The 115343-nt window shown below is 62.7% G+C and carries 99 protein-coding genes (2 of these 99 only partly in view); 49 read left to right on the forward strand and 50 right to left on the reverse strand.

Features of this window, described 5'->3' with window-relative positions:
• A protein-coding gene (locus tag HNQ60_RS13355; RefSeq protein WP_184332548.1) for a thiolase family protein crosses the window boundary here: on the forward strand, positions 1–195 show its end. 1026 nt of this gene lie to the left of the window's left edge; 195 of the gene's 1221 nt are visible here — the last part of the coding sequence; the start codon falls outside the window, past its left edge; it ends in the stop codon at positions 193–195.
• A 25-nt stretch (positions 196–220) separates the two neighbouring features.
• Positions 221–2278, forward strand: coding sequence for an acetate--CoA ligase family protein (locus HNQ60_RS13360; protein WP_184332550.1), 2058 nt, complete (start codon positions 221–223; stop codon positions 2276–2278).
• A gap of 3 nt (positions 2279–2281) precedes the next feature.
• Here HNQ60_RS13360 and HNQ60_RS13365 read toward each other — a convergent pair whose 3' ends face one another.
• Together HNQ60_RS13365 and HNQ60_RS13370 are read right to left on the reverse strand one after the other, a co-directional pair.
• The gene (locus HNQ60_RS13365) at positions 2282–3133 is read right to left on the reverse strand and encodes a fumarylacetoacetate hydrolase family protein (protein ID WP_184332553.1); all 852 of its coding nucleotides are present in this window, start codon (positions 3131–3133) and stop codon (positions 2282–2284) included.
• Positions 3134–3234: 101 nt separating this feature from the next.
• A complete protein-coding gene (locus tag HNQ60_RS13370; protein WP_184332555.1) occupies positions 3235–3996 on the reverse strand; it encodes a beta/gamma crystallin-related protein in 762 nt (253 codons plus the stop codon).
• Positions 3997–4286: 290 nt separating this feature from the next.
• Between HNQ60_RS13370 and HNQ60_RS13375 the strand changes: the two genes are divergently transcribed.
• The 6 genes from HNQ60_RS13375 (at position 4287) to HNQ60_RS13400 (ending at position 13173) form a co-directional block, all read left to right on the forward strand.
• A complete protein-coding gene (locus HNQ60_RS13375; protein ID WP_184332556.1) occupies positions 4287–6746 on the forward strand; it encodes a DUF6351 family protein in 2460 nt (819 codons plus the stop codon).
• A gap of 73 nt (positions 6747–6819) precedes the next feature.
• Positions 6820–7605, forward strand: coding sequence for a DUF1295 domain-containing protein (locus HNQ60_RS13380; RefSeq protein ID WP_184332558.1), 786 nt, complete (start codon positions 6820–6822; stop codon positions 7603–7605).
• A gap of 575 nt (positions 7606–8180) precedes the next feature.
• On the forward strand, positions 8181–9770 hold the full coding sequence (locus HNQ60_RS13385; RefSeq protein WP_184332560.1) for a diguanylate cyclase domain-containing protein: 1590 nt from the start codon (positions 8181–8183) through the stop codon (positions 9768–9770).
• A gap of 114 nt (positions 9771–9884) precedes the next feature.
• Entirely contained in the window at positions 9885–12089 is a 2205-nt protein-coding gene (locus tag HNQ60_RS13390; RefSeq protein WP_184332562.1) for a CHASE domain-containing protein, read from the forward strand.
• Positions 12090–12204: 115 nt separating this feature from the next.
• Entirely contained in the window at positions 12205–12657 is a 453-nt protein-coding gene (locus HNQ60_RS13395; protein WP_184332563.1) for a CBS domain-containing protein, read from the forward strand.
• Between the two features lie 321 nt (positions 12658–12978).
• Complete coding sequence (locus tag HNQ60_RS13400; protein WP_184332566.1) at positions 12979–13173, forward strand: hypothetical protein; 195 nt, start codon at positions 12979–12981, stop codon at positions 13171–13173.
• Between the two features lie 111 nt (positions 13174–13284).
• On the opposite strand, the gene HNQ60_RS13405 is transcribed toward HNQ60_RS13400, so the two are convergent.
• Positions 13285–14982, reverse strand: coding sequence for a phosphoethanolamine transferase (locus HNQ60_RS13405; protein ID WP_184332568.1), 1698 nt, complete (start codon positions 14980–14982; stop codon positions 13285–13287).
• Positions 14983–15052: 70 nt separating this feature from the next.
• Complete coding sequence (locus tag HNQ60_RS13410; protein ID WP_184332570.1) at positions 15053–16012, reverse strand: Gfo/Idh/MocA family protein; 960 nt, start codon at positions 16010–16012, stop codon at positions 15053–15055.
• 152 nt (positions 16013–16164) lie between these two features.
• Between HNQ60_RS13410 and HNQ60_RS13415 the strand changes: the two genes are divergently transcribed.
• The 4 genes from HNQ60_RS13415 to HNQ60_RS13430 all read left to right on the forward strand — a co-directional run bounded on the left by HNQ60_RS13415 (position 16165) and on the right by HNQ60_RS13430 (position 23182).
• Complete coding sequence (locus HNQ60_RS13415) at positions 16165–17964, forward strand: IlvD/Edd family dehydratase (RefSeq protein WP_184332572.1); 1800 nt, start codon at positions 16165–16167, stop codon at positions 17962–17964.
• A gap of 31 nt (positions 17965–17995) precedes the next feature.
• Complete coding sequence (locus HNQ60_RS13420; RefSeq protein WP_407676445.1) at positions 17996–19138, forward strand: aldose epimerase family protein; 1143 nt, start codon at positions 17996–17998, stop codon at positions 19136–19138.
• 25 nt (positions 19139–19163) lie between these two features.
• Positions 19164–20303, forward strand: coding sequence for an endo-1,4-beta-xylanase (locus tag HNQ60_RS13425; RefSeq protein WP_184332576.1), 1140 nt, complete (start codon positions 19164–19166; stop codon positions 20301–20303).
• A gap of 161 nt (positions 20304–20464) precedes the next feature.
• A complete protein-coding gene (locus HNQ60_RS13430; protein ID WP_184332578.1) occupies positions 20465–23182 on the forward strand; it encodes a TonB-dependent receptor in 2718 nt (905 codons plus the stop codon).
• A 76-nt stretch (positions 23183–23258) separates the two neighbouring features.
• On the opposite strand, the gene HNQ60_RS13435 is transcribed toward HNQ60_RS13430, so the two are convergent.
• Entirely contained in the window at positions 23259–23984 is a 726-nt protein-coding gene (locus tag HNQ60_RS13435) for a FadR/GntR family transcriptional regulator (RefSeq protein WP_184333755.1), read from the reverse strand.
• Between the two features lie 291 nt (positions 23985–24275).
• Between HNQ60_RS13435 and HNQ60_RS13440 the strand changes: the two genes are divergently transcribed.
• A complete protein-coding gene (locus tag HNQ60_RS13440; protein ID WP_184332580.1) occupies positions 24276–24716 on the forward strand; it encodes a hypothetical protein in 441 nt (146 codons plus the stop codon).
• A 10-nt stretch (positions 24717–24726) separates the two neighbouring features.
• Here the strand turns inward: HNQ60_RS13440 and HNQ60_RS13445 are convergent, their stop codons facing one another.
• Both HNQ60_RS13445 and HNQ60_RS13450 read right to left on the reverse strand, forming a co-directional pair.
• Positions 24727–25719 (reverse strand): aldo/keto reductase, encoded by a 993-nt coding sequence (locus tag HNQ60_RS13445; RefSeq protein WP_184332582.1) that lies wholly within the window; start codon positions 25717–25719, stop codon positions 24727–24729.
• A 251-nt stretch (positions 25720–25970) separates the two neighbouring features.
• On the reverse strand, positions 25971–27605 hold the full coding sequence (locus HNQ60_RS13450; protein ID WP_184332583.1) for a discoidin domain-containing protein: 1635 nt from the start codon (positions 27603–27605) through the stop codon (positions 25971–25973).
• Between the two features lie 488 nt (positions 27606–28093).
• Here HNQ60_RS13450 and HNQ60_RS13455 point away from each other — a divergent pair, with 488 nt between their 5' ends.
• The 4 genes from HNQ60_RS13455 (at position 28094) to HNQ60_RS13470 (ending at position 32667) form a co-directional block, all read left to right on the forward strand.
• Positions 28094–28888 (forward strand): hypothetical protein, encoded by a 795-nt coding sequence (locus HNQ60_RS13455; protein WP_184332585.1) that lies wholly within the window; start codon positions 28094–28096, stop codon positions 28886–28888.
• A 49-nt stretch (positions 28889–28937) separates the two neighbouring features.
• Complete coding sequence (locus tag HNQ60_RS13460; RefSeq protein ID WP_184332587.1) at positions 28938–30443, forward strand: MBL fold metallo-hydrolase; 1506 nt, start codon at positions 28938–28940, stop codon at positions 30441–30443.
• A 605-nt stretch (positions 30444–31048) separates the two neighbouring features.
• Positions 31049–31996: a hypothetical protein gene (locus HNQ60_RS13465; RefSeq protein ID WP_184332589.1), complete on the forward strand. Its 948-nt coding sequence runs from the start codon at positions 31049–31051 to the stop codon at positions 31994–31996.
• Positions 31997–32085: 89 nt separating this feature from the next.
• Positions 32086–32667 (forward strand): pyridoxamine 5'-phosphate oxidase family protein, encoded by a 582-nt coding sequence (locus HNQ60_RS13470; RefSeq protein ID WP_184332591.1) that lies wholly within the window; start codon positions 32086–32088, stop codon positions 32665–32667.
• Positions 32668–32674: 7 nt separating this feature from the next.
• On the opposite strand, the gene HNQ60_RS13475 is transcribed toward HNQ60_RS13470, so the two are convergent.
• On the reverse strand, positions 32675–33184 hold the full coding sequence (locus HNQ60_RS13475) for an Lrp/AsnC family transcriptional regulator (protein ID WP_184332593.1): 510 nt from the start codon (positions 33182–33184) through the stop codon (positions 32675–32677).
• A gap of 184 nt (positions 33185–33368) precedes the next feature.
• On the opposite strand from HNQ60_RS13475, the gene HNQ60_RS13480 reads away from it, so the two are divergent.
• Entirely contained in the window at positions 33369–33641 is a 273-nt protein-coding gene (locus HNQ60_RS13480; protein ID WP_184332595.1) for a DUF6356 family protein, read from the forward strand.
• Positions 33641–34744, forward strand: a complete 1104-nt coding sequence (locus HNQ60_RS13485; protein WP_184332596.1) for a YeiH family protein — start codon at positions 33641–33643, stop codon at positions 34742–34744. Before HNQ60_RS13480 ends, HNQ60_RS13485 begins: the two co-directional genes overlap by 1 nt.
• A 92-nt stretch (positions 34745–34836) precedes the next feature.
• Here the strand turns inward: HNQ60_RS13485 and HNQ60_RS13490 are convergent, their stop codons facing one another.
• From HNQ60_RS13490 to HNQ60_RS13510, 5 genes are all read right to left on the reverse strand, one after another.
• Positions 34837–35964 carry a dipeptidase gene (locus HNQ60_RS13490; protein WP_184332598.1) on the reverse strand — a complete coding sequence of 376 codons (1128 nt, stop codon included), beginning with the start codon at positions 35962–35964 and terminating at the stop codon, positions 34837–34839.
• Positions 35965–36045: 81 nt separating this feature from the next.
• Complete coding sequence (locus tag HNQ60_RS13495; protein ID WP_184332600.1) at positions 36046–38250, reverse strand: PAS domain-containing sensor histidine kinase; 2205 nt, start codon at positions 38248–38250, stop codon at positions 36046–36048.
• A gap of 169 nt (positions 38251–38419) precedes the next feature.
• Complete coding sequence (locus HNQ60_RS13500; RefSeq protein WP_184332602.1) at positions 38420–39715, reverse strand: glycoside hydrolase family 130 protein; 1296 nt, start codon at positions 39713–39715, stop codon at positions 38420–38422.
• 38 nt (positions 39716–39753) lie between these two features.
• Complete coding sequence (locus HNQ60_RS13505) at positions 39754–42036, reverse strand: glycosyltransferase family 4 protein (RefSeq protein ID WP_184332604.1); 2283 nt, start codon at positions 42034–42036, stop codon at positions 39754–39756.
• Positions 42037–42443: 407 nt separating this feature from the next.
• A complete protein-coding gene (locus HNQ60_RS13510; protein WP_184332606.1) occupies positions 42444–43520 on the reverse strand; it encodes an alpha/beta fold hydrolase in 1077 nt (358 codons plus the stop codon).
• Between the two features lie 207 nt (positions 43521–43727).
• On the opposite strand from HNQ60_RS13510, the gene HNQ60_RS13515 reads away from it, so the two are divergent.
• Positions 43728–44582 carry a methyltransferase domain-containing protein gene (locus tag HNQ60_RS13515; protein WP_221304192.1) on the forward strand — a complete coding sequence of 285 codons (855 nt, stop codon included), beginning with the start codon at positions 43728–43730 and terminating at the stop codon, positions 44580–44582.
• Between the two features lie 24 nt (positions 44583–44606).
• Positions 44607–46115 carry an FAD-dependent oxidoreductase gene (locus tag HNQ60_RS13520; protein WP_184332610.1) on the forward strand — a complete coding sequence of 503 codons (1509 nt, stop codon included), beginning with the start codon at positions 44607–44609 and terminating at the stop codon, positions 46113–46115.
• A gap of 3 nt (positions 46116–46118) precedes the next feature.
• Here HNQ60_RS13520 and HNQ60_RS13525 read toward each other — a convergent pair whose 3' ends face one another.
• Positions 46119–46718, reverse strand: coding sequence for an OmpW/AlkL family protein (locus tag HNQ60_RS13525; protein WP_184332611.1), 600 nt, complete (start codon positions 46716–46718; stop codon positions 46119–46121).
• Between the two features lie 175 nt (positions 46719–46893).
• On the opposite strand from HNQ60_RS13525, the gene HNQ60_RS13530 reads away from it, so the two are divergent.
• Positions 46894–48456 carry a tetratricopeptide repeat protein gene (locus HNQ60_RS13530; protein WP_184332613.1) on the forward strand — a complete coding sequence of 521 codons (1563 nt, stop codon included), beginning with the start codon at positions 46894–46896 and terminating at the stop codon, positions 48454–48456.
• Positions 48457–48464: 8 nt separating this feature from the next.
• Here HNQ60_RS13530 and HNQ60_RS13535 read toward each other — a convergent pair whose 3' ends face one another.
• The 3 genes from HNQ60_RS13535 to HNQ60_RS13545 all read right to left on the reverse strand — a co-directional run bounded on the left by HNQ60_RS13535 (position 48465) and on the right by HNQ60_RS13545 (position 51250).
• Positions 48465–49256 (reverse strand): DUF899 domain-containing protein, encoded by a 792-nt coding sequence (locus tag HNQ60_RS13535; protein WP_221304193.1) that lies wholly within the window; start codon positions 49254–49256, stop codon positions 48465–48467.
• Positions 49257–49522: 266 nt separating this feature from the next.
• Positions 49523–50170 carry an HAD family hydrolase gene (locus HNQ60_RS13540; protein WP_184332615.1) on the reverse strand — a complete coding sequence of 216 codons (648 nt, stop codon included), beginning with the start codon at positions 50168–50170 and terminating at the stop codon, positions 49523–49525.
• Positions 50171–50194: 24 nt separating this feature from the next.
• Entirely contained in the window at positions 50195–51250 is a 1056-nt protein-coding gene (locus HNQ60_RS13545) for an energy transducer TonB (RefSeq protein WP_184332617.1), read from the reverse strand.
• Between the two features lie 152 nt (positions 51251–51402).
• Between HNQ60_RS13545 and ggt the strand changes: the two genes are divergently transcribed.
• The 3 genes from ggt (at position 51403) to HNQ60_RS13560 (ending at position 55700) form a co-directional block, all read left to right on the forward strand.
• Complete coding sequence (ggt, locus tag HNQ60_RS13550) at positions 51403–53076, forward strand: gamma-glutamyltransferase (RefSeq protein ID WP_184332619.1); 1674 nt, start codon at positions 51403–51405, stop codon at positions 53074–53076.
• Between the two features lie 597 nt (positions 53077–53673).
• On the forward strand, positions 53674–54687 hold the full coding sequence (locus HNQ60_RS13555) for a TerC family protein (protein ID WP_184332621.1): 1014 nt from the start codon (positions 53674–53676) through the stop codon (positions 54685–54687).
• 77 nt (positions 54688–54764) lie between these two features.
• The gene (locus tag HNQ60_RS13560) at positions 54765–55700 is read left to right on the forward strand and encodes a DUF4861 family protein (protein WP_184332623.1); all 936 of its coding nucleotides are present in this window, start codon (positions 54765–54767) and stop codon (positions 55698–55700) included.
• Positions 55701–55715: 15 nt separating this feature from the next.
• Here HNQ60_RS13560 and yghU read toward each other — a convergent pair whose 3' ends face one another.
• Positions 55716–56597 carry a glutathione-dependent disulfide-bond oxidoreductase gene (gene yghU, locus HNQ60_RS13565; protein WP_184332625.1) on the reverse strand — a complete coding sequence of 294 codons (882 nt, stop codon included), beginning with the start codon at positions 56595–56597 and terminating at the stop codon, positions 55716–55718.
• 149 nt (positions 56598–56746) lie between these two features.
• On the opposite strand from yghU, the gene HNQ60_RS13570 reads away from it, so the two are divergent.
• Positions 56747–57016 carry a hypothetical protein gene (locus HNQ60_RS13570; RefSeq protein WP_184332627.1) on the forward strand — a complete coding sequence of 90 codons (270 nt, stop codon included), beginning with the start codon at positions 56747–56749 and terminating at the stop codon, positions 57014–57016.
• Positions 57017–57037: 21 nt separating this feature from the next.
• On the opposite strand, the gene gfa is transcribed toward HNQ60_RS13570, so the two are convergent.
• Entirely contained in the window at positions 57038–57613 is a 576-nt protein-coding gene (gfa, locus tag HNQ60_RS13575; protein WP_184332629.1) for an S-(hydroxymethyl)glutathione synthase, read from the reverse strand.
• 129 nt (positions 57614–57742) lie between these two features.
• On the opposite strand from gfa, the gene fdhD reads away from it, so the two are divergent.
• Both fdhD and HNQ60_RS13585 read left to right on the forward strand, forming a co-directional pair.
• Positions 57743–58594, forward strand: a complete 852-nt coding sequence (gene fdhD / locus HNQ60_RS13580; RefSeq protein ID WP_184332631.1) for a formate dehydrogenase accessory sulfurtransferase FdhD — start codon at positions 57743–57745, stop codon at positions 58592–58594.
• Entirely contained in the window at positions 58591–60840 is a 2250-nt protein-coding gene (locus HNQ60_RS13585; RefSeq protein ID WP_184332633.1) for an FdhF/YdeP family oxidoreductase, read from the forward strand. The genes fdhD and HNQ60_RS13585 overlap by 4 nt, the downstream gene beginning before the upstream one ends.
• A 4-nt stretch (positions 60841–60844) precedes the next feature.
• On the opposite strand, the gene HNQ60_RS13590 is transcribed toward HNQ60_RS13585, so the two are convergent.
• The 6 genes from HNQ60_RS13590 to HNQ60_RS13610 all read right to left on the reverse strand — a co-directional run bounded on the left by HNQ60_RS13590 (position 60845) and on the right by HNQ60_RS13610 (position 66605).
• A complete protein-coding gene (locus HNQ60_RS13590; protein WP_184332635.1) occupies positions 60845–61060 on the reverse strand; it encodes a CsbD family protein in 216 nt (71 codons plus the stop codon).
• Positions 61061–61183: 123 nt separating this feature from the next.
• Positions 61184–61318, reverse strand: coding sequence for a hypothetical protein (locus HNQ60_RS27905; RefSeq protein WP_281382741.1), 135 nt, complete (start codon positions 61316–61318; stop codon positions 61184–61186).
• Positions 61319–61361: 43 nt separating this feature from the next.
• Positions 61362–61886 carry a hypothetical protein gene (locus HNQ60_RS13595; RefSeq protein ID WP_184332637.1) on the reverse strand — a complete coding sequence of 175 codons (525 nt, stop codon included), beginning with the start codon at positions 61884–61886 and terminating at the stop codon, positions 61362–61364.
• Positions 61887–61889: 3 nt separating this feature from the next.
• The gene (locus HNQ60_RS13600; protein ID WP_184332639.1) at positions 61890–62273 is read right to left on the reverse strand and encodes a hypothetical protein; all 384 of its coding nucleotides are present in this window, start codon (positions 62271–62273) and stop codon (positions 61890–61892) included.
• Positions 62274–63425: 1152 nt separating this feature from the next.
• Positions 63426–65666, reverse strand: coding sequence for a catalase/peroxidase HPI (gene katG, locus HNQ60_RS13605; protein ID WP_184332641.1), 2241 nt, complete (start codon positions 65664–65666; stop codon positions 63426–63428).
• Positions 65667–65837: 171 nt separating this feature from the next.
• Positions 65838–66605 carry an SDR family oxidoreductase gene (locus tag HNQ60_RS13610; RefSeq protein ID WP_184332643.1) on the reverse strand — a complete coding sequence of 256 codons (768 nt, stop codon included), beginning with the start codon at positions 66603–66605 and terminating at the stop codon, positions 65838–65840.
• 162 nt (positions 66606–66767) lie between these two features.
• On the opposite strand from HNQ60_RS13610, the gene HNQ60_RS13615 reads away from it, so the two are divergent.
• From HNQ60_RS13615 to HNQ60_RS13630, 4 genes are all read left to right on the forward strand, one after another.
• Positions 66768–67679, forward strand: a complete 912-nt coding sequence (locus HNQ60_RS13615) for an AraC family transcriptional regulator (RefSeq protein WP_184332645.1) — start codon at positions 66768–66770, stop codon at positions 67677–67679.
• A gap of 101 nt (positions 67680–67780) precedes the next feature.
• Positions 67781–68980: a hypothetical protein gene (locus tag HNQ60_RS13620; RefSeq protein ID WP_184332647.1), complete on the forward strand. Its 1200-nt coding sequence runs from the start codon at positions 67781–67783 to the stop codon at positions 68978–68980.
• Between the two features lie 254 nt (positions 68981–69234).
• Positions 69235–71034 carry a CocE/NonD family hydrolase gene (locus tag HNQ60_RS13625; RefSeq protein ID WP_221304194.1) on the forward strand — a complete coding sequence of 600 codons (1800 nt, stop codon included), beginning with the start codon at positions 69235–69237 and terminating at the stop codon, positions 71032–71034.
• Between the two features lie 42 nt (positions 71035–71076).
• The gene (locus HNQ60_RS13630; protein WP_184332651.1) at positions 71077–72018 is read left to right on the forward strand and encodes a 2-hydroxyacid dehydrogenase; all 942 of its coding nucleotides are present in this window, start codon (positions 71077–71079) and stop codon (positions 72016–72018) included.
• Here HNQ60_RS13630 and HNQ60_RS13635 read toward each other — a convergent pair.
• Complete coding sequence (locus tag HNQ60_RS13635; protein WP_184332653.1) at positions 72012–72941, reverse strand: M14 family metallopeptidase; 930 nt, start codon at positions 72939–72941, stop codon at positions 72012–72014. The genes HNQ60_RS13630 and HNQ60_RS13635 overlap by 7 nt on opposite strands.
• 218 nt (positions 72942–73159) lie before the next feature.
• On the opposite strand from HNQ60_RS13635, the gene HNQ60_RS13640 reads away from it, so the two are divergent.
• On the forward strand, positions 73160–73624 hold the full coding sequence (locus tag HNQ60_RS13640) for a hypothetical protein (protein ID WP_184332655.1): 465 nt from the start codon (positions 73160–73162) through the stop codon (positions 73622–73624).
• Between the two features lie 13 nt (positions 73625–73637).
• On the forward strand, positions 73638–74036 hold the full coding sequence (locus tag HNQ60_RS13645; protein ID WP_184332656.1) for a YciI family protein: 399 nt from the start codon (positions 73638–73640) through the stop codon (positions 74034–74036).
• Here HNQ60_RS13645 and HNQ60_RS13650 read toward each other — a convergent pair.
• The 4 genes from HNQ60_RS13650 to HNQ60_RS13665 all read right to left on the reverse strand — a co-directional run bounded on the left by HNQ60_RS13650 (position 74033) and on the right by HNQ60_RS13665 (position 79926).
• On the reverse strand, positions 74033–76282 hold the full coding sequence (locus HNQ60_RS13650) for an ATP-binding protein (RefSeq protein ID WP_184332658.1): 2250 nt from the start codon (positions 76280–76282) through the stop codon (positions 74033–74035). The genes HNQ60_RS13645 and HNQ60_RS13650 overlap by 4 nt on opposite strands.
• A 173-nt stretch (positions 76283–76455) precedes the next feature.
• The gene (locus HNQ60_RS13655) at positions 76456–76923 is read right to left on the reverse strand and encodes a YaiI/YqxD family protein (RefSeq protein WP_184332660.1); all 468 of its coding nucleotides are present in this window, start codon (positions 76921–76923) and stop codon (positions 76456–76458) included.
• Between the two features lie 2 nt (positions 76924–76925).
• Positions 76926–78749: a monovalent cation:proton antiporter-2 (CPA2) family protein gene (locus HNQ60_RS13660; RefSeq protein WP_184332662.1), complete on the reverse strand. Its 1824-nt coding sequence runs from the start codon at positions 78747–78749 to the stop codon at positions 76926–76928.
• Positions 78750–78810: 61 nt separating this feature from the next.
• Complete coding sequence (locus HNQ60_RS13665) at positions 78811–79926, reverse strand: M23 family metallopeptidase (protein ID WP_184332664.1); 1116 nt, start codon at positions 79924–79926, stop codon at positions 78811–78813.
• Between the two features lie 116 nt (positions 79927–80042).
• On the opposite strand from HNQ60_RS13665, the gene HNQ60_RS13670 reads away from it, so the two are divergent.
• Entirely contained in the window at positions 80043–80525 is a 483-nt protein-coding gene (locus HNQ60_RS13670; protein WP_184332666.1) for a hypothetical protein, read from the forward strand.
• 114 nt (positions 80526–80639) lie between these two features.
• Here the strand turns inward: HNQ60_RS13670 and HNQ60_RS13675 are convergent, their stop codons facing one another.
• Together HNQ60_RS13675 and HNQ60_RS13680 are read right to left on the reverse strand one after the other, a co-directional pair.
• Positions 80640–81047 carry a hypothetical protein gene (locus HNQ60_RS13675; RefSeq protein ID WP_184332668.1) on the reverse strand — a complete coding sequence of 136 codons (408 nt, stop codon included), beginning with the start codon at positions 81045–81047 and terminating at the stop codon, positions 80640–80642.
• Between the two features lie 117 nt (positions 81048–81164).
• Positions 81165–82355 (reverse strand): DUF1624 domain-containing protein, encoded by a 1191-nt coding sequence (locus HNQ60_RS13680; protein WP_184332670.1) that lies wholly within the window; start codon positions 82353–82355, stop codon positions 81165–81167.
• Positions 82356–82482: 127 nt separating this feature from the next.
• On the opposite strand from HNQ60_RS13680, the gene HNQ60_RS13685 reads away from it, so the two are divergent.
• Complete coding sequence (locus HNQ60_RS13685) at positions 82483–83529, forward strand: zinc-dependent alcohol dehydrogenase family protein (RefSeq protein WP_184332672.1); 1047 nt, start codon at positions 82483–82485, stop codon at positions 83527–83529.
• Between the two features lie 11 nt (positions 83530–83540).
• Here HNQ60_RS13685 and HNQ60_RS13690 read toward each other — a convergent pair whose 3' ends face one another.
• Positions 83541–84548, reverse strand: coding sequence for a LysR family transcriptional regulator (locus tag HNQ60_RS13690; protein WP_184332674.1), 1008 nt, complete (start codon positions 84546–84548; stop codon positions 83541–83543).
• A 104-nt stretch (positions 84549–84652) separates the two neighbouring features.
• Here HNQ60_RS13690 and HNQ60_RS13695 point away from each other — a divergent pair, with 104 nt between their 5' ends.
• Positions 84653–85186 carry a YybH family protein gene (locus HNQ60_RS13695; protein ID WP_184332676.1) on the forward strand — a complete coding sequence of 178 codons (534 nt, stop codon included), beginning with the start codon at positions 84653–84655 and terminating at the stop codon, positions 85184–85186.
• A gap of 15 nt (positions 85187–85201) precedes the next feature.
• Here the strand turns inward: HNQ60_RS13695 and HNQ60_RS13700 are convergent, their stop codons facing one another.
• Positions 85202–85546 (reverse strand): YybH family protein, encoded by a 345-nt coding sequence (locus HNQ60_RS13700; RefSeq protein ID WP_184332678.1) that lies wholly within the window; start codon positions 85544–85546, stop codon positions 85202–85204.
• A 237-nt stretch (positions 85547–85783) separates the two neighbouring features.
• On the opposite strand from HNQ60_RS13700, the gene HNQ60_RS13705 reads away from it, so the two are divergent.
• The 3 genes from HNQ60_RS13705 to HNQ60_RS13715 all read left to right on the forward strand — a co-directional run bounded on the left by HNQ60_RS13705 (position 85784) and on the right by HNQ60_RS13715 (position 88620).
• Positions 85784–86566: a DUF7003 family protein gene (locus tag HNQ60_RS13705; protein ID WP_184332680.1), complete on the forward strand. Its 783-nt coding sequence runs from the start codon at positions 85784–85786 to the stop codon at positions 86564–86566.
• A gap of 303 nt (positions 86567–86869) precedes the next feature.
• Positions 86870–87100: a tautomerase family protein gene (locus tag HNQ60_RS13710; protein WP_184332682.1), complete on the forward strand. Its 231-nt coding sequence runs from the start codon at positions 86870–86872 to the stop codon at positions 87098–87100.
• 77 nt (positions 87101–87177) lie between these two features.
• On the forward strand, positions 87178–88620 hold the full coding sequence (locus tag HNQ60_RS13715; RefSeq protein WP_221304195.1) for a cation:proton antiporter: 1443 nt from the start codon (positions 87178–87180) through the stop codon (positions 88618–88620).
• A gap of 6 nt (positions 88621–88626) precedes the next feature.
• On the opposite strand, the gene HNQ60_RS13720 is transcribed toward HNQ60_RS13715, so the two are convergent.
• Positions 88627–88929, reverse strand: coding sequence for an antibiotic biosynthesis monooxygenase (locus HNQ60_RS13720; RefSeq protein WP_184332684.1), 303 nt, complete (start codon positions 88927–88929; stop codon positions 88627–88629).
• A 126-nt stretch (positions 88930–89055) separates the two neighbouring features.
• Between HNQ60_RS13720 and HNQ60_RS28100 the strand changes: the two genes are divergently transcribed.
• From HNQ60_RS28100 to HNQ60_RS13740, 4 genes are all read left to right on the forward strand, one after another.
• A complete protein-coding gene (locus HNQ60_RS28100) occupies positions 89056–89754 on the forward strand; it encodes an aminoglycoside 3'-phosphotransferase (RefSeq protein ID WP_221304196.1) in 699 nt (232 codons plus the stop codon).
• Positions 89755–89828: 74 nt separating this feature from the next.
• Complete coding sequence (locus tag HNQ60_RS13730; RefSeq protein WP_221304197.1) at positions 89829–90512, forward strand: alpha/beta fold hydrolase; 684 nt, start codon at positions 89829–89831, stop codon at positions 90510–90512.
• A 20-nt stretch (positions 90513–90532) separates the two neighbouring features.
• Positions 90533–91705: an MFS transporter gene (locus HNQ60_RS13735; RefSeq protein WP_184332690.1), complete on the forward strand. Its 1173-nt coding sequence runs from the start codon at positions 90533–90535 to the stop codon at positions 91703–91705.
• A complete protein-coding gene (locus tag HNQ60_RS13740) occupies positions 91702–92763 on the forward strand; it encodes a hypothetical protein (protein WP_184332692.1) in 1062 nt (353 codons plus the stop codon). The genes HNQ60_RS13735 and HNQ60_RS13740 overlap by 4 nt, the downstream gene beginning before the upstream one ends.
• Positions 92764–92779: 16 nt before the next feature.
• On the opposite strand, the gene HNQ60_RS13745 is transcribed toward HNQ60_RS13740, so the two are convergent.
• From HNQ60_RS13745 to HNQ60_RS13790, 10 genes are all read right to left on the reverse strand, one after another.
• Positions 92780–93793, reverse strand: a complete 1014-nt coding sequence (locus HNQ60_RS13745; protein ID WP_184332694.1) for a HEAT repeat domain-containing protein — start codon at positions 93791–93793, stop codon at positions 92780–92782.
• A complete protein-coding gene (locus HNQ60_RS13750) occupies positions 93790–94809 on the reverse strand; it encodes a HEAT repeat domain-containing protein (protein WP_184332696.1) in 1020 nt (339 codons plus the stop codon). The genes HNQ60_RS13745 and HNQ60_RS13750 overlap by 4 nt, the downstream gene beginning before the upstream one ends.
• A 15-nt stretch (positions 94810–94824) precedes the next feature.
• Positions 94825–95559, reverse strand: coding sequence for a hypothetical protein (locus HNQ60_RS13755; RefSeq protein WP_184332697.1), 735 nt, complete (start codon positions 95557–95559; stop codon positions 94825–94827).
• Positions 95556–96104, reverse strand: coding sequence for an RNA polymerase sigma factor (locus HNQ60_RS13760; RefSeq protein ID WP_184332699.1), 549 nt, complete (start codon positions 96102–96104; stop codon positions 95556–95558). The genes HNQ60_RS13755 and HNQ60_RS13760 overlap by 4 nt, the downstream gene beginning before the upstream one ends.
• 247 nt (positions 96105–96351) lie before the next feature.
• Positions 96352–96675 carry a CC_3452 family protein gene (locus HNQ60_RS13765; RefSeq protein ID WP_184332701.1) on the reverse strand — a complete coding sequence of 108 codons (324 nt, stop codon included), beginning with the start codon at positions 96673–96675 and terminating at the stop codon, positions 96352–96354.
• 215 nt (positions 96676–96890) lie between these two features.
• The gene (locus HNQ60_RS13770; RefSeq protein ID WP_184332703.1) at positions 96891–97298 is read right to left on the reverse strand and encodes a hypothetical protein; all 408 of its coding nucleotides are present in this window, start codon (positions 97296–97298) and stop codon (positions 96891–96893) included.
• A 95-nt stretch (positions 97299–97393) separates the two neighbouring features.
• Positions 97394–97906 carry a GNAT family N-acetyltransferase gene (locus HNQ60_RS13775; protein WP_184332705.1) on the reverse strand — a complete coding sequence of 171 codons (513 nt, stop codon included), beginning with the start codon at positions 97904–97906 and terminating at the stop codon, positions 97394–97396.
• A complete protein-coding gene (locus HNQ60_RS13780; RefSeq protein ID WP_184332707.1) occupies positions 97903–100206 on the reverse strand; it encodes a DUF349 domain-containing protein in 2304 nt (767 codons plus the stop codon). The genes HNQ60_RS13775 and HNQ60_RS13780 overlap by 4 nt, the downstream gene beginning before the upstream one ends.
• Before the next feature lie 131 nt (positions 100207–100337).
• On the reverse strand, positions 100338–101165 hold the full coding sequence (locus tag HNQ60_RS13785; protein WP_184332709.1) for an alpha/beta fold hydrolase: 828 nt from the start codon (positions 101163–101165) through the stop codon (positions 100338–100340).
• A 66-nt stretch (positions 101166–101231) separates the two neighbouring features.
• The gene (locus HNQ60_RS13790; RefSeq protein ID WP_184332711.1) at positions 101232–102056 is read right to left on the reverse strand and encodes an alpha/beta hydrolase; all 825 of its coding nucleotides are present in this window, start codon (positions 102054–102056) and stop codon (positions 101232–101234) included.
• A gap of 152 nt (positions 102057–102208) precedes the next feature.
• On the opposite strand from HNQ60_RS13790, the gene HNQ60_RS13795 reads away from it, so the two are divergent.
• Positions 102209–103630: a serine hydrolase domain-containing protein gene (locus HNQ60_RS13795; RefSeq protein ID WP_184332713.1), complete on the forward strand. Its 1422-nt coding sequence runs from the start codon at positions 102209–102211 to the stop codon at positions 103628–103630.
• 20 nt (positions 103631–103650) lie between these two features.
• Here HNQ60_RS13795 and prpF read toward each other — a convergent pair whose 3' ends face one another.
• From prpF to prpB, 4 genes are all read right to left on the reverse strand, one after another.
• The gene (prpF, locus tag HNQ60_RS13800) at positions 103651–104844 is read right to left on the reverse strand and encodes a 2-methylaconitate cis-trans isomerase PrpF (protein ID WP_184332715.1); all 1194 of its coding nucleotides are present in this window, start codon (positions 104842–104844) and stop codon (positions 103651–103653) included.
• Between the two features lie 111 nt (positions 104845–104955).
• Positions 104956–107562: a Fe/S-dependent 2-methylisocitrate dehydratase AcnD gene (acnD, locus tag HNQ60_RS13805; RefSeq protein ID WP_184332717.1), complete on the reverse strand. Its 2607-nt coding sequence runs from the start codon at positions 107560–107562 to the stop codon at positions 104956–104958.
• Positions 107563–107572: 10 nt separating this feature from the next.
• Complete coding sequence (prpC, locus tag HNQ60_RS13810) at positions 107573–108730, reverse strand: bifunctional 2-methylcitrate synthase/citrate synthase (RefSeq protein ID WP_184332719.1); 1158 nt, start codon at positions 108728–108730, stop codon at positions 107573–107575.
• Between the two features lie 26 nt (positions 108731–108756).
• Entirely contained in the window at positions 108757–109635 is an 879-nt protein-coding gene (prpB, locus tag HNQ60_RS13815) for a methylisocitrate lyase (RefSeq protein ID WP_184332721.1), read from the reverse strand.
• Positions 109636–109793: 158 nt separating this feature from the next.
• Between prpB and prpR the strand changes: the two genes are divergently transcribed.
• Entirely contained in the window at positions 109794–111740 is a 1947-nt protein-coding gene (gene prpR, locus HNQ60_RS13820) for a propionate catabolism operon regulatory protein PrpR (protein WP_184332723.1), read from the forward strand.
• 97 nt (positions 111741–111837) lie between these two features.
• Here the strand turns inward: prpR and HNQ60_RS13825 are convergent, their stop codons facing one another.
• The gene (locus HNQ60_RS13825) at positions 111838–113406 is read right to left on the reverse strand and encodes a DHA2 family efflux MFS transporter permease subunit (protein WP_184333761.1); all 1569 of its coding nucleotides are present in this window, start codon (positions 113404–113406) and stop codon (positions 111838–111840) included.
• A gap of 101 nt (positions 113407–113507) precedes the next feature.
• Between HNQ60_RS13825 and HNQ60_RS13830 the strand changes: the two genes are divergently transcribed.
• The 3 genes in view from HNQ60_RS13830 to HNQ60_RS13840 are tightly spaced (at most 8 nt apart) and all read left to right on the forward strand, a layout consistent with a single transcriptional unit that may run on beyond the window.
• On the forward strand, positions 113508–114080 hold the full coding sequence (locus HNQ60_RS13830; RefSeq protein ID WP_184332725.1) for a TetR/AcrR family transcriptional regulator: 573 nt from the start codon (positions 113508–113510) through the stop codon (positions 114078–114080).
• A gap of 8 nt (positions 114081–114088) precedes the next feature.
• On the forward strand, positions 114089–114538 hold the full coding sequence (locus tag HNQ60_RS13835) for a PaaI family thioesterase (protein ID WP_184332727.1): 450 nt from the start codon (positions 114089–114091) through the stop codon (positions 114536–114538).
• 3 nt (positions 114539–114541) lie between these two features.
• Positions 114542–115343, forward strand: the 5' portion of a protein-coding gene (locus HNQ60_RS13840; RefSeq protein ID WP_184332729.1) for an HlyD family secretion protein. 323 nt of this gene lie beyond the right edge of the window; the window shows 802 of its 1125 coding nt (coding positions 1–802); the start codon lies at positions 114542–114544; its stop codon lies beyond the right edge, outside the window.

The raw sequence follows: 115343 nt of genomic DNA on the forward strand, positions 1-115343 counted from the left end.
CTTGAGAAGATGAACAACTACGGCTGCTCGCTCGTATGGGGTCATCCGCACGCAGCCACTGGTCTTCGCGCAATCATCGAACTGATCGAGGAACTCGCGCTGCAAGGAGGCGGCGTCGGTCTGTTCCAGGGCTGCGCAGCGGGCGACTCGTCAATGGCAGCGGTGATCGCGGTCGACGACCGTAGCTCGAAGTAGCGAGCAACGCGAACGGAACATTCATGTGAGTGCTCAAAATATCGCTGGCCTCGATCGGCTGTTCCGGCCGCGCTCGATCGCTGTCGTCGGCGCATCCGCATCCGAATCCAAGGTCGGCTATCAGCTGGTCGATGCTCTTCGTGGTTTCGATGGCCAGGTCTTTCCCATCAACCCCAAGGCGACGCAGATCGCGGGAAGGCAGTCGTATCCGCAGCTCAGTGCGTTACCTGTCGTTCCGGATCTCGTGCTCCTCGGGGTGCCGGCAAACGCATGCGTTGATGCATTGACAGAGGCTGCGCGGATCGGTGTCGGCGGTGCGGTGATCGTGGGTGGCGGCTTTGCGGAGTCAGGCCCAGATGGCGCAGCACTGCAAGCCCAGATCGAACGCGTCTGCAAGGGCAGCAGCCTGCGACTTCTCGGGCCGAACACAAGTGGTTACACGCGACCGGGCACGGGTTGTCACGCGTGTTTCCTGCCGACTGTTCAGCAGTTCGCGGCTGGTCCGCTAAGTATCGTCGCGCAGAGCGGCGGTGTGAATCTCACATTGGCACTGCTCGCGCATCGTCAGCGGCTGGGCATCAGGCTGGCTGTCGGTCTTGGGAATGCAGTGGACGTCGATGCGGCCGATGTCATCGAGTATCTCGCGCACGACCCGCAGACGAAGATGATCGGTCTGCACCTGGAAGGAGTTGCGGAAGGTCGCAGGCTCTATGACGTGTTGTCGCACGCGACGACGCTGAAGCCCGTCATCGTGTTGCCCGTCGGTCGCGCCCAAGTTGCGGATTTTGCTCAGTCGCACACGGGCAATCTCATGGGGCAGCATGCTGTGACAGTGGCCGCGCTGCGCCAGGCCGGGGCGATTGTCGTCGACGCGACGCAGTCCTTGGTCGACGCAGCGGTCGGCTTTCTGGGCGGACGAATCGCGCCGAAAGCGAATCCCGGTGTCGGTATCGTGACGGGGCAGGCAGGTCCCGGGCTCATCATTCTCGACGCGTTGCGCAGCGCCGCCGTGAATGTGCCGACACTCGCGCCAGCGACGGTTGCCGAAATATCGAAGCATCTGCCGCCCCTGACGTATTTGCAGAATCCCATCGATACGGGCCGGCCGTCGCCGCTGTTCGCGGACGTGATGGTCGCGGCCTCGCGGGACCCAGCCATCGATGCAATCATCACGTTTGCGCTCGACGAGCCCGCTGCGATCGACGCAGTGGCTGTTTTCGAGCGCGCGCGTAAGGACATCAAGCAACCGCTGGTGTTCGCGACGCTGGGCCTGGAGGGGTCAGTCGACGTCACGCAGAACAAGCTGCAGTCGCGTGACATTCCCGCATTGGAATCGCCGGAGCGCGGCGCCGTGGCCGTGCGAGCACTTGTCGACGATGCGAAGGCGCAGTATCGACGGCTCATCACGACGAGAACCGTTGCGGCTGCCGGTCGGGTGATTGCCCGGGCGCTGGACGAAGCGTCAGCCAAGGCGTTGCTGGCAGAGTTCGGCATCCGTTCACCCCGCTCACGCTCGTGCAGGAACGAAGAAGAAGCGGTAACCGCCTTCGATCAGCTCGACAAGCCGGTCGTCGTAAAAGTCCTGGACCCGCGGATTGCGCACAAGACCGAAGTCGGCGGCGTGCATCTCGGCGTTCGCACAGCCGATCAGTTGAGCGCGGCACTGCAAAAGATCGATGCGATCCCGGGCGATATCAGCGACCGCGGCTACCTGATCGAGGAGATGGCATCGAGCGGCATCGATTTGATTCTGGGCGCTCGACGCGATCCGAGTTTCGGCGCGACAGTGCTGCTCGGCCTCGGAGGTACCGAGGCCGAGGCGCTCAAGGACGTGAGCATTCGTCTTGCGCCGCTCGACCGTGTCGACGTCGAAGAAATGCTGCGCGAACTGCGCGGCTCGGCGTTGCTGGATGGGTGGAGGGGCGCGCCGGCAGTCGACCGCGACGCAATCATCGACGCCGTCGTTGCGGTCGCGGATCTCATGGAAGCCGCTGCCGATCTGCGGGAGCTGGACATCAACCCCTTGCGATGCACATCGAAGGGTGTTCAGGCACTCGATGCGTTGATGATCTGGAGCGACTAGCGGCTACGAGACCTTGACGACGAGTTGGCCGAGGCCGGTGATCGTCGCGTTCACGGTATCGCCGGAACGAATCAGGCCGACTCCCGAAGGCGTTCCCGTGAAGATCACATCGCCCGGATGCAGTGTGTAGAACGACGAAGCGAACACGATGAGTTGCGGCACGCTCAGCACGAGATCACGCGTGTTGGCGCGCTGTCGGGGTTCGCCGTTGACTGACAGATCCAGGTCGAGCTGGCCGACATCGGCGATCTCGTCCGGGGTAGTGAGCCACGGACCAAGCACTGAATAGGTATCGCACGACTTGCGAATGCTGCGCTCTTCGGTGCCACGCAAGGTGATGTCCAGTCCGATGCAATAGCCGGCGACGTGACTCATGGCATCGCTCGACGCGACTTTCGATGCGGTCTTGCCGATCACGACCGCGAGCTCGATTTCATGGTCCGTGCGACGGTCGGGCAGTGCCAGGCGAATGCCTTCGGAGGCACCGCACATCGAGCTGCTGGCTTTGAGAAAGAGCCCGGTTTCCTGGATGCGGCGAAGCTGTTCTTTCGGAAATGTAGCGGCGTCCGCGGTCGCTTCGGCGATATGTGAAGCGTAGTTGACGGGCGCGGCAACCAGCTTCCCTGGATTCGCGATGGGCGAGAGCAGCGCTACGGAATCAAGGTCGATCGGGCTGGCGCTTGCGGCTTCGCGCTCGAGGGCTTCCTTCAGACCCGGGAGAGCATCGATGAATACGTCATGAGTCGGGAATGGATACCGCTGCGCGGGCAGCTGCGAAAGGACTGCCGTGACGTCGCGAATCTGTCCGCCTACGACGAGGCCGATGCGGTTCCGATCGAAGCGGCAGATGCGCATGCGAGCCTCCTGAGCGATAGGCACGCATTCTAGCGATACGCGAGCAATGACTTCGTGATCTTTCGCGAAGGCCGGCGCGACAATGGTGATGGCTCGCGACGCTATAGCCCACGTTCGCGACGATAGCGTTCCATTGCATTGTCGGCACGATCGATCTGTGAGCCGCTGCAGCTCGACGCGTTGCTCGTGCGTCGTCCATCCTTGTAGTACACGACGCAGCGATTCTCGCTGAAGATCACTTCGCCCACGCCGTTGCGACCCATGACGACCCGCGGCTGGCCGCTACCCGGATTTGAGCCGCTCCAGCCTCCGGAGTCGCGCCCGACGCGCCGCACCGAAGACACCGCGTCGTTGAGTCCGATCGCGCGCAGGGATGAGTAGCGACCGGGGTCGAGCGTTTCGCAGCGACCGCGAAAGTCGGAATCGGAACAGATTTCCCACCGGCCATAGCTGATGACGACGGACGATGCGCGGTCATTGAATCCGCGGCTTTTGAGATCCGACTCGTTGATGCTGATCGGCAGCGATTCACCTTTGAATCCATCGTCCTGAAACAGGAGCACCGCATCGCGGCCGTTATCGCGCCCGCTGTCGGGACGGATCGAGGAGATCTGATCGTTCAGTCCCATGGCGCCGAGCGACCCGTAGCGACCGGCATCCAGCGTGATGCAGCGGCCGCCAAAGTCGGCATCGGTGCAGACGAGCCAGCGGCCGCGATCGATGATGACCGACGAGGCCTGGTCGTTGAGACCGACGCCCTTCAGGTTCTGCACCTCGTCGCGAGTCCTGAACTCCTTGCCCTGAAAGTTGTTGTCCTGGAACAGGGAGATTTCGGCGAAAGATGCGGTGCTCGCAAGGAGCATGACCAATCCGGCGAATGGGATCACTTTCTGCGCTGGGCGATACGGCACTTGAGTCCTCCGGGTTCCACATCCTCGGGTGAGAGCATGCCAGAGCAATCTGACTGGCACCTGACTGCGCGGACCGCGGGCTCGTATACAAAGCGTTGTGGTCGTGCGCGATTGCAAAGTCGCCGACGGCGGAGTATGGATAGGTGCAAGTGCGCCGGCTCATGCTCATGGGTGCAGAGCGCACGTGATCTTCGCACGCCTGCAGTCCATGGCTGCAGGACACACCAGAAGGGGGCCGGAAGATGAAGAAGAATCGAGCGCGGACCGCCCGCGCCTGTAGCAATCCGCATCAATCACTGCGCGCGTGGCTGGCATCGGGGGTCGCAATTGTTGCGCTGGCCGTGACCGGCGTCGGCGATTCCCATGCAGGATCGAACGGGGGCGGATCGAATCATGGTCATCACGACCGGGACGATCGCGGCAAGGGGCATGATCGGGGCAAAGACGTCGAGCTGCGGGTCCTCTCGAGCCCGGCGCGTTATGTGTCCGGCGGCGATGCGCGGATCCAGGTGACCGCGGCGCCCGGCCTGCACAACAAGATTCAGCTCTATCTCAACGGCCAGCAGATCAAGCCGGTGCTGCATTCGAGCGGCCATCGTCTGGAAGGCATCGTCAGCGGATTGCGAGACGGCGAAAACTGGCTCGAGGTGTACGCGAAGGGCCGCTGGGAGCGTGATGCGATCAAGCTGACCAACTATCCGATCACCGGCCCGATGTTCTCGGGTCCGCAGCAGCACCCGTTTGTGTGCACGACGACGCAAAGCGCGGTCGGTCGTCAGCCGATCGTTGAGAGCGCGACACCTCCGGGTACGCGGGTCTTCGATACAGCTGGCAACATCGTCGGTTACAGCCAGGATTGTTCGATCGAGACCTTCGTCACCTATCTCTATCGCACCACCGGCAATGCATGGGCTGCGTTGCCGACGAACGGCACGCGTCCCGCCGATATGTCGAACGTGACGTTGGCCGACGGCAGCGTCGTCGACTTCATCGTCCGGCGCGAAGTGGGATCGATCAATCGCTTCCTCTACAGCTTCGCGATGCTCGCACCCGCGGGTGAGAATCCGGCGAAACCCGATCTCAGCCGCTGGAATCGCAAGCTGCTCTACTGGTTCCAGGGCGGCGTCGCGATCGGTCACTCGCAGGGCACGGTGCACAGCGGTTCGCTCAACCCCGACATTCTGCGCCTCGGCTACGCGATCGTTCATTCGAGCGGCAACAACACCGGTACGCACTACAACCTGCAGGTAGCGGGCGAGACGGCGATGATGACGAAGGAGCGCTTCATCGAACGCTATGGCGTTCCGTCCTACACCGTGGGTCTCGGCGGTTCAGGCGGCGCAATTCAGCAGTACATCCTCGGCCAGAATCAGCCGGGCATCCTCGACGCGCTGCTGCCGGTGCAGTCGTATCCCGACATGGTTACGCAGACGATCCACGTCGGCGATTGCGAACTGCTCGAGTACTACATGGACGCGACTGATCGCAACAATGCGAAATGGCGCGTGACCAAGAATCGCAGCTGGCTCGTGGGTTTCAACGCGGAGGAAGGATTCGACAAGGTCAACGATCCTCTGGCGCCGCTCAAGACCGCACTCGGTTATGGAACCGCAGTCGGGTCTACGGAGTGCATACCCGCATGGCGCGGACTGTCGCCGCTTGCAATGAATCCGTGGTACGGCCAGGCAGCGAACCAGCAGAACTACGAACCGCAATCGGCGATCGCTGCCATTCGCTGGACGCACTGGGACGATCTGCGAAACATCTATGGTGTCGACTCGACGGGTGCGGCGCGCCCGACGTGGGACAACGTCGGCGTGCAGTATGGCCTGCAGGCGCTGCATGACGGCAACATCACGTTCGAGGAATTCCTGCACCTGAACTGGAACATTGGCGGCTGGAAGCAGCCGAGCGAGATGGTGCAGGAAGGCTTCCCGTTCTTCGGGACATCGAATGCCGAGATCGCCAAGGCACTGAGTGTTCCCGGCTACTTCGATCCGTGGAGCCGCCGCAACATGAACGTGAGCCCGAGCCCAACAGAACCTGCGCCGCGTACCAGTGGCGACTTCAGTGCGATGCGCGCCGCATACACGTCCGGAATGGTGTTCAGCGGCGAGCTCGAACGGCCGACCATCGACCATCGGCAGTACATGGAGCGTGAGCTCGACATGCACAACGTGCATCAGAGCTTCGCCGTGCGCAAACGTGTGATCGAGAAGATGGGCAACTCCGACATGCTCGTGATCTGGTTCACCGATACGATGCCGGGCGTGCCGAAGGCAAGCCAGTCGATGGACGCCATCGCCGTGATGGATGAGTGGGTCCGCAACATTCAGCGAAACCCGCACAAGGGAATTCGCGGCAACCGTCCGGCGCGTGCTGTCGACAGCTGCTTCGATGTGAGCGGACAGTTGATCTATGCGGGACGCGACGCCTGGAACGGTATTCTCGACGACAAGCCGGTGGGTCCGTGCACGCAACGCTTCCCGATCTACTCGACCTCGCGCATCGTGGCGGGAGCACCGATCGAAGGCGGTATCTACAAGTGCGCACGCAAGTCGGTCGATCGGGCGGTGGCCGACGGCACCTACGTGCCGGCTTCGCCCACTGCTGAGCAGATCGAGAGCCTGAAGAAGATCTTCCCCGAAGGTGTCTGCGACTACAGCCGTCCCGATCAGGCTCGGCCGCGGCGATCGCACTGATGCCAGCTGATTCATGGAGAACGCGCTTCGTCGGTTGCCCGACGAAGCGCACTTCAGTCGAAGGGGAGACGACATGACACTCGCGTTCGACGGCGCCGCCTCGACCACAGCGCTTGCAGGAATTGCCGCTATCGCAGTCGTGACGTGGCTCGTCAGCCTCGTGAAGCGTGACGCAAGTATTGTGGACAGCGTCTGGTCCGTGCTGATCTGGACGGCCGGAGCTGTCTACTTCCATGCGGCCGATGACCCGGGCCAACGTGGCTGGTTGATGCTGGCTCTGCTATCGGTATGGGCATTGCGCCTGTGCGTCTATATCACTGCGCGCAACTGGGGCGAGCCAGAAGATCGTCGCTACCAGAAAATCCGTGCGCGCAATCAGCCGCATTTCGGCTTGAAGAGCCTCTTCATCGTGTTCCTGTTGCAGGGTGTGCTCGCGTGGATCGTCGCGTGGCCGATGATGGCGGTCGGTGCCGAGCCCGCGGAACTCTCGGCTCTGGATTGGCTGGGAGCAGCGCTGGCGGTCTTCGGTATTCTTTTCGAGGCGATTGCCGATTGGCAGATGGCTCGATTCAAAGCGCGGCGAGAGAGCGAAGGGCAAGTGATGGATCGGGGATTGTGGCGCTACTCGCGTCACCCGAACTACTTCGGTGAGACGTGCGCCTGGTGGGGTCTGTGGTTGCTCGCCCTTGCAGCGGGCGGATGGTGGACCATCGTGAGTCCACTATTGATGACGGTGCTGCTGCTGAAAGTATCCGGCGTGGCGCTGCTGGAGCGCGACATCGGCACGCGGCGACCAGCGTACGCGCAGTACGTGAAGCAGACCAATGCCTTCATCCCGGGACCGCCGCGCTCGGCCTGAGAGGAGCTTGATTGGATCGGTGATGTCAGCGGGAGCGTTGCCGGCGCTCGATATGCAACACTTTGGATGTCCAGTCGCGCGCCTTGTCTTTGCAGCGAGCGGCATCCGCTGCCCGTCCTTCCTGTTCGGCAGCGGTGGCACGCTGGGTCCACATGCGAACGCGCTCCCTAGCGGCTTCATGTCCGAGATGGAGTTCATCCGCTTCGAGCCGGTCTTGCTGCATGAGAATTCCCTTCGTAATCGGTGGCCGGCACCTTACCCCGCGATCGTGACGAGAGCGAGTCAGGACATGAGATCGGCGGCGTAAGGCAAAGCGCTACACGGATGAATGAGATCTCTCGGGACTTCGTCCGATGCTGCTGATAGGGTTCAGTTGTTCGCCGCAACAGGTCTGGAGCCGCACATATATATGTAGGGGGAGTTGGCCAGCGCATGAGGCAAACCCTTACAGACCCGGGCGACAAACGCCAATTTATTGGCACTGTGAAGCGGAAGGCTTGCCAGTTCGGCGCGGATGGCGATCATCGCGGCCGGTGCGCCAGCCATAAGGTGCTCAGCCACAAGGCATTCGGTCGATGCTGAAGGACTACGTTCATCAGAGTCCCCTGGAAACGGGATTTCACAAACGAGTGCGCCGTCGTCGCTGGTTGAGCGTGACGGCCATCTTCCTCGTTTGCGGTCTCGTGTCGCTAATAGCGGGCGTCGTCGCACTGGCTCATCAGCTCGACGCGGCCCGGGTTTCCATTGCCGAGCGTGTCGAGACCGGTGCCCGGATCCGCGAACTGCAGGCCATGATGGTGCTGCTGGTCGATGCGGAGACGGGACAGCGCGGCTACATGCTCACGCAGAAGCGTCGTTACCTCGAACCCTACGAGCATGCGGTGGTCAGCTTCCCCGCTGCGCTCAGCGCAACGCGACTGGCCGCGGTGCACGACGTCCATCTTTCCGAGCAGCTGCGAGACATCGAGCGACTGGTCGATCGCAAGCTCACGGAGCTGGCGAAAACGATTCGCATGTACGACGAAGGTCATCGCGGCGACGCGTTGAGTCTCGTGCAGACCGATGAAGGTCAGCGCCTGATGGAGGAGGCCAGGGCGACCATCGTGGCGGCGATCGAGGAGCTGCGCGTACGACGCGAGGCTGCGGACAGACGCGTGCTCAGCGGAAGCACGGCGATTGCCCGCTGGGCGCTGGTGACGACGATCGCGCTGATTCTCTCCATCGGCTTCGCGGCGATGCAATTGCGGACGATGTATACCTCCGGAAAGCGTTCCGAGAAGGCTCTGCGAACGCAGACGTCGATTCTCAATCTCGTGATCGATGAGATTCCCGCCATCGTAGCGATCGTCGACGTCGACGGCCGCTATCGGCTCGTGAACAAGTCTTTCGAGCGCTGGCGCGGACGGACTCGCATGCACATCATCGGCAAGTCCATTCGCGAACTGTCGGGCGAAGAGGAGCACGAGCGCAGTGCGCCCTGGATGCAGCGGGCACTCAAGGGTGAAACGGTCACGTTCGAGAAGGACTATCCCGACGCCAACATCAAGCACCTCTCGGTGACGTACAGTCCGCTCGTGCTCGAGGGCGGAGAGATCGGCGGGGTCGTGGCCATCGGCCACGACGTGACCGAGCATCGCCAGGAGCGAAGCCGGCTGCAGAACCTGAGCCAGCGCGACGCATTGACCGGGCTGCTCAATCGCAGCGGGTTCGAAGGCTATCTCGACAGCCGCGGTGGCGAAGGGGTGACGGGGCTCACGCTCATGTACGTCGATCTCGATCACTTCAAGCCGGTCAACGATGTCCACGGTCATGCCGCCGGCGATGAAGTGCTGCGGGTCTTTGCTGATCGCATTCAGGGAATGGTGCGGCCCTCGGACGCGGTTGCACGGCTCGGCGGCGATGAATTCGCGATCGCGCTGAGCGGCCTGCGTTCGGAAGCCGATGCGCACACGATCGCCAGCGACGTGATTGCCGCGGCCGAGCGGCCCATTCCGATAGGCGAGCAGAGTGTGGTCGTCAGCGCGAGCGTCGGTGTGTCGTTCGGTACGAGCGCCGATATCGACTGGCGGTCCATGATCGAGCGGGCCGACGACATGCTGTATCGGGCGAAGAAATCGGGGCGCGGAAGGGTCAGCGGCCTCGGTTCGGAAGAGCCGCGGGCTTAGCGCTCGCAGCGCTTAGCGCAACGCTGTCGCGTTAAGCGCGAACCGTACAAGTTCTGATTCCCCCTCGCATTGCGAGAGCTAGGCTGTCGCGAACAACAAGATACCGGCTCGCCAGTGTTCGCTGAAAATTCCACCGCGTGGGGGCGCGAAGGTACGCTCCATCCCCATCGCAGCCAGCGCTCGTGGCCGGTGACGGCAATCGCGCCGCTGGTCGTCTTCCTCCTGTGCGCGGCGCTGACGCTCTGGGTCATGCGGTCCGCCGGAGAGAGCACAGTCGCACTTGCCGAGCGCACCCTGAGCGAGCGTGCCACCCGGGTCGAGAAAGCCATCCTGCAGCGTCTGCTTGCTTGCGAAGCCGTGCTCTGGGCGGGGGCGGGCTTCATCGATACGACCTGGCCCACGACGCCGCAGCAGTGGAAGCAGTTCATGGATCCGCTGCAGCGGTCCTCCATTCCTTCGGGTGTGGAAGGCTTCGGTTTTTCCGCCGTGGTCGACCGGTTGGCGCCGGGCCAGCGAAGGGCTCTCGAAGAGGACAACTGGAAGGAAACTCCAGGCGCGCAACACGAACAAACCGCAATCCTGTTCCTCGAGCCTCAGACCGTACGCAACCGGCGAGCACTGGGATTCGACATGGCTGGCGAGGCCGTACGTCGCGAGGCCATGGAGCGCGCTCGCGATTCCGGAGCTGCGGCACTCACGGGTCCGGTCACGCTCGTACAGGAGACGGAGATCGATAAGCAGCCGGGCTTCCTGCTGTACGTGCCTGTTTACCGGGAAGGCTCGTTCCTCGGCACGATTCAGGATCGTCGAGCGGCATTCCTCGGCTATGTCTACAGCCCATTCCGGGCGAGGGATTTCCTCGAGACGGCCGTGCTGCCCGAGGCGCGAGGCGTCAGCATCGAAGTCATGGACAGCAAGTCCGGCGGCCGCATGCTTTACGACCAGGCTGAGTCCACCGGCAAGAACGCCGCAGCTCTCGTTCGCTCGCTGTGGGTCGGCGGCCATGAATGGACCCTGCGCGTGACGGCAACGCCGGAGCTCATGAAACAAAGCGAAAGGCTGTCGCAATGGCTTGTGCTGCTCATCGGCGCGATTACGACGCTGCTTTGCACGGGACTGATGGTGGCGATGGCGCTGAGCCGCCAGCGTCTCGGCGAGCGTCTCGTTGCGGAGGAAAGGAGGATCGAGCAGGAGCATGACGCTGCAACCATGCTCGATAACTCGCTCGAAGTATTCATCGTCATCAACGAGCGCGACGAAGTGCTCGAATGGAACAAGCAGGCTGTCCAGGTCTTTGGCTGGACGCGGGAGGAGGCGGCGGGCCGCTTGCTGGTCGACCTGATCGTGCCGGAGCGGTTCAAGCAGGGGCACGTGAACGCGATCAGGAATTTCCGATCACGCGAGCACAATCTCCTCGGCAAACGTGTCGACATGCCGGCGGTGCGCAAGGACGGCACGGAGATCACAGTCGCCATCTCGATCGCGTCGGTGCTGCGAAGAGGCGAGAACGTCTTCTTTGCATCGTTGCGTGACATTACTGTCCGTCGGCAGCAGGAGGCGGAGGTCCGCAAGTTGAACGCAACGCTGGAGCAGCGTGTCGGTGAGCGCACCGTAGAGCTCGAGACCGCGAATCGGCAACTGCAGTCGGCTTATCGGGACCTGGAGGCCTTCACGCGCAGCGTGTCGCACGATCTGCGGGCGCCGCTTCGCACCATCAATGGATACAGCGCGCTGCTCGCGGAGGATATCGGGCCGACGCCTTCACCTGAGGTGCAACGCGATCTGGATGCCATCGCGCACACGACGCGCCGCATGGAGAACATCATCGACAGTCTGCTCCGCCTGGCGTCAATCGCTCAGCGAGGGATGCAGACGCAGGACGTGCATCTGGGGAGTCTGGTGGATCGTGTGCTCGAGGAGTTGAATCCGCCGCCGCATGCGTCGATTCGTGTCGCGCGCGACGAACTGGGATGTGTGAGGGCGGATCCGGGATTGTTGTCCGTTGCGCTGCGTAACCTGATCGCCAACGCCATCAAGTTCTCGCAGCACAAGGAACAGCCGATTCTGTGGATTGGGGCCGAGCAACACGGCCGGGAGCGCGTCTGCCACATCCGCGACAACGGCGTCGGATTCAACAATGCCTATGCCGACCGATTGTTCGGCGCATTCCAGCGACTGCATTCGGATCGGGAGTTCGAGGGGACAGGACTCGGCCTGACGATCGTGAAGTCCGTCATCGAAAAACACGGCGGGCGTATCTGGGCCGAAGCCGAGCAGGATCGCGGCGCGACATTTTTCTTTGCACTTCCCCTGTGCTGAAAAGCAGGTGCGGCTGCGGACGTAGCGACTAAGGCCATTTCCGCATGGTCAACGCCGCGCGGACGGTGAACACTTCGCTGCGACAGGAGTCGCGCCAACCCGGCGGGAGGTTGTCATGAAGGTAGGTGAATGCTGCAAGCGGGCAGTCGTCGCGATTGCGTCGAATGCCAGTGCGGGCGAGGCTGCCCGATTGATGCGGCGTGAGCACGTCGGCTTCCTGATCGTTCATCAGGACGCGGACGAACTGCAGAAACCCGTCGGCGTGCTGACGGATCGCGATCTCGTTCTCGCCGTCATGGCTCGCGATGTGAACCCCGATGCGGTGACGGTGGGGGATGTGATGACGCGCCAACCGCTGATTGCCAACGACGGCGACGATCTCGGGGACATGTTGCAGGGAATGCGTCTGACGGGAGTGCGTCGCGTGCCGGTCGTGGACGGACGGGGTGCGCTCATCGGGGTGATCGCCATCGACGACGCGATCGACATCATCACCGGGCTCATGTGCGACATCGCCGGCTCGATCAAGAGCGAGCAGAAGCATGAGTGGCGTGCGCGCCTGAGTTGACGCGGATGAGGGTTGACGCTGGAGGCGGCTACCACCGCGGAGCACGAACTCATCGTGCCGGTAGCCAGGCAATCATGTCGGTTGCGTAGTAGAGCGGCAGCGCGTGTTGATCCACCGGTGCGGAGCGCCGGCGATGTCGAGCGCGAGAACGTACGGACTCATCGGACCCTCCTCATGTGATGGTGAGAAGAAAGAAGTTCAATTGCCTACACGACGCGGCTGGGAATGCGCGGTCGTAGAAGCGATTCAGCGCATGTCCTATGTATGTGAGGTCCAGTCGATTTCGATAATGATCGGATCAGCCGCTCACCTCATACGCCCATGCAGAAGATAATTCGTAGCAATTCACTGACAAAGCGGCTGTCGTTGATCGACGAAGAGGAAGAGATCTCCTCCAGCCCTTCCTACTTCGAATGGCGCGAGCGGACTGCCCGTCCGGCTGCGCCGCCGGTGATACGCGAGCCTCGGCCGCGTTCGCTGATTCGCCTGTTCCGGCGCATCGCGCGCAAGGATTGAGTCAACGACGCGAACGCATGTGGTGCTGCCCCTCTCGGCCAGTCACAGAGCCCCGATCATTACTCGAAGAGAGCAAGGCGTTGGGAACGCGCTTCCGCAAATTTCGAATCTCTATTCGTGATCGGCGGGCAACGCAGCAGAGCATCGACTGAAGAGATCGAGAGTTGCATCGTAGCTGTCGTTGCGGACCTCGGCCGCGCCGAGGATCGTGTGATACACGTTGTCGTGAGATGCGGGTTGCCTGGCCAACGAGCTGAGACAATCACGATCGAGGCGGCGTTCGCGTGCGTACTCGGGAGAGGTCCAGAAGAGCATCGGTACGTGCTTCTGAACATCGGGTGCGAATCGATACGGCATCCCATGAAGATAGATCCCCTGCTCGCCGAGGGATTCACCGTGATCGGAAACGTAGAGCAGGGCGCCATCGACGTGCCCGGCAGCGTTGCTGAGTTTCGCGATCGCCTGCGAGAGAACGAAATCCGTATAGAGAATGGAATTGTCGTACGCGTTGACGATCTCCTGCGTGCTGCACCGTTGCAACTGGCTGGACTGGCAGACGGGCGTGAACTGCTCGAAGCGCTTCGGGTAGCGCGAAGCATAGGCAGGTCCATGGCTGCCGATCATATGCAGGACGAAGACCGTGTCGCGCGGGAGATTGCGTAACCTTTCCTCCAGCCCCTCGAGAAGAATTTCGTCATGACAGTAGTCTTCGCTGCAGAGGGAAGGGTCCTTTCTCTCTGCATAAGACACTTGAGTGGCTCTGGCGCAGACGCCCTTGCATCCAGCGTTGTTGTCGCGCCATTCGACATCGAAGCCGGCATCGGCCAGCACATCGAGCAGGTTCATGTAGCGAGGGGCGTCATCGACGCTGAATTCGGCGCGCGGCAGATGAGAGAACAGGCACGGGACGGAGACCGCTGTCGCTGTACCGCATGAGGTGACATCGTCGAAGTAGGTGACGCCGGACAGTTGTGACAGCCGCGGATTCGTAGGTCGATCGTAGCCGCCGAGCTGGAAGTTCTCCGCTCGCGCGGTTTCGCCGACGACGATCAGCAATGCCAGCGGCCGGGCGCGTGGCGCGGCGATGCGCCGCACAGCACCGCTTACATTGATGGCGGGGCCCTGCGGTGTCTTGTACTCGGCGGTGACGAGTTGCAGTGCCGCGGAGATCGGAGCAACCGGCGCAAGCGTGAACCGAATCGGCTTGTGCTCCCGAAAGTAGACCGCATAGCTCGATGAGGTCGCGAAGAGAGCAGCAACACTGGTCGCGACAATTGCCGAGATCGCGAACGTCCGCTGCCGCATCGCCTGCTTCCAGGAAAGAACGGGCAGTCGGATTTTCCAGATGAGGATTGCTGGCAGGACCCCCAGCAGCATCACCCAATGAGTCAGCTGGAGGCTGAGCAGGCCCTCCGCTTCGGCAATGTCCGTCTGCAGAACGTTGCGCATCATGTCCTTGTTCATGACAACGCCGTAATGCAGCGAGAAGAATGAGCTGAACGCGGCGACGAGGAAGAGGACGGAAGTTGCGGGAACCATCAGTCGTCGAGGCAACAGCAGCAACAGAAGTGCCTGCACGCACAGCACGAGCACAAAGAGGCTTGCCATGAAGCCAACGGACGCGGCCGTGCCGTGCCACATCGCCTGCAGCGAGTCTTCCCAGAACCTTACGTTGTAGAAGAACAGCCACGTGAGGGAAACGATGAACGCGAAAAGGACGGCGGAAGGCAGTTCAATAGTGCCGCGCCGCTGCCGGCGCAGCGGATTCAACGCGGAGGCACTGGAACCTGCATAGGCGGGTGTACTCATGCAACGGCGATATCTCTGGTGTCGCTCGTAAGACGATGCGACTCCTCAGAGTCAATCGCGGCAGGGACGGTCAGAACTCGAAGGCCGCCGTATCCGTCCGTCGCCCCAACGCAAGTGCCTCGAAAACGAGGTGTAGGGGCGCGAGATCCACATCGCACTCATTCGACGAGATCAGTTCGGCGAACCGGGAATAGAGACGTGGGTACTCCTGGTTGTCGCCGACCTGTTGCGGAGTGCCATCGATCTCGAGCAATCGTCCGCCTTCGCGCAACGTCAGCGTTCCCGCATCAGTCGCGACTTCGATATCCCACTGCGGCTCTCCCGTGTAGAGAAAGTCGAAGGTCGCGGGCGCCGGCACGGAGCCGGCGTACACCAGGTTCAGTTCCGCGGCGATAGGGGCGGCACGATTCGAAGGAAAGCTCAGCGTCGCATCGCGCATCGTGAAGGGCTTTGGAAGGATGTGCGTGAGAATCGACAGTGCGTTGATGCCGGGATCGAAGACGCCGAAACCTTCGGATTCCAGAATCCAGTGTTGCCCCGGATGCCAGACGCGAATGTCTTCCTTCCACGTCGTGCGCACCGATCGGATCTGTCGTCGCCCAAGCCATTCGCGCGCAACCTCGACACATGCTGCTTCACGCGAGTGCCAACTAGTGAAGAGCGCGCGACGAGCGACGTGGGCGGCTCGTGCCAGCTTCTCTACATCTCCAGGCGCGATGCCCGGAGGTTTTTCCAGCATCACATGGAGACCCGCCCGCAATGCATCGGTGGCGATCGAGCAGCGGTGCAGGGGAGGCGTACAGATCGAAACGGCATCGACTTCGATCGGCGCGCGCAACAGCGAGTCGAGATCCCGGAATCCGGGAATGCCCGGCAGCGAGCCTTCGTGGCTCACGGTCGCGGCGATCTGGAATCTCTCGTCTTTGCGCAGAGCCGGCGCGTGCTGATCCCGGGCGATCTTTCCGACGCCAATCAATGCGATACGTGTCGGCTGCCTGCCTTGTACGCCGTGATTTCGTGCTGGTGCCATCAATGTCGTCGCCCCTGCTGAAAGCCCTTACACTATTTACAGATGATTTATATGATATATAGTCTTTATAGACTGGAACTCGGTCACGAGCAACACGGCCGGGCAGAAGATGCGAGCGGCAAGGCGTCTGAAGAGGACGCCGCGGAGCAAGAATGACGGCCAGCAAGACGAGCAGGGGTTTGCGATCGCGAGCGTGGTTCGACAACCCGGGGAATCCGGATATGACCGCGCTGTATATCGAGCGATATCTCAACTACGGCCTGTCGCTGGCCGAGTTGCAGAGCGATCGCCCGATCATCGGCATCGCGCAGACAGGCAGCGACCTGGCTCCGTGCAACCGCCATCACCTCGTGCTCGCGCAGCGGGTGAAAGAAGGGATCCGCGATGCCGGCGGCATCCCGATCGAGTTCCCGATTCATCCCATCCAGGAAACGGGCAAGCGGCCGACGGCGGGCCTCGATCGCAATCTCGCGTATCTCAGTCTCACTGAATTGCTGTTCGGCTATCCCATCGATGGCGTCGTGCTCACGATCGGATGTGACAAGACGACTCCCGCATGCCTCATGGCCGCGGCGACCGTCAACATTCCTGCGATCGCGTTGTCGGTCGGGCCGATGCTCAACGGCTGGCACAAGGGCGAGCGCGTCGGCTCGGGCACGATCGTCTGGAAAGCACGGCAGATGCTGGCTGCAGGCGAGATCGACTATCGCGGCTTCGTCGAACTGGTGGCTTCATCGGCGCCGTCGACCGGTTTCTGCAACACGATGGGTACTGCGACGACGATGAATTCGCTGACCGAAGCGCTCGGCATGTCGCTGCCCGGATCGGCGGCCATTCCCGCGCCATATCGCGATCGGCAGGAGTGCGCGTGGCGTACGGGTCAGCAGATCGTGGAACTCGTGCAGGCCGATCGAAAGCCGTCCGACATTCTCACGCGCGAAGCATTCATCAATGCAATTCGCGTGAACTCGGCGATTGGCGGTTCGACCAACGCACCGATTCACTTGAATGCCATCGCCCGGCACATCGGCGTGAAGCTGGAGCTCGAGGACTGGGAAACGTATGGCCGTGATGTTCCCTTGCTGGTGAATCTTCAGCCTGCCGGTGAATACCTCGGCGAGGACTTCTATCAGGCCGGTGGTGTCCCTGCGGTCGTGGGCGAATTACTGCGCAAAGGACTCATCGAACGCAACGCACTCACGGTGAACGGCAAGACGATCGGCGAGAACTGCGCGGATGCGGGCTCGGCCAACGAGGCAGTGATTCGTCGATTCGACGATCCGCTGCGTCGCGCCGCCGGACTGACGGTGCTGCGAGGCAATCTCTTCGATTCCGCGGTGATGAAGACGAGCGTCATCTCGGAGGATTTCCGCGCTCGCTATTTGAGCGATCCCGCCGATCCGGAAGCTTTCGAAGGACGCGTCGTCGTTTTCGATGGACCAGAGGACTATCACTCCAGAATCGACGATCCGTCGCTTGGCATCGACGACCGCACGTTGCTCGTCATTCGCGGTACGGGCCCGATCGGCTATCCCGGTGGCGCTGAGGTCGTGAACATGCGGCCGCCCGCGGCTCTGATCCGCGCAGGCATCGATGCGTTGCCGTGCATCGGTGATGGCCGGCAGTCCGGTACTTCCGGATCGCCATCGATCCTCAACGCTGCACCGGAGGCGGCGGTGGGTGGCGGACTTGCAGTGCTTCGGACCGGCGATCGCGTTCGAGTGGACCTGAGGCGCCGAGAAGTGCGACTGCTCGCATCAGACGAAGAGATCGCACAGCGTCGCGATGAGCTCGCGCGCAACGGCGGTTTCGCATATCCCGCTGCGCAAACACCCTGGCAGGAGATTCATCGCGATCTCACGGGCCAGTTCGACAGCGGAGCGGTACTGGAGCCCGCCGTGAAATATCAGCGCATCGCGCAGACGGCGGGGCTGCCCAGAGACAGTCATTGATGTGAGTTCGAGGTCAGGGGGCAAGCAGATGATGAGTATCCGGGGGATTTTCGTGGGGCTGGCGCTGTTGAGCGTCTGTCTTCAGAGCGCAGCGGTCGCCGGCAACGCAAGTCGCGCGAACTTCGGCAAGTTGCCGGACGGCCGCGCCGTCGAGGCTGTAACGCTCGAAGGCGACAAGGGTATTTCAGCGACGGTGATCAACTACGGCGCAACGCTGCAGGCACTGGTTCTGCCGGATCGAAACGGCAATCGCGCCGATGTGATGCTCGGGTACAAGTCGCTCGATGGCTATCTGACCAAGCCCGAGTACTTCGGCTCGACCGTCGGGCGATTCGCGAATCGAATTGCCAACGGTCGGTTCAAGCTCGACGGCAAGGACTATCAGACCCCGCGCAACAACAACGGTCACTCGCTGCACGGCGGCGACCGGGGTTTCGACAAGGTGCTGTGGGATATCGTCGAAGTGCGCAAGGGCAAGACCGCAAGCGTCACACTTCGATATGTGAGTCCCGACGGCGATCAGGGGTATCCGGGAACTCTGACGGTCCTCGCGACGTATGCTCTGACGGGCAGCGAACTGTCCATCGAGTACAGCGCAACCACCGATCGCGCCACGATCGTGAACATCACGAACCACGCATACTGGAATCTGGCGGGCGAGGGCGCACCGGGTGGCGCGATGGGCCACGTCCTCACGATTCCTGCCGAAAGCTACACGCCTGTCGATGCGGGCCTGATTCCAACCGGTGAGTTCCGGTCGGTCGCAGGCACTGTGTTCGACTTCCGCAAGCCGACTGAAGTTGGTGCGCGTGTGCGCGACAGCGATCCGCAGATCATGATGGGGCGCGGTTACGACCACAACTTCGTCATCGCGCGCGACGTTGCACGTGAGCCGCGTCTGCTGGCGCGCGTCGAAGAACCAAGCTCCGGTCGCGGATTCGAGCTGTGGTCGAACCAGCCCGGGCTGCAGTTCTATTCGGGCAACTTTCTCGACGCGAGCGTGGTGGGCAAGTCGCAGCGCGCCTATCGGCAAGGCGATGCAATCGTGCTCGAGCCGCAGATTTTCCCGGATACGCCGAATCAGCCGAAGCTGGGCTCGGCGCGGCTCGAACCAGGACAGACCTATCGCAACGTCATGGCCTATCGGTTGTTCACCGCGCAGCCGCGTCGCTGACGGTTTCCTTCGCAAGGAGATTTCGATGTTTCGTTTCACTTCTATCCTGATTGCCGCGGTGGCTCAGGCCGCGCTGTTGCTGGCAGCGCCAGTTTCCGCGGCGGAGCGCTGGTCGGCGGAGAAGGCCAATGCCTGGTACGAGAAGCAGCCGTGGCTCGTGGGCAGCAACTACAACCCCGCGAGCGCCATCAATCAGCTCGAGATGTGGCAGGCCGACACGTTCGATCCAAAGAGCATCGACAAGGAACTGGGCTGGGCACACGCGCTCGGCATGAACACGATGCGCGTGTATCTGCACAACCTGCTGTGGGAGCAGGATGCGAAAGGCCTCAAGCAGCGGATGAACACGTTCCTCGAGATCTCCGCGAAGCACGGCATCAAGCCGATGTTCGTGCTGTTCGACAGCTGCTGGGATCCGGAGCCGAAACTCGGTCCGCAGCATCCGCCGATTCCAGGTGTGCACAACTCTGGCTGGGTGCAGGCGCCGGGACGCGCACGGCTCGAAGATGCGTCTGGCTATCCGAAGCTCCGTGACTACGTGCGGGACGTCGTCGGAAGCTTCGCGAAGGACGAGCGCATCCTCGCCTGGGATGTGTGGAACGAGCCGGACAACGACGGTGGCGGCAACTATCCGAAGCACGTCGGCAAACAGAAGTACGTCGAGCAGCTTCTGGGCCAGGTCTTCGATTGGGCGCGCAGCCAGAATCCCGTGCAGCCGCTCACCAGTGGTCTGTGGCAGCACGATGATTGGTCGTACGCGAAGCTGACGCCGATCGAACGCATCCAGATCGATCAGTCCGACGTCATTTCCTTCCACGACTACAACTGGCCCGAGACGTTCGATCGTCGCGTGAAGCAGTTGCAGGTGTATGGACGTCCGCTGCTCTGCACCGAATACATGGCGCGCGGCAATGGCTCCACGTTCGATGGATCGCTGCCGCTCGGCAAGCGCTACAACGTTGCCATGATCAACTGGGGCTTCGTCGACGGCAGGAGTCAGACGCGTCTGCCGTGGGACTCATGGAAGAAGCCCTACACCGCCGATGAACCGACGATCTGGTTCCATGAGGTGCTGCGCGCGGACGGGACGCCTTATCGCAAGGCGGAGGCCGATCTGATCAAGCGCCTCACTTCGGCTCCGAAGGGAGTCGTTCCAACCGAGTAATCGCGACCTCCTGTTGCGTCACGGAAGCGTGGCGCGACCGGATTCGGCTGTATTGACCCGATTTATCAGACAAATAATACTTGTAGGACCACATCGCAGTGTTTGGGCATGTTCACAACCCGCGGCAGCGCGGCAATCAGTCACCAGGGGGAGTTATGAGAATGAAGAGTCAGCTATTGAGGTCGGCGTCAGCCGCCATCCTGCTGGGGTCCACCCAGCTCGCGTTCGCACAGGCCCAGGGCGAGGCCAACGTCGGCAGCGGCGAACTCGAAGAAGTGGTTGTCGTCGGTCTGCGCGCCAGTCTCGAAGCGGCGGCGGAGATCAAGCAGAACGCCGATCAGGTCGTCGACGCGATCGTCGCTGACGACATCGGCAAGTTCCCGGACAACACCGTCGCTGCGGCGCTGCAGCGCGTGCCCGGCGTTCAGACAGTCACTGGTTTCAACAATGAGATCGTGAATCCGTTGATTCGCGGTATCGGCGACATTCTCACGACTGTCGATGGACGCGAGATGTTCACCGGCGTCGGCCGCGGCTTTGCGTTCCAGGATCTGCCGGCAGAAGCGCTTTCCCGCGCGAACGTCTACAAGTCGAATACCGCCAACCTGATCGAAGGCGGCGTGGCCGGCGTCATCGACCTGCGCCTGCACAAGCCGCTGAACTTCGCGCCGGGCTTGACGGCCGTTGCGAATGCGCGCGGCATCTACCCGGAAGAAGTCGAAGACTTCAACTACACGGTAGGCGCGCTCGTTTCGAACCGGGCGCTGACGGACGCCGGTGAGATCGGCTTTCTCATCGATGCGTCCTACTCGGATCAGCAGTTCAATCGTCCGATCTCGTTCAACTGCGATCCGCGCTCCGCGACGAACGGTCCTCCGGGTGCAGCCGGCATCGTGCTGCCGACATGCGTCGGCGGCTTGAACGACTACGGTGAGTATCAGCGTCCGCAGGTGAACGGTGCGTTCCAGTGGAAGCTCAACGATGAGTGGGAAGTCTACGCGGACGCACTCTATGCAGGGTACGAGGCGGAGTTCGAAACGGACTTCATCTTCTCCGACATCTTCGGCGCGCAGAGCATCACGAATGGAACGGCGACGGAGGACTGCTTCCAGGCTCACGTCAATGGCGCGGGCTTTCTGGGTGGTCTGGCCGATCCGATCCAGAGTCTCTGCTACGGCAGCGGTGCTACGTTCAACAACGTCGCCGGCTTGACCAGCACTCAAGCGAAGACGGGCGATACGGACCAGTACATGTACGCGACAGGCGTCAAGTTCGGTTCCGGCGCGTTCAAGCTGGGTCTGGATGTGTCCTACGTCGAGTCGAAGAACTCGAACCGCAACATCATCGTCGACATCGGCAAGCAGATCCCGGTCGTGAATATCGTCATCAACGATGACAAGCACGGCACGACGGACATGCCTGGCAATCCGCTGGGCGACGCGAACGGGTTCCTGTTCGCCAATAGCCTGTTCCAGGACATCAACACGGCTGATAGCTCGCTGTTCGCTACTGCCATCGATGGCAGCTACGACCTGGATGGGTTCATCTCGCAGCTGCAGTTTGGCGCGCGTTACGGTGATCGCGATGCCGACTTCCGCGCTATCGCGCCTGGTGGTCCGGGTGCGCCAGGCGGCAACCGCCAGACGCTGGTCGATTCTGTCGGGCTGCCTTCCAACTTCCTCGTCCGTTCGCCCGCGTCGATTCCGTTCATCAACGGCGGTGCGCACTGGATGACGCCGGATGCGGACTATCTCCGCAACAACACGGACACGCTGCGTGCGATCTACGGCGCGCCGGCAGGTGATCCGGCGTTCGATCCGTCGCGCAACTTCGATGCGACGGAAGAAACTCTCGCCGGCTACGTGCAGGCGAAGTACGAAACTACGATCGGCGACGTGGTGGTCGACGGCCTCATTGGCGCCCGCCTCACGAGCAACGATCGCACGGTTTCAGGCACCGGCCGCGTGAACGGCCAGTTGACGCCGCAGACGACGACAACGAGCGACACCGATGTTCTGCCGAACATCAGCGCTCGCGTGAAGCTGTCGCCCGAGTTGCAGCTGCGCTTCACTGCGGCGCGGACCCTGGCGCAGCCAGCATTCGCCGACCTGAATCCGGGTCTGTTCTACGACGTTCCGACGAATGCCAACATTCAGCCGAACGGCTCGGGCGGCAACCCGGATCTGAAGCCGCAGCAGTCAGATGCGTATGACGCGACAGTCGAGTACTACTTCGCGCAGAGCAGCTACGTTGCGGCGGCGCTGTACTACCGTGAAATCCAGGATCGCGTGGCCCTGTCCATCAGTCCTGAAGTCATCGATGGCATCACCTACAACATCACCCGGCCGCGCAATATCGGCGAGGCATCGTTGCAGGGCATCGAACTGTCGGCGCAGGCATTCTTCGACTTCCTGCCGGAGGGCTGGAACGGCTTCGGCGCCTTCGCCAACTACACGTACGCCGATAGCGAGATCAAGACGCAAGGCGATCCGCTCGACGGTCATCCGCTGCTCGGAGTTTCGAAGAACAGCTACAACGTCGGCCTGCTCTATGAGAAGTACGGCATCACGAGCCGCCTGGTTTACACCTGGCGCGACAAGTTCAACGAAACCCAGTTCGGCTGCCTGCTCGGATCGCAGGGCGATGAGGCCGCGTACTGTGACCCGGCGACGCGTCCGCCGGCCTTCAACAAGGTGAAGGCTTACGGTCGTCTGGATATGTCATTGGGCTATGACTTCAACGAGCACATCACCGTGAGCCTCGAAGGAACGAACCTCACGGGTTCGGACTACTACAGCTACTTCGATACGACAGTGTTCCCCCACGATATTCGTGTCGATGATCGCACCTACGGCATGAGTGTCCGGGTGAGGCTGTAAGTAGAGGCTGCGCATCCCCCGTCGCAAGGCGGGGGATGCGGGGTCTCGAAAGGAGAGGTGACTCGAGAGCGCGCGTTCAGCGCGCTTTCTTTTTCTGGACGGGGGCGGGTGCGTCGACAGTGTCGATGAGATCCAGGACGTCGGCGATGATCTTCTTCATGGCGACGCGGGCAGCATCCGGCTGCCGGCGCACGATTGCATCACGCACGGCTGCGTGATCCGCGACGCTGGCTGATCGGCCCTTGATGCGATTGGTGAACTGAATCGATGTCCTGAGCGCAGTGGTGACGACGTCGCGCAATTGCACGAAGAACGGATTGTTCGAGCCGCGCAGGATCGCGACATGGAAAGCGATGTCGGCATCGAGAGTATTGTCGAACCCGGATTCCGCTGCCTCCATCCGCGCCAGTCCGGCGTTGATTTCCTGAAGCTGAGCCTCGGTCGCGAACATGGCGGCAAGTCCCGCGGCCTCCGGCTCGATCGCAACGCGCAGCTGGCTGAATTGCTGCAGCAGATGAACCGAGAACTTTCGTTCCAGCATCCAGCGCAGGACATCCGTATCGAACAGGTTCCAGGAAGAGTTCGGTTGCACCACGGTTCCCTGGCGGGGGCGGGCGCTCAGCAGCCCCTTCGCAGTGAGCATCTTCACGGCTTCGCGAGTCACCGAGCGACTCACCTGATGCTGCTTCGCGAGCTCGGCTTCCGTGGGGAAGGTCTGCGAGTCGTAGGTGCCGATGACGATCGCCCGGCCGAGCGCGTCGAGCATTCCGTAGGTCAGGTTGCGCCCGAGCAGTTCGCGCATACCGCCGCCCGACGACAAGCCGAGCGGAGCCACCACCGAAATCTGATCCGCGGTCCTTGCTGAGCCCCGATTCTTCGTCTGTTTTCGACGTGTGGGGTTATTGATCATATAAAAGGACAATAGCATGGCCGGTGGCCAATTCAACGCGCCGGAGCGTGGTTTTGCCCCTGTTTTTCCGCAGGAAACCGGTTGGCCAGGGACGGTAAACGTTTGCATGCGGACATGCCTGCCAGCACCGCATCGGCTACGATGGGCGCCTCGCCAACCTTTGGCTCGAGGAACCGATCGCCGATGACTGCCGCGCTGACTTTCCAAACCCATGTCGAGGCCTTCGAATACGCCTGCGAACATCTCGACTGCTCGCTCAAGGACGGGCGTCCTGTATTGGCCGTGGTGCTCGCGGCGCAGGAGCGGATGTGCTGTGTGAAGATCGCGAATCGCGAGGACAAGAGCATTCCGAACGGCACGCTCAATGAGCTGCTCGCCCGCACCGACCTGGCGAACGTTTGTTTCAGCGCGATGCTTGCGGACAATGTGCCGCCGCTGCAGGTGGGTGACCTGGTGACCTACACGACCATGCCCGAGCTGGCCGCGATCGGTAAAACGACCGTAGCCGGCACGATCCTCGCGCGCGTCCATCCTCACTACACGAACAAGGGCGGTTGGCAGGTCTTCCCTGTGGAAAAGAAGAGCGCGGAAGCGCCGCCCGCAGCTCCCGTCGATCCAGCGTAAGGATCGCGATTCAGCGACCTGTGATGCGCTGGAGTTTCTCCGGATAGCGTGCGCCCTGGACCTGGATTGCCGCTGCCGCCTTGTCGATCTCCGCCAGATCGCCCGCAGTGAGCTTCACTTCGAGCGCGCCGAGATTCTCTTCAAGGCGTGACAGCTTCGTCGTGCCGGGAATCGGGACGATCCAGGTTTTTTGCGCCAGCAGCCACGCGAGTGCGATCTGCGCCGGCGTTGCCTTCTTGTGGCCGGCAATCGTCGTCAGCAGATCGACGAGCGCCTGATTCGCTTTCCGCGCCTCGGGGGTGAAGCGCGGCAATCCCTGCCGGAAATCCGAGCTGTCGAACTTGGTGTTCTCGTCCATCTTGCCGGTGAGGAAGCCCCGGCCGAGCGGGCTGTAGGGCACGAAGCCGATGCCGAGCTCCTCCAGCGTCGGGAGAATTTCCTGTTCGGGTTCGCGCGTCCACAACGAGTACTCGCTCTGCAACGCGGCCACGGGCGTCACGGCATGCGCGCGGCGAATCGTCTGCGCACCGGCTTCGGACAGGCCGAAGTGCTTCACTTTGCCTGCCCTGATGAGATCGCCGACGGCGCCGGCGACGTCCTCGATCGGCACGTTCGGATCGACGCGATGCTGGTAGAAGAGATCGATCGCATCGATGCCGAGGCGCCGCAAGGAGGCTTCCGCCACTTCGCGAATGTGTTCGGGCCGGCTGTCGAGTCCCACCCAGGACGCGCCGCCGTTCGGGTCCAGCTTGAAGCCGAACTTGGTGGCGATCACGACTTTGTGACGATACGGCCCGAGCGCTTCGCCGAGGAGTTCTTCGTTCGTGAACGGTCCGTAGACTTCAGCGGTATCGAAGAAGGTCACACCTCTTTCGACGGCGGCACGCAGCAGCGCGATCATGTCGTCACGATCGCCCGCGGGCCCGTAGGCGAAGCTCATTCCCATGCAGCCCAGGCCGAGGGCCGAAACTTCGAGCGTGCTACCCAGTTTGCGCTTCTGCATGGCGTGATCTCCTCAAGGGCGAGTGCAGCAGTTCACTCGAACTGCCGCGCCATGACAAGACGCAATGCGATCGATTCCGACGTTCGCGCGATCTGACGGTGAATTCCTGGCCGTCAGGCGTCGCCGCGACTACCAGCGGGACATTGAGTGTCCGCGAGAGCGTCCGAGCAGACTTCCGGCGGTGAGGTCAGCGAGGGAAGTCACGGCAGCCGCGAGCCAGCGATTCGCATGCGCGGGAGTGACAGACTATCTCAGGGATAAACCTCGACCTCCCGCATCGACAGATTCCATCCGCCGGCGCGAGCCGAGCACTGAACGCGGACGTAGCGGGCGAGGCCCTGGAGGCCGACGATGTCGTCGACCGCGCCGTTGCCGGTGGTCGTGCTGTAGATATCGGTCCAGGTCTTCGCGTCATTCGACAACTGGATCTTGTACGCGGCACCGTAGCCTTCACCCCAGTTGAGTTTCACGCGCGAGATCGTGAAGCGCTGGCCGAGATCGACGTAGAGCCACTGAGTCGGGCTGCCATCCTTTGCGGCCCAACGCGTCGAGGTGTTTGCATCGACTGCGTTGGCGACGCCAAGCGCCGAGCTGTACGACGAGCTCGCGACGACGCGCTTCGTGCGGGCCACGTTCTTCTTCGCCGTTGCCGCGGCCATGATCGCGCCGAGTTCCTTCCAGCTCTTCGCTTCGGCAGGTCGCGAACCGCTCAGGAAGTCGCGCCCGTCACTGCCGGTTGCGACTGCCCAGATATCTATGAACTCGACCTGCAGCCCCTTGGAGATCGCGGGCGAGAGCCGCTCCGCCAGGTAGAGCGCGTAGTCGCCTTCGTCGACGGGCCCCCCTCCCTGGGTAGTCATGCCTGCATTGCCGGTGCCAGTCTCAGAGAGACCGAACGGCTTGTTGCGAGAAACCGCGAAAGCAATCGCTGCCGGAATGCCCCAGCCCCGCGTGGCGTTCCAGTAGTCGGACGCCGGGTAGTCCCAGCTGTGCTTGCGATTGGCGGCGTTCGCATACCACTGTTCGAGCGTCACGTTCTGGCGCGTCGTCCAGTCATGCCACGCAGAGCGGTCGGCGTTGCGCGTCGCGTTCCAGATGTTTGCGTAGGCTGTCGGTGCTATCACATCCACATAGGAATCGCCTGGATAGGTGGCTTCTTCTGCGATCCCGAAATTGCCGTACGAAGCGCTCGGGCTCCACACGGTCTCGATCGCCATGCCGTTCGCTGCCGCGTAGTTGTGAGCAAGGGTTGCAACGTGGCGCCACGCGGAGATGTACGCGTCGCGGCTCGCCGTGCTGCGCGCCTGCCATCCGTACCAGTCGCCGTTCTGTTCCCAGCCGATGCGCAGGTAGATCTTCGCGAAGCCCGCTGCCTTGTACGCATCAAAGATGGCTGGCCAGACGCGATACGTTCCAGAGTCGTACTTGCCGGCGGCGATGTTCTTCATCATCTGCACTGCGGCGGTTTCGCTGTACTTGCCATAGTTCGGATCGTCTGCAGGGAGGTTGAGTCGAAACGCAGTGGGCTCGTCTGTGAGTCCGACGCTGACTATCGGCGTAATGCCGGGACGCCCGGCTGAGTCGCGCCGGTTCAAGTGCTGCGCCGAAGTGAGCAGAGCGAGATTGTTCGCGTGCCAGCGTGCGCTGCTGCCCCATTGCGGTTCGCTCGCTGTCGCGCTCCAGATGGGATAGCGATAGTCGATGAACGAGGTGGTGGTATTCGGCAGCTGACTCACTTTCGAAACGAACGAGTTGTGTCGCGGAACCGCTGAGCTCGCGACTGGATTGCCGATGTAGAAGCCCGTGCCTTGAAACTGCGTCTGCGCGTGAGCGGCACCCACGCTCACGAAAGCCACGAGACCGAAAAAGCGGACGAGTCGATTCAATGTCGTCTCCCTGTAATAGTGAGCCGATCCTTCGGCGGCAAGCATCCTGCGGCAGGGAAATTAGAGGCTCGTGGGCACTGTTGTTATTAGCGCGACCTCCCAAATCCTGTGGGGAGAACAGCAACCGGAAGAGGGCGCGCTACGCTGTCTCGGGCGTGGGTCGATTGCCTGAATGTGACGCAGGTGAGAGCCGGTTCCGATATCGGGTGGCTTCATCGTGAGGGTATCCACGCGAACGCGCGCGGACGAGGAACTCCCCGCAAGACGATCCAGTACAGTGCACCGCGGTGGAGCGTAACCAAAGAGAGACATCAGACCGGTGCTGAGAAGACAAGGACTCGCCGCAATCTCTCCGCCACATTCGAAGCTCCGATGAGTCTGTCGCAGTCGATTCTCGGTCCGGCGCACGCAGGGATGGACGACATCGTTGCCTCGATACATTCCCGCTGCCCGCGAGTTCACGCGGCACAAACGTTACGGAGTGTTCCATGAAAGAAATTCTGCTGCCGGTGGCAGCGTTGCTGTGCACGTCGGTTGGCAGCGCAGCGGCCGATGAACCTATGCCCGCGGCGCCGAAGGAGTACGGCTGGTTCGGTGCCGTCGACGAAGCGGCTCGGACGATCAGCATGGACTATTTCGGTCCGCGCGATGATTTCGATGAGCAGTTTCGCGCGATCGATGTCGTCGCCTTGACGATGATGCATGGCTGGCGCGCTGAGAGCGGCTTCGAACTCCAGCTCGGTGGCGGCGTGCTTGTCGCCAACGGCACACGGCATGAGCCGTTCTCGATCGAATCAGTGCAGGACAGCGACGCGGTCGGGCTGCTGGGCGGCGGACTGGTCCGCTACAACCTGCCTGCGCTACCGATCGGTCACGCTTTCATCGACGCGTCGATCCAGTTTCTGTGGGCAGAGCGGCCGTTCCCCGCCGGGGGGCTCCGCGGTGAACGGGCTGGTGCGTTGGGGTGGCGGATTCGCCGTGCCGCTGGGTGCGTCTCATGCTGTCGAACTCGGCTACCGGCAGGCGCACGTATCGAACGGAGGAGATTCGAGCGTTTCCAACCCCGCCTGGAATGGGGAGGGATTTTTCCTCGGCTGGCGAATGGTGGTGTCAGGGAACACCCATCACATGTAGTGCAATGTGCGAACCTTTCCTCGTTCGTCATTCCCTCGCACGCGGGAATCCATCCCTTTGCACGTCGTTCGTCCCATCCCCGAACATTTCACCGCGCTCCAGCAGCACCCCGACGCATTCCGATTGAGCGGCTCAGCCGGCGGCCCTAGCGTAATTCCACTCGTATCCTGTTTGAGCGGACCAGCAAGGAGCATCGTCATGCTGCAGCGAGTCATTCCTCTCCTGTTGATCGCGACATCCGTCGCGTACGCCGACAACTCTGAAACCGTCACTGAACGCTCACAGGCCCAGGCCCGTGCCGTCCTCGATCGCGCCGTCGATGCCATAGGGGGCGCGGAAGCGTTGCGTGCGATCGACACCGTGCGCCTGCAACTCGACGGCGAAACATGGCCGCGCATGCAGATGACGACACCCTATCCGCCGTTCGAAGGCGGCACGCTGCGCGAAACGCTGCTCGTCGATTTCAAGAACAACCGGCTGCGGCTCGAGCAACAGGCCGATGGCGCCGGCTTCGAGAACCACAACACGATCGTGATCCAGGGTGGGCAGGGCACGAACTACGATCATCGCGCCCACACAGCGACGCCGATTCCATCAGCTCAGTCGAGCCAGCAGCAGTTCACGCAGTACTACCGTCGCATTCCGAACCTGCTGCTGCGACAGGCGATCGATCGCACCAACACGCTGCGTTACCTTGGGCCGGACACGTTCGACGGGAAGGCTCAGGAAGTGTTCACGTTCGTGATGCCGGACACGCAGCAGGTCGCGGTGTACGTCGACAAGGCGACGAACCTGGTGACGAAGTACGAACTGTTCTTCGTCGACACGTTCGCCGGCGACGAGTCGTCGGAGATCATCTTCGGTGACTACGCAGCGGTCGGGAAGTATCGCGTGCCGCAGACGTGGACCAATCGGCTTGCGGGCGAAGTCAGCACGCGCGCGAAGCTTCGCGCCGAGATCAACCCGACTATCACGGCCGCCGCATTCGACGCACCGGCGGGTGAGTTCGCTCGCGTCGACGCGCTGCCGAACAATCTCGACGAGAACATCGAGCAGCTCGCCGATGGCGTCTACGTGATCCAGAACGTTGCGGGTCAGAACCAGAACACGCTCGCCGTCGCATTCAAGGATTTCGTACTGGCAGTCGAGGCGCCTGGCACAAGCGACGGCGCCGACCAGGTCATCGCTCGCATCAAGCAGACGATTCCCGGCAAGCCGATCCGTTACGTCGCCACAACGCACCACCACGGTGATCACATCGGCGGCCTCCGCAGCTTCATCGCCGAAGGCGCAACGACGATCACCACGCCCGGCAACAAGAAGGTCGTGGAAGAGATGGCCGCCGCCCCGCAAGTCGACCGGCTCAGCAAGAATCCCCGCAAACCGGAAATCCTCCTGATCGAGAAGGGCAGGCGCGTCATCACCGACGGCACTCAGACCGTCGAGCTGATCGACATCGGTCCGAATCCCCATGCGAAGGAACTCGTGATCGCCTACCTGCCGCAACAGAGGATCGTCTTCCAGGGAGATATGTTCTTCGTATCCCCCAACGATGCACCGCTCGGTCCGCCGCAAGCGAGCACGCTCGGGTTTGCGAAGGCGGTGAAGGAGAGAGGGCTGAAGGTAGAGAAGATCGCGAGCGTGCATGGACGCACGGCAACGATGGAGGAGTTTGAGAAGGCTGTGGCGGCGGGAGGCGAGTGACGAGTGACGAGAGTTCGAAGGACCCCGGTCATTCCCGCGCAAGCGGGAATCCATCCGGGAAGCAGGCCGTCACTGCCGCTTGCGCGGGAGTGACGGCAAGTCGCTGGTCACTCCTTCTTGCCAGTCATTTCCTTCCGATACTTGTCCACCATCTCCGGGCTCACATCACTCGGATAGCACAACGGCCTCCGCCCACCCCCATTCTTGAGATACGCACTCGTTTTCCCGCATCGATTGCCGGCGCGGTTGGTGTTGTAAGGGCAGGCACAGCTGCCTTCGTAAGCCTCGATGCTCTTCTCGATGAGAATCCGCCGGATCTCCTCGTCGGACCTCTCAACGGATGTTTCGGCGCCGGTCGCCGTGCCCGTGCATAGGAAGCAGGAAAGCAGCGCTGTATAAAGGACTTGTCGCATCCGCAAACAGTGCTGAGCGGCCGCCCTCCGTTCTTTGAAGCACTTCCCAGTCCACCGACTGAAACCGTGCTGAACTCCAGGCAGCGGGTGGTTGCGAGACGGAGTTCACATGGCCTGCGCGGATGGACCTCGAGGCAACGAGCCTCAAAGAATAGAACTTCTGCTCAACGCGCTGATGCGCGAAGATGAGACATGAGCCAGAACCGCGACGACTCCCCGCCGATTATCGCTGAGCGACGATCGCGCAAGCCCGTGCGTGAGGACGCCCAGCCTCTCTGGCCTCTGGTGCTCGCGGTGGGTGCAGGCCTGGCTATCGCAGCCCTGCTTGCCTGGTGGTTGATGGGTCGGTCGTCCAGTGATGGCGCATCGGGGATCGCGCCGCTCGAGTCCTCGGCACCAGAAGTTTTCCCGGAGGAACATGTCGAGCAGGAGTCCGTACCTGCGGCGCGCGATCCAGGGGCGGACGTTGGCATCGCGAAAGCGCCGTCAGCGCCTGCCGCTGAACCTGCGGCAAGCGCTGACCAAGCTGCGACGCCGGAGCGTGTTCCTGAAGTGACTCCCGAGAGTGCGGTCGGGGCATCTGAGGCGCCGGCGCAGGTGTCGGTGCAGTTCACGAGTCCGGACACACAAGTGCGGATCGAGTTGCGTGGACCGCTCGAGTCATCGCTACCTTTAGCGAGCAAAGTCGGTGACATCGTCACCGTTGCGCCGGGAACCTATCGAGTGATCGCTTCCGGCGGTCAGTTGGAGACGTTCGAGCAAGAGGTCACGCTCGACGGCGAGCGCCCTCTGGAATACACCGTCGAGTTGTGTGCGGAGCGAGAGCACGTTCGCGAGAATCTCGCCGGCCGAGTCGTCGAGGAGCGAGAGTGTGGAAGCACTGAGCAGTGCGAATCCATGTTCATGGTTCTGAGTGAGTACGCTGACCAATTAGTCCAGGATCGCGCCTTTCGAACAGAACAGTGCGCGAAGTGGCGCGACAGCGCGACGCCTGACGGTCAGTGGACGCTGGATATCAAGTGTGGTGGTGCGACGCTGGCGACGGCATGCCGCGTCGAGATTGGCGAAGGTGCCTGCACGTTCGCCGCGCCGCGCCGCAGCGTTCGCGGCGCGGAGTGTCCGCGAGCGGAACTCAAGTAGGGGTGAGGGCGCGAGATCGGAATCTCGAACGCGTGCGAATCAAGACGGCCGGGCGCAGAATCCCGCCAGATCATCGAAGGAATCCGCTCATGTCGCAGCTCTACCACGACGGTCATCGCACCCTCCAGCACCAGTTCGACTCCGTCCGCCTCGCGGACCGCCTCGAACAAGTCACCTGGCACACACGCATCACGGATGACGATCGCAAATTCATCGAGCAGCGCGACATGTTCTTCCTGGCAACAGCCGACAGCGAAGGGCGACCGAACTGTTCTTACAAGGGCGGCGATCCGGGTTTTGTGCGGGTACTCGACGAAGCGACGCTGGTTTTCCCGAGCTATGACGGCAACGGGATGTTCCTTTCGGCAGGCAACGTCAGCGTCAACGCACACGTAGGCATGCTGTTCATCGATTTCGAGGCGGGCAAGCGCCTGCGGCTGAATGGCAGTGCGACGCTGCAGGCCATCGACGATCCGGCGATGTTTCCAGAAGCACAATTCCTGATCAGGGTGGCGGTGCGTGAAGTGTTTCCCAACTGCCCGCGCTATATCCACAAGTATCAGCTCGTGGAGCGATCCAAGTACGTACCGCGAAGCGGCATAGTGACGCCGGCGCCGGCGTGGAAATCATTCGATTGGGCGAAGGATGTGCTGCCGCGGGACGAGCGATGAGCGACAGCTATCGCCCGGTATCGTCGTCTCCGTCGATGCTCTGCAGCGGCTCCCCGAACCGCGCGTAGTCCAGCGGCAATCTCGTCGTGTACTTGATGGTCTCGAGCGCGAAGCTCGCGCTCACATCCAGGAACTCGCATTCCGCAATCAGCCTTTTGTACACCACGTCGTAGGTGTTGATGTCCGGGACGACGATACGCAGCAGGTAGTCGACGTCACCGCTCATGCGGTAGATCTCGGTGATCTCGGGAATCTGTCGCACCGTCTTCATGAACTTGTCGAACCAGGCGGCGCTGTGACTGGCGGTCTTCACGGTCACGAAGACCGTCGTTCCGACGTTCACTGCTTTTGCGTCGAGCAGCGCGACGGTCCGCATGATGACGCCGTGCTGTTGCAGTCGCTGGATGCGGCGCCAGCACGCGGCTTTGGACAGGCCGACGCGGTCGGCGATGTCGGCGGCGGTCAGCGAGCCGTCGTGCTGCAGCAATTCGAGGATTCGGTGATCGATCTTGTCCATGGCAAGGGATCTGTACTGGCAATGCGCTGACGTGGCCGGTTGACGCAACATTGTTGCGTCATGCCGCCGTCCTGTCCATGACTTCGCAATCCTGTCGCGCGGGGGTTCGGCTACGCTGAAACGCGTACACATGCGGCATTGCCAGCCGGATGCGTGCATACGTCACATCTCCAGGAACCGCGACATGACGCAGCTTCGGCAATTGTTCAGCGAGCATCCGGCCTCGGTCGGGGAGAGCTATCTGACCCATCTGCTGCAGGCAAGCACGTTTGCGTTGCGAATGGTCGGTGCGGGGCTGGCTTGTCTGGTGCATGCCCTCCTGCCGTTCCTGTTCGTGCATACAGGGAGCGACTGCATCTCCCGCCTGCATCAGGAAATGATGGCCCGCCGGCGCGCCCGCGACGACGGATTCCGGCGTCTGCCTGATCAACGTCCCACGGCTTCTCCCGCGCCGTGATGTTCCCCGCGGGAGTCCTGCCCGTTGGCTGGCGGCTCCGGGCGCACGGCATCCTGCTTGCTCTTGCTCTCGCGCTGGCGGCGAGTTTCGCGGCTCACTATCTCGGGGCTTTGCGATCCGGTGATTCGCCGCTGTTTCTCAGTCCGGTGTTCTGCGCGATCATCCTCGGCATGGCGTGGCGCAATTGCGTCGGCGTGAGCGCCGGCGTCAATGAAGGCGTCCAATGGATCACGCAGACGTTGCTGCGCGTCGGCATTGCGCTGGTCGGATTGCGATTGACGCTGCACGGACTCACGACTCTCGGTCTGCTGGCGATTCCCGTTGTCGTGGGATGCATTCTTACTGCGTTGGGTGCCAGCTACCTCCTCGGGCGGTGGTTGAACATTGCTTCACCGTTGCGTTCGCTCATCGCCGTCGGCACAGCGGTTTGCGGCTGCACCGCGGTCGTTGCGGTTTCACCGGCTGTGCGTGCGAAGCCGGAGGAAACCGGACTTGCGCTGACATGCGTCGTGCTCTTCGGATCGCTGGGAATGCTGGTCTATCCCTGGCTTGCGCACACGTTGTTCAGCGCAGAAGGGCAGGCAGCAGGCATTTTTCTCGGCACGTCGATCCACGATACATCGCAGGTGATCGGCGCCTCACTCATTTACTCGCAGCAATTCGGCGCGCCGGAGACGGTCGCGACAGCGGGCTTCACGAAGCTGCTGCGCAATTTGTCGCTGCTGGTGCTGGTACCGGTTCTGTGCACGCTCTACCGCGAACGAACCGAGCGTGCCGACAAGCCGAAGAAGCACTTCGCGAACTGGCGAACCGCGCTGCCGTCGTTCCTCATCTGGTTCATGTTGCTCGCCGTTGCGAGGACGGTCGGCGATGCAGTGTTCGTCGACTCATCGCTGGCGGATGCGTGGCGGGGAGCGGTATCCGTCGGGCTTTCGGCGTCAGAGCTGTTTCTCGTGTGTGGCATGGCGGCCGTCGGACTGAGTGTGTCGCTCAAGCATGTCCAGCAGCTTGGGTGGCGTGCGCCGCTGGCGGCGCTCCTCGTTGCACTGTCGGTCGCGGTGGTGAGTCTGGGGTTGACAGCGGGTGTGGGCGCGCTGTCGTAGAGCGTCAGTCACTCCCGCGCAGGCGGGAGTCCATGTCTTGGAACCCGGATGGATTCCTGCGTGCGCGGGAATGACGATGCACGCGGATTCGGTTATCCCTTCCACACCTCTGCAAACAGCCGCGCAAAGTTCCCTCCGAGAACCTTGTCGATCCTCTTCTGCGACCACCCGCGAGCGCCCAGATCATTCGCGAGCGTCAGGAATCGCAGCGGATCGTTGTATTGCGGCACCAGATTGAACACATCCGCTGCTTCGCCCGGCGCGGCAATGCCTGCCTTCTGACGTTCTTCGAAGAACTTGCGCTGGTATTCCGCGTACTGCGCATCGAGCTTCACCGCTGACAATACGCCGTCCGTGCCGAGACCGACATGGTCTTCGCCGCAAACGTTCACTGCATGTTCGAGATGCCGGATCAGGTCCTCGGCCTGAGGCTGTCCGGAGGCTCGCAGGAACGGCATGAAGTAGATGCCCGCGACGCCGCCGCGGTCCGCGAGTGCTTTCAGTTCGCGGTCATGCGTGTTGCGCGGCACGTCGACCAGCGCACGACAGCCCGTATGCGTGATGGCCATCGGCGACTTGCATGCCGCGATGCCCTCACTGATGGTGCGCGGACCGGCATGACTCAGATCCACGAGAATGTTCAATCGATTGAGCTCGGCGATCAGTTCGCGACCGAGTGAGCTCAGGCCGCCATCCGCGGGTTCGAGACAGCCATCGCCCATGACATTGCGACGGTTGTAGACGGGCTGGACGATGCGAACGCCGAGCCCATGGAACGTAGGGAGGCGCGACAGGTCCGCATCCAGCATCGTCGTGTCCTGGAACCCGTAGATCAGGCCCATCCGGCCCGTCGACTTCGCGGTCTGCAAATCGCGGCCGGTGAGCACTTTCAGGAACACGTCGGGATGCGCTCCGATCTCACGCTCGCACCAGCCGATGCCAGCGACGGTTTCCTCGAACTTGCGAGGACCGTTGCCGACGCTGTTCACGGTTACGTTGATCGCCGTGACGCCCGAAGCTTTGACATCTGCGATTGCGCGGGCAGACAGCGGCGCATCCGGACCCGCGGAGGGATCGAACTCACCGGGACCGCCCAGTCCATCGATGACGACGGCGCGAGAATAAGCATTCTTCGAGTACGACCGCCGGGTTGCTGCGCCAGCCGCGGTGGCGAGACTGAGTGCCATGGCCGAACCGATGAACGTGCGTCGATCGAGCATTCCGAATGCCTCCCGCGGTAAGTGACGTGCAGAGATTAGCTCCAAAGCTTCGCCGTCGTGAAGGCCGGGATGTCGCGAGGCTCAGTGCGAGTCGCTGGATGAAGGTGGCGTACCGGTTGCGGGTTCGAGACTCACGAAGAACGTCGAGCCTTCACCGGGAACGCTGTCGGCCCAGACCCGGCCGTGCATTCTCTGAACGGCCTTGCGGACGAGCGCGAGGCCGATGCCTGTTCCTTCATAGCCCGATGCATGGAGGCGCTGGAAGATCTCGAAGATCTTCTCGCGGTATTCGGAATCGAAGCCGATGCCGTTGTCGCTGATCCTGAGCAGATACGCTCCGTTTTCGATGGCGGACTCGATGCGGATGCGCGGCGTGACGCCGTCGCGCGAGAACTTCAGTGCGTTCTCGAGCAGGTTTCTGAGCACGATCGCCAGTCCTTCGCGATCCGCCATCACGGGGACATCGCACAACGCGACATCGACGTTCGCATCGGCCTGCCGGAGAGAGTCCGCCATCGTCCGCAATACATCGTCGACGATCTCTGCGCAGTCGATCGCCGCCACGCATTGCTCACGATGCTCGAGCCTGGAGTAGTTCAGCAGGCCTTCGATGAGGGCTGCCATGCGGATCGAGCCCTGTCGCGCCCGATCGATGAGTCGCAGCTCATTGTCTGTAAGCCGATCGCGCGCGCTTTCCTGCAGCAGGGCGTTGAAGCCATCGATGGCGCGCAAAGGTGCCTTCAGGTCGTGCGCGACTGCATACGCGAAGTTCTGCGACTCACGATAGGCTTCCGTGAGTTGCTGGGTTCGCTCCGCCACGCGCAGTTCGAGATCGTCGACCAGTTCGCGATAGCGGGTTTCGCTGTCGCGCAATGACTGCTCCAGTTCCTTGAACGTAGTGATGTCCACATGCGAACCCAGCATGCGCGACATCCGGCCCGCATCGTCGTGGAGCATCCCGCCTTGCGCGAGGATCCATCTGTAAGAGCCGTCGCGATGCTGCAGGCGCTGTTCGCTGACGTATTCGCCCACCGGGTCCTTCAGGTATTCGTCGAGCGCCGCAGTGACTCTGGCACGATCCTCGGGATGCAGGCGCTTGTTCCATTCCTCGAAGCTGTCAGCCATCTCGTGCTCGCCATAGCCGAGCTGTCGTTTCCACTCGGGAGAGAAGCGCACGGCGTTGGTCCGCACGTCCCATTCCCAGAGTCCCACTCCGCCTGCACGCGCGGTCAGTTCGATCATTCGTTCGAGCTCGCCGCGACGCTGTTCTAGCGTGTCGAAGCGCTCGCGGGACTTCTTCAACGCCGCTGCTTGCCGATCGAGTTGCCCTCTCAGGCGCCGGCCTTGCGCATACAGCCACGACTCCCGCACTCCCAGGATGACTGCGAATGCAATGAGGGCCAGTGAGCCGATCTGAATCATTCCGGCACTGATTTCGCGCGCCAGCGCGAACGCGGTCATCGCAATGCACGTCAGGAGAAACGAGGGGACGAGGAGCTCCACCCATTCCTGCGGATCGGCGGTGGGTCGCCGTTCGCCAGTCGCGACGTGGGGATCGCGTCGGATCTCGGCTGCCCACTGATGAAGCGCAAAGGCGATGATCCAGCCGATGTTGAAGAAACTGGTCGCTCCGTACGCGGCGATGATCAGCTCACGCGTGTACAGCACGCCTGAAACCATCTGCGTCCCGAGCGACAGCATCAGGAGCGTTATGGGTGTCAGGCGATGCCCCCAGCGGTAAGACCACAGCAGGTACAGGGCCAGAACGAATGCGATAGCCACGGTCGCGTTCTCGCTGACCACGATGAGCGTGACGGGCAGGGTGTGCCTGGGCGCCAGGAAAGGTCGCGTGAACACGATGACAAGGACGGCCGCGAAACTGCAGAGAATCAGGCTGAGATTGGCAACGCGCAGCCATCGCAGGGGGCGTTCCGGCTGAGTGTTGCGGAGCACGAGCAGGCCCGCGATCATCAGCGGACCGAACGCAAGATAGCCGAGGTCCGAGTAGCTCGGGAATGGCACTGGAACATCGAGCACGATCTCGTACGCATTCCAGATGAGCTGGCCGATGGCCCAGGCTGTCGCGGCCGCAAAGAACAGCAGCCACGCATAGCGTTCGCGTCCATCGACTGCACGGGCGGCCCTGTACGAGCTGATTGCCGCCAGGGTCGAGGCGATGCTCCAGGCGACGTCGTTCAGAATCGCCGTCGCGCGCGAACTGAGATCGCCGAGCGCGATGAGCAGTACGTAGCAAAGCAGGCCGACCAGCCAACTCGAGGCCAGCATCGTGTGGCGCCGCTTTTCTCCCTGTGGTCCCCGCGCCGGGGCCACGGCTTCTTCAGATTGTTCTGTTGATTTCGCCACAAGACGTCAACGACGACCGGACTGGGCGCAGGTTCGAACAAGTCCGGTCGAAGCGCAAGTCCGGCGCACGCAGGCGCCGCGAGTTCTTACGCTAATCCAGCATGCCGATCAGCGCGTCGATGCGGATGTTCGCGAAATTGCAGAAGGTATCGGAGATGGCGTACGGCAGGATGATCTGATCCGCGTGCCGCATGGCTCCGCACGTGTAGACGACGTTGGGAACGTAGCCTTCGCGTTCGGCGGGCTCGGGGCGGATCAGGGGCTCCCGTGAGCGCGCGATGACCTTCGACGGATCATCCTTGTCGAGCAATACGGCACCGATCGAGTATTTTCGTACCGGGCCCACGCCATGGGTCAGCAGCAGCCAGCCTTCGTCGAGTTCGATGGGCGCCCCGCAGTTGCCGATCTGCACGAACTCCCACGGGAACTGCGGTTTCAGGATTGCCGCCCCGCCGTTCCAGACGTGCAGATCGTCGGAGTAGATCAGATAGAGGTTCTCGTTGTCGTGCCGGGCGATCATGGCGAACTGGCCGCCGAACTTGCGCGGGAACAGGCCCATGCCCTTGTTCCGGGCCGCCGTTCCCTGCAGCGGCGTGATGCGGAAGGAGAGGAAGTCGGTCGTTGCGATCAGTTCCGACCGGATCTCCCGGCCGCTGTAGGCCGTGAACGTGGCGTAGTAAACGATGTGGTCGCCGGCATCGAACTTCACGAAACGGGCGTCCTCGATGCCGTTCGACTGCGTCAGCGTCACCGGAAAAATCACGCGTTCGCTGACGTCTTCGTCCGGCCGGAAGACCAGCTCGACTTCATCGCCGTGCGGACCTGTCGTGCGGCTCTGCACCTTCGGAATGGAGGCCAGCGGTGCCGTCGGGTCGAGCGTCACGATGCCGTCGACAGAGATGGTGCCGGTGCGGAAGGTCAGCGAGGAAATATGTCCTTCGCCCACGGCACGCACGCTCAGGATGAAGCGTCGCGAGCCGGGCAGCACATTGGATTGATCGGGATGATCGACGATGCTCGGATTGAACAGCGCCGCCGCCTCGAACGAATACTCGTGCAGGAAGTACGCGCCGACCAGCCGACGCTGCACTCTGGTGAAGTTCTTGTGAGCCGCGAACGCATCCTCCATGTCATCGGCGCGCGATTCGAACGCTTCGAGCAGGTTGCGATGCCGGCCCTGGAAATTCTGCAGGACATCCGCGAGCTGCAGCTCGGCTGTCGCGGCATCGAGTGCCAGTACCCGGTCGACGATATGGTTCGCCCGCGTCTTGTCCGTTGCGTTCAGATCGCGCGGCTCGATCGCAGGCCGGAATGGACGCACGACGACTCGGGCAGGGTTGGGCCGTAGCCAGACTGGCTGGCGGTTGAGCGACGTAACTTGCGACAAGACACCCTCGGCCGGTGCGGCGGAGCTTGGAAATGGATTCAGGCGCGCAGCATTCGCAGCCGCGCGGGCTTCGGCCGATTGCTGACGAGGCGGGCGAACTCACGCATTTCGGCAAGTCCCATCAAGTAGGACACCGCGGACTCGCCGCCGCGATTCTCGTTGGCGCGGTCGGCGTGCAGCCCATCGCGACAGCTACCCGTTTCCGTATCGACCAGCGGTGTGGAGAGATCGTTGCTGCCGAGGAACCATGCGAATGCCCGCTGTGCATCGGACGCCCATTGCGGATCGCCATCCGCACGCCATGCAGCAAGACACGCAGAGATTGCGGCTGCCGCTTCCAGCGGTTGCTGATCGAACGACCGCGGCAAACGGCGCTTGTCGCCGAAGCTGCCCGAGCCGACAGGGCGAAAATGCCCTGCAACGCTTCTTTGCAGTGCCATGAGCCAGCGCAACGATCGCCGACCGGCTGCCGCGTACGCGGGAACGCCAGCGGCGAGACCGGTTACGATCAGGGCCTGCGACAGCCGCGCGTTGTCGTAAGCCAGAACCTCTTCGAACCAGACCCAGTCTTCAGTCTCGACCGACGCCAGGACGGACATCAATCTGTCGGCGAGGAGCCGCCGCATCGACGGGGCCCGGGAATCCTGTGGGGCTACGGTGCAATACGCATCCAGTCCGAGGAGCGTGAAGGCCCACGCACGTGGCGAGTGAAAGCTTTCCGCACTGGGCAATGCTTCGGCAAACAACGCAACAGCCCATTGACGTCGTGTAGCGCTCGAATCGTCCCGCGAGCACTCGCCGAGCGCCCAGAGCGTTCGTCCATTGCTGTCCTCCGAACCGCTGTCTTCGAGCCAGCGGCGTTCGAAACTCATGAAGTTCCGGAATCGCCGGGTGTCGGCGTTCCAGGCGTGCTGGACGAAGGCCGCGATCCGGGTGGTCAGCGCATCGGGCATGCGATGTTCGCCGCCGGTGTTGAGCGCGCAGGCGACCAGGAGTGCGCGGGCATTGTCATCCACGCAATAGCCGTGCGAACGATCGGGTACAGAATGAATCGCGTGCTGGAACAACCCGGTGTCGTCGCACATGGAGAAGAAGTAACCGAGCTGCATGGCCGGCAAGGGCGGACTCTCCTGCACCGTGCCTTCGCCCGGCGAAGCGATGACCTTGAGTCGCTGCAGGCGCCGTATCCGATCGAACGTCGCGAAGTAGCGTTCCGCCGTTCGTTTCCATGTCATCGAGCGGCTGTTCGCATAGGCTTCCGTGCGCATGGCCTGCCGCCTGTTGTCGTTGCACAGCAGTCGCGCGATCTCGGCGCCGATGGCTGCCGCGTCGCCGAACGGCACAAGAATGCCGCGCCCATCTGCGAGCAGTTCACGTGCATGCCAGTAGGGTGTGGACACGACAGCTTTTCCCAGCCCGAAACTGTACGCCAGCGTGCCGGACGTCATCTGCGCCTCGTTGAGATAGGGGGTGACGTAGACATCGCACATCGAGATGAAATCGAGCAGCGTCGGCTGGTCGACGAATCGATTCAGGAAAACGACCTGCTTCTCCAGGCCCAGCGCGTGCACGCGGGCCTGCAGCCGTTCGCGATAAGCCTCGCCTTCGCTGTGCACCAGGTTGGGATGCGTTGCGCCGAGGACGACGTACACCGCATCCGGTCGGCTGCGCAGAATTGCCGGCATGGCATCGATCATGACCTCGATGCCTTTGTTGGGAGAGAGCAGTCCGAAGGTGAGCATGACCGTCCTGCCGTCGAACCCCAGGCGAGCCTTGGCCGCGTCGGGCTCGACGAAAGCAGCATCGGGAATGCCGTGCGGAATGACCTCGATCTTCTCCGCGGCTACGTCGTAGACGTTGCGCAGCAGCTCTCTCGCCTTCTCGGCCATGACGACGATCTTCGCGGAGAGATCGACGAGTCGCTTCATGACGGCTCGCTGGGCCGGTCGCGGTTCGGCGAGCACGGTGTGCAGCGTCGTGACGATGGGCATGGTCAGGCGCGAGAGCAACGCAAGCAGGTGACCGCCCGCCTCACCGCCGAAGATGCCGAACTCGTGCTGCACGCAGACGATGTCGAACTGACCTGCGTTCAGGAAGTCCGCGGCCTCCTCGTATTCCGTCTGCCTGTCATCGTTGATCTGCATGCGGACGACAGAGGGGTAGTCGTAAACGCGACCATGATCTGTCATTGCGACGATGGCGACGTCCACTTCCGGACGCGCGTTGGCGACCGCCTGCTGCAGATCCGTCGTGAACGTCGCGATGCCGCAACGTCGCGGAAGCGAATTGCCGATAAATGCCAGACGCCTGAGTGCGGTCATGCCTGCACCTCCATGGGTAACGCCGCGTAAGCACGCGACCGGTGGTGAATTTGATGCCGCGCCTCGTCAGGCTCGTTTCGGGCACCTCGACTTCTGCGGCACGTGCCGCTTTCGGTGATGTGACGGTACGAAGGCTCCTGCGCATGCGAGTGCAGGTGCCACGGGTCATGGATGGAAACAGCCGGGACACTGTTCGCGTCGGTACGAAAACGATTCGGTTTAGTTGAGTTGACCGCGACTGCGCAGGATGCGCCCGGCCAAAGGAAGTAAAGAGAAAGGTTCAGGCCCGACTGCACTGTACAGTGTCTGCGCCGGTCCCGCTTGGCTTAATTGCCGGGACCGTTCCTCGCAGTCGATAAGCCCGGGTTCGTCGGTCGCTCTTGTCCTGCGCCTCCCTACGCTGGCAGTCAGCTCTGCCCCAGCCCGGCGTCGCGCGCGAGCACTACGGCCTGAGCGCGGCTCTCCACCCCGAGCTTTTCGAAGATCAGCGACACCTGGTTGCGTACCGTCTTTTCCGAGACGTTGAGTGTCGCGGCGATCTGGGCGTTGTCACGAGCGCGGGCGATCAGTTCGAGGATCTCCTGCTGGCGCGGAGACAACGATGCGAAAGCGGCGGGGCCGGGTGCGACAGACGTGTCCGGCAGAAACTGACGCACGGCGTCGATCCAGCGCTGCCAGCCGCGTTCGTGTTCGAGCAGCAGATGATTGCCGCTGTCGATGGAGACGAACTCCGCATCCTCGATGCCGCGGGCGAGCAGGCGTCCTTCTTCGAAGGGAACGCGAACATCATTGACGCTGTGCAGGATCAGGGTCGGGCATTCGACTTCGCGCAGCAGGTGCGTCACGTCGATCACGTTGAACTCGCGCATGAATCGCGCGGCATTCTGCGGCGATGTCGACAGGCGCTCCATCTCGTTGAACCATTCGTGCTGTTCCGGTGTGCCGCCGGGAATGAACTGGGTCGTGAAGAACTGCCTGAACGAAGGGTCCTGCTTGCCCCACCCGAGCTGCGCCAGGCGGCACATCATCTCGGCTTCCTCGCGTTGTTCGTCCGTGTTGCTGCGGATCAGGCGACCGCGAGCGTAGCCGCCGTGCAGCACCAGGTGCGAGACGCGTTCCGGATGTCGCACGGCGTAAGCGATGGCGACAGCGGCACCCTGGGAGATGCCGAGGAGCGCGAAACGCTCGGCACCGACCGCATCCGCGACAGTTTCCAGGTCGCGCACCCAGCTCTCGAAGCTGAGATCGGCCACATCCCAATCCGACAGCCCGCAACCGCGCTCGTCGTATCGCACGAAAGTGGACCGCACCGACAGCTCGCGCAGGAGGTGGTTCCAGACCGGACTCTCCCAATCCTGCTCGATGTGCGAAAGCCAGGTCGCCGCCTTGATGACCACCGGTTCGCCCGAGCCCGAGACGGCATACGCCAGCCGCACGCCGTCGTGGGCTCGTGCGAAACGGATCTGTTGCCGCGGAATGCTCATGGAATCTCGGCTGCTGGACGAATGGGCATGAATGACGGTCCTGGCGGGCAGGTCGGGACACTTGTCCCGCCGCCTTGCTCGTTCGATTCCGGGAACCCGCGCCCCGCGGGACATCTGCCCGCAGACCGGACCACGCCGGCTGCGGAGAATGCCACCTCGCAACAAGCAAGCGGATGGCACGAGCCGTCCGGGGACGATCATATGCATATGAGGGCGGACGTGGAACACCGGGAGAGTGCACTGGATGCTTACGTGCTGGGGCGGACTCAGCGCGAGTACGAACGTCTGACGCGACAGGCGCAGATCTGGGAACCGGTCACCCGACAGGCCCTGGAACGGGCGGGCCTGGAAGCCGGCCACAGTGTTCTCGATGCAGGCTGCGGGTCCTGCGACGTCATGAGATTGATGGCCGATCGCGTCGGTGCGGCCGGCCGGGTGGTTGGCATGGACGTCGACGCCGTGCTGGCCGGTCACGCGATAGAGCAGCTCAGCCAGACCGGCCCGGACGTCTACAGCTTCATCATGGGCGACATCGCGGAAGTGACGCGGATCAATCAGGCGCCGTTCGATCTCGTCTTCGCGCGCTTGCTGCTGTTTCACCTCGCCGACCCGGTCGCCGCGCTGCGTCGGCTCTGGGAATGGGTGCGCCCGGGCGGAACGCTGTTGATCATGGACTACGACATCACCGTCACGCGCAGTGCCGCGCAGATTCCTGTGATCGAACGCACGCTGCGCCTGTGTAACGACACATTCCGTCGTTGTGGGCGGGACATCGAGATCGGGACCCGCATTCCGAGTCTATTCATCGAAGCGGGCATCGGCAGCCCGGACGCCTGCACCGTTTCGAGCGTCATGCTGCCGGCCGCGCCGAGCACTCACATGCTGGGCGATCTGCTCGACAGCCTGCGACCGCAGATCCTTCGACATCGACTCGCCGACCAGCATGCGCTCACGCGTCTCGAGTTCGATCTGCGTGCCGCGGCGGGATCCGACTCCTTCATGCGCTGGCCGGATCTCACCGCGACCTGGAAGCGTAAGCCCGCAGCGGACGCGATGAACTGAATGACTCTCGTGGGGAAGACGACGATGAACTCCAGTGAACGTGGTGACCAGGATCGTATCGACACGCTCTGCCCGAATCGCGCCATCGTGATGGGTGCGAGCATGGCGGGCCTTCTCGCTGCGCGGGTTCTGAGCGAGCGCTTCGATGAAGTGCTCCTCATCGAGCGTGACGCATTGCCCGACTGGCCGGCACTGCGCAAAGGCACGCCGCATGCGGGCCATGCGCATGGACTGCTGGTGCGCGGTCGCGAAGTGCTGGAGGAGCTGTTTCCCGGCTTCACGGAGTCTTTGCAGCGTCGCGGCGGTTTCGTCGGCGACATGCAACGCAATCTGGCATTCCTCGCTGGTGGCCGTCGCTTCGCCTCCGGCATCGGCGGGCGCGTGGGTGTCTGCGCAAGCCGGCCGGTCATCGAGGACGAAGTGCGGCGTCGCGTGAAGGCACTGCCAAATGTCCGTCTCTGCGACCGCATCGACGTAGTGGAACCGGTGTTCGACACCGCACGTCAGGCCGTTGCCGGTGTGCGGGTGCGCGTGCGTCGATCGAAAGCCCCCGATGCCGAGGCGGCGGTGGTGCATCTCGATCCCGCGCACGGCATGCGCGTTCCTGACGACGCTGAGACGTGGTTGGCCGATCTCGTCATCGACGCTACTGGCCGCGGATCGCGCACACCGCGATGGCTGGAGAAGTGGGGCTTTGCGTCGGCTACTGAAGAGCGCATCTGCGTCAACGTTCAATACGCCACCGCCTATTACGAACGCAAAGACGACGAAGGTGACCTTGCCGGCGCCATCAGTTCAGCAACTCCCGATCACCCCTGGCCGGGAGTGCTTCTCGCCCAGGAACCGGTGGACACAGTGAGCTCCCCGAAGCGCTGGGTCGTGACGCTCGCGGGCTACGCGGCAGACCGCCCACCGGAAGATGCGCTGGGCATGCATCACCGTGCGATTGTCACCGGCGCGGATGAAATCATTCGCGTCACTCAAAGAGCCCGAATGCTCGGCGGCGTGACGCGCTTCGGCTTCCCGCACAGTCAGCGTCGTCTGTACGAGAAGCTCGATCACTTTCCCGCCGGATATCTCGTGGTCGGGGATGCCATCGCAAGCTTCAATCCCATCTATGGCCAGGGAATGACCGTTGCAGCGTGCGAGGCGCTCGAGTTGCGTCAGGCGCTCAGGAAATCGCGGACGAACCTGCATCGTCGGTTCTTCGCCGCCTGCGCCAGGGTGATCGATACGCCGTGGCGGATCGCTGCGGGTTCGGACCTGGCGATTCCTGGTGTCTTTGGAGACGAGGCGTTTTCGACGCGAATCGTGAATCGCTATCTGCACCGGCTCTTTCATGCCGCGCAGTACGATTCGACCGTGGCACTTGCATTCGTGCGCGTCGTGCAGATGATCGCTTCGCCTGTGTCGCTGTTTCAGCCGGCAACGATGCTCAGGGTGCTGTGGCAGAACCTTAGTCGACCTCCCGCACGAACGAGCCGCTACGATCAGAAGGCGTCGTCTCACGATCGTGAGCGGCAGGCGGCTTGAGCATCAGAACCGCTTGCCGATCGAGAGGCCGATCGCGTACGGATCGATTTCGACCGTCCCGATGCTGGCGCCATCGACCGTCGCATCCGTGTCGATATCCAGATAACGGACGTCCGCATTGACGAACCAGTCGTTCCTCAGGGCGACGTCGATGCCCAGTTGCGCCGCCAGCCCGAAGGACGGATCCAGCTCGAGATCGGCGCCGCTCAGTGCGCCCGATGTCTTCTCATCGAAGAAAAGCGTGTAGTTGAGGCCGAGTCCCGCATACGGTCGCACGGTTCCGTTCGGATTGAAGTGATACTGCAGGCTCACGGTCGGCGGCAGTTCCTTCGTCGTCGCAACGCGATCCCCGCCGTTCAGATTGATGTCGTGCTCGAATGGAAGCGCTGCAAGGACTTCCAGCCCCCAGTGCGACGTCAGCATGTACGTGCCGTTGAATGTCAGGTTCGTGCTGCCGTCGACATTCACGAGCGAATGATTGTCCGATCTCGGCTGCACGGAGTGCACGCCGATGCGAAAGATCCAGTCGCCGGCATCCTGTGCGTGCACGACGGGAGCCAGGCCCGCGAGCGCGGTGGCGACGATCAATGAATAGGGTTTCATACAGAACTCCGATCACTCTTGAGATTGCAGCCGTATTCTTCGATCACACGCTGCTGTGCACCATCCGGTGCTCCCCTGAAGGGATGCGGGGTTCCTCTTGTCTGTCGTAACATGGCGCCCTCAGCACGGCGGCCCGGAAACCGCCGGAAGATTTCAACAATAATCAGGACAATCCATGGGATCGACGCGCTGCTCGGGCGGGGCTCGGCGAAGACTGATCGCGGCCCTGGCGGTCATTGGTGGCTTCTGCCAATCGGCGAATGGCGCGGATTGGCTGCGTGCCGAGACGGATCACTTCGTCATCTACAGCGATGTGGGTCGCTCCGCGACGCGCGAGTACCTCGAACAGCTCGAGGCGTTCAAGTTCCTTTCCGAGATGCTGCTGGGATCGGGCGAAGAGAGCGCGGCCCGTACGGCGCGCTTCACGATCTACCTGCTCGAGGATCGCGATGACCTGCGTGTCGTACGTCCTGACTTTCACCAGTACGTTGCGGGCGTCTATCTTCATTGCATCGAAGGGGCGCAGGCCTACGCATATCAGCCGCCCACCGCGCTCGGTGAGCAGGAAGCCGGGCTGCGCGTGCTGCTGCACGAGTATGCGCATCATGTGATGTATTCACGCCTGCGAGGTTTCTATCCGGCCTGGTACGTCGAAGGTTTCGCCGAGTATCTGAGCACCGTCTCTCTGCGCGGCAATGTCTATTCGATCGGGGCCAGCCAGCAGGAAAGACTCTTGTGGCTCGAAAGTGCCAGCCGCGTGTGGATCGGCTGGGATGTGATGCTGGACCCGAAGCGGTTCGCGGAAGCCGTGAAGGCGAAGCAGGTCGATTCGTTGCAGTTCTACGCGCAGGCGTGGCTGCTCGCGCACTACATGCTCAGCGATTCCGACCGGGTGAAGGGCTTCAATCAGTATTTCGAAAGCGTGGGCCGGGGCGAGGATGCGCTGCCGGCGTTCGAGGCGGCAACGGGCATGACAGCCGCGAAGCTCGACAAGGCGCTCCGCGCTCACATGCGCCGACTACCGGGTATGCGCGTGAAGGTGCCGCAGCTGCCGGAAGCGGCGGTCAGGATCGCTGAGTTGCCGAAGGAGCAGGGCGACTATCTTCTGTCCGCCTCCGTTAACCGGACGTGCCCCGCACAGGAGCAGGGGAAGCACATACTGGAATCGCTTCGCGCCATGAAAGCAAAGCACGACCGTGAAACGGCCTTTCGCATCGAGCTGAGCCGTGCTGAGCTGCTGTTCGGGGATCGCGAATCCGCGCGGAAGGAACTCGAATTGCTGGTCAAACAGGAGCCTTCGAATTTCGACGTGCTGTACCTGCTGGGTCGCAGCTACTACGAAGCGGCGCAGACTTCAGACGCGCAACGCGCGGACCTGATGACCAAAGCCAGCCGCGAGTTCCTGATCGCTTACCGCCTGGACAAGCTGTACGCGCCGAATCTGTATTTCCTGGCGAAGAGCCTCGATGACTACAGTACGCCGAGCAAGGCCGTCGTGAACTCGGCCATGGGCGCGGCGGTGCTGGCGCCCAGCGTATTCGAGTACGCCATGCACGCGGCCACTATCAGTCTGCGGGCCGGCGATCGGGAGGCGGCTGTTCACGTCCTCCAGCCTTTCGCCAGCAATCCGCACAGCCCCGAACTGGCTGGGCAAGTGGCCGCGATGATCGACGCCATCCGCGACGGCAAAGATCTGCCGGAGGTGATGGACACGATCAGCGAGAAGCCCGCCGAGTAGAGGCGACGTCACCCGCCATCGCGTTTGCGAAATGCAGCCTCGCCGGCGTCCGACACTTCGATCCACTTCGGATCGGGCGCCGCATCCGGCACGTAGCTGTCGTGCCAGTTCCACCACTTGTACGGCTTCTCCTGAGGATATCCCTCGGGTGAGTCTTCCCAGAGCTCCTGTCGGCCGAGCGCAGTCATGTCGAGGTAGCTCCACACCGTCCCGATCGCTTCGTCGCCGCGGCCATTGATGAAATAGGTACGGAAGATCTTTTCGCCATCGCGAATGAACGCATTGTGACCGTGCCATTCGTCGACACCGAAGTCGGCGTCGAAGCTGTCGGTGAGCGTGTACCAGGGGATGTCGGTCCAGCCCATCTGAGACTTCAGTCTCGTGATGTCGGTTTGCGGTGCGCGTGATGCGAACGCGAGCGTCGTGTCTCGGGCGTTCAGATGGGAGAGGTGGCTCACCTGATCCGCAACCATCGAGCAACCGATGCACCCGTGCCCGGGCCAGCCATGCACACCGGGTTCGAAGAACGCACGGTAGATGATCAATTGACGCCGACCCTCGAAGAGGTCGAGCAGGCTGACCTTGCCCCTGGGGCCATCGAATTCATAGTTCTTCTCGACTGCGAGCCATGGCATTCGTCGCCGCTCGGCTGCGAGCGCGTCGCGGCTACGAGTGAATGCCTTTTCCTTGACCAGCATCCGGGCCCACGCAGCTTCCCATTCCTGTTTCGAGACGACCGGCGGGGTTTTCATCGAGTCGTTGCGTTTATCGGGGCGTTTCTCGGGGGGCTTCTTGCTCATTGAAATCTCCACGTCAGGTTCGGCGCAGGATCGCGCTTCGTCATTCCCGCGCAGGCGGGAATCCGTATCTTCAAGACGAAGCACAGTGTGCTCGCCCGACTTAAAGCGGTGGGAGTAACAAGTGTGGCGGCCAGAGGGGGCGCCTTGTTGTGGGTCCGACTTTAGTCGGACGTCATGCCGAAGGCATTCTTGCGCCTGCGGCGTCACGTCCGGCCAAAGCCGGACCCACAGTAGGAGTGAACCGACAGGATTCAGATCAGATCAGATCAGATCAGATCGAGCAGGTCCTGGAAGTCCGTGATCACGTCACGGGCACCCGCGTCCTTCAGTTGCGCAGGTGTGAAGACATGCCCTGGCGGGCAATACGCAATCGCGTGCATCCCAGAGGCATGTGCTGCGACCACGCCAGCTTGCGAATCCTCGACCGCGATGCATTGCTCAGGTCTCGTGTCCAGCATGCGGGCTGCCAGCAGGTAGATATCTGGCGCCGGCTTGAGATGTTCGACGCGATCCGATGAGGAAATGCGATCACCAAAGTGGTCGCGGATTCCGCACGTTCGTAGTGCCTGATCGATGTAGTCGCTGTGCGAGTTCGACGCGACCGCCATCCGTGCACCGCGCTCCGCCAGCGCGGCAAGCACCTGCGGCACGCGAGGGATCGGTTTCAGTTCGTTGGCGACGAGGCGATGCAGTTCGGTTTCGATCTGCTGCACGATGTCTTGCGGCAGCTGGATTCCGCGTTCCTGCTCGATGATTCGCATCATCGCGGAGCGACCGATCCCGGTTGAGCGCCTGAGATGCTCGTGCGGGTCGATCGCGAGGCCGTATCGCGCCAGTACGGCGACGTCGGCTCGGTTGTGAAGGGGTTCGCTGTCGACAAGAGTGCCGTCGCAATCGAATGCAATGTTCAGCATGAGGGCATCGTACGCATGCGATCGCTAGGACTGAATCAGCTTGAACTGCGTGCCCGGCTCGCCGACGAGCTCCATGCTGCATGAGCCATACTTGTCGGCGATCGTGTACATCACTTCAGGATCGTACTTGAAGAACACGTAGCGCTTGTCGCATCGAAGCTTGATCTCCGCGATGCGGCCGCTCGCAAGATTGATCTGGAAGCGCTTGCGGAACAGCAGGAAGTACCAGGAGGTCGAATCGCCAAAGTCGCCGGTCACGGCGTAAGGGCTGGACTCCGAGCGCAGGTTTGTGATCTGGCCGATGAGGTTCTCGTACTTCGCCAGTGTCTGCGGCTCCGCGAGATTGCGCAATTTGTCGTATGTGTTCATTGCGCCAGCGAAGTCGTTGGTGTCGATCTGCAGCCCCAGAAGTATCTCGAGGCCGGCGAGGAACGCCGACTTCGGGAGATAGTCGGCATTGCGCTCCTCGGCGATGGCGCGTTTGATTGCTGCGAGTTGCTGCGGTTTCGTCCCCCACTGGCGGGCGTACTCGAATTGAGCGAGATTGAAGAACGCATCCTCGTAGAGATTCTGCACGCGCATTCGGGCCAGCGCCGCATCGGCCTTCGCCCGATCGTTCGCTTTCGTGGCAGCCACGAACTTCTTGTAAGCAGACACGAAAGCAGAGTTGGCGCCGCTCTCTCCGGTCAGGACGAAGTTGACCTTCATGTTCTGGCCGGCATCGATCGGCACACCGTCCAGCGTCGCGGGTTCGAATTCCCAGTCTCTGGCGGCTTCGACCGCGGCTTGCTCGAGCGCCTTGTTGCCGGTCGAGTCCGTGACCATGATCTCGTAAGGCTTGCCCTGGGGATCGATCATGAAGTTGAGATTCACCCAGCCGTCACGACCCTGCTTGCGCTCGCCCAGCGGGTAGGCGGGTGCGTCGACCCGCTTCCTCAGTGGGGCCTTGAAGACCTCCACCGGCACTGACGCATCCGCTTTCGCACTGGGCTCCGGCGCGAGAGCGGGGGGTGTCGTCTGTGCGCCGGTCACCCCGGCCAGCAGCACCGCAATGGCGCCGCTCGCAACTCGCGTGGACATAGTCTCCTCCGTGCCGGCACTAGCTGTGTTGTGTGCTGATTCAGCGGCTGCCGTACGATCCGAGCGTAGCAGGGCCGCCTCCCAAGTCGCTACCATGTGCGCCGTGCGACACCGATTGCGCGAAGGATACGAATGCGGTGGTAGGAGATTCCATGCCTCTGTCCCTGTTCTTCCGAATTCTTCTTCTGTGTGCCGCGCTGGCTGCTTCTCTGCCGGCTACCGCAAAGGAGTACGGCGCCGTCGCCTCGCCAGACGAGTACGGTGCCCGAGTTGCCGCTGAAGTTCTCGAGAAGGGCGGCAACGCTGTCGATGCGGCGGTCGCGACAGCCTTCACGCTTGCTGTCACCTATCCGGAAGCCGGCAACATCGGCGGCGGCGGATTCATGACGCTGTATGTCGATGGCAAGTCGTACTTCGTCGACTACCGGGAGACGGCTCCGCGAGCGGCTTCGCGGGACATGTACCTGAATGAGAAAGGTAAGGTGATCGAGAACCTGAGCCTCATCGGTGCGAAGGCCAGCGGTGTGCCGGGCACGGTGCTCGGTCTGTGGGAAGTGCATCGGCGCTTCGGCAAGCGGCCTTGGGCTCAGCTCGTGGCGCCGGCGATCGGCTACGCGACGTCGGGCTACAAAGTTCACGAGAAGACCTATCAGTACCGCCAGGATGCGCTGGCGATGTTCGACAGCAAGACGAACTTCCGTCGCTACTTCGGCGCGATGAAGAGCGGCGGGATTTTTCGTCAGCCTGAACTGGCGCGGACGCTTCAGCGAATCGCCACGGACGGACCGAAGGATTTCTACGAGGGCCGCACGTCGCAGCTGCTCGTCGCGCAGATGCAGCGCGATGGCGGCCTGATCACAGCGCAGGACCTTCGCGACTACCGTGTTGTCTGGCGGGAGCCGCTGCGCTTCGAATGGCGCGGCAATGTCGTCCACACCGCGCCGCTGCCGAGTTCCGGAGGCGTTGCCCTCGTGCAGCTGCTTGGCATCAAGGAGATGCGGGCGAGCGACTTCAAGGGCGTTGAGCTGAATTCTGCCCGCTACATCCACCTGCTCGCCGAGATCGAGAAGCGGGTATTCGCGGATCGCGCGGACTACCTGGGTGATCCGGCGTTCACGAATGCGCCCGTCGAGAAGCTCATCGCGCCGGCTTACCTTGCGCAGCGGGCCGCCGAGGTCAACCCGAAAGCGATTTCACCGACCGCGTCGGTCCGCCCGGGGCTCGAGTCGCACCAGACGACCCATTTCTCGATCGTCGACGCGGCCGGCAACGCGGTGAGCAATACGTTCACATTGAACTGGGACTACGGCAGCGGCGTCGTCGTCGAAGACGCGGGATTCCTGATGAACGACGAGATGGACGACTTCAGTGCAAAGCCCGGCGTGAGCAATGCCTTCGGAGTCGTCGGCGGCGATGCGAATGCGATCGAGCCTGGCAAGCGCATGCTCTCGTCGATGACACCGACGATCGTGACGCGTGATGGCCGCGTGACGCTCGTGCTCGGATCGCCGGGCGGTTCGCGGATCTTCACCTCGGTCTTTCAGGTGCTCAACAATATCCATGACTACGCCCTGCCGCTGACGCAGGCCGTCGCGGCACAGCGTGTCCATCATCAGCTGTTGCCGAAGGACACGATCTACTTCGACTCGTTCGCTGCGTTGACCGGTCGCGTGGCTGAAGAGCTCAAGGCGATGGGCTACACGCTCGAGGATCAGGGATGGGAGATGGGCGACATCCAGGCGATCCGGGTCGACGGATCGAAGATCGAAGTCGCAGCAGACCCGCGCGGTCGCGGGGTCGGCGTCGTCGTTCGCGCAATGCAGTGATGCGACCGGGAAAGGCGGCGTGCCCTTGAAGGCTTGGACCGGTCTGTGCGCCGGCGTTTCCTGATCCCTGCCGTTGTTCTTCGTCCTATGTCCCCATCCTCCATGGGGTAACTTCCTCGCTCTGTCTGCGGGCATTTCCGTGCCCTCTCACTGGTCCTTCCTGCAAGACCAGCTATTGGTCACTCCCTGCTTGATCGGCCACCCATCGCGCTCCCTGTCTCCTTACTGGCCCCGCCCTCAATCCGTTGCTCCTTAAGATCGCCTGCCCCGGCGATCTCTTCTCCGGCACGCCGTCGAGGGTCTGTCGCGACAGCGCGGTCCATCTCACGCTCATTTCTGTGACGGCGTCTCCGGTCGATCGGTACCGCCGGCGTTGACGGTGCCGCGGCCGGCCTGCTTTAATCCTCGCGCCTCTCCTTGGGGAGTAGTCCGGGCCGCACAGGCTCTGCGAGTGTCGTCAGTACGGATCTTCGTTCACGGCGTGTGAAGGGGGTCCCGGCACCGCGTCGTGCAACGTAAGCACGATGGGCAAGACCGCGAAGGGCAAATGTAACCGCAGGCTGGTTCGCCGCAGCCTCATTGCCGTTCGAGGTCCGTATGACGGGGACACCCCTCATGTGGTCGCTGTTCGCGACCTTCGTTTTCGTTGCGCTGCTCGTCGATTTCTTTGCCTTGCGCAAGCAGGGCGCTCACCAGGTCACGATCAGGGAAGCGGCGATCTGGTCGCTCATCTGGGTGGCCGTGAGCTTCATCTTCGTCGGCTGGATGTGGTGGCATCTCGGCGGGATGAATCCCGATCCCGCATTGCGGGCAGTCGCCAACGACAAGTCGCTCGAGTTCATCACCGGCTATCTCGTCGAGAAGGCGCTGGCGGTCGACAACATCTTCGTGTTCCTGATGTTGTTCACCTATTTCGCCGTGCCCGCCGACTATCAGAAGCGCGTGCTCATGATCGGCATCCTCGGTGCGCTGGTCCTGCGCGCGATCATGATTTTCGTCGGCGCCTGGGCGATCAGCCGGTTCCATTGGACACTCTATGTCTTCGGCGCATTCCTGGTGTTCACGGGCATCAAGATGTGGTGGGCCGCGGGCCAGGAGCCCGACCTCGAATCGAATCCGGCATTGAAATGGATTCGCAGGCACATGCGGATCGCGCCGAACTACGACGGTGAGAGGCTGACGACTGTCGTCGAGGGCGTGCGCATGGCGACGCCGCTGGCTGTCGTGGTGATCCTGATCGGCATCGTCGATGTCATCTTCGCGGTCGATTCCATTCCCGCGATCTTCGCCATCACGACCGATACGTTCATCGTGCTGACGTCGAACGTCTTCGCCATCCTCGGCCTGCGTGCGATGTATTTCCTGCTGGCTGGCATGCACGAACGCTTCCACTTGCTGTCGTATGGTCTCGCGCTCGTGCTGCTGCTCATCGGTACGAAGATGCTGCTGATCGATGTCTACAAAATCCCGGTGGTGTGGTCGCTCGGCGCGACACTCGGCATCCTCGCCGCGACGATGATCCTTTCGTTGCTGATTCCTCCGAAGGGATCGGCGCATCGGGGTGCTTACCCGTTTGCACGGAAGCGCGAAGCGGGCGACAAACGCGAGTAGACCGCGTCGCTGGCCTCACCTGATATCCTCTGCCGGCCTGAGAAGGTCGAAGGACGGATACCGGGAGCGAGGTCTACATGCGGACGTACATCCGGCGCGTTACAGCGGGTCTCCTGGTTGCGATGCCGGCGCTCATGGCCTGGGCGCAGACGGCGCCGGTGATGCCGCCGATCGTTCAGCCGGTCACGCAACCCGACGCGAACGAACGAGAGCCCCGGGCCAACGTGACGATCGCGCATGATCGCTACGACGACATTCTGTGGGAGAACGATCGCACTGCTCACCGCATCTATGGCCATCCGCTGGAGGCGTACGAGCCTCCCTCCGGTTCAGGCATCGATGCATGGGGCAAACATGTGCGATGGCCGTTCATGCATCGGCAGCTGCGCAGCGGCAAGCAGCACGACTATCACGGCGAGGGAATGGATTTCTACGATGTCGGAACCAGCCGCGGCGCCGGCGGACTCGGTGTGTGGCACGACAACAAGCTCTGGGTCTCGCGCAACTGGAAGCACTGGAAAGTCATCAGGAACGGTCCGGACGTCGCATCGTTCGAGGTGACGTACGAGCCGTGGCCGGTGGACGTGAATCGCAAGGTGTCCGAGCGTCGGACGTTCACGCTGCCGATGGGCACGAACTTCACGCGCATGGTCTCGACGATCAAGTCCGACAATGCTGATCCGCTGGTCATAGGCATCGGCATCACAAAGCGAAAGGATCCCAACGGCACGGGTGTCTTCGTGAAAGATCTCGCGCCGGGCAGAGTGTCCTACTGGGAACCGTCGGATCCCGTGAAAGGAACGATGGGTATCGCCATCATGGTCGATCCCAAGGTGCTCGTGGAAGTGCGGCAGGATGCGGACAACTATCTGGTGCTGATCAATGTCCGGCCCACGGAGCCCTTCGTTTACTACATGGGGGCGACGTGGGACAAAGGTCTCGACTTCCACGATCGCGCGAGCTGGGAGAAATACGTGCGGGAGCAACAGCCGGATTTCGAGACCCTGCGCTGATTTTGTGAGTGATCTTCAGCGCCCCGGCGCCGCGAGCCTGTCCTGCGTCTTCGTCTCGAAATCACTCGCGTCGTGACGTTCGTGGAGCTGGTTCGCGGGATCGCCGTTGAAGCGATTCACCATGCGTCCGCGCTTCACGGCGGGTCGCGCGCCGATTTCGTCAGCCCAGCGTCGCACGTGCGGGTACTCGTGCACGCTCAAGAACGTGCCCGAATTTCCGTAGATCTGCCCCTTGGCGAGAGGGCCGTACCACGGCCAGGTGATGATGTCGGCGAGCGTGTACTCGTCACCCGCCAGATACCGTGATTCCGCGAGCCGCCGGTTGAGCACGTCGAGCTGACGCTTCGCTTCCATGGTGTAGCGATCGATGGGGTACTCCATCTTGCTCGGCGCATACATATAGAAGTGTCCGAAGCCGCCGCCCAGGAATGGCGCCGCGCCTACCTGCCAGAAGAACCAGGAGAGACATTCAGCGCGCTGTGCGGTGTCAGCGGGCAGGAACGCGCCGAATTTCTCCGCGAGGTAGAGCAGGATTGCTCCGGATTCGAATATCCGGATCGGCCTGGGGCCGCTGCGATCCATCAGCGCAGGGATCTTCGAGTTCGGATTCACCGCGACGAATCCGCTGCCGAACTGCTCGCCCTTGTTGATGCGGATCGGCCAGGCGTCGTACTCGGCGCCGCTGTGCCCCAGAGCGAGCAGCTCTTCGAGCATCACTGTGACCTTGACGCCGTTCGGCGTCGCGAGCGAGTAGAGCTGAAGCGGATGCTTCCCGATGGGCAGGTCTTTCTCGTGCGTCGGTCCGGCAATCGGCCGGTTGATGCTGGCGAACTCGCCGCCGTTCTCTTTCTCCCACTTCCAGACCTCGGGTGGGGTGTAAGTCGAGGAGTCGGTCATGAGGTTCCTGTGGCACGGGGAGCGACCGGGAGCGTGACACGGATGCAATGCGAGCGGGTCGCCAATGTTCCTCGCCGCCGTTTGAACGCGGGATTTCACTTTGACGATCCTGCGGGGTCCCGCTGAAGCCAAATCTCATCGGCGCTGCATTGCAGCGAAATCTCCATCAGGGCGATCTCAACCAGGGAACGCCCACGGGTCACTTGCGCACTTATGATGTGAATACCGCGACGACGTTGCCTCCCTTCGGCACGCAATATCGGTTGCTTGCGGAGATCGGCCCGCCGATCGTCCTCACCGACAATCCGAACGGTGTCTACACGACAGACCACCCGGCGGCGATGGCGCTCACCCTCGATGGCAGGGCGATCATCATCTGCGGCGTCGGCGGTTGTGTGGTGCAGCCGACGCCGCCGTAGGCAAGTCATGACACGCGGCAATCAGGCCGCCAGCACGCCTTTCTGTTTCGCCGTGTGCGTGGCGATCAGGTCCATCAATGCAGGAGAGAGGCAGTCGTAAGGCTGCAGGCCGATCGCCTTCAGGCGATCGCGAACCGCCGTCATTTCCTCCGGTCTGGCGCCGCCGCCTTCGATGATGGAGGAGACGAACGCCGCGAACTCAGGCGCTGCCCATCCGCGATCCTTCGACAGCTCGACATGGACGAAGTCGAGTCCGTGGAACGGATGTCCCTTGTTCTCGATGCGGCCGAACAGATGCACGCCGCAGCCCGTGCAGGCATGGCGTTGAATGACTGCAGCGGGATCCACGATCTTCAGCTTGTTCTCGTTCGCCGTGACTTTCAGGTTGTCGCGCGAGATGACGGCGACGATCGAAAACTTCGCGCCTTCCGGCTTCCAGCATTTGGTGCAGCCGCATGCGTGATTGAAAGCGACGTTGCCCTTCAGCGCGACTGTAACCGGCGCGCTCGCGCACTTGCAGGTCAGTGTGCCGCCGGCAAAGTCCTTCGAGCCCGCCTGGACGCCGTTGTCGATCGATGGATGCAGTGAAATGGCCATCGGATGCCCCTCCCGTATTTGGATCGGAACGCGCGCATTCCAGCCTGAATCGCAGTCGGCGGGAGTACGTAGATATGGCAGGCGTTTGGGTTCAAGATATTCGCTGTGCCCGTCGGTGAGCATTGCATCATGAGCCCATCAGCCGCATCGACACGTCCGCACGCGGCGTGTCACGTGAATCGGGATCGCGCACAGTTGCGCGCCGAAACCCTGGTGATCGAGGAGCCGCTGGAGATCCGGATCGTCTCGCAAGGCCGCGAGGAGGCCGTGACGGTGACGATGCGGACCCCGGGCGCCGATCGGGAGCTTGCGCTGGGGTTTCTGATCGCGGAGCGGATCCTTCGTGACGCATCGCAGGTGAAGACAATTCATCCCTGCGGCCAGCGATCCAATGTGATCAAGGTGGAACTGCGTGAGGGCGTGGAGCCGCGGCTGAAGAGCGTCGCGCGCAACTTCGCAAGCTCCGCAAGTTGCGGGTTGTGTGGGAAAACATCGCTCGAGGCAGTGTCGACACTCGACCCGGTAGTTTCGATCGAATGCCTGGCGCCGCCGATTCCGACCTCGTTCCTCTACGGCATTCCGCAGCGCCTGCGTGCAGCGCAGCAGGTTTTCGACCTGACCGGCGGATTGCATGCTGTCGCGGCGTTCGACCTGGGCGGTGATCTGCTGACCATGCACGAGGACGTCGGTCGTCACAACGCGGTCGACAAAGTGATCGGCACGCTCACTGCGACAGATTGGCAGCCGAGCCGCACGCTCTTCGCTTTGAGCGGCCGTGCCGGCTTCGAGCTGGTGCAGAAGGCAGCGGCGGTACAAGTGCCGGTCATCGTTGCCATCGGCGCGCCTTCCAGCCTTGCCGTGCAGCTTGCCGAACAGGTTGGCATCACGCTCATCGGTTTCCTGCGGGCGTCGAGCTTCAATGTCTACACGCATCCGCAGCGGCTCGAACAATACGTGCCTCAGATGCAGGAGGCCGTATGAGCGACAAGAGCATCGAGCGCTACGATCGGGCTGCTGGCGGTTGGGATGCGCTTGCAGCGACTGCGGCTGTCGTTCGCGAGCAGGGCGCACCCGCGACGAGTAGTCGTGCGTTGCTGAAGGCCAACCAACCATCGGGATTCGATTGTCCCGGGTGCGCATGGCCCGATCCGAAGCACACATCGTCGTTTGAATTCTGCGAGAACGGCGCGAAGGCGGTTGCGTGGGAGACGACCTCGCGGACCGTCGGGCCGGAGTTCTTCGCGGCTCACACAGTCACGACGCTGCTTGCACAGTCCGATCATTGGCTGGAGTCGCAAGGACGCCTGACGCATCCGCTCAAGTACGACGCCGCGAGCGATCGCTATGTGCCTGTCTCGTGGGCGGATGCCGCGGAGCTCGTAGCGTTGCATCTGCGTGCACTGAGTACGCCGGATGCTGCCGCGTTCTATACCTCAGGAAGAACCAGCAACGAAGCTGCGTTCCTGTATCAGTTGTTCGCACGGGAGTACGGCACGAACAACATGCCGGACTGTTCGAACTTGTGCCACGAGGCATCGAGCGTTGGATTGCCGCAATCGATCGGTGTCGGCAAGGGCACTGTCCAGCTCGCCGATTTCGATTGCACCGATCTCATCCTGAGTTTCGGTCACAACCCCGGCACGAATCACCCGCGCATGCTGACGACGTTGCGGGCAGCGCGGAAGAGAGGCGTGCCGCTCCTGGTCTTCAATCCGCTTCGGGAACGCGGGCTGGAGCGATTCGTCGCGCCGCACAGCGCGGTCGAGATGCTGACTGGCGAAGGCACTGAGCTCGCGACTCAATACTTGCAGTTGCGCGTCGGCAGCGATGCGCTGGCGCTGCAGGGACTGATGAAGCTGCTGCTGGAATGGGAGCGCGGCCGCTCCGCCGCTGATGCCCCGATCATCGATCGCGAGTTCATCGATGCGCACACGACAGGGTTCGATGAGTTGACGGGGCAACTCGATGCGCTGTCGTGGGACGAGATTGTCGAGCGAACAGGAGTGACCCGAGCAGAGCTGGAAGCGGCAGCCAGGCAGTACGCCCGCGCCCCATCGACCATCGTCGCCTACGGCATGGGAATCACGCAGCACGCTCACGGAACGGAGAATGTGCAGCAGATCGCCAATCTGCTGCTTCTGCGCGGGAACATCGGTCGCCCCGGTGCCGGGATCTGTCCGGTGCGCGGACACAGCAACGTGCAGGGCGACCGCACGATGGGCATCAACGAACGTCCTCCCGCGGATTTTCTCGATCGCATCGAGGCGACATTCGGTTTCTCGCCGCCGCGAACGGAAGGCTATTCCGTCGTGGAGTGCATCGAGGCAATGCGGGATGGAAGGGTGCGGGTGCTGGTCGCTCTCGGCGGCAACATGGCAGTCGCTGCGCCGGACCCGGTGGCGACCGCGGAAGGGATGAGCAAGCTCGCGCTCTACGTCGGCATTCACACGAAACTCAATCGCAGTCACCTGCTTCATCGCGGCGATGCGCTGATTCTTCCCGCGCTCGCGCGGTCCGACCTGGACGTCCAGGAGACCGGTGTGCAGAGCGTGACCGTCGAGGATTCGATGTCGATGGTGCATGCGTCGCATGGATTCAAGGCACCGCCGTCGCCGGAAGTGCGTTCCGAACCGGCGATCGTTGGGATGCTGGCAGCAGCGACGTTGCCGAACAGCAAAGTGGATTGGGATGGTCTCGTGCAGAACTACGATCGCGTTCGCGATCTCGTCGAGAAGATCGTTCCCGGCTTCGAGAACTACAACGAGCGCATTCGGATACCGGGCGGTTTCCATCTGCCCAATGCCGCTGCGACACGGACATGGAAGACGCAGTCGGGCAAGGCGCGGTTCAAACTTCGGACCACAACGCGACGCGCGGCGGATACGCTGCCGCTGGTGCTGACGACGATCAGATCACACGATCAGTACAACACGACGATCTACGGGTTGAACGATCGCTACCGCGGCATCAAGGGCCGCCGCGATGTCGTGTTCATGAATGAAGAGGACATGCGGGCGCGGGGGATTGAGACCGGAGAAGCTGTTACGGTGCGGGCCGCCAACAGAGTTGCAACTGGATTCCATGCGGTCGCGTACCCCATCGCCAGGGGATCCTGTGCTGCCTATTTTCCCGAGGCGAGCGTGCTCGTCGCGCTGGAAGACTTCGATCCGCAGAGCCGCACGCCGGCGTACAAGTCGACGCCGGTGGAAGTCGTCAGGGTCGGGTGACGGACTACTTGGGCCGATAGTCGCGATTGCGTGCTTCGAATGCGCGAATCTCCCGCTCAGCATCGGAGCGGCTGATGCCGTAGGTGCTCTGCAGTACCTTCAGCAGCTCGGCTCGCTTGCCCGCGATGGCGGAAAGCTGCTCGTCCTCGAGCTTGATCCATCGCGCCCGAACGCGCCCCTTGAACTGCGGCCAATGATTCTCTGCGAGTGTCCAGTTCATGCCGATCTCCGGTGGCGGGCAGTCCACGAGGAGTCGGGGATCGATGCCGGCCGCGGAGAGTACCTGAAGCGCGCACGAGGCGTTGAAGTCTTTCGCCCGCAATGAACGGAATGCGGGAAACGCTCAGCTGGAAGTGGGCTCGCCGGACCGGTCCTTGTTCTTGCGCTCGGCCTTGCGTAGCTGCTCTTCTTCGTTGCGCCGCTTCTGCGCTTCTTCGCGACGCTTCTTGTCCTGTCGGTAATTGGGCGGTCGAGGCACGAATGCTCCCATGATTGATGTAAGAGTGCAGGCGATACTTTCGTCAGCGCTGTTCGGCTCGCGAGAATGCGAACGCTCCGCCGAATGCATACTGCGTGAAGTCCTTCATGACCGTGGCGAATGCTGTGCTGGCAATTCGCGACTCTGGCTGCCTGCCGGCGTCAACGCTGTGTGTTGCTGTGATCATCCCAGGAAGATGCGAGGACAGGCTGCCGGTACTCAGTGCGGCCGCCCACGCAATCGCATCGATGTTGTCGACGCACTTCGGATCGCGAGCATCCCCCGGTCGATAGTCGTGTCGCGTCATGCGGGAGATGGCGCTCATGCTGGCCGTCGAGAATCCGCTCGGAAGATAGGTGGTGCCGCGCTGCTTCCAGCCGAATGACACTGCCACGTCCAGCAGGACATTCCAGGCGCCGCTGTCGCAAACGAAACGGTCGTGTTCGCTGCGCCGATCGTGCAGGCGCACAAGGCTGACGAGCACGGGCACCTCGAGGCAACGACTCATGCGACGAGCAGGAAAATACGTGTGGGATTGTCGACCCGAGACGGCTGCTGCTGCGCTCATGACTCAGTCCTTCGCGGGCTCGCATCCCGCGGATCCTTTGCGAAAGCCTTCATCGCAGGCCCAGTCGTGCCCGGAGTGATCGATGTGTGCATTCTGGGGAAGCTCCAACGCGATGCAGGAGGCTCCCTTGACGCGCATCCCGCGCTCGCATTTCCAGCCGGTGCCCGCCGAGTCGAGATATGCGCCCGCGGGGATCGTCACCGGCACGCATTCGTCACCGGACCGCTTGAAGCCTCTGTCGCACTGCCAGTCATCGCCGCGGTATGTGAGGAATCCGTTGGCGGGAGTGTTCACCCTGATGCATGCATCCGGGGTTTCGCGATAGCCGCGATCACAGCTCCATCCCTTGCCGTATGTGGATTCATTGCTGTACGCGTTCTGAGGCATGGAGATGCGAACGCATTTGTCCGCGGCTTCTCGATACCCGCGCGCGCATCGCCAACCGTTACGAGTATCGTCGTCCATGTAGCCATTGGCTGGAACCACAATGGCAGCGCACCGGTCGTTCTCAGATCGATAACCGCGCTCGCATCTCCAGCGATGGCCGCTAGGGTCGAGATACGCGTGCGGCGGAATCGAAATGAGCATGCACGCGTCGCCCTCGCGTGCATAACCACGCTCGCATTCCCATCCTCCTGAGCGGCTTGGGCGGGCGTTGTCCGGCATTGCAACTGTCTCGGCACCAAGGGCGTTCCCGTCGAACACTCCGCTCGCCGCAATCAGCAGAGTCGCGAGTGCGCAGGCACGCGCCCGTTGCATGGTCTTCAGAAAGTTTCCTTCGCCGAGGCGGCGGGATGTGGATGGAATCGCGATTGTCCTGGACGTGGGCAGTCGCGATATGCGCCTCGTCTGCAGAACGATCGAACGTGCTGCGGCTGACGGGACAGATGGGTCGAGTGTGCGCTCTTGAGTCGAAAATAGATACGGCGACGCCGGTGATCCGCTGTGCGTGTCGGCAATATGAGGGTTCATGCACGGCGTCGAAACTCATCGGACACGACGGGCGTCGGGGTGTATAGTCGGTGCGGCTCGCAACCTTTCTCTTTATTCCGTCGGCCCCGGGCGTCCGTCCGGTTCGCGCTGATCCAGTAAACCGAATCGCTCCGAACCCAAGCCGACACCACTGCTGTCGAGTTTTTACGGCATTCGGCACTGAGCCTCTTCAGGCGGCTGCACTACCCCAGCGAGTACGCAAATGTGCAAGATCCATGCGGGCAATCCGCCCTTCTCAGCGCCGGAGCAATCAGTGCGCGATCCGTTCATTCGAGCTTCCAGTCGATGACGCTTCATCGGCGGTGGCGATCACCCCCGCGCCTTGCGCGACTCGGGAATGAGCAGGATCGAGAATGATCCTCACGGCAGCCCTCATTGCCGCCCTGCTTGCTGTTGTCGGGCTCTGGCGAAAGCTATCGACGGTGGAAAACGAGAACGAGCACCTTCGCGTCGAGATAACCCGCTTGCGGGCCCGTGCCCGCAAGCTCCGTGTTTGAGGAGATCGCGAGCATCGCCCGCAAGCGTCGAGGCGCCTGAGCTAAGAAGTCATCGCAGGTCGAACCGATCCAGATTCATCACCTTGCTCCACGCAGCCACGAAGTCTTCGGCGAACTTCTGCTGCGCGTCCGCGCTCCCGTACACCTCGGCCAGTGCGCGCAGTTGCGAATTCGATCCGAAGACGAGATCGACGCGCGTGCCGGTCCACTTCACCGTGCCCGTCTTGCGGTCACGGCCTTCGAACACATCCTTCGCGTCCGACGCCGCCTTCCACTGCGTACCCATGTCGAGCAGGTTCACGAAGAAGTCGTTCGTGAGTGTCTCGGGGCGCTTCGTGAAAACCCCGTGCTTCGACTGGCCGACATTCGTGTTCAGCACGCGCAGCCCACCGATCAGTACCGTCAGCTCCGGTGCAGTCAGCGTCAGCAGCTGAGCCTTGTCGATGAGCAACGCTTCGGGGGGTACCACGTAACGTGCCTTCTGATAGTTGCGGAAGCCGTCCGCGACCGGTTCGAGCACCGAGAACGACTCCACGTCCGTCTGCTCCTGCGATGCGTCCATGCGCCCGGGAGAGAAGGGCACCGTCACGTTCACGCCGGCATTCTTCGCGGCCTGTTCGATGCCGGCATTGCCTGCAAGCACGATGAGATCGGCGAGCGAAACTTTTTTGCCGCCAGTCACTGACTTGTTGAAGTCGGCCTGAATGCCTTCGAGCGTCTGCAAGACCTTCGAGAGCTGAGCCGGCTGATTCGCCTGCCAGTCCTTCTGAGGCGCGTGTCGGATGCGTGCTCCGTTGGCGCCACCGCGCTTGTCGGAGCCGCGATACGTCGATGCCGACGCCCACGCAGTCGAAACGAGCTGCGAGACGGTCAGGCCCGACGCCAGGATCTTTTCTTTGAGCGGAGCAATGTCACTCGCGTCGATCAGTGGATGGCTCGCCTTGGGAATCGGGTCCTGCCAGATCAGTTCTTCGGCGGGCACTTCCGGTCCGAGATAGCGGGCTCTCGGTCCCATGTCGCGATGGGTCAGCTTGAACCAGGCGCGCGCGAATGCATCGGCGAACTGGTCCGGGTTCTCCATGAACCGCCGCGAGATCTTTTCGTATTCGGGATCGAAGCGCAGCGACAGGTCGGTCGTGAGCATCGTCGGCAGCAGCTTCTTCGATTTGTCGAACGCATGCGGAATCGTTGCGCCCGCGCCCTTGGCAACCCACTGATGCGCGCCGGCGGGACTCTTCGTCAGCTCATACTCGTAGCCGAACAGATTCCAGAAGAAGTTGTTGCTCCATTTGGTCGGCGTGGTCGTCCACGTGACCTCGAGGCCGCTGGTGATCGTGTCCGCGCCCTTGCCCGAGCCGAACTGGTTGCGCCAGCCGAAGCCCTGGGATTCCAGATCGTCAGCTTCGGGTTCGACCCCGACATTCGTGGCTGCGGCAGCGCCGTGAGTCTTGCCGAAAGTGTGACCGCCTGCGATCAGCGCGACGGTCTCCTCATCGTTCATCGCCATGCGGCCGAACGTATCGCGGATGTCCTTCGCGGCGAGCAGCGGATCGGGATTGCCATCGGGGCCTTCCGGATTCACGTAGATCAGGCCCATCTGAACGGCGGCAAGCGGATTCTCGAGCCGGCGTGTGTGCACATCGCCATCCGCATCGTCGTCCGATACGAGGACACCGTGTCCCTCCACGACGCCCGGCGAGCCGTGTGCGTAGCGCAGATCGCCGCCGAGCCACGTCGTCTCACGACCCCAGTACACGTCCAGGTCGGGTTCCCACACATCCTCGCGTCCGCCGCCGAAACCGAACGTCTTGAAACCCATCGTTTCGAGCGCGACGTTGCCGGTGAGGATCATGAGATCGGCCCACGAAATTGCGCGACCGTATTTCTGCTTGATCGGCCACAGCAGACGTCGCGCCTTGTCGAGACTGACATTGTCCGGCCAGCTGTTGAGCGGCGCGAAACGTTGCTGGCCACGACCGCCGCCACCGCGCCCGTCACCGGTGCGGTAGGTGCCCGCGCTGTGCCAGGCCATGCGGATGAAAAGAGGTCCGTAGTGACCGAAATCCGCGGGCCACCATTCCTGGGAGTCGGTCATCAGCGCGGCGATGTCCTTCTTCAGCGCCGCGAAATCGAGGCTCCGGAATTCATTCGCGTAGTCGAAGGTCTCGCCCATCGGATTCGACTTCGCGGAATGCTGATGCAGCAGATCGAGCCGCAGCTGATTGGGCCACCAGTCCCGGTTCGTCGTCCCGCCGCTGTGCTTGAACGGACACTTGGGTTCGGCTGCCATGGCTCATCTCCGGCTTGATAAGGTGAGGTGACGGTACGCGCGGTCGGACCGCGGGTGAAGTCGATTATTCTTAGTGGGCCGATAGACGATCCCTATCTGTGGAAGCCGCAATGGAAGCGGGCTAGCCGGTAGCCAGCTAGCCTGCTGGCCGGAGAAGTGCCGTCCGCCATCTCAGAACGCGTGGCCGGCACTGCGGACGGAGCGGATGATCATCTCGCTGACGTCCACGTCGGCGGGCTGGGAGATCGCGTAGAGCACTGCGCGAGCGATCGCATCGGCACTCAGGGCAACGCTGCGCAGTTGCTTGACGGAAGTGGCGGTGCTCTCGACGGTGATGTCCGAGCCCAGCTCCGACTCGGTCACGCCTGGGGAAAGCAGCGTGACGCGAATCGTGTCCATTTCCTGGCGCAGTCCTTCGGTGATTGCACGAACCGCGTACTTGCTCGCGCAATAGACGCCGAACTGTGCGCCGACTGCATGCGCACCCGTGGAGGCCGTGTTGATGATGTGACCGCTGCCCTGCGCTTCCATGACAGGAAGGGCGGCGGCGATGCCATTCAGCACGCCTTTGATATTGACGTCGACTATGCGGTCCCATTCATCCGTCTTGAGCGCGTTCATCGGTGACACGGGCATGACGCCGGCGTTGTTGAACATGACGTCGATGCGACCGAACTTTTCCTTCGTGAAGGCCACGAAGGCCTTCACGTCCTCCTTGCTGGTGACATCGAGGCTTCTGTACTCAGCGATGCCGCCGTGTGCACGGATCTCCGAGGCGATTTTCGCCAGCCGCTCGGTGCGGCGTGCTCCGAGGACGACGATCGCGCCGTTGTCGGCGAGTACGCGAGCGGTGGCTTCGCCGATCCCGCTGCTCGCGCCCGTGATGAGCACGACGCGATTCACGGCGGAGTTCGCAGCGTTGATATTGATGTTCGACATGAGCTTTCTCCCGTTGGTTTGAAGAGTGTGGCGACGGGAGACAGTCTCGTTTCAGGGTCCTTCGGATTGGATACCCAGACCTCCGGGGTGATTGCCTATTCCTGCAAAGCACGGAATCCGGCGGTTGTGGCGGCGCAGGCCTGCGTGTATGGTCGGTTCGAAATGGCACTTGAAATCAACACGATAGAGGCTGAGCGGCTGCGCGAGCTCGCGGCGCTCATCGCCAGATACTCCACCGGCGACGGCATTCACGCCACGGCGGTAAAGGGGATGTCCTGCATCCGGCTCTCCGAGCCGAACCTCAAATTGCCGTCGGTCTATCAGCCGTCGATCTGCGTCATCGTGCAGGGCGCGAAGCAGGTGCTGCTCGAGGAAGAGATCTATCGATATGCGCCGCCGCAGTTCCTTGCCGTCTCAGTGGATCTGCCGCTGCTCGGCCAGGTCGTCGAAGCAAGCGCGGAGCGGCCCTATCTTTGTCTGCAAATCGCAATCGATCCGCGCCAGATCGGCGAACTGATCGCGCAATCAGGCGATGCGTCGTGGACACGTGGCGATACTGAGCGCGGCCTGTTCGTTGGGGAGCTCGATGGCGTAACGCAGGAGGCTGTGCTCCGGCTCGCGCGGCTGCTGGACACGCCGAAGGATGTTCCGATGCTCGCGCCGATGATGTTGCGCGAGCTTCACTATCGTCTGCTGAGCGGCGAATACGGATCGGTGATCGCTCAGATGGCGATTGCGGGCAGCAACACTCACAAGATCGGGCAGATCCTGCGCAGGATCAAAACGCATCTCGCCACGCCGATGCGAGTGGAGGAACTGGCCGCAATGGCGAACATGAGCCCATCGTCGTTCCATCAGCACTTCAAGGCCGTCACGGCGATGAGTCCGCTGCAGTATCAGAAGCGATTGCGCCTCACCGAGGCTCGCCAGATTCTGCTTTCCGAGAACATCGATGCTGCGACCACAGCGTATCGCGTGGGCTACGAAAGCCCTTCGCAGTTCAGTCGCGAGTACGCGCGCATGTTCGGCGCGCCGCCGATGCGTGATATTGCGGAGATTCGGGGCGCGCCGTGATGGCATTGCGACTGTTTCACTGCAAAGCTACAGTCACGTCGTCTATCTAACATCCAACGTCTCAACGAAGAGACGAGTTAACAATATCTCGGGAGGATTCGATGAAGGGTTTCTATCCCCGCGCTCTGGCCGGGGCAGTGCTTGCCGTTGTGTCGGCGACTGCCACCGCCGAATTCCTGGTGCTCGATACCGAACAGAAAGCGGCGTCCGCGGTCTCGGCCGGCATCTTCACCGCCAATCAGGTTGAGGGTCTGCACGCCGCTTTCTCCGGGGTAGCTCTGGACTTCGCTGATCTCGCGCTCCGCGTGGTGAGGGCCGCAACGACGCCTGAAGCCCTGTTGGCTGCACCAGCAGGCGTGACGATCAACTGCAGCATCTCTGGCTCGGTCAAAGCGCGCCTGACGAGCACGTCGCCCCGTGCATTGAAGTTGCAGTGGAACGACTGCGTGCTGACTCAGTATGGGCGCGTCCGTACTTTCGACGGTCCAATGACACTCGGCTTGCCGACGGACAACTTCCGTCCGCAGAGACTCACGTCGATTCGCCTCGGTGACGACACCGACTGGTTCGTCGAGCGGCGCCGCAGCGAGATGCCCGACCAGATCGACAGTTCGCAGACGAAGTACTGCCTGTCCTTGCGCGGTGATATTCCTACTTACGATGCGTACCCGTCGGGCATCGCGGCCGTCATAACGGCGGCTTATACGGTCGACGGCTACTCGGACTATCAGAGAGTGATCGAGTTTCCCGACGGACGTCCGGCCACGGTCGTCACGTACAAGCCAGTCGCGAACAACGTTCGCGTGCGCGAAACACGTAGCCAGATCGAGTCCGGCATGAGAGACGACTGGGAGATTCAGTTCCTGGGCGGCACAATGGCTGGGGAGCAGAGCGAGACGGGCTTTGGCCAATGGACGCAGGCCTTTGCGTTCGATCGCTACCGCACTCGCATGATCATCGACTATGCGGCCTGGACGATGGAGCGCTCGGTCAACGGCAATCTGAAGGTCGACTGGGCTCCCGTGTGGGGCAGCGGTGGCTGCATGAGCGGGTGGTATTCGTTCAGGACACGCACACCGCTGATCCGGAACGCCGACCTGTCCGTCTATGACGCGGGCGAACTGGTTGTGAATGATTCGGTCACGGCCAGGTTTCATTCGGCGGGTACTGTGCCAGCGGATCTGCCGGCACCGGTCAATGGCATGTTGCTCAACCTGCGTGTGAAGAACGTCGGCACGTTCAACTACGACGTCGCTACGCCGTCAGAAGCGCTTGTTCCGGTTGGCAAGTGCGTGCTCTGATCTTTTTCTGTAGCAAGTAGGCCGGGCAGCGCGTCTGCCCGGTCTCAGCGCTCTTTCTCGCATGGATGCCGCCACGCCGGACTCGCGATAGGATTGCCCGCAACGATGGCTCCGTCCGGAGGCCCGCCGTGGTTGCAGCGAGTGATTCGGGAACGATAGATCGGCGTGAGCTGTGCCTCCGCTTCCTGCGGTTCGCGGCCGCTCTCGCGCTTCCATCCATCTCACGTGCGGAGTTGCCACGCGGCTCACATGACGTGACCGTCGATCGGGACATCATGATCGCAATGCGCGACGGTGTGCGGCTGGCGACCGACGTCTATCGGCCCACGGGAGTCGATCGTCCAGTGCCCGTCATTCTCGAGCGGACTCCCTATGGAAAGTCCCAGGCGAGTTTGCGACACGCGAGTACAGAGATCGCACGTGCGTATGCGAGCCATGGCTACGCAGTCATCTATCAGGACTGTCGGGGGCGGGGAAAGTCAGAAGGGGCGTACGTCAAATACCTGAGCGACGGCGCTGACGGTTTCGATTGCTGCAGCTGGATCGTGAAGCAACGCTGGTCGAACGGCCGCATCGGAACGATGGGCTTGTCCTACGCTGCGCATACGCAGGCGGCACTTGCGAGTGCAGGTGCGCCGGGCGTCGTGGCGATGTTCATGGATTCCGGCGGCTTCTCGAATGCCTATCAGGGCGGCATCCGGCAGGGCGGCGCCTATGAGCTGAAGCAGGCCACGTGGGCTTTCAACCAGGCGCTGGAGTCACCGGAGGTTCGGGTCGATGCCGCGAAGCTGGCTGCGCTCAAAGCTGTCGACATCAAGGCGTGGTTCGCGCGCATGCCGTGGTCGCGTGGCAACTCGCCATTGAGCGCGGTGCCTGAATACGAGGACTACGTCTTCGATCAGTGGGAGCACGGCACATTCGACGCTTACTGGCAGCAGCCCGGAATCTACGCGAAGGGCTACTACGATCGATTCCCCCATGCGGCCACAATGATGCTCTCGTCCTGGTATGACCCGTATCCGCGAACGGTGATGGAGAACTACGAGGGATTGAGGGCGCATCGGCGCGGACCCGCGCGACTCGTGCTCGGGCCCTGGACTCACGGCAATCGTGAAGAGACTTTCGCAGGTGATGTCGATTTCGGACCGGACGCTGCGTTCTCGCGAGGCACCGGCGAGGACTACGTGGCGTTCAAGTTGCGCTGGTTCGACAAGTACCTCAAAGGCGTTGCGAACGGGGTCGACAAGGAAGCCGAGATTCGATTGTTCATCATGGGCGGTGGCAGCGGCCGCAAGAATGCGCAGGGCAGGCTCGAGCACGGCGGACGCTGGCGCGACGAAGCAGCATGGCCGCTTGGGCGAGCGAAGAACACACTGTTCTACTTGCGCTCCGACGGTGGACTCGCGCCTTCCAAACCGGTCGACGGTGCACCGAGGACATATCGCTACGATCCGCGCACGCCTGTGCCGACGATCGGCGGTACGGTGACCTCGGGGCAGCCTGTGATGGTCGGCGGCGCATTCGACCAGAAGGAGGCGCCGGAATTCTTCGGCTCGCGTCCGCCCTATCGGCCGCTGGCTGAGCGCCCGGATGTGCTCGTGTTTCAAACCGAGCCGCTTGCCGGCGATGTCGAGGTCACCGGCGTGATCGAAGCCGTGCTCTGGATCGCGTCGGATTGTCCCGACACGGACTTCACAATCAAGCTGATCGACGTCTATCCGCCGAGCGAAGACTATCCGCAGGGATTCGCGATGAATCTGACGGACGGCATTCTCCGCTGTCGCTATCGCGATGCGTGGGACCGTCCGCGGTTGATGCAGGCCGGCAAGGTGTACCAGGTCAAGATCGAAGCGTTCGCGACATCGAACCTGTTCAAGGCGGGCCATCGGATCCGCCTCGACATCTCGTCGAGCAATTTCCCTCACTTCGACGCGAACCCCAACACGGGCGATCCGGAGGGACAGTCGAAGACGACGCGGGTGGCGACGAACACGGTCTACATGGATGGTGATCGTCCGTCGCACGTCGTGCTGCCCATCGTGCAGCGCGGATAGCGGTAGAATCCGCGGGCCGCATCGCGGCTTGCAAGGTGACTCATGCGGTTCGTCGTTGCCCATCACAATCCGGTGTCGTGCGAGCGCTGGCGCAATGCGCTCGCGCGGGAATTGCCCGACGCCGAAGTATTCATCTGGAACGATGGGGAAACCCGGGAAGCAGACTATGCAATCGCATGGGCTGCGCCTTCTGCTGCGTTCTTCGCAAGACAGAAGCGCCTGAAGGCATTCTTCTCCACTGGCGCCGGTGTCGAGAAGCTGCTCGCAAGCTCATTCATGCCCGCGGAGCTGCCGGTAGTTCGTCTGGAAGACGCGGGCATGGGCAATCAAATGGCGACGTACTGCGTAGGCGCGGCGCTCCAATGGATACGCCAGGGTGAGGAGTACGCGGAGCATCAGCGGGCGAAGGCGTGGCAGCCACTGCCCAGGGTCGACCTCGCGGATTGGCCGATCGGCGTTTTCGGCCTGGGCGTTCTCGGGCAGCAGGTAGCTCACGCGTTCGCGGCGGTGGGATTCACAGTGAACGGCTACTCGCGCTCGCCGCACTCGATGCCGGGAATCCGAAGCTTCGCGGAATCGGGCGGGGAAGGGGATTTCGACGCCTTCCTGTCCGCCACCAGAGTGCTAGTGATACTGGCTCCGCTCACGCCTCAGACTCTCGATCGATTCGATCGCGATGAGCTGGGAAACCTGGCACCTCGTTCCTATGTCATCAACGTTGCGCGCGGTGAGTTGCTCGTCGACGAAGCGTTGCTCGCGCTGCTCGACAGCGGTCACCTGGCGGGTGCGGCGCTCGATGTCTTCCGGCAGGAGCCGCTCCCGCCAGAGCATCGGTTCTGGATGCACCCGAAGATTCGTGTCACGCCGCACATCTCGGCGATCACCGTGATCGAGCCATCAGCACGCCAGGTCGCGCAGAAGGTCCGGAGCCTCGAGCGAGGCGAGGCGATCAGCGGAGTCGTGGAGCGAAAGCGCGGCTACTGATCGAGGTGCGACAGCGCGAAATCGATCGCTGCGCACACGGCCGCGAGTTGAGCGGCATTGCATTGCTCAGGCGTAGCGCGCGGACTGTCGGGATAGACCTCGGTCGTCGTGGAGTAGCGCGCGCCGGCAACGCCGCCGCACAACCCGAGTTCGCGCATCGGATATCGGATCACACCCGGTGCCACGACTTCGGAGCCGATGATCCGACCCTTCTCATCCGACGGCGCGATGTGCGTCACTTTCGCGACCGCATCGATGATCGCCTGCTGGAATCCGGGTTGCGGATTCTCCGTGTCGTCGACGAGGTAGAAACCATCGGGAATCTCACCGGGCTCGAATGGCTTTCCGTCTCGCGCTGCAAGCGCAGGACGGTATTCGCTCTCGTCGGTATCGGTCGTCTCGTGCAGATCGATGTGCACCAGGAACTTTCCTCGCATCGGCGCGATCAGCTGCATCAATGCAGCCGACTCGCCCGCCGGGCTGTTCTCGCGAAAGGAGCGATTGGGATCGACCGCATTGGCGTTCCAGCGGTGAATCCGCTCGTAGGCCCATGGGCTGATGCACGGTGCAACGAGCAGGTTGACGCGGTCTGCGTAGTCAGCGGCCCTCTGTTCGATGAACTGCAGCGCGCCATGAACGCCGCTGGTTTCATATCCGTGTACGCCGCCGGTGACCAGCACCAACGGCTTGCCATCGCGCCAGTTGCGGCTGCGGATTGCAAACAGCCGATACAGATCTGGTGAGTAGTTCAGAGTGCCGTATTCAGAGACGTCGAAGCGCGTCGACAGCCGCTCGATCCGTTCGACCACATCGGTGACGTAGCTGCGCTGTCGCGACTGCTTCGACAACCACACCGCGCGCTCGGCGTTGCCCCAGGGAGTGCCGGGGGTGCCGATGGGGTAGAAATTGGATACAGCCGGCATTTGTGTTCCTCGATCGAAAAAGTCGCGGCACTCTAGCAACGTACGCAGCGCGGATCGAGCGTCCGTGATCGGTCTCCCGACGATGCAGGGAACTCTTCCGCCCCTGCGTTGTTGATGGAGTCGCATCCATGTTCCTGCGCTGCCGGGCTTTCGCTCCCGGCCAGGGCAGGGGTCTGATATCGTCCCGGTCCGGTCTCACCGCATAGTCGGGGTGCAGAATGCTCTCTCGGTCGCTGTTCGTGCTTCTTCTCACCGTGCTGGCCGTTTCCTTCAGTGGATGCGGCAAACGCGGCGGCCTCGTGTACGTGCTCGAAGAGCCTCAATCGATGACGCTGACCGCGTCCGCATCGTCGACGACCGCGAAGCCCGGCGATGCGATCGTGCTGCGCGTTGAACGGCGCACCGAGGGGAAGTGGAAACAGATCCCCCTGGCGGAGGTCCAGAAGGGACAATGCTGGGTGTACCAGCCTCCCGCGCAGCATGAGCCGGAAGTCGCGGACAACGTCCACTGGGCGATCGCGCCGGAGAATGGTGCCATCCTGAATCGCGATTTCCGGATGGATCACACCAAGGTCGCGACGATCAACATCAAGGGGACGATCACGTTCACTCCGGTCAGCAAGCTCAAGTGTGAAGACGATCGCGCTGTCGAAGGAACGCCGATCAGCATCGAAGTTTCGTGAGAAGGGTGAAGTCATGACCGAATCCAGAAAGTACTCCGAGTATCTGATCCTTTCCCGCGGTCAGTGGGACGAGAATCTGTCGCCCGAGCGGATTCAGAAGGCCATCGACGAGTTTTACGAATGGCATGCCGGTCTGGTCGAGAGCGGCAGGGCGAAGCCAGGCCAGCGACTCGCGCGGCCCGCGATGATGGTTTCCAAGGACGGTGTCACGGACGGACCGTTCGCCGAGACGAAGGAAGTGATCGGCGGCTACTGGTTCTTCCTCGCCGAAAGTCTGGCCGACGCGGCTGCGCTGGCCGCGAAGAATCCTTGCGTCGCCTGCGGACTGCGGTTCGAAGTCAGACCGATCGAAGTCGAACGGTGTTCGGCGTACGTGGAGACCAACGAGACGCCGGGCAGAAGGGCCGGCTAGCCAGCTAGCTGGCTTCCTCCCGGTATCGTGAAGTAGAACGTCGCCCCCTCACCTGGCGCACTCTGCGCCCAGATCCGCCCTCCGTGCCGTTGCAGGATTCGTGCGACGGTCGCGAGTCCGATCCCGCTGCCCGGAAATTCGCTCGGCGAGTGCAGGCGGTGGAAGGGCTCGAACAGCCGCTCCGTGTAGCGCATGTCGAAGCCCACGCCGTTGTCGCGGATGGAGAAGACTGTGTCGTCGCCGTCGCGGCGCAGGCAGAACTCGATGGACGCGGCGGTCGAGTTCCGGGTGTATTTCCAGGCGTTCTCGATCAGGTTCGTCATCGCGACGTTGAGCATGCGCCGGTCGCCCTGCACGATTGCTGCTGGCGGAAAGACAATCTCGACCTGGCGCTGCGGGTCATTCTCGCGCAGCGAGCTCACGATTTCCCTGGCGAGCTCGCACAGATCGACAGGCTCTCGATGCAGCTGCTGATGCGATGCCCTGGCGAGCACCAGCAAACCCTCGATGAGTTCGTTCATGCGAGCACCAGCGGCGCTGATGCGGTGGAGGTAGTGTTTCGCCTCGTCGTTCAGTGCGGCCGGCTGCTCCGCCAGCAGCAAGCCGGCGAACGCGTTGACGGCTCGTACAGGTGCGCGCAGGTCGTGTGATACGGAATATGAGAAGGCTTCGAGCTGCTTGTTCAGCTCGGCGAGCTCTGCCGTTCGCGTCGCAACTCGTGCTTCGAGTGAAGAGGTCAGCTGCTGTAACTGTGTGTGCGCGATAGCGCGTTCGAATTCGGCACCGATGCGATCGGCGAAGACTTCCAGGATCTGTCGCGACTCCGCACCGATTTCCACGGGGCCGCTGCTCCATACCTCGACGATGCCGATCAACCGTTCCTTGGCGTCGAAGATGCCGGCGCCGAAGTAGCCATAGACCGGCTGCCGCGCGAACGGAGCGTAGTCCGGAAACTCGATCCCTGCGTCCGAGAGGCTGATGTTCTGGCAGGAAGCGTTCAGTCGTGCACTCGGTGCGAGCGAGAGAGGGCTGCGGAAGGCACCTCCGGGCGCACCCTCAGCCCACACCGCCAGCGATTGCAGCGACTGCGATTCGTTCTCGTGGATGCAGATGGCTGCGTGCTCGGCGCCGAAGGCCTCGGTCAGCGGACCGAGGCAGCGATGAGCAAAATCTTCTGCATCGCGCGCAGGACCGAGTTGCGCCAGCAGCCGAAGCGCATTGTGAACCCGCGCGTGTTCGGTGATGTCGCGCACCACGCCGAGCATGCGGCCGTCGGAGAGCATCTGCGCGTTCACTTCGCCAATGAAGGAAGCGCCGTTCTTGCGCCGGAAGCGCCATTCACCGCGGATCGCCTCGCCCGTTTCGAGCTGCCTGGCGACTTCGACGAAACGTTTGTGCTCCTCGCGCTGGACGACGTCGATGACGTAGAGGCGTCGAAGCTCCTCGAACGAATAGCCGAGCATGTCGAGCCCGGCCCGATTGACGTCGATGTACCGGCCGTCGCTCGTTGAGATGAAGATGCCGTCGGACGCCTGTGCCACCAGCGCGCGATAGCTCTCATCGCTGCTGAGGAACAGCGTCATGAGCAATACGAGCGACACGAAACCGAATTCGCCCAGGAACAGCGAGTTCAGTTCGCCGAGCAGGACGAACATGTTGGCTACGAGGGCGACGGGAAGCAGGGTGATGCTGAGAGAGAAGACGATCGCGTGCTTGCGCTGGCCGCGGCGATACTGACTCAGGCACAAGGCATAGATGTACGCGTAGCAACATACCGTGACCAGCCAGAAAGCCATCAGTGCAGTGGGCAAATGCGGCAGCACATGAATCGTCGCTTCTTCACCCCAGGGCAGGATCAGCGTGACCAGTTGCGGCGGAGCACGCATTTGGGAACCGATCGGCGTCAGTTCGTACGCGACGATGACGAGGATGTAGAACGCGGACAACACTGTCGGAATCCAGCGTTTGCGGGCGGCTGCGTAGACGTAAGCGAACCAGGGCAGCACCGCCATCGACGCGGCGCCCAGGAGATTCGACCAGTTCGACGCGGCGAGATAGGACTCGACGTCTTGCGCGGAGTAGACGCCGATGTGCGAGAGCGCATGCCCTGCGACGAGTATCGCAAGCAGCGCGAAGACAAGGTGAACAGCACGGAATGACTGCCGCAGCCCCGCGACCAGGTGCGCGACGCCCGCATAGGCGCACGCGCTGGCCAGTCCGGCGACGATGCAGGCCAGAATACTCATGAGGCGCGCAGCCGGATCATCGGACTGCAGCGAACGGCGGGATGGCGGGCGACTCTGACATATCCCATCCAGTATCCCGGCACCCGGCGACGCGGGGAATCCCTTGCGGTACGGAGGGCCGGCTCCCGCGCCACACTTAGGAGAAGGTCTTATACGACCGGACGCCGGCCGCTCTAGGCCGTGCTTTCAGGCGGAGGGGCGAGCTTGCGGAGAAGGCGATCGAGGCTGTTGGCGAATGCCTCGCGATCGCGAGGCCCAAGCGGCGCCGGGCCGCCTGTCACGACACCGCTGCCGCGCAGTTCATCCATGAAGTTGCGCATCGAAAGGCGCTCGCGGATGTTGTCCTTCGTGTAGAGCTCGCCCCTCGGATTCAGCGCGTGTGCGCCCTTGTCGATCGCGGCAGCAGCCAGAGGAATATCAGCGGTGATCACGAGATCGTTCGTGCTCAGTTGCTCGGCGATGTATTTGTCCGCGACATCGAATCCGGCGGCGACCTGAGTGAACCGGATGTACGGGGAAGGAGGAATCCGCATCGGTTGATTGGCAACCAGGGTCGTAGAGATGCGCGTGCGCTCGGCAGCGCGAAAGAGGATCTCCTTGATGACCCCCGGACAGGCGTCGGCGTCGACCCAGATCTTCACAGTCAGCGGCTTTCGGTCTGCGGCAGATCGTTCAGCGCTTCGCTCTCGCGCCGCGGTGTGCTCAGTGGTGTTGGCTTGAGCGGTGCCGGGGCTGCGTTGCTGTACAGCAGGACTTTGCCGGCCTGCAATCCGCCTGTCGCCAGCTCCATCGCGAAGCGCTCGGCATCGCGGCTGCGGATCAGCGCGGCGATCTCGGCGGCTTCTTCGTCGCTGACGTCGAGCTGTCGCAGCGCTTCCTCCCCGAATCGCAACGCGGATTCGAACGTCTCGCGAATCTGGTAGTCGATGCCGATGCCGACGAGCTCGCGGGCGTGCTGGCGATCGAACGACCGCACGAGCAACCGTGCTTGCGAGAACTCCGCGCGAACGAGCGTAGCGATGCGGGTCGCGGTCTCCGCATTCTCGACGCACACGGCGATTGCGCGAGCCTTGTCGGCGCCGCTGGCATGCAGCACGTCGAGACGCGAGCCATCACCGTAGTAGACCTTGAAGCCGAATTCCTGCGCGCTGCGGATCATCTCGATGTCCGTGTCGATGATGCTGACGTCGACACCTCTCGCAAGCAGCGCCTGGCTCGCGACCTGGCCGAAGCGACCGAAGCCGATGAGGAGCACCGAACCGCTCAATCCCTCGGCGACATCGATTCCTTCCATGCCCTCGGCTTCGGGACGCGCGAAGCGTCGCATGACCAGGACGACGAGCGGGGTGAGCACCATCGAAAGCACGACGACGGCGGTGAGGTTCGCGCTGACGCCCGGATCGATGATCCCGGTGATCGCGGCGGCGCCGAAGAGGACAAAAGCGAACTCGCCGCCCTGCGCCATGATGACTGCGCGATCGAGCGCTTCAGCATGCGAGCTGTGCGTCAGTCTCGCGACGAGATAGATGCAGAGTGCTTTTGCCGCCATCATCGCCGGCACCACAGCCGCGATCAGTTTCCAGTTTGCCGCGACCACGGACAGGTCGAGCGCCATGCCGACGGCAAGGAAGAAGAGGCCGAGCAGCAGGCCGCGAAAGGGTTCAACATCCGCTTCGAGTTGATGACGGAACGTCGACTCCGAGAGCAGCACGCCAGCGATGAACGCGCCCATCGCCATCGACAGCCCGCCCATCTCCATCAGGAGCGCTGAACCCAGGACGACCAGGAGCGCCGCGGCGGTCATCACCTCGCGGGCCCGTGCTGCAGCGAGCAGCGCGAAGAGCGGATTCAGCGCCCACAAGCCGACGGCGATGAGTCCTGCGAGGGAGCCGATACCGACGAGGATGCCGACCCAGTGCGTTCCGGTTTCTGCCGCCGCCCGGGGCGCGAGCAGGCTGACGATGGCGAGCAGCGGCACGATCAGCAGATCTTCGAAGAGCAGGATCGACACCATCTTCTGGCCGCGAGGCAGTGCGATGTCGCCGCGCTCAGCCAGCAGCTGCATCACGATCGCGGTCGACGTGAGCACGAATCCCGCCGCAGCGATGAATGCGACGACGAGGGAGAAGCCGAACGCCAGTCCGACGCCGGTCAATCCGGCGATGCACGCCAGGATCTGCAGTGTTCCGAGTCCGAAGATCTGGCCACGCAGATGCCATAGATGCGATGGCCGCATTTCGAGTCCGACCACGAACAGGAACATGACGACGCCCAGTTCGGCGACGTGCAGGATGCTCTTCGGATCGCTGAACCAGCCGAGACCAAACGGACCGATGACCAGGCCAGCGGCAAGGTAGCCGAGGACCGAGCCGAGACCGAGGCGACGAAACAGGGGAACGGCGACGACTGCGGCCCCGAGCAGGGCGACGACGCTGACGAGGAGGTGGGAATCTTGTTCAACGGCCATGCGTTCCAAGGTAGCAAGATTTCGTGTCACCCCCAATGCCGTCTTTCCATGCCCGCCGGCATCACTTGAAGTCGATGACGACTCCCGGCCCGGGAAACGCGGAATCGATCTGCTCCGGTCCGCTCTTTTCCCAGGGCTTCGATCCGAGGCCGTTCGCGATGTCCGGATAGCGTCCGAGGCTGATGAACTGCGAGAACGCATAGGGCAGGCCTTCTCCGGTCAAAGGCGCGCCTGCGTCGGCAATGTGGAAATGCAGATGCGGGCCGGTCGAATCCCCTGTGAACCCGAGGGCACCGATGACCTGGCCGCGGCGCACGCGACTCCCGACTGATGCCGTCACGCTGCCTGGTTTCAGGTGTTCGTAAATCACGAAGCGCCCATCAGCGAGCCCCAGCACGACGTGATTGCCCGCGGCATCCGCCAGCGAATGCTTGCCGTTTCCGGAAACAGTAGGACTCTCCGCGAGGTCGGACCGGACTGCTATCACGGTGGCATCAGCTACGGCCAGCACCTCGGCACCGTAGCCGAATGCATTTGCAGGAACGTCCGCGTCGCCAGCCTCGGTTCGTCCCTGGTCGTCGACCTTCACCCAGTCGATGGCGAATCGCCCAGGCAAACGCGCTCTGCCTTCGAGTGTGTAGAAGACACGGCGATGGCCGCGCTGCCAGTCGTAGTTGTAGATGGCGACCCATGGGCCGCCTCGAAGCGGTGGTCCGAGCTCCAGGCGTGCGGGTTTTGCAACGGGGACCGAGGCTGTCGTCAGCGACGAAGTCTTGTCGTTCGCTGCGTACTGGATGACGTGGCGCAGCGCGGCCGGATTCCGGACACCCAGCTCTAGTTCGACAAACACAACGACGCGATCTCCGCGTGAGACCTGCAGCGATTGCTGATCGGGTGAGCCGATCACCACCGTCCGCGGTTTGAGTTGCGCTTCGTCGTACGCGGCCAGCCGGGCCGCTGTGGCGGCATCGACGACTTCGATCCGCGAAATTGCGAGCGGCCGGCTGGCGAGATTCGTGAGATGGATTTCGTAGAGAAGTCGCTGCCCGCCGTCCACGCGAACCGGTGCTGGTGCCTGAAGCACGGCAACGTCGAAGGACTCGGCGATCTGTCCCTGGGCTGTCGCGGATCCGGTCAGGCAGAGAAGGGCGACGAATGCGTGATGGGGTTTGAGCATGACCAAAGAATACGGCTTCGAGCGACCCGGTTCCGACAGGTTTGCGGCAGGCGGACCTCCTGGAGAGGTCGCCCGGAGCTGTTGCCTTCTCCGGCCCGGCACGGTTTCATGTGGTCATGGCCAGCATCAACGATTCCCACAACATCGATCTGCCCGCTTCGCCCTACACAGTGATCGCCTTCGGGGCGGGCGACGGCCGCGTCGTGACGTATCAGGGAGCGATGAGCGTCGATGCGGCCGCTGAGCTTCTCGTAAGGACGCTCGATGACTTCGACTGGTCGACGATCGATCCGAAGAGCACGGTTGTTCATCGGGATGCGCTGGCCGGCTACGAAGCGATGCTCGATATCGTTTCGCTCGTGGCGGAGATCAATCTCTATCTTGCCCGCGTTCTGTGGAATCTCAATGTACCGCTCGCCGTCGGTATCCCGCGGATGCTCGTGGACTCGGATGAGACCAGGGAATTGCGCTATCTCGAGAACCTCGCGGTTCAGCGCAAACTCTCGGATGACGAGCTCGCGATGCACTTGCTCGAACAGGGCGAGTTCATGTCGGAGTGGGGAGAGGCGCGCCGCCGTCTCGTGGAGGAATCACGATGATCGCGTCGGGCTGTCCGTTTCGGATCGAACCCGACATCGTCGTCGCCGGCACACTTATATGAGAAGGCAAGCGGGCCGCCGCGCAATCGCAGCGACCCGCCGCGGGCCGGTAACTTACGGGTTGGCGCAGCCGGCGGCTTGCGAACACACGTGCGAGATCTGTTCCTTGTCCCGCTTCATCGTTTCCATCGCGGCCAGGTGTTCCTTCAGCTGCGGCTCGGTCATGCAGACCTCTTTGGGAAAGCGCGAGCCGAGCAGGGGGATCTTCTTGCAGTAGACGATATCCCAGTCGTCGATCTTGACCTTGTAGCCGGGCGGGGGCTTGAACGGCTTCTTTTCGCTCGTCTCCCCGGTGGCCGCCGGCTCAGTCGCGGCCGCAGGGGCGCTCGTGGTTGCCGCCGCAACGACAGGTGCGGTCCGCGACTCCGGAGGGGTAGAGCCGCACCCCGCCAGAACGCCCAGTGCCGTCACTGTAAACAGCGCCGTCAATGCAGACGGGGCCGTCAATGTAATCAGACGCATCTCGCCTCCTTCAGGTGTCCCGGATACACAGACGGCATCCGGGTCGCAAATCGGACACATAACGTAGTCAAAGCCACGATCCGGGGCAAGCATCGAAAGTCAGAATTGGGGATCAGGTCAGATGTAACTGAGCCAGGTGTCGCGCCGACGCCGCTTCACCGCAGCGAGCCATCGGGAAAGGGGGTAGAGGGTCAATAAAGTGCCGAACCAGACGATGTATACGATGCCCAGTCCAAAGCCCCAGCCGGCCTGCACGAGCCGCGACGGGTCCACGATGAAATTACAGAAGATCTTCGCCGGGAATCCCAGCGCGACGCCGATCAGAAGCGCCGAGCCGTGGACGATGTAGACGTGCAGCAGATATGTAAACAGCGGCGTGCGACCGAAGGCCAGCAGGGCGCTGGCTGCTGTTCCGCGCAATCGTTCGAGCAGCGGCATAAGCAGTAACGACACGCCCAGCGTCGCGAGGACGTAGAGAAGCGACGGCGGGTACTTGGACACGTTGAAGAACGACAGCAGGGTGCGACCACTCGTCTCGTATTCACGCCAGGGCAATTGATCGCCGTAACCGTTCACCAGGCGAAGCACGACGAAAAGCACCAGCGCACCGGTGCCCAGCAGGATGGTCGATCGCCGCCGCTCCGGCTCCGGCTTCAGGAACAGGCCACCGAGTCCGTAACCCACGCACATGATTCCGAACCAGGGAATGAACGGATACGCCACGAAGCCGGGCATACCCGCCACGAGTCCGGGTTCGAATGCGGCTCGCCACAGAACCGCGAGCGAACCCAGCGACTGTGCATCGATCGGCACCAGCACGTTGTGTCCCGCAACGATCAGGAAGCCGATTGCCAGCACGACGCGCTGAGGCAGCCAGATCAATGCGGCGAGCAGGATCATGCCGACGCCGATCGCATAGATGACCTGCGCGAACAGCACGAAACCGAAATTGAATCCGAACGAGATCAGCGTGAACTCGAGCAGCACGAGCCACAGGCCGCGGCTGAGGAGGAACCGGGACAGTGTGGCCGTGTCCTTCCCTTGGGCCCGCTGCAGATGGATCGACACACCGGAAAGAAACACGAATGTCGGTGCGCACAGATGAGTGATCCAGCGTGTGGCATAGAGAGCCACGCTGGTTCGGGCCGGATCGAGGGGGTCGAAAACGAACGCGTGCACGTGGAAGTAGTCGCGGACGTGGTCGAGCACCATCAGGGCGATCACGAAGCCGCGCAGCATGTCCACGCTGTCGAGGCGGGCGATGCCGAGACGATTCAGTTGGGCCTGGCCGGGCACTTGCTGCGTCATGCGACGGCATCGTGCGCAGCCCCGTTCGCCGAGTCAATGACGGAGCAGGTCACATACGGGTCGGGGATTGCCGGTGGATGAAAAGGCCGGTGTACCATCCGTTCAGCGCAGATTCCCAGAGTCTCATATGCGAGCCGTCTACTACGAAGCGTTCCGATCCCCGCCGCGACTGCAGGACGTGCCGACGCCGGCAGCGAGTCCCGAGGGTGTCGTCGTGCAGGTGCATGCGTCGGGTCTGTGCCGCAGCGATTGGCATGGGTGGATGGGGCACGACGCCGATATCCGGTTGCCTCATGTTCCAGGCCACGAGCTCGCGGGGACCGTGGTCGAAGTCGGATCGCACGTGCGGAGATGGCGCAAAGGGGATCGGGTCACCGTTCCGTTCGTCGCGGGCTGCGGGCGCTGTCAGGAATGCGCGTCCGGCAATCAGCAAGTCTGCGAGAACCAGTTTCAGCCCGGATTCACGGCGTGGGGCTCATTCGCCGAGTATGTGGCGCTCGAACGCGCCGACCTGAACCTCGTGCGATTGCCGGAGGAGACGGATTTCGTCACGGCCGCGAGCCTGGGCTGCCGGTTCGTGACCTCTTTCCGCGCCGTCGTCGATCTCGCTTGCGTGCAGCCGGGCGAGTGGGTTGCGGTCCATGGCTGTGGCGGCGTCGGTCTCTCCGCAATCATGATTGCGAATGCGATGGGTGCGAGCGTGGTCGCGGTCGACATCGGTGCCGACAAGCTCAGCTTCGCGAGCAGCATCGGTGCCGCTGCCGTCGTCGATGCGTCAGAAAGCCAGGACGTCGTGGATGCGGTGAAGGCCGTCACAGGCGGCGGTGCTCACGTATCGATCGATGCGCTCGGCCATCCCGCGACTTGTTTCAACTCCATCGCGTGTTTGCGTCGGCGCGGGCGCCACGTGCAGATCGGATTGATGCTGGGTGACCATGCGCATCCGAAGATTCCAATGGACAAGGTGATTGCGCACGAGCTGCGGATCCTGGGCAGTCATGGGATGCAGGCATTCCGCTACGACGCGTTGCTGGAGATGATTCGTGCCGGCAAGCTGGTTCCGCAAAAGCTCATCGGTCGGACGATCCCGCTCGCGGATGCGCCAGCGGCACTGATGGCCATGGATCAGTTTGCGGGGACGGGGATTACGGTGATCTCCGCTTTCCAGGAATAGCCCCCGCCGCGTCATCCCCGCGAAAGCGGGGATCCAGCTTTGGCTCGGGGCATGGATCCCCGCTTTCGCGGGGATGACCTCCGGTCAACCGCCGCTCGCAGCACTTCAAAGAGCCACGCGACTCCGGCATCCATCATCGCCGCGCCGGAGGCGACACCGTGGAGTTGAAACTTTCCCAGCGGCAGCGGCGCTTCCAGGGCAACGACACCGAATCTCGCCGCATGCATCGCTGCGAATCGCCGGGGCAGCGCGGCGATCAGGTCCGTCTCGGCGAGGATCGGCAAAGCGAACATGAAGTTCGGCACGGTCAGTGCGACGCGTCGCCGGCGATTGCGCTCCTCGAGAATCCGATCCACGAAGCCGTACGCATCGCCGGTGTGCGAGACGACCAGATGCTGGGCGTCGCAATACCGGTCGAGCGTGAGTCTTCGCGCCAGAGGGTGCCTCGCGCGAGCCGCGATCACGAAATCCTCTTCGAACAACACGTGCCGATGAAAACGCGTGGGGATGTGATCCGACGGAATGATCGCAATGTCCATCGCGCGTGACTCCAGATCGCAGAACGCGGTGCGCCATGCGCGATCCGGTGACGTCTCACTGGGCAACGGCAGAAGTTGGCGCACGCTGATATCGATCCCCGGTGCTCGTTTCAGTTCGTGCAGAAGCGGCGGCAGGATTACGGTCGAAACGCCATCGGGCGCACCTATCGTGAACCGCCGGATCGAGCGCGCGGCGTCGAAGGGAGCGGCGCTTGCAACGACGCTGCTCACTCGCGCGAGGATTTCCGAAACGGGATCCGCCAGCTGCATCGCGCGTGCAGTTGGTACGACTCCTTTGGGCGTCTTGAGGAACAGCGGATCGTTCAACAGGCGGCGCAGCCTTCCCAGTCCATGGCTCACCGCCGACGGCGACAGATGCAGCCGCTCGGCCGCACGGCCGACGTGGCGCTCCCTGAGAACCACATCGAAGAGCACGAGAAGGTTCAGGTCGGTCCGCCCGAGATCGATTTCATTCAGCATATTGCTGAAATCATATCAATGGATTCAGCAGAAGGAACCAGGCGATCCTCCTCGTCAGGGCGAACCGCCCTGACGATGCGACGAGGAGATTTCAGGAGATGGACATGTCACCTTCGAGACGTTCGGTTCTGACCGCGGCTGGCGCTGCCCTGGCGTCGTTCGATCTGAAGGGCGCCGACGCCCCGGATCGACCCGTTGCCGATGAGATCGCCGGGCTCATTCGGCGATCGGCGGATGCGAATGCGGCACTGATGCGTGGCGACATCGAGCGGTATCGGGCGCTGATCACGCTCACCGATGACTTCACGCTGATGTCGCCGTTCGGCGGGCGCCCGACGCGTGGTGCCGAGATGACGGCTGAGCGGTGGGAGGCAATGGGACGCTTCTTCAGGAACGGTACGCTGGAGCAGGAGGTGGTTCATGCCTATGGCTCGGGCGACATGGTCGTTCTCGCCGTCATCGAACGTGCAAATGTGGAAGTGGGTGGACTGCCGGCGCAGAACTGGTCGCTGCGCGTCACGCTGGTTTATCGCAAGGAGGCAGGATCGTGGCGCCTTGCCCATCGGCATGCGGACCCGATCGTCGAATCGATGAGTCTCGCGCAGGCGGCAACAATCGCGCGGGGCGAGCGCGTTTGAGCGTGGCGGCGGCGCTCAGCGCTGCCGTCCTTTCGGATCGCCGATGATGAGTTTCCAGCTGCCGTCGCTCTGACGGCGCAGTACCTCGATCGCACGGTCTCGCACATCGACGCGCTCGCCAGCGGTGTCGACGCGTGTGCCGCGAAAGTCTGTGTAGAGAATGGCGATGTCGTCCGACACGACGGCCTGGATCACTTCGCTTTCCATGCGCCTGTCTTCCTTGACGAGCGAAGTCAGGATAGGCCGCAGTTGCTCATGGCCGATGAGAACGTCGCCGTTCGGTCTTGCGAAGCAGGCGTCTGCCGCGTAGAGACCGAGCATTCCGTCGATGTCGCCTGTGTGCAGCAGTTTGGTGAACATCGCTGGCCAATCCTGCGGGCGCGAAGGTTCGATTTTTCCGGTGCTCATGACGATCATGCGACGGTTGACGGTGGTGCAACCGTAGCGCGATCGGGACCGAATTGCTGTCGGCCGCGGGAGGACAGTTCGACGGACGAAATCGATCTGTCGCTGATCATCACCGGCATCGTGGGCTGGAATCTGTCCGATGCGTGAAGCTTCGGCGGCGCCGCGGGAGTAGGATGACCGCACCGCTCCATGCTGAAGAGCCGCGTCGAAAGGATTGCCGCCATGGGTACGCAGTACACGGCCGCCGACATCGTCGGATTCCTCGACCGATGTCTGAAGGACAACCTCTGCTGGTCCTTCGTCGATCTCGGGCATCCCTACGTCTACACCGCGAACTCCAGGCTGACGCTGTATGCGGACGACTCGCGTTGGGCGCTGGTTTCGGACGTCAGTGGCTATAACCCACGCGCAGGCCGGTTCTCGTCGACGATCACCTGGCTGGGTAATGCACTGCGCGATCTGAAACCCGCAGGCGACAAGGATCAGTACACGTACAACGTGGAGTTCATCACGCTGATAGAAGGTGGGCCGATGCATGAGGCAGTGCAGCACTTCCAGGGAAGTACGCAGCCCTTCGATATCACAATGCGTGACCAAACCTTTCGCGTGCCGGCGGACCTGAGCCGCTGGGTACCGAATATCGAATCACGATCCTGGCCCAAGGGGGCGCATGCCGAGGACGTCGGTCGCTATGTGGCATTCGAATATGCGGACGTCTGTCGGGCGACTGACGCCGAGAAGCGCATGCATCTCGATCCGGATGTGCCGATGCTCATGACCCTCGATCAATGGCATCACCGATGGTGGCACTACTATCCCGCTGGGCACGACTTCATCGGCGAGGCGCCGAGTTCCTACGAGACTTATCCCCTGCTCGCCGATGTGCTCGTGCATCGCGATCCCGCCCGGTATCGTCCGACGCTCGAGCCCAACAATCACTGGACGAACTGGCCCGCCGCCGGATCGCTGTAGAGCGCCACGGGACATGCGTCGACAGATCGCGGATTGCGCTAGCGGCGAAACGCGAGATGCATGACGAGGAGGAACGAGGCGAGAACGAGCAGGACGATCACTGCGAAATCCCTTTCAAGACCAGAATGGACATCCGTTGCGGGCGCGAAAGTCTAGCTTAGTCGTAGGAGAACTTGCTCGGTCGGATGTGAGAATCGCACGGACCGCGACGCAGTTTCCTCGGACGATAGTCGTAGTACGGCCGGTATTCGCCGCGGATTCTGTTACTGAATTGTTAAGCTCATTCATTCAGCGGGAGTCGTCATGCCTCATGTCATCGTCAAGCTCTGGCCCGGCAAGACCGAGGAACAGAAATCCCGGTTGACCGAAGCGATCGTCAGGGACCTCATGACGGTCATGGGATCGACCGAGGCCTCCATCTCCGTCGCGATCGAGGACGTCGAATCGGCGGCTTGGGCCGAGGCGGTCTACAAGCCGCAGATCGTCGGCAACGCGGACAAGCTCTATAAGAAACCGGGCTACGAGATGAGCTGACCGCCGGGCAGGCCCGATGGCGCAGGGCCGCGCCTCTGTTCACAATACGGCACTCCCAGCCCGACCCGTGCCCAGTCATGAAGTCCCTGAAGCAGGCCAGTCTCTACGTCGCAACGATCGTGATCGCGACGGTCGCGATTTTCGGCGTCGTGCGGATGGGCAGCTCGCTGCCGGTTCCGGAAGGCAGCGCGGTTGCCGCAGAGCAGGTCGCGACCGCACCCGCCACGGCGACCGCCTTCGTTCAGAATCTGACGGGCAACCTGAATCATCCGCTCAGCCACCTGTTCATTCAGTTGCTCGTGGTGATCGCAGCCTGTCGCGTGGTCGGAATGATCTTCGTGCGAATCGGATTGCCCGCGGTCGTGGGCGAGATGTCCGCAGGCATTCTCCTCGGTCCCTCGCTGTTCGGTCTGCTGGCGCCGGAATGGTTCGCCTTCGTCTTTCCGACGGAATCGCTCGGTACGTTGCGGCTGCTGAGCCAGGTCGGCATCTGTCTCTTCATGTTCACCGTGGGTATGGAGTTGAACGTCAGCCACGTCCGCAGCAAGGCGACGACTGCCGTCGCGGTGAGTCACGCCAGCATCGTGCTTCCGTTCCTGCTCGGCGTGGTGTCGGCCTACTTCCTGTTCACCGACATGGCGGGCCCGGAAGCGAGTTTCCTGGGGTTCGCTCTGTTCATGGGCATCTCGATGAGCATCACCGCGTTCCCTGTTCTCGCGCGCATCCTGCAGGAGCGCGGGATTTCGCGGACCGCACTGGGCAGCACCGCGATCACCTGCGCCGCGGTGGACGACGTGACTGCATGGAGCATCATGGCGTTCGTCGTGGCGATCGCCAAGGCGACGAGCGTGATCGCCTCGGGATTCACGCTGCTGATGGCGCTGGCATTCATTGCGATGATGACGCTGGGCGTGCGACGCGCACTGCCGGCCTGGATCGGCAGGGATCAGCTCACTCGCGAAGATCCGTCGAGCGGCACATTGGGCATCATCGTCTGCGTGGTCATTGCGGCCGCCCTGAGCACCGAGATCATCGGTATCCACGCTTTGTTCGGTGCGTTCCTCGCCGGTGCGATCATGCCGGACGTTGGTGAATTCCGCCGTCGCATCACGACGCTGCTCGAGAAGTTCAGCTCGGTGTTGCTGCTGCCGCTGTTCTTCGCCTTCACCGGGCTTCGGACGGAAATCGGGCTGCTGAACGGCGTGGAAGACTGGATGATCTGTCTTGCGATCATTGCCATCGCGACGCTGGGCAAGCTGGGTCGCAGCGCAGTGACGGCGCGCGTGACCGGAATGAACTGGCGTGAATCGCTGCAGCTCGGAGCGCTCATGAATACGCGCGGCCTCATGGAGCTGATTGCCCTGAACATCGGCTATGACCTGGGAATTCTCTCGCCGCGTATCTTCACGATGCTCGTGATCATGGCCGTCGTCACGACGATGATGACGGGGCCGCTGCTGACATTGCTGGGCGTGCGTCATGGGCAGCTCGATTCCGATCACGAGCCGTCACGGGCCTGACCCGTATCAGCTGGAGATGACTTCGTAGTGCTCGACGCGCGGAGTCATCTCGACGAGGAAGTCGGGATCGAAGTCGTAGTACTTCGCAGTGTCGATCGGCGTCCCGGCGAAACGCTCGATGGCGGCGTAGTCGATCCAGAACGTGAGCATCGAGACCACCGTGTGCTCGCCATCGACGCGGTGCAGGCACCACGCACCTTGATTGCCGCTTACGGAGCGATAGTCCGGGATCGCGACGTCGTGCATCAGTTTGAGGTACGCCGAGGCCTTGTCGTTCGGTACACGGCCGGTCCAGAGTCGCGCGATCATTGATGCCTCCGAGCCGCGGCGTGCAGAGTCGTCACGGAACTTCCGGGCCATCCTACAACCTGATGTAGCGTGCAATCCAAGCCTGATTCAGTGCCTGAGACTATCCAGCGGCTTTCGAGGGGCGAAGTGCCCCGACTCGTCTGGACCAACGAACGTGGCGGCACCACTTTCCGTATCGGTGACAGGTTCCTGAAATGGAATCCGCGCAACACCGGCATCGATCTAGATGCGGAGCGACTGCGTCTCGAGTGGGCAGTGCAGTATCACTCTGTCCCTCGCGTTCTCGGGGCGGGAGCGGATGAAGAAGCACAGTGGTTGATCACCTCGGCGCTGCGAGGCAGTGGCGCGGTAACCGAAGCCTGGATCGGACGGCCGCTGGAGGCGGCGCGTGCCATCGGTCGCGGATTGCGGCTCCTGCACGACGCGCTTCCCGTTGCCGAGTGTCCGTTTCAATGGGCGGTGCAAGCGCGAGTCGGGCATCGAGTGGCGACCGAGGAACTTCGCGTACCGCCGGTCGACAAGCTGGTAGTGTGTCATGGCGATCCGTGTTCGCCGAACACGATCATCGCGGACGACGGCAGTCCTGCCGGCCATGTCGACATGGGCTCGCTCGGTGTTGCTGATCGCTGGGCGGATCTCGCCGTCGCGAGCATGAATCTCGACTACAACTACGGTGCCGGCTGGGAAGATGCCTTCTTCGATGCGTACGGCATCCGGAAAGACGAGTACAGGGTTGGCTATTACCGCTTCCTTTGGGACAACGAAGACAGCATCGGGGTTTCTTCGGTGGTCACCCGGGAATTGGGCCTCCTCGGACTGCGTTGACGGCCGACTTGCGGGACAATGCCGCCGGGATTTCATCGTGAGGCTGGGACTTGAGCCGGATACCGCTCGTTTTTTTGCCCGGGTTGCTGTGCGACGAGGTTCTCTGGCGCCAGCAGGCCGACGCGCTGGCGGACATCGCCGACCCGGTCATCGCCGATCTCACGCTCGACGACAGCATCGCCGCCATGGCGGAGCGCACGCTCGCGTCGTCGCCTGAACGGTTCGCGCTCGCTGCGTTGTCGATGGGAGGCTACGTCGCGTTCGAGATTCTGCGACAGGCGCCGCAGCGAGTGACGCGGCTGGCGCTGCTCGATACGAGCGCGGCCCCTGATGACGATATCCGCACCAAGCAGCGGATAGCCGGGATTGCATCGCTGCAAGCGGGCAAGTTTTCGGGAGTGACGAACCGATTGCTGCCGCAACTCGTTCACGCATCGCATGTGACGGGGCCGGTGGGAGAGGTGGTCAAGAGCATGGCCCAGCGAGTGGGTGATGCCGCGTTCCTCCGCCAGCAGACTGCCATCCTTCGCAGGCGGGATTCGCGACCGCTGCTTCATGAAATCTCAGTGCCTGCGCTCGTGGCTGTGGGCGATAGCGATCGGCTGACACCCGTAGCCGATGCCGTCGAAATACATCGCGCGATTGCAGCGGCGAAGCTGCACATCTTTCGGCAGTGCGGACATCTGCCGCCGTTGGAAAGTCCGGAGGAGACGAACGAAGTGCTTCGGGAATGGCTCCGCGAATGCGCTACCCCATAGCGCCCTGCTAACCTGCGAGGATGCACGCGAGATTCCTCATCCCCCTTGTCCTGTGCTTCGCGGGCTTCGTCGCGCTTGGATTGCCCGACGCCGTCATCGGTGTGGCCTGGCCGGCGATTCGCGCGGACTTCGGCTTGTCGATCGATGCGCTCGGGCCGCTCTTCGTTACCGCGACGACAGGTGCGGTCATCGCCAGCAGTTGTTCCGGCGTGATTCTCTCGCGCATGAGCATCGGCACACTGCTCGCGCTGTCCTGCTTTCTGACCGGTATCGCACTGCTCGGCTACACGCTCGTGCCGATGTGGTCTCTCGTGGTGGCCCTGGGCCTGCTCACGGGCTTCGGTGCAGGTGCCATCGACGCCGCTATCAATACGCACGCAGCGGTTCAGTATTCCGCGCGCGTGGTCAACGTGCTTCACGCGTTTTACGCCGTTGGCGCTGCCGCTGGTCCGGCGTTGATGACGGCAACCCTCGCGTCCGGACATCAATGGCAAGCCGGCTACTGGATCATCGTCGCGGTGCAGATCGCGATGGCGGCGCTGTTTCTTTCCACGCGTCGGCTGTGGCCCCGCGCCGGTCCGGCGCATGAAAGCCAGAAGCCCGCGAGACTGATCGAGACACTGAAGCTCGGCAAAGTGCAGCTCTCGCTGGTGATCTTCATGATCTACACCGGCTGCGAGGCGGGAGCGGGCGCGTGGATCTTCTCGCTCCTGTATGAGGCCCGAGGCGTTGCGACGGTATCAGCGGGGACTGCCGTGACGCTGTACTGGGTCGGGCTCTTCGCGAGCCGGTTGGGTTACGCGTTCCTGCCGTCGCGGGTTCGTCCGACTGTCGTCATTGGCATATGCATCGCGACTGCGCTCGTCGGTATGATCGTGGTCGCTCTGCAGCTGCATCCCCTAGTCGATACGGCGGCGATAGCACTGATCGGCTTCGCCTCCGGACCGATCTTTCCGTCGATGATCGCCACGACACCTGCCAGAGTGGGTTCGCAGCACACGGCGAATGCGGTCGGTCTTCAGATCTCTGTCGGAGCAATCGGGATCGCTGCCTTGCCGGGGCTGTGTGGCGTGAGCGCACAGAAGCTGGGCCTGGAGTCGATTCCCGTGTTGCTCATCGTCGGGTGGACGGTGCTGCTGGTCGCGTACTCACTTCTGGAACGACTTCGCCCTTCAGTTCGGGAAATGGCATGAGAAAAATAGTCGCATCGCTTCTGTGTCTCTTCCTGCCTGTCACTGCCGTCGCGGAGCTCGATTGCATCGTGCCGACGCGGGAGGAGGGATACAACGCGCGGCAACCCGGTTCGGAAGCTGTACGCCGTGCGGCGCGCAGTATCGAGGCCATCGTCAAGCGCAACGCGACATTCATGGCGGGCAACGAACCGGTGCGCGTACGCACGTCGATCAGCTACTACGGCGATTCGGCCGCCGCGGCATCCGTGATCACGACGGCGTACAACAAGAAAGCATGGGTCGGAGGCGGGTGCCAGGTCAGCCAGTTCGCTGATCGCGGCGGTGGGCTTGCCGACGGACAGATCGCGGTCTACATCAACGATCCCGACGCGATGCTCGGCGGCAGGGTGGGCGATAGCGAACTGCCCGCGCGATTGGCGCCGCGTCGTGCCGCTGATCTCGCCGGTTTTCCGCTGTATGTCCGCGGCGACAATGCGGCGGATGCGCTCATGATGATGAGTTCATCTGGCGAACAGCCATGGACGCCGGTGACGATTGCGGAAGCCCTCGATTGGCGCGAACGAGAGATCGTGAAACGCGAGGCTGACTGGCAGCAGCAGTCGGCATCTCGTGGTCGCGGAGAGGCGCAGCTGCGGGCCGCTTACGAGAACATGATCAAGATGGATCCGGCTTCGGCCGACAAGATGCGCGCGAAGATGGAGCGCGATCTCGCGAAGCTCCGTGCCGACGAAGCTCGCGCCTACGATCAATCGAATGACGCTGTGGCTCGCACGCGTGAAGCCTTCGACAAGTATCGCGCGTCCTTCTCCGCCTCTCAGTTGCGCGAGCAGGCCACGATCAGCGGCGCGGCGTACATGGGTGTCATTCAGCGAGTCGACGATCCCAAGGGCCGGCCGATCGTGCAGGTCGGCTCATCGAATGCCAAAGCCGATCCGCAACGGATCCGGCTGCTGGTCATTCCGCAACACAGCGTCGCCACCGACGAGGATCACGAGTGGCAAGTGGCCTCGCGCCAGGCTCTCGACTACGCGGCGATCGCTGCGTTGCTCCACAGGTGAGTTGCGGCAGCGGGTGCTAGCGAACCGCTGCCGACTTTCCTCCCGTCAGCACGTCTTCCAGATAAGTCTGTGCCGCGGTGGCCTTCGACTGGGCCAGCCAGAACACCGCGCTCTTGCGGTCCTCGCTGGGCCTCGATCGATCTTCCGCGACTGCGATCAATGCACGGGTCGCGCGCCCTTCAGGCAATTGCGAGAGCGCGAAGATGGCCTGCCTGCGGACATCGTCATCGGTTTCCTTTCTCAGTGCCGAGCCGATGGCGCCTTCCGTCGCGGGAGATTCGGTTCTCGCGAGCCAGAACCAGGCTTGTGAACGCACACTCGACGCTGCGTCGGTATTCGCGAGCCTTATCAGATCGCTCGCCGCTTCCGGGGACTTGGACTGGGATACCGCGAATGCGGCGTGCTCGCGTACATCAGCATCTTCATCGCCAAACATGATTGCAGTCGCCGCTTTCGCGCCCGGCAGACCTCGCAAATGAGCGAGCCAGAACACTGCTTCCTTGCGATTCTTCCTGCGAGCGTCGTTGCTGGCGACATCAGAAAGCTCGTTGAACGCGACATCTCCGCGATGAATGGCCAGAGCGGCCAACGCCTCGCGACCTATTGCAGGCCGCGTGCCGTCGGAGTCTTTCCGCTTGGTCAGCGTCGCAAGCCAACGAGCGCTGTCGTCGACGGAGACTGCACCAAGGTCCTGCACAGTCGTGCTGGTCTGCACGGAACAGCTCGCCGAGAGCGCCCGCAGACGATCGATCTTTCCCGCGTCGAAGCGGGCATACACCCGAACAGTGTCGGTCTTTGCGCCGTCGCGGCTCCCGTAGCCGTCGTTGCTGCCGTCGAGGCGACACGCCCTGGCGGTCGGGTTGCCTTCTCGCCAGTCCCAGCAGCACCACGCCGGAGCATCTTCCACGGCCGGAACTTGCCAGCTAGCCCAGCCATCGCGAGGTAGCTTCAGTTCTGCTGCGAATGCTGCAGGTGCGAGCACGGAAAAGCCGAAGCAGAGCAGGGCGCTGCCGATCTTTATGGTTTTCATTTCTTCTCCTCCAGAGCCGCGTCGATCGCCTGCAAGGCAGCGTCGCCGTCGATCATCGACAGTGTGCGCAGCAGTTCGCGCTTCTCGTCGGTGGTCTTCGCGGATCGATACAGGGCCAGGACGCCTTCGTCGTCGCCGCTGATGAGCATTCCCTGTCGCGCGGCTTCCTTGAGTTCCGGTGCGTTGGTGCCCGAGTAGATTTCACGCAGGGCAGCGCGCGACGCATCGTTGTGAAGCGTCCCGATACGACGCACGGCTTCACTGCGAATCGACATGTCACCGTTGCCGTCGACGATCTTCCGCAGACCGACGAGGTCGCCGCCGATCGTGTACGCATCGATCAGGCCGCTGCCCGCATTCGGCCGATCGCTCAGCTTGCGCAGCTCGTTGAACGCGCCCATCACGCCGAGCATGCGGATCGCCTGGTTGGCTTCGGCCTCGGACCTGGCATTGATCGCTGCCTGGTACACATCTTCCTTGCGGCCCGCGATCATCCATGCCTGGAGCACCTGTTCCTTCACGGCTTCGTCGCCGTTTCGGTAGGTCTCCTGCAAGGCGGCGAGGGACTCAGGATTGCCGCCGATGCCGATGCTGCGGATGGCTTCCTGCCGCAGCGCGCTGTCGCCGGAGCGGCTCGCTTGCAGCAACAGTTGCTGTGCCTCGGGAACGTGGAGTTGGCTGAGAACGAAGAGGGCCCGGCGCTTGACGAGTGTCGATTGCGAGCCGGCCAGCACCTTCTTGATGATCGGCAGCGCACGCTCCGGCGGCTGGGCCATCAGTCCTTCGAGAGCGGCGAGCGCAAGGGATTCCTGCTCGGTCGGTGCGCGTTGGGACTCGCGATCGTTTCGAGCGCGTTCTGCATCGCGTGCCCGTTGAGCCTGGGCTTGCGCTCGCACCTCCGCGTCTTGTGCGCGCTGCGCCCGCTCGGCCGCGCCGGGCTGTTGCGGCGGCGACTCCGCGGACATGGCACTGCTCGCGACCAGCAATGCGAGAACCATCGTGTTGAGGGGTTTCATGGGGGTCTCCTGAAACTAGAGCGCGATCGATTCCGCGCCGGGTTGTTCGGTGGTCGCGGCATTCAGCCGCGCCTGCATCACTTTCAGTTCGAAGTTCAGTTGGGCGACTTCGCCGGCTGATCGATCGCTGCCTTCGGCGGCGACTTGCTCCAGCAGCGGAGTGAACGCGCGCAGCACTCGCGCCAGTTGCGGCTCATTGGCCCGCTCGGCTGCGATCGCATACAGGCGGTTCTGTTCGATGATCGCCTCGATCATCTGGCGGCGTTCCGCGTCCGTGATCTCACTCAGATTCCCGATCTGCCTTTCCGTGCTCGCAAGATGCCAGCGCAGTCCGCGTTCGTAAGCGAGGGAATCGGTTGCGCTGGAGGTCGTCGGATCCTCGGCAGCGTTCGTCAGCATTTCAGGCGCCGGTGGCGTCATGACCTTCACGCTCACGATGAGCAATGCCACTGCGCACACAGCCGCAGCCATGCGCCATCGTGGTGGGGCAAAGAATCCCACCGGCGCCTTGCGCTCTGGCGAAGCACCGTCCGCAGCGGCTCGTTCGAGCGCGACCTGCCAGCGACGTTGTACGTGCGCAGGTACGGGTACATCAGGGATGGCAGCGGACGCATCGAGCTTCGCGACCAGACGGTGCAATCGCGCCGCCAGTTCCGGCTGCTCGCTGAGAGCCGATGCGATGCGTGCGCGTTCGGACGCGTCAAGTCCGTCCCGGTAGTAGTACAGCAGCAGATCGTTGTCGGAGATCATGATTCGCCTCGCCATACGTGCAGATCGACGCGCAGCTTGCGCACTGCCCGGAACAGCGCCTGCTTCGTGTTGTTGACGTTCGTTTGCAGGCTCTCCGCAATTTCCTCCAGCCGCCAGCCTTCGACGTGTTTGAGCAGGAAGCTCTGTCGCTCCATGGACGTCAGGCGCCGCAACGCCACGCCCAGGTCTTTTCCGAGAGCGTGTTGTGTGTATTCGTTGTCGGGAGAGGCGGAGGGCGCCGCCATGAAGGAATCCGCATCGAACTCATCGGCCGGCTGCGGCTTGCGTTGCCGCATCAGATCGATCGCGGCATTGAGAGCGATGCGATGAATCCAGGTATCGAGCTCGGAGTCGCCGCGGAATTCACCGCGCCGGCGCCATGCCCGAAGCAGGGCGTCCTGGACCGCGTCCGCGGCGAGATCCGGGTCCCCGGTGATTCGCAGGCACGCGTTGTACCAGCGTCCACTGCGCTCGATCAGCACGGCGTGGAAGTTGTCCGGCCTGGCCGCGGTCGGGAGGGCCCAGGATTTGAGGAATGTCAGCACGCAACTTAGACGGGCTGGGGGCAGAAAAGGTTAGCAGGCGGCTGAGCGAACAGCGGGCGTCTAGCGCCGCCGACAGCAAGACGCCTTCGGCGTTACGTCCGGCTAAAGCCGGACCCACAGCAAGACCGGGTGCCTCGTGCCGCGTTTCTGCTGTGGGTCCGACTTCAGTCGGACGTCATGCGAAGCATCTCCGCGACAGCGTCCGGATGGAGTCGGACCACTCATCGCCATCGTGACTCGGAGCGACCTACTTCGCCCCGCCGTTGCACTCCGCGATCGCATCGTCCGAAAGCCGGCGACCGCGACTGCGGAAAGCGGTGACCTGCCCGACGGCGAGAGCCAGTTTGCGGCACTCGAGAGTCTGTGAGGATTTCGGGGCCCTGAGCGAGCGGCCGACACACTTGGTGTCTTCGCATCGCCAGGTGATGCCGTCGATCACGGTTTCGGAAGGGGTGGCGACCGGCGTTGCGAGCGTCGCTTCGCCTGAATAGGACTGCGCCTTCGAGGTCGCACTCAGCATCAATCCGCAAATCGCCAGCGCACCGAGCGCTACTCGCCTGTTCAACATCATCTTCACCCCGAGAGCTGATGCCTCGGGCAGGAATGGCCCGAGGGCAGTCAGCGCATACAGTCCAGCATGCTAGACGGGTATGCGCACCCACATTGTGACGCAGTGCCTAGGCGATGATGAAGACATCCGGGTATCGAGAACGCCCGATGAGATGCACGGGGAAAGCCTGATGAGACAGGCCGTACAGACGATCGCACCAGCAAGAGGCAGCCGGCCTATGCCTGAAGCCACCGGTGCGCGTCGGCCACGCATTGAAATCGCTGAACATTCACTCCCAGCTTGATGGCCGCGAGCTCGACGAACTCGGCGCGATCGACCCGGTGCTGTGGGTTCACGTCGACGAAGGCGATCCGTTTGAAGTGCTTGGCATCGGCTGCGCGCTCGCAAATGATCGGGTAGAGGCTGCCGAAGTCCAAGCTGCCGCCCGTGAAGTTCAGTTCGAGCAGAACGGTGTCGCAACGCGAGGCTGCGGCGGCCCGGCCGGCATCGACCAGGAATCGCCGCAGATCCTCAGCCGAATGGGTTCCGCTGCCGCTGATGTGAACGTACCCCGGCTTGTGTTCGACGGCGAAGCGGTACGTCGTCGACAGGGCGGGCGGTGTTTCTGCGCTGGAACTCACCATGCGGAGAGAATATCGCGAGCCGCCCCGGGTGGTGGACACGTACACAACGCAGTTGTGATGGGCAGTTGTGGTGGGCAGTTGTGGTTGCCCTGTTTTCAGCGCTTGAGGATGAACTCACGATCGACGGTCTCGCCGACGGGGAAGCCGTACTCGCCGACTTTGCTGAAACCGTGGCGCCCATAGAAGCGCTGCGCACCCAGATTCTCGGACCAGACGCCGATGTAGATCGGTGTCTGGCCTTGCGCCCGCAGCCATTCGAGACCGAGGTCGATGAGGCGCGAGCCGAGCCGCAGGTTGTGATGCCGGGCCAGCACATAGAGCTGCTGGATCTCCCCGGCGGTCGCTTCCCGACCTTCGATCGGCAACTTGCAGGCACCGACGGCAAGGAAGCCGATGGCGGTCGAATCGACGAGCGCTATCCAGATCGCGGTCTTTGGATCCGCAAACTTGCGGGTCCACACGTCGATCGAATGAGACCCCTCGAGGAACGCATCCAGGTCTTGCGGCGGGTAAAGATGACCAAAGGTCTCCGTGAATGTCTCCGCGCCCAGAGCGGCGAGCGCCGGAGCATCGGCGAGCGTCGCGCGACGAACAACCGGGCTGGTCATGACGACAACGCCGCTCGCTTGCGGCATTCCTTGAAGCGCCCGATCAACTGCACGTAGACGGCTTCCTCGACCGGGTCGGCCCGAAGCCACTCGATCGCCAGTGTTTCGAGCTTGTCGGTCTCCGCCGAGCGGCCCTGGCCCATGCTCTGAGTCAGGCGCTTGAGCTGATATTCGCGGCGCAACGCATGATCTTCGGCGGGGGTCTGCGAGTCCGTAACGATCTCGGCGCGAATACAGAGCGTTCGCAGCGCCAGAGTGTTTGCAACGAGATCGCTGTTGCCGGGCTGGGCGATAGCGCTCTTCAACGCCGTCAGTCCAACCTTGGGCGACTGCACCAGCGTGCTGAGATGTTGTTCGGCGGCCTGCTTCAGCGCGTCGACTTCGGTCACATCAGCGTTTCGGGCAACAGCGAGTCGATAGGTGCGCACGACATTCGCCGCGTCGAACAGGTCCGTCCAGCCACGTTCGGCATCGCGCGCATGCTGGCGCGTGACTGCTTTCCTGCAGCGCTCGAAGGCACGCTCGAACCGATCCTGCAGCTGCCGCGCATTCGCTTTCGGTAACTCGATCGAGTCGAAGGCGAGTCGCAGCTCAGGAAGCTTCTTCGCGCTCTCGATGAGCTCCTGGTCCGTCTGGCCCGCGATCTTCTCCATGTCTTCGCAAAGCGCGATGGCCTGGGATCTGTTGGCTTCGAACGCAGCGTTGCGGCTGTCGAACTCCTGCTGGCGCTTCTGGAAGAGTGCGTCGCACTGCTGGCGGAACTCCTCCCAGAGCTTGCCGTCTTCGTCGCGCGGCACGGGTCCGACCGATTTCCACTGCTCCTGGAGTCGCTTCACTTCCTCGACGGCGGCCTTGTTGTCCGTCGACTCGACGAGTCCGCGTGCACGCTCGATCAGCGAGCGCTTGGCCTTCACGTTGCGGGCGTACTCCGCGTCGATGCGACTCTGGATGCTCGAAGTCAGTTCGTTGAACTTGCGCTGCAGCTCTTCCGCTTTCGTCGCATCGACGGGTGAATGCTGTCGCCAGAGCTGGCGGGATTCACGCACTGCCGTGATCGCAGTTCGCCAGTCCGGCTCGTCCCAGTTCTGCCGGCCTTCGAATGCCAGGAGGCGTTCGAACACCTGGTTGCGCTGAAGCAGGTTCTCTTCCTTGACCCGGTCCTGCGCGTCATAGAACTCGCGGCAGGGTTGAAACGCCTTTTGCGAGGCTTCGTGGAAGCGCTGCCAGTCCGCCTCGACTTCATCGCCGGCGCCCTTGCTCAGCGTGCGCCACTGTTCCTGCAGGTCCTTGATGTGACCCGCGATCGCCGTCGGATGCAGGGAGGCACCGATGAGCGACTCCATCCGTTCGATCAGGTCGACGCGCTTCGGGGCGACGGAGAAGCTCTTCCAGTCTTTCAGTTCCTGGAGCTTTTCATCGAGCTGCTTGAGCTGGCTCGCGAGCTGTGCGGGTAACGACGGTGCATGCTGCAGCTTCTCTTCGATTGCGCGACGCAAGCCGGCGGCCGTCTTGCTGCTTCCCGATGCCAGCGCGCCGCGCGCCTTGCGCAGCAACCCGCCGATCTGATGCAGCGCCTGCGTCTCCGCGTCGAGTTTTTCCTTTCGGACTTTGCGTTCCTCTTCGAGCGATTGCGCCTGTTCCGCAGCGGCGGTGGCCGCCTCCTTTTCCTGCTGCTCCCGGCGGGCTTGTGCCGCCGCCGCGGCATTGGCAGCGGCCAGCTCGCGTGAGGCCTGGGCTGCAATCTGTCTCAGATGCTGCGCGATCGTCTCCCGCGATCGATCGATCGCGGCTTGAGCGGTGGCGGCGACTTCGGCTGTCGCGTCCGTTGCCACGAGATTCCAGCGATTCTCGAGCTGTTCCAGGGTGGGCGTGAAAAGCGCATCGAAAGGTCGCCGGCTGTGCCGCTCTATCTCGGTGGACGCGGCAAGAATCTCCGCCTGCCGCTGCTCGATTTCGCGCTCCTGCGCCAGCAGCGCATCGCGCTTGCGTGTCAGGATTTTGTAGACGCTCTTGTCATTGCCGCCGCGAACCGTGCGGATGAGCTTCCGGATCTGCTCGGGGTCCTCGATGGCTTCGGCGGCCTGCTGTCGGATACGGGTAGACGCGCCTTCGAGCACCAGCTTTGCCACAGCGCCTGAATCCCCTGCGGCAATCGCGGCGCGCAGGGTTTCTTCCTCGTGCGCAGCCAGAACCGCGGGATCTGGAGCAGTGGGGGCGGGTGGATTCGGAGCGGCGGTCTCAGGCTGCTTCTTCGCAGCCGGGGCGGGCGGCGCTTTCTTGAAGCGCGAGAAGAGCGACATCGATCGGACCTGGAGCGGGGGACGGGCGCCTATTCTAGCCAGCTAGCCGGCCAGCTAGTTAGCCAGCTGGCCGGACCGGTAGCTGCAACCGGTGCAGCTACCGGGGATCCCCGGGAATCAGCCGGAAATCGTCACGACTGGATCCAGGCCAGCAAGTCGGGGTTCACGACGTCCGCATTGATGGTGCAGAGGCCGTGTCCGAGTCCCGGGTACACCTTCAGTGTCCCCTTCTTCAGCAGCTTGATCGACAGCGGGGCGGAGTCGGCAAAGGGCACGATCTGGTCGTCGTCGCCGTGCATGACAAGTGTCGGCACGTCGATTTTCTTCAAGTCCTCGGTGAAGTCCGTTTCCGAGAAGGCCTTGATGCAATCGTAGTGGGCTTTGATGCCGCCCTGCATGCCCTGGCGCCACCAGTTGTCGATGACGCCATCGAGGACCTTCGCGCCGGGCCGATTGAAGCCGTAGAAGGGACCCGACGGAACATCGCGGTAGAACTGTGCGCGGTTGGCCACGAGTGCGGCGCGGAAGCTGTCGAATACTTCGATCGGCAGGCCGCCGGGATTCTTTTCCGACTTCACCATGACAGGCGGCACTGCGCCGATCAGCACGGCTTTTCCTACGCGGCCGCCGCCGCCGTATTGCGCGACGTAGCGTGCGACTTCGCCGCCGCCGGTCGAGTGGCCGATGTGAACGGCGTTCTTCAGATCGAGATGGGCAGCGAGCGCGGCCACGTCGGCGGCGTACGTATCCATTTCATTGCCCTTGTCGGTCTGCGAAGACCGGCCGTGGCCGCGGCGATCGTGGGCAATGACGCGGAAGCCCTTCGCGAGGAAGAACATCATCTGTGCGTCCCAGTCGTCGCCGCTCAGTGGCCAGCCGTGATGGAACACGATCGGCTGACCCGTGCCCCAGTCTTTGTAGAAGATCTCGGTACCATCTTTGGTCTTGACGAAGCTCATCGCAATCTCCTTCGGCAGTCACAGGGAACGAATCAACAGGGTTTGCAGCGCTCGCGGATCGGCCTTTCAGGGAAGGCGCGCGTCGATCCAGCCGAGAATGTCTTTCATGACGCCTTCCTTGCCGACGTCATTCAGAAGATCGTGGAAATGGCCTGCGTAGAGACGCAGCGTCTTGTCGCGCGAGCCGACGGTGTCGTAGAAGAACTGGCTGCCGGCCGGGACGGTCGCTTTGTCGACGGTGCCGTGCATGATGAAAACGGGCAGCGTGATCGTCGGGAACTCGCGCCGCATGCGTTCGGTGGCGCGCACCAGCTCGGCGACCGTTCTTGCCGGCTGAACCTCTCCCTGCGTAAGCGGGTCGGCGTCCAGTTGCCGAACGGCTGCGGGATCGCGGGAGAAGTCCTTGTTCTTCAGCTTCAGCACCGGCAGGTTTGGTGCGATGCGGCCGAGCAGCTTGATGATGGCAATGACGAATCCCGGCGCCGGTACCTGGAAGGCGAAGCTCTCGCAGATGAATCCGGCGAGCTCCTTCTGATGATCGAGTGCGTAAGTGCTGGAGACGACTCCGCCCGCGCTGTGGCCGAGCAGGAAAACCTTGAGTCCCGGCTCGCGCGTCTTCACCAGCTGGATCAGCGTGCCGAGATCTTCGGTGTAGTCGCTGACGTGATCGATGTAGAAGCGCTTGCCCTCCGACTTGCCGCGCCCGCGCAGATCGATGGCGTAGACCGAGTAGCCAGCGGCTTGCAGCTGCTCTGCTGCCCACCCGTACTGGCCGCCATGGGAATTCACGCCGTGGCAGATCACGACGGCTGCGCGAGGGGTCGAGGCCGGCTGCCACGAGTGCATGAAGATGCGTGTGCCGCCGCGCCCTGCGAAATATTCTTCTTTCATGATTTTCCCGGGTGACCTGCAACCAGCGTAACTGTGGAGCTTCGTCTGCGGATTGGACTGGAGTGCTTCGATGATCCTGCGCTGCACCACCGCGGACAGGTATGTCAGTATCGGGCGGCGACGAAACGCGCAACGACGCGGGGGGACAAAGAATGACGAAGAAGCGGAGTCGCTGGCTGGTGGCTGGCGTCGGAGTCCTGGCCGCAGCCGTCGTTGCCGCCTTCAGTTCCGGGCTTGTGAGACATGGGCCGGCGATGGGTGCCGGGGTCGCTGCGCAGCTGGCCTGCGCCGGTGTGTTCCTCATGAATCGCGATGTGGCGGAGGTCAAGGCGCGCGACGTCGAGCGCTTGAATCCGCTCACGGCGATGTTCGACCTCACGGTCGATCGTACAGCCCGGACCGTGACCGCGAGTCTCTTCGGACTGACGAGTCGGTCGGCGTACTACCGGCCGGGCATCGGATGCACTCTGACTGAAGGGACGAGTACATACGAGCTCGACCGGCAAGTGCAGGGTCTCGAAACGATGACTCTGCAGTCGCGAACTGGGTTGTGGCCCGAGGGCGATGATGTCGATGTCGAAGCGTCGTCTGCAGGCGTGGATCGGACTGCGTTGCTAGCGGCAGTCAATGCGGCTTTCGACGATCCGACACCGCAGAAAGGCATCGACACACGCGCGATCGTCGTCGTGCACGACGGCCGTATCGTCGCGGAACGTTACGCTCCCGGTTTCGATCGCGACAGCCGCTTTCTCGGATGGTCGATGAGCAAGAGCGTTACGGGCGCTCTCATCGGGATGCTGGTGGAGGATGGCAGGCTGAACCTGGACGCACCGGCTCCAGTACCCGAGTGGCGCGAGCCGGGCGATCCGCGTGCGGCGATCACTCTGCGCAACATGCTCAACATGGCGAGCGGTCTGAGCTTCGCCGAGCAGTATCTGCCGGGCGACGACAGCACGGTGATGCTGTTCGAAAGCGAGGACATGGGCGGTTACGCGGCGCTCAGGCCGCTCATTCACCCGCCAGGAACCTCATGGTCATACTCATCCGGCACGACGAACATGTTGTCGCGCATCGTCAGGGATGCGACTGGCGGGTCACTGAAGAGTGTTTATGAGTACGCGCGTCAGCGTCTGTTCGAACCGGCGGGCATGACGAGCGCGGTGTTCCAGCCCGATGGCAGCGGCGTGCCGATCGGCAGCTCGTTTCTGTATGCGACCGCGCGCGACTGGGCACGCTTCGGCCAGTTGTTCCTTGGCGAAGGCGAGATCAATGGCCAGCGATTGCTGTCGAAGGAATGGGTCGCGTTCAGTCGCGAGCCGCTGGCGTTCGATCCGATGCGTCACTACGGCGCGCAGTTCTGGTTGAACGAAGGCAACGCATCGGCGGGACACGCGCCGATGCTCGATCGATGCCCGGCGGACATGTACATGGCACGAGGCCACAATGCGCAGATTCTTGCAATCGTCCCATCGAAGCGGACGGTGATTGTGCGACTAGGGTGGACTGCGGACGGTCACACGTTTGATGAGAACGGGGTCTTTTCGGGGATTCTGGCGGCAGTTGAGAAGCGGTGAGCTACGGGCAGCTCGCAGCCTCAGAATTTATCCCCCGGCACCCTCACTCTTCCCTCCATCAGCACCCGCGCGCTGCGACTCATGATCGCCTTCGTGACGATCCATTCACCGTCGGCCTGCTTCGCTTCGGCTCCGACTCGCAGTGTCCCCGAGGGATGACCGAAGCGAACGGCTGCATGCGGCTTTCCACCGGCGGCGAGCGTGACGAGTGTGCCGGGAATGGCCGCTGCGGTTGCGATCGCGACAGCAGCGGTTCCCATCATCGCATGGTGCAGTTTGCCCATCGACAATGCGCGCACGAGCAGATCGACATCGTTCGTCGTGACTTTCTTGCCGCTCGATGAAACGTATTGCGTCGGCGGCGCGACGAACGCGATCTTCGGTGTGTGCTGACGCTTCGTGGCTTCTTCGATGCTCTTGATCAATCCCATGCGCTTCGCGCCGTAGGCGCGGATCGTTTCGAACATCGCGAGCGCTTTTACGTCGCCGTTGATCGCGTCCTGCAGTTCCGTGCCCTTGTAACCGATGGCATCGGCGTTGACGAAGATGGTCGGAATGCCGGCGTTGATCATCGTTGCCCTGAGCGTGCCGACGCCGGGGACTTCGAGATCGTCGATGAGATTGCCGGTGGGAAACATCGAGCCACCCGCATCGCCTTCACCTTCATCCGCGGGATCGATGAATTCGAGCTGCACTTCAGCCGCCGGAAAGGTCACGCCGTCGAGCTCGAAGTCGCCGGTTTCCTGCACGTCCCCATCGGTGATGGGGACGTGAGCGACGATCGTCTTGCTGATATTGGCCTGCCAGATGCGGATGGTCGCGACGCCGTTCTTCGGCACGCGGCTCGGGTCGACGAGCCCGTTGCTGATCGCGAAGGGGCCGACGGCCGCCGAGAGATTTCCGCAGTTGCCGCTCCAGTCGACGAACGCCTTGTCGATCGAAACCTGGCCGAACAGATACTCGACGTCATGATCCGGGCGGCTGCTCTTCGAGAGGATCACCGTCTTGCTGGTGCTCGACGTCGCGCCTCCCATGCCGTCGATCTGCTTGCCGTACGGATCGGGACTGCCGATCACGCGCAGCAGGAACTGGTCGCGCGCCTCTCCCGGCTGCTGGCAACGCTCGGGCAGATCCTGCAGGCGGAAGAACACGCCTTTGCTGGTGCCACCGCGCATGTAGGTGGCGGAGACTTTGATCTGCGGTGCGTGAGGCATGGATTGTTGTCTCTGATGATGAAGAGAGAAGATGAAGATCTCCACGGGGCAATTTTATCCTCCGAACCCTGTGTAGCCCCGCGTACCCCGTGGAAAGTCTTCCTTCCGCCCCTATGCCGCCCGAGTCGACGAGAGGAAGTCCTGAGCGAAGCGCTGCAACACGCCGCCCGCTTCGTAGATCGAGACTTCTTCGGCGGTATCGAGCCGACACGTGACCGGCACTTCCACCTTCTCGCCGTTCCTGCGGTGAATGACGAGGGTGAGGTCGGCACGCGGCATGAGTTTGCCGACGACGTCGTAAGTCTCGGTGCCATCGATGCCGAACGTCGTGCGATTCTGGCCCGGCTTGAACTCGAGCGGCAGCACGCCCATGCCGATGAGGTTGGTGCGATGAATGCGTTCGAAACCTTCGGCGACGATTGCTTCGACGCCGGCGAGACGAACGCCTTTCGCGGCCCAGTCGCGCGATGAGCCCTGGCCGTAGTCAGCGCCGGCGATGACGATCAGCGGCTGGCCGCGATCCATGTAGGTTTCGATCGCTTCCCACATGCGAACGATCTGACCTTCGGGCTCGAGGCGGGCCAGAGAACCTTTCTTCACTTTGCCGTCGACGACGGCCATTTCGTTCAGGAGCGTCGGATTGGCGAAGGTCGCGCGCTGCGCGGTGAGGTGATCGCCGCGATGCGTCGCGTAGGAGTTGTAGTCCTCCTCGGGCAGGCCCATCTTCTTGAGGTACTCGCCCGCGGCGCTGTCGCCGAGAATCGCGTTGGACGGCGAGAGATGATCCGTCGTGATGTTGTCGCCGAGGACGGCGAGTGGCCGCATTGCTTTCAACGTACGCTCACGCGCCGCAAGCGCGCCCTGGCCTTCCTTGTCCCAGTAGGGCGGACGGCGAATGTACGTGCTCTGGGGGCGCCAGTCGTAGAGAGGGCTGCCTTTTCCGGTGCTCGCCTTGAACGTGAACATCGGCTCATACACCTTGCGGAAATGTTCGGGCTTGACGCTCCTGGCGACGATCGCGTCGATCTCCGCGTCTGTCGGCCAGAGGTCCTTCAGCAGAATGGGCTTGCCGTCTTTGTCGTGGCCCAGCGCATCCTTTTCGATGTCGAAGCGGATCGTGCCGGCGATCGCATAGGCGATCACGAGTGGCGGCGATGCGAGGAACGCCTGCTTGGCGTACGGGTGAATGCGGCCATCGAAATTGCGATTGCCGGAGAGCACCGCGGTCGCATACAGATCGCGATCGATGACTTCCTGCTGGATCCTGGGATCGAGCGCGCCGCTCATGCCGTTGCAGGTCGTGCAGGCGAAGGCGACGATACCGAAGCCGAGTTGCTCCAGTTCGGGCAGCAGCTTCGCTTCCTCCAGGTAGAGCTGGACCGCTTTCGAGCCGGGCGCCAGCGAGCTCTTCACCCACGGCTTGCGCGTCAGGCCGCGTGCATTGGCATTGCGGGCGAGGAGGCCTGCGGCGATCACATTGCGGGGATTGCTCGTGTTGGTGCACGAGGTGATCGCGGCGATGATCACTGCGCCATCGGGCATCTGGCCGGGGATCTCTTCCCATTTGCCAGCGATGCCGCGCTCGGCGAGCGCCGACGTGGGCAGGCGCTTGTGCGGGTTGGAGGGTCCCGCCATGTTGCGAACGACCGTGGACAGATCGAACGTCAGCACGCGCTCGTACTCGGCATTCGTCAATGCATCCGCCCACAGACCGGTGTGCTTCGCGTAGGTTTCGACGAGCTTGATCTGTGCGTCGTCACGGCCGGTGAGGCGTAGGTACTCGAGTGTCTGCTGGTCGATGAAGAACATCGCAGCAGTGGCGCCATACTCGGGGGCCATGTTGGAAATCGTGGCGCGATCGCCCAGCGTGAGTGCCGCGGCGCCAGCGCCGTAGAACTCGAGATAGGCGCCGACGACTTTTTCCTTGCGGAGGAACTCGGTCAGCGCAAGCACGACGTCGGTTGCCGTGATGCCAGGCTGCGGCCTGCCGGAGAGTTCGACGCCGACGATGTCGGGCAGGCGCATCCACGAGGCGCGACCGAGCATGACGTTCTCGGCTTCGAGGCCGCCGACGCCGATGGCGATCACACCGAGCGCGTCGACGTGCGGCGTGTGGCTGTCGGTACCGACCAGCGTATCCGGGAACGCGACGCCGTCCTTGTTGTGAATGACCGGCGACATCCGCTCCAGGTTGATCTGGTGCATGATGCCGTTGCCTGCCGGAATCACGTCGACATTGTCGAAGGCCTTCTTGGTCCACTCGATGAAGTGGAAGCGGTCTTCGTTGCGTCGGTCTTCCACCGCCCGGTTCTTGGCGAAGGCGTCCTTGTCGTAGCCGCCGTACTCGACGGCGAGCGAGTGATCGACGATCAGCTGGACCGGCACCACCGGATTCACTTTGGCCGGATCGCCGCCCTTCATCGCGATCGCATCGCGCAGGCCGGCAAGGTCGACCAGTGCGGTCTGGCCGAGGATGTCGTGGCAGACGACTCGCGCCGGGAACCAGGGGAAATCGAGGTCGCGCTTACGCCCGATCAACTGCTTCAGATAGGAATCGAGCTTCTCCGGTTCGGCGCGCCGGACCAGATTTTCCGCCAGCACTTTTGATGTGTACGGCAGTTTGTCGTACGAGCCGGGGGCGATGGCGTCCACGGCCGAGCGCGCATCGAAGTAGTGGAGGGAGGTGCCAGGCAGGGGTTTGCGATTGGCTGTGTTCATGGCCGGTAGCTTACTTGCGATCCTTCAGCGGCACGAACTTGAGGTCTTCCGGACCCGTGTAGTTCGCGCTCGGGCGAATGATCTTGCCGTCGATGCGCTGCTCGATGATATGAGCGCTCCAGCCGCTGGTGCGCGCAATGACGAATAGCGGGGTGAACATCGCCGTCGGCACACCCATCATGTGATAGCTGACAGCGCTGAACCAGTCGAGATTCGGGAACATCTTCTTGATGTTCCACATGACGCTCTCGAGCCGCTCCGCGATATCGAACATCTTCGTGCTGTCCTGTTCCCGGGAGAGATCGAGCGCGACCTGCTTGATCACCTTGTTGCGCGGATCGGAGATCGTGTAGACCGGATGACCGAACCCGATGACGACTTCCTTGCGTTCGACGCGGGCCCGGATATCGGCTTCCGCTTCGTCCGGATTCTCGTAGCGCTTCTGGATCTCGAAGGCGACTTCATTCGCGCCGCCATGCTTCGGGCCGCGCAGGGCGCCGATGGCGCCGCAGATCGACGAGTGCATGTCGGAGCCGGTGCCGGCGATGACGCGCGATGTGAACGTCGATGCATTGAACTCGTGCTCGGCGTACAGGATCAGCGACGTATGCATCGCCTTCACCCAGGAGCGGGACGGCTTTTCCTGGTGCAGCAGGTGGAGGAAATGACCACCGATCGAGTCTTCGTCGGATTCGGTCTCGATGCGCTTGCCGTTCGTCGAATAGTGATACCAGTAGAGCAGCATCGAACCGAGCGAAGCCATCAGCTTGTCGGCGATGTCCCGTGCGCCGGCGATGTTGTGATCATCCTTCTCCGGCGTGACGCAGCCGAGAACGGAAACGCCAGTGCGCATCACGTCCATCGGATGGGCCGACGGCGGCAGTTGCTCGAGCGCAGCTTTCACCGCGGCGGGCACCCCGCGCAGTGCCTTCAGTTTCGTCTTGTAGCCGGTGAGCTCAGCAGCGTTCGGCAGCTTGCCGTGCACGAGCAGGTACGCGATCTCTTCGAACTCGCATTGGGAAGCAACATCGAGAATGTCATACCCGCGATAGTGCAGGTCATTGCCGGTGCGTCCGACGGTGCACAGTGCGGTGTTGCCGGCGACGGTGCCGGACAGCGCTACGGACTTCTTGGGCTTGAAGCCCGGTTGTTGTGCGGTCTCGCTCATTGAGTATCCCCTGGTCGTACTTGCAGTTACTTGCGGGAAGCGAACAGCGCGTCGAGGTGCTGTTCGTACGCGTGATAGCCGATGCGCTCGTACAGTTCTTCGCGCGTTTGCATCGTGTCGACGACGTTGCGCTGATGTCCATCGCGGCGGATCGCGGTGTAGACGTTCTCGGCGGCCTTGTTCATGGCGCGGAAGGCGCTGAGCGGATAGAGAACCATCGCAACGCCGGCCGTCTTGAGCTCGTCACGGGAGAAGAGCGGCGTCTTGCCGAATTCCGTGATGTTCGCGAGCACGGGGACCTTCACGGCATCGACGAAGCGACGATAGGTCGGCAGGTCGTATGCGGCCTCTGCAAAGATGCCGTCGGCGCCGGCTTCCACGCAGGCGATGGAGCGCTCGATGGCGGCATCGACGCCATCGACGGCGATCGCGTCGGTGCGTGCGATGAGGAAGAAGTTCGGATCGGTCTTCGCATCGGCGGCAGCCTTGACGCGATCGACCATTTCCTGGGCAGAGACGATTTCCTTGCCGGGGCGATGACCGCAGCGCTTGGCGCCGACCTGGTCTTCGATGTGGCAGGCGGCGGCGCCGAACTTGATGAGGCTCTTCACCGTGCGTGCGATGTTGAACGCGCTCGGGCCGAAGCCGGTGTCGATGTCGACCATCAGCGGCACATCGCAAACGTCAGTGATGCGGCGGATATCGATCAGAACGTCATCGAGGTTGTTGATGCCGAGGTCCGGCATCCCGAGCGAGCCGGCTGCGACGCCGCCGCCGGAAAGGTAGATCGCGCGATAGCCGGCGCGCTTGGCGAGGAGGGCGTGATTCGCGTTGATCGCGCCGACGACCTGCAGCGGGCTTTCCGTCTTCAGGGCGTCGCGAAAGCGGAGACCGGGTGTGCTCATGATGGGTTCTCGGGTTGCGGGTGCGGAAATCAATTCACGTAACGTGCCAGGACTGGGGCGCTAAAAAACCCATTAAAATCAATGGATCGCCGGGCTCGGGCTTGGCTGGGGCCGGGACGGTGTTTCATACTTGAAACATTCTGTTCCGGAAGTGAATCATGGCTACAGCCAGCAAGCAGGGTCGCCTGGTCGGCGTCCCGCCCCGGATCGTCGCCGTCGGGCTGCTGCATCGACTGCGGACGATGCTGCAGGAGTTGGCGCCTTCGTACCGCGACGTTGCGTCCGTAGAAATCCTCGAGCAGGGCTTCGATGCAGCGGTCGCGCGAATCCGCGAGCTGCACGCCGAACGACCCATCGATGCCCTGGTCGCAGCTGGTTCGAACGGCGCGTACTTGCGGCAACACCTGGAGCTGCCGGTCGTGTCGGTTCGCGTCGGCGGCTTCGACGTGATGCGCGCATTGGCACGGGCGCGGGGCATTTCATCGCGCATCGCGCTCGTGACGCATGGAGCCGTTCCGGATGAAGTGCAGTTGTTCGACGAGCTCTTCTCGCTCGGTATCGAGCAGCGCAGCTATCGCAGCGAGGAGGAAGCACGCGACTGCATCAAGGAACTGCGCGCGAAAGGTATCGAAGTCGTCGTTGCACCCGGTCTCGTCGTCGACCTGGCAGAGGAAGCCGGGATGCACGGCATCTTTCTGTACTCGACGGACGCGGTGCGCGAGGCGCTCGACGATGCGCTGGAAGTTGCGCGACTCGCGCGAATCGAGGCGTCGAAGCGCGATCGCCTCAACACGATCCTGGCGCACCTGCATGATGCCGTGGTCGCTGTCGACGCAGAGGAACGGATCGAGTCGGTGAATCTTGCGATGGAGCGATTGCTGGGTCAGCCGGCAACCCAGCTGCTCGGCCGCAGGCTCAGCGAGGTCGCGTCCGAGCTGACGCTGATGCCGACCCTGCGCGAGCAGCGTACCGAGATCGACGAACTGCAGAAGGTGGGTGCGCAGTCGCTCATCGTCAGCCGGTTGCCGATCATCGAGCAGGGAACGCAGACGGGTGCGGTGTTGACCGCCAAGGATCCCGACGCGATTCAGCGCGTCGATCGGCATCTGCGAACCCAGCGCGAGCGGCCGTCGCGATCAGTGCGATTCAGGCTCACCGATCTTCTTGGCAGCTGCGCTCCGATCGTGCGTGCGCGAACACTCGCCAGCCAGTTTGCGCGCAGTGATGCGACGACGCTCATCATCGGCGAGAGCGGCACAGGAAAGGAACTGCTGGCACAGGGCATTCACATGGCGAGTGCGCGGGCGAATCAGCCGTTCATCGCTCTGAACTGCGCTGCGTTCCCGGAGTCTCTGCTGGAGAGCGAGCTGTTCGGCTACGAAGAGGGGGCGTTCACGGGCGCGAGGCGCGGCGGCAAGATCGGACTGTTCGAGGCAGCGCACACCGGAACGATCTTCCTCGACGAGATCGGTGAGATGCCCGTGTCATTGCAGACGCGCATGCTCCGCGTACTGCAGGAGCGCGAGGTGCTGCGCATAGGCGCGATCGAACCGACCCGCATCGATATTCGCGTGATCGCGGCAACGCATCGGAATCTCGAGGAGCAGATCGCCTCGGGCGGTTTTCGTCGCGACTTGTACTACCGCCTGAACATCCTGCGCCTCGACCTGCCCAGCCTTCGCGACCGGCTGCAGGATCTGCCCGAGCTTGCCGGCCACGTGCTGCGGCGAGTTGCCGATCGCTTCCCGACGACCAAGCTGACGGAAGATCTGGTGCGGGAGCTCGTGATTGCGGGCGCGCAGTATCGATGGCCAGGCAACGTTCGCGAGCTCGAGAACCTCATCGAGCGGCTCGCCACGGTGCGAGAACTTCCGTCCCGAATGAGTGCGCGAGATCAGCTGCGGCAGCTGATTCCCGAGCTGTTCGCCCAGGAGCCTTCGGCGAAGGTGCCTTCGCTGGCCAGTCATCGCGAGGAGACGGAACTGCAGATGATCGAGCGCGTACTCGCGGAATGCGGTGGTGATCGTCGAGCTGCTTGCGAGAAGCTCGGAATCGGCAGGTCGACATTGTGGCGGAAGCTGTCGCGCGGACGCGCGGCGGGGTAGCCGCCGCGTCATCTGCGCGAGAGCGGCTAGCGCGGGAGTGACGAGGCAACGGCTGCATCGACGCCGGCGGCGCGAGCGGGCATTCGTCGAGCGTTGATCAATGCGCAACCGCGGGCTCGGCGGATGGCGGGGCCGAAGCATTGCTGGCTTGCGCGGGCAGGGGTGGGCGCTTGCAGAACGGGACGATGACGAGCGCAACGATGAAGAGGCCTGCGAGCAGCATGAACACGTCGCGAAAGGCCTCGACGGCCGCCGCCCGCGTGACGATCGCGGTGACCTGAGCTTGCGCACCCAGGACGGCATCCGCGTTGCCGTTGTTCTCCAGTTGTGATGCGAGCGCCGACACGACCCGGTTGCTGTCCGCGCCCCCGTGTCCCATGGCCTCGCTGATGCGAAGCGCATGGATGCGTGTGAAGTCCTGCAGCCAGGTGTTTACCGTAGCGATGCCGACAGCGCCGCCGAGATTGCGCATCACATTGAACAAGCCGCTCGCATAGGGAAGTTCCGCGGGCGTCGGAGTCGAAAGTGCGAGGCCCACGGCTGGAACGATGCACAGCAGGACCGCGAAGCCGCGCACCGCTTGAGGCAACAGGAGTTCACCAAAGCCCCATTCGGCAGTGATCCCGGTAAGCATCCAGACGCCGAGCGAGAACAGCAGGAAGCCGGCAGTGATCACGTAGCGCGGATCGACGCGAGTGGACATGCGCGCCGCGAGCGGCGCAGCGAAGAACATGAAGCAGCCGGTGACGAACACCGTCGTGCCGATCTCGAGGCTGGTGAAGTCGCGAACGCGCCCGAGGAAGACGGGCACCAGATAGATCGCCGAATACAACCCGACCCCGATGATGAAGTTGAGAACGCACGCGAGAGCGAACGTCGGGTTGCGGAACGGTGACAGCTTGACGACCGGCGTCGCGCTGTAGATCGATCGCTCGAAGAACACCACCGCACCGATGAAGGAGAGCCACGCCGTGACGGCGATGATCGGATCGTCGAACCATTGCGCTCGCGGCCCTTCCTCCAGCACGTACTGCAGCGCTCCCAGGAAGAGAGCGAGTCCCGTGACCTGCAGCCAGTCGATGCGGCGGAAGAGACGGGTGTTGGCGAGATCGACTTTGCCGAGGATCGGAACGGCAATCGCAATCAGCAGTCCGGGCGCAATATTGATGAAGAACATCCAGCGCCAGCTCGCATGCTCGGTGATCCAGCCGCCGAGCGTCGGTCCCAGCGTCGGGGCCAACGTCGACACCATCCCGAGTACCGCGGGCACCATTGCGCGTCGCGGTCCCTGGAACAGAACGAAGCCTGTCGCGAACACCGTCGGCACCATCGCGCCGCCGACGAATCCCTGGATGGCGCGGAAGACGATCATCGATTCGATGTTCCATGCGAGACCGCAGGCGAGGCTCGACACCGTGAACAGCGCCGCGGAAGTCGTGAACAGCCAGCGGGTGGACATCGCTTTCGCGAGGAAGGCGGCGAGCGGAATCATCACGATTTCCGCCATGAGGTACGAGGTCTGGATCCAGGCCACTTCATCCGGCCCGGCCAGCAGGCCCGCCTGAATCGAATTGAGCGATGACGCGACGATCTGCGTATCCAGCAGCGCCATGAATTGCCCGAACGCCATGACGGCGAACAGCATCAGCTTCGACCGCTCGCTCATCGAATCGGTGAAAGTCGCGGTCTGGGTCACGGGAAGAGGGGCTTGCCGGCAAGGGGGTTGATGATATGATAAGCATCATACTATGAAGCCTGGAATCCACAATGCGCTATGCGGCTGAGCACAAGGATCAGACCCGTTCTGCCTTGCTCAAGGCGGCGGCCGAGGAAATGCGGGCACACGGTCCGGATGGCGTAAGCGTCGCGGCCGTCATGAAGCGGGTGGGGCTCACTCACGGCGGCTTCTACGCGCATTTCGATTCCAAAGACGCGCTGATCGCGGCGGCGGTGGGCGAAATGTTCGTGCATGCAGCCAGGCGCCGGGAGAAGTACGCAGGCAGCATTACGTCGATCGATGGGTTCATCGATTCCTATGTGTCCGCGGTGCATCGCGACAATCCATCACGAGGCTGTCCGATTCCCGCGCTGATGAGCGAGGCGGGGCGCTGGCCCAAGGGGGCTCGCAAAGCTTTCGATGAAGGGATTACACGCCTTGCGCAGCGGCTCGCTGTGCTCATGCCGTCGCATGTGACAGAGCCGCAGGCGGCGGCGATGTCGTTGATCGCGGAGATGGCTGGTGCAATCGCGCTGTCGAGGTCGGTTGCCGATGCCGCTCTGTCAGACGCCCTGCTCGATTCCTCTCGCGCCGCTCTGAAGCAGCGCTTCACTTCCAACTGAGTTTGTCCATGAGCACTGAAGCCGTCTCGGTCGTCCCCTCTGGCCTCGAACAACTGCGCGCCTTCGCGGCTTCGGCTGCGGGCAAGCGCGGGATGGGCGCGACACTGCGTTTCCGGATCGTGAGCGTCGAGGAGGGGCAGGTTGTCTTCCAGGGTGATCCGGACGAAGACATGTACAACCCGATCGGCACGGTGCACGGTGGGTATGCAGCAACGCTGCTCGATTCAGCGCTGGGTTGTGCCGTGCATTCGAAATTGCAGCCGACACAGGGTTACACGACGCTCGAACTGAAGATCAACTATCACCGTGCATTGACCGCCGACAGCGGCCCGGTCGTTGCGGAAGGCAAAGTCGTCACGTTCGGTCGCCGCGTCGCGTTTGCTGAAGCGACGTTGAAGGATGCCGCCGGACGACTCTGCGCCAGCGCGACGTCGACTCTGCTGGTGTTCGAGCGCTGAGCCATGGACACGGAAGCGGAATCCTCGAGCGCTCCCAGATCGAAGCGGCCCCTGATCGTCGCGGTGCTCGCGGTCGTAGTCGGTGCCGCGGGTGCAGCATGGCTGCTTTCGGATGGCGCCAGCGTTTCGACCGACAACGCGTATCTCAAGGCCGATTCGAGCGACATCCCGCCACAAGTCGCGGGTCTGGTCATCGCCGTGCATGTCGAGGAGAACCAGCGCGTAGCGGCCGGTGATCCTCTCGTCGATCTCGATCCGGATGACTACAACCAGCGTGTGAGCGCAGCGGAAGCTGACGCGGCTGAATCGAGAGCGAGCCTCGCGGCCGCGCAAGCGGCTTTGGTTCGCTTGCGGACACAGCAGCGCCTCGCGCAGGCCAGCGTCGAAGAGGTCGGTTCGAGAATTCGGGCCGCGGATGCGCAACGCGAGCGGAAGCTTGCCGATCGCAAGCGGCATCAGGAGCTGGTGAACCAGCGACTCACGTCTCGTGAGCTCTACGACGCAGCGATCGCCGATGCGACGGAAGCGGAAGCCGAATCGGACCGCGCCCGCGCCGCGCTGAAGGTATCGGAACGCCAGGTCCAGGTAGTCGACAGCCAGCATGCCGAATTGCTGGCACAGATCGACGCAGCGCAGGCTTCAGTGCAGCGAGCGGATGCAGCACTGGCGGTCGCAAAGCGCAACGCGCAGAGAACCCACATCGTCGCGCCGATCGCAGGAGTCGTCGGCAACCGCCGTGTCCAGGTAGGTGAGTACGTGCAGGTCGGTACGCGCCTGATGACGATCGTGCCGGTCGACGATCTCT

Origin of the sequence: Povalibacter uvarum (genome assembly GCF_014202975.1) — a bacterium.
GTDB lineage: Bacteria > Pseudomonadota > Gammaproteobacteria > Steroidobacterales > Steroidobacteraceae > Steroidobacter > Steroidobacter uvarum.

Bases quoted from the DNA above. Each gene is read 5' to 3' on its own strand.
- HNQ60_RS13365 (WP_184332553.1), bottom strand. From the start codon at position 3,133: ATGCGCATCTGCCGCTTCGATCGGAACCGCATCGGCCTCGTCGTAGGC.
- HNQ60_RS13370 (WP_184332555.1), bottom strand. From the start codon at position 3,996: ATGCTCCTTGCGAGCACCGCATCTTTCGCCGAAATCTCCCTGTTCCAG.
- HNQ60_RS13375 (WP_184332556.1), top strand. From the start codon at position 4,287: ATGAAGAAGAATCGAGCGCGGACCGCCCGCGCCTGTAGCAATCCGCAT.
- HNQ60_RS13380 (WP_184332558.1), top strand. From the start codon at position 6,820: ATGACACTCGCGTTCGACGGCGCCGCCTCGACCACAGCGCTTGCAGGA.
- HNQ60_RS13385 (WP_184332560.1), top strand. From the start codon at position 8,181: ATGCTGAAGGACTACGTTCATCAGAGTCCCCTGGAAACGGGATTTCAC.
- HNQ60_RS13395 (WP_184332563.1), top strand. From the start codon at position 12,205: ATGAAGGTAGGTGAATGCTGCAAGCGGGCAGTCGTCGCGATTGCGTCG.
- HNQ60_RS13400 (WP_184332566.1), top strand. From the start codon at position 12,979: ATGCAGAAGATAATTCGTAGCAATTCACTGACAAAGCGGCTGTCGTTG.
- HNQ60_RS13405 (WP_184332568.1), bottom strand. From the start codon at position 14,982: ATGAGTACACCCGCCTATGCAGGTTCCAGTGCCTCCGCGTTGAATCCG.
- HNQ60_RS13410 (WP_184332570.1), bottom strand. From the start codon at position 16,012: ATGGCACCAGCACGAAATCACGGCGTACAAGGCAGGCAGCCGACACGT.
- HNQ60_RS13415 (WP_184332572.1), top strand. From the start codon at position 16,165: ATGACGGCCAGCAAGACGAGCAGGGGTTTGCGATCGCGAGCGTGGTTC.
- HNQ60_RS13420 (WP_407676445.1), top strand. From the start codon at position 17,996: ATGAGTATCCGGGGGATTTTCGTGGGGCTGGCGCTGTTGAGCGTCTGT.
- HNQ60_RS13425 (WP_184332576.1), top strand. From the start codon at position 19,164: ATGTTTCGTTTCACTTCTATCCTGATTGCCGCGGTGGCTCAGGCCGCG.
- HNQ60_RS13430 (WP_184332578.1), top strand. From the start codon at position 20,465: ATGAAGAGTCAGCTATTGAGGTCGGCGTCAGCCGCCATCCTGCTGGGG.
- HNQ60_RS13435 (WP_184333755.1), bottom strand. From the start codon at position 23,984: ATGCGCGAACTGCTCGGGCGCAACCTGACCTACGGAATGCTCGACGCG.
- HNQ60_RS13440 (WP_184332580.1), top strand. From the start codon at position 24,276: ATGACTGCCGCGCTGACTTTCCAAACCCATGTCGAGGCCTTCGAATAC.
- HNQ60_RS13445 (WP_184332582.1), bottom strand. From the start codon at position 25,719: ATGCAGAAGCGCAAACTGGGTAGCACGCTCGAAGTTTCGGCCCTCGGC.
- HNQ60_RS13455 (WP_184332585.1), top strand. From the start codon at position 28,094: ATGAAAGAAATTCTGCTGCCGGTGGCAGCGTTGCTGTGCACGTCGGTT.
- HNQ60_RS13460 (WP_184332587.1), top strand. From the start codon at position 28,938: ATGCTGCAGCGAGTCATTCCTCTCCTGTTGATCGCGACATCCGTCGCG.
- HNQ60_RS13465 (WP_184332589.1), top strand. From the start codon at position 31,049: ATGAGCCAGAACCGCGACGACTCCCCGCCGATTATCGCTGAGCGACGA.
- HNQ60_RS13470 (WP_184332591.1), top strand. From the start codon at position 32,086: ATGTCGCAGCTCTACCACGACGGTCATCGCACCCTCCAGCACCAGTTC.
- HNQ60_RS13475 (WP_184332593.1), bottom strand. From the start codon at position 33,184: ATGGACAAGATCGATCACCGAATCCTCGAATTGCTGCAGCACGACGGC.
- HNQ60_RS13480 (WP_184332595.1), top strand. From the start codon at position 33,369: ATGACGCAGCTTCGGCAATTGTTCAGCGAGCATCCGGCCTCGGTCGGG.
- HNQ60_RS13485 (WP_184332596.1), top strand. From the start codon at position 33,641: ATGTTCCCCGCGGGAGTCCTGCCCGTTGGCTGGCGGCTCCGGGCGCAC.
- HNQ60_RS13490 (WP_184332598.1), bottom strand. From the start codon at position 35,964: ATGCTCGATCGACGCACGTTCATCGGTTCGGCCATGGCACTCAGTCTC.
- HNQ60_RS13495 (WP_184332600.1), bottom strand. From the start codon at position 38,250: ATGCTGGCCTCGAGTTGGCTGGTCGGCCTGCTTTGCTACGTACTGCTC.
- HNQ60_RS13505 (WP_184332604.1), bottom strand. From the start codon at position 42,036: ATGACCGCACTCAGGCGTCTGGCATTTATCGGCAATTCGCTTCCGCGA.
- HNQ60_RS13510 (WP_184332606.1), bottom strand. From the start codon at position 43,520: ATGAGCATTCCGCGGCAACAGATCCGTTTCGCACGAGCCCACGACGGC.
- HNQ60_RS13515 (WP_221304192.1), top strand. From the start codon at position 43,728: ATGAGGGCGGACGTGGAACACCGGGAGAGTGCACTGGATGCTTACGTG.
- HNQ60_RS13520 (WP_184332610.1), top strand. From the start codon at position 44,607: ATGAACTCCAGTGAACGTGGTGACCAGGATCGTATCGACACGCTCTGC.
- HNQ60_RS13525 (WP_184332611.1), bottom strand. From the start codon at position 46,718: ATGAAACCCTATTCATTGATCGTCGCCACCGCGCTCGCGGGCCTGGCT.
- HNQ60_RS13530 (WP_184332613.1), top strand. From the start codon at position 46,894: ATGGGATCGACGCGCTGCTCGGGCGGGGCTCGGCGAAGACTGATCGCG.
- HNQ60_RS13535 (WP_221304193.1), bottom strand. From the start codon at position 49,256: ATGAGCAAGAAGCCCCCCGAGAAACGCCCCGATAAACGCAACGACTCG.
- HNQ60_RS13540 (WP_184332615.1), bottom strand. From the start codon at position 50,170: ATGCTGAACATTGCATTCGATTGCGACGGCACTCTTGTCGACAGCGAA.
- HNQ60_RS13545 (WP_184332617.1), bottom strand. From the start codon at position 51,250: ATGTCCACGCGAGTTGCGAGCGGCGCCATTGCGGTGCTGCTGGCCGGG.
- ggt (WP_184332619.1), top strand. From the start codon at position 51,403: ATGCCTCTGTCCCTGTTCTTCCGAATTCTTCTTCTGTGTGCCGCGCTG.
- HNQ60_RS13555 (WP_184332621.1), top strand. From the start codon at position 53,674: ATGACGGGGACACCCCTCATGTGGTCGCTGTTCGCGACCTTCGTTTTC.
- HNQ60_RS13560 (WP_184332623.1), top strand. From the start codon at position 54,765: ATGCGGACGTACATCCGGCGCGTTACAGCGGGTCTCCTGGTTGCGATG.
- yghU (WP_184332625.1), bottom strand. From the start codon at position 56,597: ATGACCGACTCCTCGACTTACACCCCACCCGAGGTCTGGAAGTGGGAG.
- gfa (WP_184332629.1), bottom strand. From the start codon at position 57,613: ATGGCCATTTCACTGCATCCATCGATCGACAACGGCGTCCAGGCGGGC.
- fdhD (WP_184332631.1), top strand. From the start codon at position 57,743: ATGAGCCCATCAGCCGCATCGACACGTCCGCACGCGGCGTGTCACGTG.
- HNQ60_RS13585 (WP_184332633.1), top strand. From the start codon at position 58,591: ATGAGCGACAAGAGCATCGAGCGCTACGATCGGGCTGCTGGCGGTTGG.
- HNQ60_RS13590 (WP_184332635.1), bottom strand. From the start codon at position 61,060: ATGAACTGGACACTCGCAGAGAATCATTGGCCGCAGTTCAAGGGGCGC.
- HNQ60_RS13595 (WP_184332637.1), bottom strand. From the start codon at position 61,886: ATGAGCGCAGCAGCAGCCGTCTCGGGTCGACAATCCCACACGTATTTT.
- HNQ60_RS13600 (WP_184332639.1), bottom strand. From the start codon at position 62,273: ATGCCTCAGAACGCGTACAGCAATGAATCCACATACGGCAAGGGATGG.
- katG (WP_184332641.1), bottom strand. From the start codon at position 65,666: ATGGCAGCCGAACCCAAGTGTCCGTTCAAGCACAGCGGCGGGACGACG.
- HNQ60_RS13610 (WP_184332643.1), bottom strand. From the start codon at position 66,605: ATGTCGAACATCAATATCAACGCTGCGAACTCCGCCGTGAATCGCGTC.
- HNQ60_RS13615 (WP_184332645.1), top strand. From the start codon at position 66,768: ATGGCACTTGAAATCAACACGATAGAGGCTGAGCGGCTGCGCGAGCTC.
- HNQ60_RS13620 (WP_184332647.1), top strand. From the start codon at position 67,781: ATGAAGGGTTTCTATCCCCGCGCTCTGGCCGGGGCAGTGCTTGCCGTT.
- HNQ60_RS13630 (WP_184332651.1), top strand. From the start codon at position 71,077: ATGCGGTTCGTCGTTGCCCATCACAATCCGGTGTCGTGCGAGCGCTGG.
- HNQ60_RS13635 (WP_184332653.1), bottom strand. From the start codon at position 72,941: ATGCCGGCTGTATCCAATTTCTACCCCATCGGCACCCCCGGCACTCCC.
- HNQ60_RS13640 (WP_184332655.1), top strand. From the start codon at position 73,160: ATGCTCTCTCGGTCGCTGTTCGTGCTTCTTCTCACCGTGCTGGCCGTT.
- HNQ60_RS13645 (WP_184332656.1), top strand. From the start codon at position 73,638: ATGACCGAATCCAGAAAGTACTCCGAGTATCTGATCCTTTCCCGCGGT.
- HNQ60_RS13650 (WP_184332658.1), bottom strand. From the start codon at position 76,282: ATGAGTATTCTGGCCTGCATCGTCGCCGGACTGGCCAGCGCGTGCGCC.
- HNQ60_RS13660 (WP_184332662.1), bottom strand. From the start codon at position 78,749: ATGGCCGTTGAACAAGATTCCCACCTCCTCGTCAGCGTCGTCGCCCTG.
- HNQ60_RS13665 (WP_184332664.1), bottom strand. From the start codon at position 79,926: ATGCTCAAACCCCATCACGCATTCGTCGCCCTTCTCTGCCTGACCGGA.
- HNQ60_RS13670 (WP_184332666.1), top strand. From the start codon at position 80,043: ATGGCCAGCATCAACGATTCCCACAACATCGATCTGCCCGCTTCGCCC.
- HNQ60_RS13675 (WP_184332668.1), bottom strand. From the start codon at position 81,047: ATGCGTCTGATTACATTGACGGCCCCGTCTGCATTGACGGCGCTGTTT.
- HNQ60_RS13680 (WP_184332670.1), bottom strand. From the start codon at position 82,355: ATGACGCAGCAAGTGCCCGGCCAGGCCCAACTGAATCGTCTCGGCATC.
- HNQ60_RS13685 (WP_184332672.1), top strand. From the start codon at position 82,483: ATGCGAGCCGTCTACTACGAAGCGTTCCGATCCCCGCCGCGACTGCAG.
- HNQ60_RS13690 (WP_184332674.1), bottom strand. From the start codon at position 84,548: ATGCTGAATGAAATCGATCTCGGGCGGACCGACCTGAACCTTCTCGTG.
- HNQ60_RS13695 (WP_184332676.1), top strand. From the start codon at position 84,653: ATGTCACCTTCGAGACGTTCGGTTCTGACCGCGGCTGGCGCTGCCCTG.
- HNQ60_RS13700 (WP_184332678.1), bottom strand. From the start codon at position 85,546: ATGTTCACCAAACTGCTGCACACAGGCGACATCGACGGAATGCTCGGT.
- HNQ60_RS13705 (WP_184332680.1), top strand. From the start codon at position 85,784: ATGCTGAAGAGCCGCGTCGAAAGGATTGCCGCCATGGGTACGCAGTAC.
- HNQ60_RS13710 (WP_184332682.1), top strand. From the start codon at position 86,870: ATGCCTCATGTCATCGTCAAGCTCTGGCCCGGCAAGACCGAGGAACAG.
- HNQ60_RS13715 (WP_221304195.1), top strand. From the start codon at position 87,178: ATGAAGTCCCTGAAGCAGGCCAGTCTCTACGTCGCAACGATCGTGATC.
- HNQ60_RS13720 (WP_184332684.1), bottom strand. From the start codon at position 88,929: ATGATCGCGCGACTCTGGACCGGCCGTGTACCGAACGACAAGGCCTCG.
- HNQ60_RS13735 (WP_184332690.1), top strand. From the start codon at position 90,533: ATGCACGCGAGATTCCTCATCCCCCTTGTCCTGTGCTTCGCGGGCTTC.
- HNQ60_RS13740 (WP_184332692.1), top strand. From the start codon at position 91,702: ATGAGAAAAATAGTCGCATCGCTTCTGTGTCTCTTCCTGCCTGTCACT.
- HNQ60_RS13745 (WP_184332694.1), bottom strand. From the start codon at position 93,793: ATGAAAACCATAAAGATCGGCAGCGCCCTGCTCTGCTTCGGCTTTTCC.
- HNQ60_RS13750 (WP_184332696.1), bottom strand. From the start codon at position 94,809: ATGAAACCCCTCAACACGATGGTTCTCGCATTGCTGGTCGCGAGCAGT.
- HNQ60_RS13755 (WP_184332697.1), bottom strand. From the start codon at position 95,559: ATGATCTCCGACAACGATCTGCTGCTGTACTACTACCGGGACGGACTT.
- HNQ60_RS13765 (WP_184332701.1), bottom strand. From the start codon at position 96,675: ATGATGTTGAACAGGCGAGTAGCGCTCGGTGCGCTGGCGATTTGCGGA.
- HNQ60_RS13770 (WP_184332703.1), bottom strand. From the start codon at position 97,298: ATGGTGAGTTCCAGCGCAGAAACACCGCCCGCCCTGTCGACGACGTAC.
- HNQ60_RS13775 (WP_184332705.1), bottom strand. From the start codon at position 97,906: ATGACCAGCCCGGTTGTTCGTCGCGCGACGCTCGCCGATGCTCCGGCG.
- HNQ60_RS13780 (WP_184332707.1), bottom strand. From the start codon at position 100,206: ATGTCGCTCTTCTCGCGCTTCAAGAAAGCGCCGCCCGCCCCGGCTGCG.
- HNQ60_RS13785 (WP_184332709.1), bottom strand. From the start codon at position 101,165: ATGAGCTTCGTCAAGACCAAAGATGGTACCGAGATCTTCTACAAAGAC.
- HNQ60_RS13790 (WP_184332711.1), bottom strand. From the start codon at position 102,056: ATGAAAGAAGAATATTTCGCAGGGCGCGGCGGCACACGCATCTTCATG.
- HNQ60_RS13795 (WP_184332713.1), top strand. From the start codon at position 102,209: ATGACGAAGAAGCGGAGTCGCTGGCTGGTGGCTGGCGTCGGAGTCCTG.
- prpF (WP_184332715.1), bottom strand. From the start codon at position 104,844: ATGCCTCACGCACCGCAGATCAAAGTCTCCGCCACCTACATGCGCGGT.
- acnD (WP_184332717.1), bottom strand. From the start codon at position 107,562: ATGAACACAGCCAATCGCAAACCCCTGCCTGGCACCTCCCTCCACTAC.
- prpC (WP_184332719.1), bottom strand. From the start codon at position 108,730: ATGAGCGAGACCGCACAACAACCGGGCTTCAAGCCCAAGAAGTCCGTA.
- prpB (WP_184332721.1), bottom strand. From the start codon at position 109,635: ATGAGCACACCCGGTCTCCGCTTTCGCGACGCCCTGAAGACGGAAAGC.
- prpR (WP_184332723.1), top strand. From the start codon at position 109,794: ATGGCTACAGCCAGCAAGCAGGGTCGCCTGGTCGGCGTCCCGCCCCGG.
- HNQ60_RS13825 (WP_184333761.1), bottom strand. From the start codon at position 113,406: ATGAGCGAGCGGTCGAAGCTGATGCTGTTCGCCGTCATGGCGTTCGGG.
- HNQ60_RS13830 (WP_184332725.1), top strand. From the start codon at position 113,508: ATGCGCTATGCGGCTGAGCACAAGGATCAGACCCGTTCTGCCTTGCTC.
- HNQ60_RS13835 (WP_184332727.1), top strand. From the start codon at position 114,089: ATGAGCACTGAAGCCGTCTCGGTCGTCCCCTCTGGCCTCGAACAACTG.